General features: G+C 67.8%; 103 protein-coding genes, 3 tRNA genes and 1 riboswitch (1 of these 107 running past the window's edge). Of the genes, 66 read left to right on the top strand and 40 right to left on the bottom strand.

The window, feature by feature from the left end; genetic code table 11:
* Positions 1-90 precede the first annotated feature (90 nt).
* The 4 genes from DA69_RS13325 (at position 91) to DA69_RS13340 (ending at position 4,199) form a co-directional block, all read left to right on the top strand.
* Entirely contained in the window at positions 91-1,536 is a 1,446-nt protein-coding gene (locus DA69_RS13325; protein ID WP_025978029.1) for an AMP nucleosidase, read from the top strand.
* 303 nt (positions 1,537-1,839) lie between these two features.
* The gene (locus DA69_RS13330; RefSeq protein ID WP_025978030.1) at positions 1,840-2,466 is read left to right on the top strand and encodes a hypothetical protein; all 627 of its coding nucleotides are present in this window, start codon (positions 1,840-1,842) and stop codon (positions 2,464-2,466) included.
* 1 nt (position 2,467) lies between these two features.
* Complete coding sequence (locus DA69_RS13335) at positions 2,468-2,797, top strand: winged helix-turn-helix domain-containing protein (RefSeq protein WP_025978031.1); 330 nt, start codon at positions 2,468-2,470, stop codon at positions 2,795-2,797.
* A gap of 43 nt (positions 2,798-2,840) precedes the next feature.
* Positions 2,841-4,199 carry an anthranilate synthase component I family protein gene (locus DA69_RS13340; protein ID WP_235599166.1) on the top strand — a complete coding sequence of 453 codons (1,359 nt, stop codon included), beginning with the start codon at positions 2,841-2,843 and terminating at the stop codon, positions 4,197-4,199.
* Position 4,200: 1 nt separating this feature from the next.
* Here the strand turns inward: DA69_RS13340 and DA69_RS13345 are convergent, their stop codons facing one another.
* Genes DA69_RS13345 through DA69_RS13355 form a run of 3 tightly spaced genes read right to left on the bottom strand, consistent with a single transcriptional unit; the run spans position 4,201 to position 5,709 of the window.
* A complete protein-coding gene (locus DA69_RS13345; RefSeq protein WP_025978033.1) occupies positions 4,201-4,758 on the bottom strand; it encodes a TadE/TadG family type IV pilus assembly protein in 558 nt (185 codons plus the stop codon).
* Complete coding sequence (locus DA69_RS13350) at positions 4,755-5,285, bottom strand: TadE/TadG family type IV pilus assembly protein (RefSeq protein WP_025978034.1); 531 nt, start codon at positions 5,283-5,285, stop codon at positions 4,755-4,757. The genes DA69_RS13345 and DA69_RS13350 overlap by 4 nt, the downstream gene beginning before the upstream one ends.
* Positions 5,286-5,298: 13 nt before the next feature.
* Positions 5,299-5,709, bottom strand: a complete 411-nt coding sequence (locus tag DA69_RS13355) for a pilus assembly protein N-terminal domain-containing protein (protein WP_025978035.1) — start codon at positions 5,707-5,709, stop codon at positions 5,299-5,301.
* Positions 5,710-5,991: 282 nt separating this feature from the next.
* Between DA69_RS13355 and DA69_RS13360 the strand changes: the two genes are divergently transcribed.
* The 9 genes from DA69_RS13360 (at position 5,992) to DA69_RS13400 (ending at position 15,155) form a co-directional block, all read left to right on the top strand.
* Positions 5,992-6,174 carry a Flp family type IVb pilin gene (locus tag DA69_RS13360; RefSeq protein WP_025978036.1) on the top strand — a complete coding sequence of 61 codons (183 nt, stop codon included), beginning with the start codon at positions 5,992-5,994 and terminating at the stop codon, positions 6,172-6,174.
* 121 nt (positions 6,175-6,295) lie between these two features.
* Positions 6,296-6,808 carry an A24 family peptidase gene (locus DA69_RS13365; protein ID WP_025978037.1) on the top strand — a complete coding sequence of 171 codons (513 nt, stop codon included), beginning with the start codon at positions 6,296-6,298 and terminating at the stop codon, positions 6,806-6,808.
* A 118-nt stretch (positions 6,809-6,926) separates the two neighbouring features.
* A complete protein-coding gene (cpaB, locus tag DA69_RS13370) occupies positions 6,927-7,874 on the top strand; it encodes a Flp pilus assembly protein CpaB (RefSeq protein WP_025978038.1) in 948 nt (315 codons plus the stop codon).
* Positions 7,875-7,885: 11 nt separating this feature from the next.
* Positions 7,886-9,439 (top strand): type II and III secretion system protein family protein, encoded by a 1,554-nt coding sequence (locus DA69_RS13375; protein ID WP_235599167.1) that lies wholly within the window; start codon positions 7,886-7,888, stop codon positions 9,437-9,439.
* A gap of 5 nt (positions 9,440-9,444) precedes the next feature.
* Entirely contained in the window at positions 9,445-10,134 is a 690-nt protein-coding gene (locus DA69_RS13380; RefSeq protein WP_025978040.1) for a CpaD family pilus assembly protein, read from the top strand.
* Positions 10,131-11,582 (top strand): AAA family ATPase, encoded by a 1,452-nt coding sequence (locus DA69_RS13385; RefSeq protein WP_025978041.1) that lies wholly within the window; start codon positions 10,131-10,133, stop codon positions 11,580-11,582. The genes DA69_RS13380 and DA69_RS13385 overlap by 4 nt, the downstream gene beginning before the upstream one ends.
* Positions 11,583-13,157, top strand: a complete 1,575-nt coding sequence (locus DA69_RS13390) for a CpaF family protein (RefSeq protein WP_025978042.1) — start codon at positions 11,583-11,585, stop codon at positions 13,155-13,157.
* Between the two features lie 5 nt (positions 13,158-13,162).
* Positions 13,163-14,146, top strand: a complete 984-nt coding sequence (locus tag DA69_RS13395; RefSeq protein ID WP_082891497.1) for a type II secretion system F family protein — start codon at positions 13,163-13,165, stop codon at positions 14,144-14,146.
* Between the two features lie 16 nt (positions 14,147-14,162).
* Complete coding sequence (locus DA69_RS13400) at positions 14,163-15,155, top strand: type II secretion system F family protein (RefSeq protein WP_025978044.1); 993 nt, start codon at positions 14,163-14,165, stop codon at positions 15,153-15,155.
* A gap of 21 nt (positions 15,156-15,176) precedes the next feature.
* Here the strand turns inward: DA69_RS13400 and DA69_RS13405 are convergent, their stop codons facing one another.
* Complete coding sequence (locus DA69_RS13405; protein ID WP_025978045.1) at positions 15,177-15,611, bottom strand: SRPBCC domain-containing protein; 435 nt, start codon at positions 15,609-15,611, stop codon at positions 15,177-15,179.
* 129 nt (positions 15,612-15,740) lie between these two features.
* On the opposite strand from DA69_RS13405, the gene DA69_RS13410 reads away from it, so the two are divergent.
* The 3 genes from DA69_RS13410 (at position 15,741) to uraH (ending at position 16,800) form a co-directional block, all read left to right on the top strand.
* Positions 15,741-16,082: a RidA family protein gene (locus tag DA69_RS13410; RefSeq protein WP_025978046.1), complete on the top strand. Its 342-nt coding sequence runs from the start codon at positions 15,741-15,743 to the stop codon at positions 16,080-16,082.
* Position 16,083: 1 nt separating this feature from the next.
* Positions 16,084-16,299: a hypothetical protein gene (locus DA69_RS13415; RefSeq protein ID WP_025978047.1), complete on the top strand. Its 216-nt coding sequence runs from the start codon at positions 16,084-16,086 to the stop codon at positions 16,297-16,299.
* A 99-nt stretch (positions 16,300-16,398) separates the two neighbouring features.
* A complete protein-coding gene (gene uraH, locus DA69_RS13420) occupies positions 16,399-16,800 on the top strand; it encodes a hydroxyisourate hydrolase (RefSeq protein WP_025978048.1) in 402 nt (133 codons plus the stop codon).
* Between the two features lie 27 nt (positions 16,801-16,827).
* Here the strand turns inward: uraH and dapE are convergent, their stop codons facing one another.
* Entirely contained in the window at positions 16,828-18,015 is a 1,188-nt protein-coding gene (dapE, locus tag DA69_RS13425) for a succinyl-diaminopimelate desuccinylase (protein WP_025978049.1), read from the bottom strand.
* 137 nt (positions 18,016-18,152) lie between these two features.
* Between dapE and DA69_RS13430 the strand changes: the two genes are divergently transcribed.
* On the top strand, positions 18,153-19,421 hold the full coding sequence (locus DA69_RS13430; RefSeq protein ID WP_419177574.1) for an MFS transporter: 1,269 nt from the start codon (positions 18,153-18,155) through the stop codon (positions 19,419-19,421).
* Positions 19,422-19,613: 192 nt separating this feature from the next.
* Here DA69_RS13430 and DA69_RS13435 read toward each other — a convergent pair whose 3' ends face one another.
* A complete protein-coding gene (locus DA69_RS13435) occupies positions 19,614-20,651 on the bottom strand; it encodes a 2'-deoxycytidine 5'-triphosphate deaminase (RefSeq protein WP_025978051.1) in 1,038 nt (345 codons plus the stop codon).
* Between the two features lie 93 nt (positions 20,652-20,744).
* On the opposite strand from DA69_RS13435, the gene apaG reads away from it, so the two are divergent.
* The gene (gene apaG, locus DA69_RS13440; RefSeq protein WP_025978052.1) at positions 20,745-21,152 is read left to right on the top strand and encodes a Co2+/Mg2+ efflux protein ApaG; all 408 of its coding nucleotides are present in this window, start codon (positions 20,745-20,747) and stop codon (positions 21,150-21,152) included.
* 439 nt (positions 21,153-21,591) lie between these two features.
* Here the strand turns inward: apaG and DA69_RS13445 are convergent, their stop codons facing one another.
* Positions 21,592-22,134 carry a GcrA family cell cycle regulator gene (locus tag DA69_RS13445; protein WP_025978053.1) on the bottom strand — a complete coding sequence of 181 codons (543 nt, stop codon included), beginning with the start codon at positions 22,132-22,134 and terminating at the stop codon, positions 21,592-21,594.
* Between the two features lie 235 nt (positions 22,135-22,369).
* On the opposite strand from DA69_RS13445, the gene DA69_RS13450 reads away from it, so the two are divergent.
* The 4 genes from DA69_RS13450 to argF all read left to right on the top strand — a co-directional run bounded on the left by DA69_RS13450 (position 22,370) and on the right by argF (position 26,563).
* On the top strand, positions 22,370-23,209 hold the full coding sequence (locus DA69_RS13450) for an ABC transporter permease (RefSeq protein ID WP_025978054.1): 840 nt from the start codon (positions 22,370-22,372) through the stop codon (positions 23,207-23,209).
* 56 nt (positions 23,210-23,265) lie between these two features.
* The gene (locus DA69_RS13455; protein ID WP_025978055.1) at positions 23,266-24,180 is read left to right on the top strand and encodes a M20/M25/M40 family metallo-hydrolase; all 915 of its coding nucleotides are present in this window, start codon (positions 23,266-23,268) and stop codon (positions 24,178-24,180) included.
* Positions 24,181-24,315: 135 nt separating this feature from the next.
* Positions 24,316-25,491 carry an aspartate aminotransferase family protein gene (locus DA69_RS13460; protein ID WP_025978056.1) on the top strand — a complete coding sequence of 392 codons (1,176 nt, stop codon included), beginning with the start codon at positions 24,316-24,318 and terminating at the stop codon, positions 25,489-25,491.
* A 154-nt stretch (positions 25,492-25,645) separates the two neighbouring features.
* Entirely contained in the window at positions 25,646-26,563 is a 918-nt protein-coding gene (gene argF / locus DA69_RS13465) for an ornithine carbamoyltransferase (RefSeq protein ID WP_025978057.1), read from the top strand.
* A 44-nt stretch (positions 26,564-26,607) separates the two neighbouring features.
* Here argF and DA69_RS13470 read toward each other — a convergent pair whose 3' ends face one another.
* Together DA69_RS13470 and DA69_RS13475 are read right to left on the bottom strand one after the other, a co-directional pair.
* Positions 26,608-27,114, bottom strand: coding sequence for a pyridoxamine 5'-phosphate oxidase family protein (locus DA69_RS13470; protein WP_025978058.1), 507 nt, complete (start codon positions 27,112-27,114; stop codon positions 26,608-26,610).
* 60 nt (positions 27,115-27,174) lie between these two features.
* Positions 27,175-27,393, bottom strand: a complete 219-nt coding sequence (locus DA69_RS13475) for a hypothetical protein (protein WP_025978059.1) — start codon at positions 27,391-27,393, stop codon at positions 27,175-27,177.
* Between the two features lie 244 nt (positions 27,394-27,637).
* Between DA69_RS13475 and DA69_RS13480 the strand changes: the two genes are divergently transcribed.
* From DA69_RS13480 to DA69_RS13490, 3 genes are all read left to right on the top strand, one after another.
* Entirely contained in the window at positions 27,638-30,460 is a 2,823-nt protein-coding gene (locus DA69_RS13480; RefSeq protein WP_235599169.1) for a hypothetical protein, read from the top strand.
* A gap of 120 nt (positions 30,461-30,580) precedes the next feature.
* On the top strand, positions 30,581-31,504 hold the full coding sequence (locus DA69_RS13485) for a sulfite exporter TauE/SafE family protein (protein WP_025978061.1): 924 nt from the start codon (positions 30,581-30,583) through the stop codon (positions 31,502-31,504).
* The gene (locus tag DA69_RS13490; protein ID WP_025978062.1) at positions 31,504-32,319 is read left to right on the top strand and encodes a TIGR02186 family protein; all 816 of its coding nucleotides are present in this window, start codon (positions 31,504-31,506) and stop codon (positions 32,317-32,319) included. The genes DA69_RS13485 and DA69_RS13490 overlap by 1 nt, the downstream gene beginning before the upstream one ends.
* 295 nt (positions 32,320-32,614) lie before the next feature.
* On the opposite strand, the gene DA69_RS13495 is transcribed toward DA69_RS13490, so the two are convergent.
* From DA69_RS13495 to DA69_RS13505, 3 genes are all read right to left on the bottom strand, one after another.
* Positions 32,615-34,807, bottom strand: coding sequence for a 3-hydroxyacyl-CoA dehydrogenase NAD-binding domain-containing protein (locus DA69_RS13495; protein ID WP_025978063.1), 2,193 nt, complete (start codon positions 34,805-34,807; stop codon positions 32,615-32,617).
* A 17-nt stretch (positions 34,808-34,824) separates the two neighbouring features.
* Positions 34,825-36,030 (bottom strand): acetyl-CoA C-acetyltransferase, encoded by a 1,206-nt coding sequence (locus DA69_RS13500; protein WP_025978064.1) that lies wholly within the window; start codon positions 36,028-36,030, stop codon positions 34,825-34,827.
* 240 nt (positions 36,031-36,270) lie between these two features.
* Positions 36,271-37,503: a PQQ-dependent sugar dehydrogenase gene (locus DA69_RS13505; protein ID WP_025978065.1), complete on the bottom strand. Its 1,233-nt coding sequence runs from the start codon at positions 37,501-37,503 to the stop codon at positions 36,271-36,273.
* 194 nt (positions 37,504-37,697) lie between these two features.
* Between DA69_RS13505 and DA69_RS13510 the strand changes: the two genes are divergently transcribed.
* A tRNA-Met gene (locus tag DA69_RS13510) sits at positions 37,698-37,774 on the top strand.
* Between the two features lie 244 nt (positions 37,775-38,018).
* On the opposite strand, the gene DA69_RS13515 is transcribed toward DA69_RS13510, so the two are convergent.
* The 3 genes from DA69_RS13515 to DA69_RS13525 all read right to left on the bottom strand — a co-directional run bounded on the left by DA69_RS13515 (position 38,019) and on the right by DA69_RS13525 (position 39,753).
* Positions 38,019-38,228: a cold-shock protein gene (locus DA69_RS13515; RefSeq protein WP_025978066.1), complete on the bottom strand. Its 210-nt coding sequence runs from the start codon at positions 38,226-38,228 to the stop codon at positions 38,019-38,021.
* Positions 38,229-38,842: 614 nt separating this feature from the next.
* Positions 38,843-39,070 carry a hypothetical protein gene (locus DA69_RS13520; RefSeq protein ID WP_025978067.1) on the bottom strand — a complete coding sequence of 76 codons (228 nt, stop codon included), beginning with the start codon at positions 39,068-39,070 and terminating at the stop codon, positions 38,843-38,845.
* Positions 39,071-39,162: 92 nt separating this feature from the next.
* Positions 39,163-39,753 (bottom strand): manganese efflux pump MntP family protein, encoded by a 591-nt coding sequence (locus DA69_RS13525; RefSeq protein ID WP_082891529.1) that lies wholly within the window; start codon positions 39,751-39,753, stop codon positions 39,163-39,165.
* A gap of 6 nt (positions 39,754-39,759) precedes the next feature.
* Positions 39,760-39,943: riboswitch (yybP-ykoY riboswitch) on the bottom strand.
* 104 nt (positions 39,944-40,047) lie between these two features.
* Between DA69_RS13525 and rlmN the strand changes: the two genes are divergently transcribed.
* The 3 genes from rlmN (at position 40,048) to DA69_RS13540 (ending at position 42,622) form a co-directional block, all read left to right on the top strand.
* The gene (gene rlmN, locus DA69_RS13530; RefSeq protein ID WP_025978069.1) at positions 40,048-41,211 is read left to right on the top strand and encodes a 23S rRNA (adenine(2503)-C(2))-methyltransferase RlmN; all 1,164 of its coding nucleotides are present in this window, start codon (positions 40,048-40,050) and stop codon (positions 41,209-41,211) included.
* Positions 41,212-41,343: 132 nt separating this feature from the next.
* Positions 41,344-41,787 carry a DUF350 domain-containing protein gene (locus DA69_RS13535; RefSeq protein WP_029972642.1) on the top strand — a complete coding sequence of 148 codons (444 nt, stop codon included), beginning with the start codon at positions 41,344-41,346 and terminating at the stop codon, positions 41,785-41,787.
* 10 nt (positions 41,788-41,797) lie between these two features.
* Complete coding sequence (locus DA69_RS13540) at positions 41,798-42,622, top strand: S1 family peptidase (protein WP_025978071.1); 825 nt, start codon at positions 41,798-41,800, stop codon at positions 42,620-42,622.
* 7 nt (positions 42,623-42,629) lie between these two features.
* On the opposite strand, the gene DA69_RS13545 is transcribed toward DA69_RS13540, so the two are convergent.
* Positions 42,630-43,664 (bottom strand): tetratricopeptide repeat protein, encoded by a 1,035-nt coding sequence (locus tag DA69_RS13545; RefSeq protein ID WP_064108296.1) that lies wholly within the window; start codon positions 43,662-43,664, stop codon positions 42,630-42,632.
* A gap of 56 nt (positions 43,665-43,720) precedes the next feature.
* Positions 43,721-46,576, bottom strand: coding sequence for a M16 family metallopeptidase (locus DA69_RS13550; protein WP_025976658.1), 2,856 nt, complete (start codon positions 46,574-46,576; stop codon positions 43,721-43,723).
* 211 nt (positions 46,577-46,787) lie between these two features.
* Between DA69_RS13550 and DA69_RS13555 the strand changes: the two genes are divergently transcribed.
* Together DA69_RS13555 and clpB are read left to right on the top strand one after the other, a co-directional pair.
* The gene (locus DA69_RS13555) at positions 46,788-49,058 is read left to right on the top strand and encodes a TonB-dependent receptor domain-containing protein (protein ID WP_025976657.1); all 2,271 of its coding nucleotides are present in this window, start codon (positions 46,788-46,790) and stop codon (positions 49,056-49,058) included.
* Positions 49,059-49,232: 174 nt separating this feature from the next.
* Positions 49,233-51,821 (top strand): ATP-dependent chaperone ClpB, encoded by a 2,589-nt coding sequence (gene clpB / locus DA69_RS13560; protein ID WP_025976656.1) that lies wholly within the window; start codon positions 49,233-49,235, stop codon positions 51,819-51,821.
* 5 nt (positions 51,822-51,826) lie between these two features.
* Here the strand turns inward: clpB and DA69_RS14615 are convergent, their stop codons facing one another.
* Positions 51,827-52,678, bottom strand: a complete 852-nt coding sequence (locus DA69_RS14615; protein ID WP_145915928.1) for a hypothetical protein — start codon at positions 52,676-52,678, stop codon at positions 51,827-51,829.
* 211 nt (positions 52,679-52,889) lie between these two features.
* Between DA69_RS14615 and DA69_RS13565 the strand changes: the two genes are divergently transcribed.
* Positions 52,890-53,225 (top strand): GIY-YIG nuclease family protein, encoded by a 336-nt coding sequence (locus DA69_RS13565; protein ID WP_025976655.1) that lies wholly within the window; start codon positions 52,890-52,892, stop codon positions 53,223-53,225.
* 3 nt (positions 53,226-53,228) lie between these two features.
* Here the strand turns inward: DA69_RS13565 and DA69_RS13570 are convergent, their stop codons facing one another.
* Both DA69_RS13570 and DA69_RS13575 read right to left on the bottom strand, forming a co-directional pair.
* On the bottom strand, positions 53,229-53,585 hold the full coding sequence (locus DA69_RS13570) for a YciI family protein (protein WP_025976654.1): 357 nt from the start codon (positions 53,583-53,585) through the stop codon (positions 53,229-53,231).
* A 71-nt stretch (positions 53,586-53,656) separates the two neighbouring features.
* Positions 53,657-54,298 carry a TlpA family protein disulfide reductase gene (locus DA69_RS13575; RefSeq protein ID WP_025976653.1) on the bottom strand — a complete coding sequence of 214 codons (642 nt, stop codon included), beginning with the start codon at positions 54,296-54,298 and terminating at the stop codon, positions 53,657-53,659.
* On the opposite strand from DA69_RS13575, the gene argH reads away from it, so the two are divergent.
* From argH to lysA, 3 genes are read left to right on the top strand one after another with little or no spacing between them, the layout of a single operon-like run.
* On the top strand, positions 54,297-55,715 hold the full coding sequence (argH, locus tag DA69_RS13580) for an argininosuccinate lyase (RefSeq protein WP_025976652.1): 1,419 nt from the start codon (positions 54,297-54,299) through the stop codon (positions 55,713-55,715). The genes DA69_RS13575 and argH overlap by 2 nt on opposite strands.
* Complete coding sequence (lptM, locus tag DA69_RS13585; RefSeq protein WP_235599170.1) at positions 55,712-55,963, top strand: LPS translocon maturation chaperone LptM; 252 nt, start codon at positions 55,712-55,714, stop codon at positions 55,961-55,963. The genes argH and lptM overlap by 4 nt, the downstream gene beginning before the upstream one ends.
* Positions 55,964-56,000: 37 nt before the next feature.
* Positions 56,001-57,281: a diaminopimelate decarboxylase gene (gene lysA / locus DA69_RS13590; RefSeq protein ID WP_025976650.1), complete on the top strand. Its 1,281-nt coding sequence runs from the start codon at positions 56,001-56,003 to the stop codon at positions 57,279-57,281.
* On the opposite strand, the gene DA69_RS13595 is transcribed toward lysA, so the two are convergent.
* Positions 57,278-57,817, bottom strand: coding sequence for a phosphoribosyltransferase (locus tag DA69_RS13595; protein WP_025976649.1), 540 nt, complete (start codon positions 57,815-57,817; stop codon positions 57,278-57,280). The genes lysA and DA69_RS13595 overlap by 4 nt on opposite strands.
* Positions 57,810-58,673 (bottom strand): MJ0042-type zinc finger domain-containing protein, encoded by an 864-nt coding sequence (locus DA69_RS13600; RefSeq protein WP_025976648.1) that lies wholly within the window; start codon positions 58,671-58,673, stop codon positions 57,810-57,812. The genes DA69_RS13595 and DA69_RS13600 overlap by 8 nt, the downstream gene beginning before the upstream one ends.
* 69 nt (positions 58,674-58,742) lie before the next feature.
* Here DA69_RS13600 and DA69_RS13605 point away from each other — a divergent pair, with 69 nt between their 5' ends.
* Genes DA69_RS13605 through DA69_RS13625 form a run of 5 tightly spaced genes read left to right on the top strand, consistent with a single transcriptional unit; the run spans position 58,743 to position 62,572 of the window.
* Positions 58,743-59,483 carry a cell division ATP-binding protein FtsE gene (locus DA69_RS13605; RefSeq protein ID WP_025976647.1) on the top strand — a complete coding sequence of 247 codons (741 nt, stop codon included), beginning with the start codon at positions 58,743-58,745 and terminating at the stop codon, positions 59,481-59,483.
* Positions 59,480-60,361, top strand: a complete 882-nt coding sequence (locus tag DA69_RS13610; RefSeq protein WP_025976646.1) for a cell division protein FtsX — start codon at positions 59,480-59,482, stop codon at positions 60,359-60,361. The genes DA69_RS13605 and DA69_RS13610 overlap by 4 nt, the downstream gene beginning before the upstream one ends.
* Positions 60,362-60,371: 10 nt before the next feature.
* On the top strand, positions 60,372-61,019 hold the full coding sequence (locus tag DA69_RS13615; RefSeq protein WP_025976645.1) for a YdcF family protein: 648 nt from the start codon (positions 60,372-60,374) through the stop codon (positions 61,017-61,019).
* The gene (locus DA69_RS13620) at positions 61,016-61,729 is read left to right on the top strand and encodes a lysophospholipid acyltransferase family protein (RefSeq protein WP_025976644.1); all 714 of its coding nucleotides are present in this window, start codon (positions 61,016-61,018) and stop codon (positions 61,727-61,729) included. The genes DA69_RS13615 and DA69_RS13620 overlap by 4 nt, the downstream gene beginning before the upstream one ends.
* Before the next feature lie 51 nt (positions 61,730-61,780).
* Positions 61,781-62,572: a MipA/OmpV family protein gene (locus DA69_RS13625; protein WP_029972385.1), complete on the top strand. Its 792-nt coding sequence runs from the start codon at positions 61,781-61,783 to the stop codon at positions 62,570-62,572.
* 4 nt (positions 62,573-62,576) lie between these two features.
* Here the strand turns inward: DA69_RS13625 and hisC are convergent, their stop codons facing one another.
* From hisC to DA69_RS13645, 4 genes are all read right to left on the bottom strand, one after another.
* Positions 62,577-63,692 carry a histidinol-phosphate transaminase gene (hisC, locus tag DA69_RS13630; RefSeq protein WP_025976642.1) on the bottom strand — a complete coding sequence of 372 codons (1,116 nt, stop codon included), beginning with the start codon at positions 63,690-63,692 and terminating at the stop codon, positions 62,577-62,579.
* A gap of 30 nt (positions 63,693-63,722) precedes the next feature.
* The gene (locus DA69_RS13635) at positions 63,723-64,415 is read right to left on the bottom strand and encodes a hypothetical protein (RefSeq protein WP_025976641.1); all 693 of its coding nucleotides are present in this window, start codon (positions 64,413-64,415) and stop codon (positions 63,723-63,725) included.
* A 13-nt stretch (positions 64,416-64,428) separates the two neighbouring features.
* Positions 64,429-65,487 carry a DUF2125 domain-containing protein gene (locus tag DA69_RS13640; protein WP_025976640.1) on the bottom strand — a complete coding sequence of 353 codons (1,059 nt, stop codon included), beginning with the start codon at positions 65,485-65,487 and terminating at the stop codon, positions 64,429-64,431.
* Positions 65,488-65,562: 75 nt separating this feature from the next.
* Positions 65,563-68,439 (bottom strand): ATP-dependent DNA helicase, encoded by a 2,877-nt coding sequence (locus tag DA69_RS13645; RefSeq protein WP_025976639.1) that lies wholly within the window; start codon positions 68,437-68,439, stop codon positions 65,563-65,565.
* Between the two features lie 58 nt (positions 68,440-68,497).
* Here DA69_RS13645 and DA69_RS13650 point away from each other — a divergent pair, with 58 nt between their 5' ends.
* Complete coding sequence (locus DA69_RS13650) at positions 68,498-71,230, top strand: ligase-associated DNA damage response DEXH box helicase (RefSeq protein ID WP_025976638.1); 2,733 nt, start codon at positions 68,498-68,500, stop codon at positions 71,228-71,230.
* A gap of 166 nt (positions 71,231-71,396) precedes the next feature.
* Positions 71,397-72,128, top strand: coding sequence for a ligase-associated DNA damage response endonuclease PdeM (pdeM, locus tag DA69_RS13655; protein ID WP_025976637.1), 732 nt, complete (start codon positions 71,397-71,399; stop codon positions 72,126-72,128).
* Between the two features lie 31 nt (positions 72,129-72,159).
* Here pdeM and DA69_RS13660 read toward each other — a convergent pair whose 3' ends face one another.
* On the bottom strand, positions 72,160-72,648 hold the full coding sequence (locus DA69_RS13660; RefSeq protein WP_025976636.1) for an Lrp/AsnC family transcriptional regulator: 489 nt from the start codon (positions 72,646-72,648) through the stop codon (positions 72,160-72,162).
* A 148-nt stretch (positions 72,649-72,796) separates the two neighbouring features.
* On the opposite strand from DA69_RS13660, the gene DA69_RS13665 reads away from it, so the two are divergent.
* The 5 genes from DA69_RS13665 to lpdA are packed head-to-tail and all read left to right on the top strand — an operon-like array spanning position 72,797 to position 78,521.
* Entirely contained in the window at positions 72,797-74,026 is a 1,230-nt protein-coding gene (locus DA69_RS13665) for a 3-methyl-2-oxobutanoate dehydrogenase (2-methylpropanoyl-transferring) subunit alpha (protein WP_025976635.1), read from the top strand.
* Positions 74,027-74,062: 36 nt separating this feature from the next.
* A complete protein-coding gene (locus tag DA69_RS13670; protein WP_419177575.1) occupies positions 74,063-75,133 on the top strand; it encodes an alpha-ketoacid dehydrogenase subunit beta in 1,071 nt (356 codons plus the stop codon).
* A 1-nt stretch (position 75,134) separates the two neighbouring features.
* Positions 75,135-76,814, top strand: coding sequence for a 2-oxo acid dehydrogenase subunit E2 (locus DA69_RS13675; protein WP_025976633.1), 1,680 nt, complete (start codon positions 75,135-75,137; stop codon positions 76,812-76,814).
* A gap of 4 nt (positions 76,815-76,818) precedes the next feature.
* Complete coding sequence (locus DA69_RS14620) at positions 76,819-77,127, top strand: hypothetical protein (protein WP_134581765.1); 309 nt, start codon at positions 76,819-76,821, stop codon at positions 77,125-77,127.
* On the top strand, positions 77,124-78,521 hold the full coding sequence (gene lpdA, locus DA69_RS13680) for a dihydrolipoyl dehydrogenase (protein ID WP_025976632.1): 1,398 nt from the start codon (positions 77,124-77,126) through the stop codon (positions 78,519-78,521). The genes DA69_RS14620 and lpdA overlap by 4 nt, the downstream gene beginning before the upstream one ends.
* A gap of 179 nt (positions 78,522-78,700) precedes the next feature.
* On the opposite strand, the gene DA69_RS13685 is transcribed toward lpdA, so the two are convergent.
* Both DA69_RS13685 and DA69_RS13690 read right to left on the bottom strand, forming a co-directional pair.
* Positions 78,701-79,006, bottom strand: coding sequence for a hypothetical protein (locus DA69_RS13685; protein WP_025976631.1), 306 nt, complete (start codon positions 79,004-79,006; stop codon positions 78,701-78,703).
* Positions 79,007-79,074: 68 nt separating this feature from the next.
* Positions 79,075-80,361 (bottom strand): hypothetical protein, encoded by a 1,287-nt coding sequence (locus tag DA69_RS13690; RefSeq protein ID WP_025976630.1) that lies wholly within the window; start codon positions 80,359-80,361, stop codon positions 79,075-79,077.
* 137 nt (positions 80,362-80,498) lie between these two features.
* Here DA69_RS13690 and DA69_RS13695 point away from each other — a divergent pair.
* Positions 80,499-80,575: transfer RNA gene (locus DA69_RS13695), tRNA-Arg, on the top strand.
* Between the two features lie 244 nt (positions 80,576-80,819).
* Here DA69_RS13695 and DA69_RS13700 read toward each other — a convergent pair.
* Positions 80,820-80,896: transfer RNA gene (locus tag DA69_RS13700), tRNA-Arg, on the bottom strand.
* Between the two features lie 193 nt (positions 80,897-81,089).
* Here DA69_RS13700 and DA69_RS13705 point away from each other — a divergent pair.
* On the top strand, positions 81,090-82,811 hold the full coding sequence (locus tag DA69_RS13705; RefSeq protein ID WP_029972381.1) for a gamma-glutamyltransferase family protein: 1,722 nt from the start codon (positions 81,090-81,092) through the stop codon (positions 82,809-82,811).
* A 10-nt stretch (positions 82,812-82,821) separates the two neighbouring features.
* Here the strand turns inward: DA69_RS13705 and DA69_RS13710 are convergent, their stop codons facing one another.
* On the bottom strand, positions 82,822-83,676 hold the full coding sequence (locus DA69_RS13710) for a lipid A-modifier LpxR family protein (protein WP_029972380.1): 855 nt from the start codon (positions 83,674-83,676) through the stop codon (positions 82,822-82,824).
* Positions 83,677-83,847: 171 nt separating this feature from the next.
* Complete coding sequence (locus DA69_RS13715; RefSeq protein ID WP_025976627.1) at positions 83,848-85,731, bottom strand: ribonucleoside-diphosphate reductase subunit alpha; 1,884 nt, start codon at positions 85,729-85,731, stop codon at positions 83,848-83,850.
* Between the two features lie 253 nt (positions 85,732-85,984).
* Here DA69_RS13715 and DA69_RS13720 point away from each other — a divergent pair, with 253 nt between their 5' ends.
* From DA69_RS13720 to DA69_RS13730, 3 genes are all read left to right on the top strand, one after another.
* On the top strand, positions 85,985-86,722 hold the full coding sequence (locus tag DA69_RS13720) for a phosphatase PAP2 family protein (RefSeq protein ID WP_025976626.1): 738 nt from the start codon (positions 85,985-85,987) through the stop codon (positions 86,720-86,722).
* 82 nt (positions 86,723-86,804) lie between these two features.
* Positions 86,805-88,124 (top strand): acetyl-CoA hydrolase/transferase family protein, encoded by a 1,320-nt coding sequence (locus tag DA69_RS13725; RefSeq protein WP_025976625.1) that lies wholly within the window; start codon positions 86,805-86,807, stop codon positions 88,122-88,124.
* Between the two features lie 169 nt (positions 88,125-88,293).
* Positions 88,294-89,337, top strand: a complete 1,044-nt coding sequence (locus DA69_RS13730; protein ID WP_025976624.1) for a ribonucleotide-diphosphate reductase subunit beta — start codon at positions 88,294-88,296, stop codon at positions 89,335-89,337.
* Positions 89,338-89,412: 75 nt separating this feature from the next.
* Here the strand turns inward: DA69_RS13730 and DA69_RS13735 are convergent, their stop codons facing one another.
* From DA69_RS13735 to DA69_RS13745, 3 genes are all read right to left on the bottom strand, one after another.
* Positions 89,413-89,964 (bottom strand): hypothetical protein, encoded by a 552-nt coding sequence (locus tag DA69_RS13735; RefSeq protein ID WP_025976623.1) that lies wholly within the window; start codon positions 89,962-89,964, stop codon positions 89,413-89,415.
* Between the two features lie 96 nt (positions 89,965-90,060).
* Positions 90,061-91,521, bottom strand: coding sequence for a sensor histidine kinase (locus DA69_RS13740; protein ID WP_025976622.1), 1,461 nt, complete (start codon positions 91,519-91,521; stop codon positions 90,061-90,063).
* Complete coding sequence (locus DA69_RS13745) at positions 91,518-92,258, bottom strand: TVP38/TMEM64 family protein (protein ID WP_235599171.1); 741 nt, start codon at positions 92,256-92,258, stop codon at positions 91,518-91,520. The genes DA69_RS13740 and DA69_RS13745 overlap by 4 nt, the downstream gene beginning before the upstream one ends.
* Before the next feature lie 167 nt (positions 92,259-92,425).
* Between DA69_RS13745 and rpmH the strand changes: the two genes are divergently transcribed.
* From rpmH to DA69_RS13775, 6 genes are all read left to right on the top strand, one after another.
* Positions 92,426-92,560: a 50S ribosomal protein L34 gene (gene rpmH / locus DA69_RS13750; protein WP_024354913.1), complete on the top strand. Its 135-nt coding sequence runs from the start codon at positions 92,426-92,428 to the stop codon at positions 92,558-92,560.
* A gap of 34 nt (positions 92,561-92,594) precedes the next feature.
* On the top strand, positions 92,595-93,035 hold the full coding sequence (gene rnpA, locus DA69_RS13755) for a ribonuclease P protein component (protein ID WP_025976620.1): 441 nt from the start codon (positions 92,595-92,597) through the stop codon (positions 93,033-93,035).
* A 5-nt stretch (positions 93,036-93,040) separates the two neighbouring features.
* Positions 93,041-94,843: a membrane protein insertase YidC gene (yidC, locus tag DA69_RS13760; RefSeq protein ID WP_025976619.1), complete on the top strand. Its 1,803-nt coding sequence runs from the start codon at positions 93,041-93,043 to the stop codon at positions 94,841-94,843.
* A gap of 4 nt (positions 94,844-94,847) precedes the next feature.
* The gene (gene yihA / locus DA69_RS13765) at positions 94,848-95,516 is read left to right on the top strand and encodes a ribosome biogenesis GTP-binding protein YihA/YsxC (protein ID WP_025976618.1); all 669 of its coding nucleotides are present in this window, start codon (positions 94,848-94,850) and stop codon (positions 95,514-95,516) included.
* Positions 95,517-95,591: 75 nt separating this feature from the next.
* Entirely contained in the window at positions 95,592-96,101 is a 510-nt protein-coding gene (locus DA69_RS13770) for a DUF3617 domain-containing protein (RefSeq protein ID WP_025976617.1), read from the top strand.
* Positions 96,102-96,185: 84 nt separating this feature from the next.
* Positions 96,186-97,187: an LLM class flavin-dependent oxidoreductase gene (locus tag DA69_RS13775; protein ID WP_025976616.1), complete on the top strand. Its 1,002-nt coding sequence runs from the start codon at positions 96,186-96,188 to the stop codon at positions 97,185-97,187.
* Here DA69_RS13775 and DA69_RS13780 read toward each other — a convergent pair.
* The 5 genes from DA69_RS13780 to DA69_RS13800 all read right to left on the bottom strand — a co-directional run bounded on the left by DA69_RS13780 (position 97,184) and on the right by DA69_RS13800 (position 102,012).
* A complete protein-coding gene (locus tag DA69_RS13780; RefSeq protein WP_025976615.1) occupies positions 97,184-97,924 on the bottom strand; it encodes a class I SAM-dependent methyltransferase in 741 nt (246 codons plus the stop codon). The two genes, DA69_RS13775 and DA69_RS13780, sit on opposite strands and share 4 nt — an antisense overlap.
* A gap of 115 nt (positions 97,925-98,039) precedes the next feature.
* Positions 98,040-98,564, bottom strand: a complete 525-nt coding sequence (locus DA69_RS13785; protein WP_025976614.1) for a hypothetical protein — start codon at positions 98,562-98,564, stop codon at positions 98,040-98,042.
* A 6-nt stretch (positions 98,565-98,570) separates the two neighbouring features.
* On the bottom strand, positions 98,571-99,716 hold the full coding sequence (locus DA69_RS13790) for a polysaccharide biosynthesis/export family protein (protein WP_025976613.1): 1,146 nt from the start codon (positions 99,714-99,716) through the stop codon (positions 98,571-98,573).
* Positions 99,717-99,751: 35 nt separating this feature from the next.
* Positions 99,752-101,017 carry a glycosyltransferase family 4 protein gene (locus DA69_RS13795; RefSeq protein ID WP_025976612.1) on the bottom strand — a complete coding sequence of 422 codons (1,266 nt, stop codon included), beginning with the start codon at positions 101,015-101,017 and terminating at the stop codon, positions 99,752-99,754.
* The gene (locus DA69_RS13800) at positions 101,017-102,012 is read right to left on the bottom strand and encodes a KpsF/GutQ family sugar-phosphate isomerase (RefSeq protein ID WP_025976611.1); all 996 of its coding nucleotides are present in this window, start codon (positions 102,010-102,012) and stop codon (positions 101,017-101,019) included. The genes DA69_RS13795 and DA69_RS13800 overlap by 1 nt, the downstream gene beginning before the upstream one ends.
* 203 nt (positions 102,013-102,215) lie before the next feature.
* On the opposite strand from DA69_RS13800, the gene otsB reads away from it, so the two are divergent.
* From otsB to DA69_RS13835, 8 genes are all read left to right on the top strand, one after another.
* A complete protein-coding gene (gene otsB, locus DA69_RS13805; protein WP_025976610.1) occupies positions 102,216-103,001 on the top strand; it encodes a trehalose-phosphatase in 786 nt (261 codons plus the stop codon).
* Positions 102,991-104,775, top strand: a complete 1,785-nt coding sequence (locus DA69_RS13810) for a glycoside hydrolase family 15 protein (protein WP_025976609.1) — start codon at positions 102,991-102,993, stop codon at positions 104,773-104,775. Before otsB ends, DA69_RS13810 begins: the two co-directional genes overlap by 11 nt.
* Positions 104,772-106,142, top strand: a complete 1,371-nt coding sequence (locus DA69_RS13815) for an alpha,alpha-trehalose-phosphate synthase (UDP-forming) (RefSeq protein ID WP_025976608.1) — start codon at positions 104,772-104,774, stop codon at positions 106,140-106,142. Before DA69_RS13810 ends, DA69_RS13815 begins: the two co-directional genes overlap by 4 nt.
* A 179-nt stretch (positions 106,143-106,321) precedes the next feature.
* Positions 106,322-106,732 carry an adenylyltransferase/cytidyltransferase family protein gene (locus DA69_RS14425; RefSeq protein WP_082891498.1) on the top strand — a complete coding sequence of 137 codons (411 nt, stop codon included), beginning with the start codon at positions 106,322-106,324 and terminating at the stop codon, positions 106,730-106,732.
* Positions 106,733-106,762: 30 nt separating this feature from the next.
* Positions 106,763-108,040 carry a hypothetical protein gene (locus DA69_RS13820; RefSeq protein ID WP_235599172.1) on the top strand — a complete coding sequence of 426 codons (1,278 nt, stop codon included), beginning with the start codon at positions 106,763-106,765 and terminating at the stop codon, positions 108,038-108,040.
* Between the two features lie 297 nt (positions 108,041-108,337).
* A complete protein-coding gene (locus tag DA69_RS13825; RefSeq protein WP_064108297.1) occupies positions 108,338-109,492 on the top strand; it encodes an OmpA family protein in 1,155 nt (384 codons plus the stop codon).
* A gap of 263 nt (positions 109,493-109,755) precedes the next feature.
* A complete protein-coding gene (locus DA69_RS13830) occupies positions 109,756-110,922 on the top strand; it encodes a capsular biosynthesis protein (RefSeq protein ID WP_235599173.1) in 1,167 nt (388 codons plus the stop codon).
* A gap of 171 nt (positions 110,923-111,093) precedes the next feature.
* A protein-coding gene (locus DA69_RS13835) for a TonB-dependent receptor (protein ID WP_025978640.1) crosses the window boundary here: on the top strand, positions 111,094-111,911 show its 5' end (the start). The gene runs 2,473 nt beyond the window's last position; the window shows 818 of its 3,291 coding nt (coding positions 1-818); the start codon lies at positions 111,094-111,096; the stop codon falls past the right edge of the window.

A 111,911-nucleotide genomic window follows, 5' to 3' on the forward strand; every position in this document is an offset into this window, starting at 1 on the left:
AGCAAGCGCGCGCCGGGGCGTTCGGTCAACTGTCATGTCGGCGTGTTTCCCCTGTCTCGCCAAGGTCACGGTTTTCCGCTAGAGGAAGCCATGACAGACAAGATGACCCCCCAGGCGGCGCTGGACCGCCTCGAAACCCTCTACAATCAATCCGTCGCCAATCTGCGTCAGGCCGTGAAGGTCTTTCTGGCGACTGGCGATCGCGCCGAACCCGAGGCCCGCGCGGCGGGCCTGTTCGCCTATCCCCGCCTGACGGTGACCTGGCACGGCGAGCGGCCGCAGAACCTGGAAACCCGCGCCTATGGCCGCCTGTCGTGGCCCGGCGTCTATTCCACCACCATCACCCGGCCCGACCTGTTCCGCGACTATCTGCTGGAGCAGCTGACCCTGCTGGCGACCGAATACGGCGCGACCTTCGCCGTGGAACCGTCGGATCAGGAAATCCCATTCCCCTATGTGCTGGACGGCTCGGACGTGGTGCTGGACCGCACCATGACGGCGGCCATCGCCCGCTGGTTCCCGACGACGGAACTGGCCCACATCGGCGACGAGGTGTCCGACGGCCTGTGGGAGCCGGGCGAAGAGCATCCGCTGGCCCAGTTCGACGCCCTGCGCACCGACTTCTCGCTGGCGCGGCTTCGGCACTATACCGGCACCCCGGTCGAGGACGTGCAGAGCTTCATCCTCTTCACCAACTACAACCGCTACGTCGACGAGTTCGTGCGCTGGGCCACGACCCAGATCGCCGATCCCGACAGCCCTTATGAGGCCCTGTCCTGCGCCGGCGGCGTGGTGGTGACGCGCGCCACCGACGATCCGGAGGCGGCCATCATGGACGCCGCCTGGCGCAAGCATCAGATGCCCGCCTATCACCTGACGCGGCCGGACGGTCAGGGCATCACCCTGGTCAACATCGGCGTCGGCCCGTCCAACGCCAAGACCATCTGCGACCACCTGGCGGTCATGCGGCCCCACGCCTGGATGATGATCGGCCACTGCGGCGGCCTGCGCGGCAGCCAGACCATCGGCGACTATGTCCTGGCCCACGCCTACCTGCGTGATGACCATGTGCTGGACGCTGTCCTGCCCGCCGATATCCCCATCCCCAACATCGCCGAAGTGCAGCGCGCCCTCTATGACGCGACCAAGCTGGTCTCGGGCGCGCCGGGCGAAGAGGTGAAGAAGCGTCTGCGCACCGGCACCGTCGTCACCACCGACGACCGCAACTGGGAGTTGCGCTATTCCAAGTCGGCCCTGCGCTTCAACCAAAGCCGCGCCGTCGCCATCGACATGGAAAGCGCCACCATCGCCGCCCAGGGCTATCGCTTCCGCGTGCCCTACGGGACGCTGCTGTGCGTGTCGGACAAGCCGCTGCACGGCGAGATCAAGCTGCCGGGCCAGGCCAACCGCTTCTACGAGGGCTCGATATCGGAGCACCTGCAGATCGGCATTCAGGCGGTGGAACTGCTGCGGGCGGAGGGCGCGCGCCTTCACTCCCGCAAGCTGCGCGCCTTCGACGAGCCGCCTTTCCGGTAAGGGCGCTATCGCGCGCGACGCGGTCGCGCTGCTTGGGCCCAGGCGCGACGCCTCTCCCTCCCCGTCCCGGGGAGGGTGGTCGCGAAGCGACCGGGTGGGGAGGGCTTGGTGATACGGAGCGCAGGGTCGACGCGGGCGGGTCGGCGCTTGATTTGCCTTGCCGCCCCCACCCGGTTTCGCCTTTCAGGCTCAACCACCCTCCCCGGGACGGGGAGGGAGAGGGGCTGTGTCCGCTTTTAAGAAAGAACTTTACAACATAAAGTCATTGGCTCATCTTCTGCTCAACAGGCAGGGAGAGACGCCATGACCCGCGACCAGGTTCAATCCGTTCACGACGACATCGCCTATATGAAGGCCCTGGCCCAGGAAGGGCGGCAGGCGCCGCTGCTGGGCGGGCGCATACTCGTCACCGCTGGACTGGTGTTCGGCGTGGCGGCGGTCATCCACTACGCCATCAACAGCGGGCTGATAGACATGGCGCCGGTCGCTTATCTGATCCTGTGGGGCTCGGCCATGGTGATCTTCTTCGGCGCCCTGATCGTCGAGATCCGGCGTTGCGAGGGCAGGCCGGGCGCGCAGTCGGCGGGCAACCGCGCCGCCAGCGCCGGCTGGATGGGCGTAGGCCTGGGCGTCTTCGTCATGTCCCTGGCGATGGGGGTGATCGGCTGGAAGACCCAAAGCGACGCGGTCGCTATGATCTTTCCGTCGCTGATCTTCGCCCTTTACGGCTCGGCTTGGGCGGTGTCGGCGACCATGAGCGGGCAGAAGTGGCAGTGGTATCTCGCGATCGGATGCTGGATCGCCACGCCATTGATCGCCTTTCTGATCGGCAGCCCTGCGATGTGGCTGGGTTATGCGGCGGGCCTGTTTCTGTTCGCCCTCGTGCCCGGCCTGATGCTGATGCGCCAGGAACCGACGGAGGTGGTCTGACATGACCGCTTCTGAGCCAACGCCCGATGCGGTCGACGACTTCGACATCGGCCGCATCGATGACGTGATCCACGGCCGGGTGCGCCTGGGGATCATGGCCTATCTGTCGGGCGTGGAGAGCGCCGAGTTCGGGGAGCTGAAGGCCCGCCTGCAGACCACGGACGGCAATCTGTCGGTGCATTTGCGCAAGCTGGAGGAGGCGGGCTTTGTCGCGGTGTCCAAGAGCTTTCAGGGCCGCAAGCCCCTGACGCGCGCCAGCATGACGACGGCGGGCCGCGACGCCTTTCTCGCCTATCTGGACGCGATGTCAGCCCTGGTGGCGGTACGCTGAGGGCGGCTGGCGTCGGGGCGCGAACCGTCTATGGAAGACGGTCATGAGCGAGCGCCTTTCATCACCTGATACTGGCGGCCAAGGGGCGCTATCGGCGCTGGCTGTGGAGCCGTGCGGCTGGGTCGATCCGGTGGCGGTCGCGGCGGGCATCCACCGGCGCGAAGGGGCGCTGGGGCTGATCGCCGGGGCCGATGATCCCACCGCGCATGGCGGGCGGATGTCCTTCGTCGCCTGCGAGCCGGACCTGTGCGTGATCGGGCCGGTCAGGGACGCTGCGCCGTTCCAGGCTCTCAGGAATCCGGCTTTCGCGGGCGGCGGGGTCGTCGGCTTGATGAGTTACGACGCCGGGGCGCGCCCGGCGACGGGCGATCGGGGCGGGGATTGGCCCGATCTGATGCTGGCCCGCTATCCGGCCCTGCTGGCCTTCGATCACCAGACGAAAGAGGTGCGCGCCGTGGGGCGGGGGCGCACCGCGGCGCAGGCGCGCGAACAGGCGCGCCGGGCGGCGGCTTGGCTCACGCTGGCGCAGACGCCGGGAACGCCGTCGGCCCCGGCTTCGGCCTTTGAGGGCGAGGCGGCGCCCGACGTTTATGAGGCCGCCGTCGCGGATGTCGTGGCGCGCATCGCGGCGGGCGAGCTGTTTCAGGCCAACATCGCCCGCGCCTGGTCGGGCAGGCTGGAGCCGGGACGCGACCCGTTCGATGTCTTTGTGCGGCTGTCGGCGGCGCGCGGCGCGGCCTACGGCGCCTTCTGGCGGCTGGGCGATCGGGCGATCGTGTCCAACTCGCCGGAACTCTTCCTGACCTTCGACGAGGCGAGCAGGCGGATCGAGGCCCGGCCGATCAAGGGGACGCGGCCGCGCGGGGCCGATCCGGAGCGTGACGACGCCTTGGCGGCTGAACTGACCGCCAGCGCCAAGGATCGGGCCGAGAATCTGATGATCGTCGATCTGATGCGCAACGACCTGGCGCGGGCGGCGCGGCCGGGCACGGTCCGGGTCGAGGGGCTGTTCGAGCTGGAGCGCCACCCGACGGTGCATCATTTGGTCTCGACCGTCAGCGCCGAGGCCGCCGCAGGGTTCGGTCCGGCCGATGTGCTGGAAGCGGCCTTTCCCCCTGGCTCGATCACCGGGGCCCCCAAGCATCAGGCGATGAAGGTGATCGCGGCGCATGAACCGCCGCGCGGGCCGTGGTGCGGTTCGCTGTTCGGCTGGGGGCTGGCGGGTGAGCTCCGGCTGACGGCGTCGGTGCTGATCCGCACGGCGGCTTTCGTTCAGGGTGAGAAGGGCTGGCGCTGGCGCGCTCAGGCCGGGGCGGGCATTGTCGCCGACAGCGACCCGCGCGCCGAGCGGCTTGAGACCGAGGCCAAGATACTGGCCTTGAAGCAGGCCCTAACGGGGTAGGTCAGCAGTCGGTGCAGACGACGCGATCAACGGTGCGCGGCCGCAGGAAATAACGGCGCGACAGGGCGACCGGCTTGGGCAGGACGGCGGCGAACGGCGACCTGTAGATATACTGGGTCTCGCCCATGATCACCGTCTGCTCCTTCTCGACCACGTCGGGCGGCAAATCGGTGACGGGATCGCCGCGCTGTAGAGGCGACAGCGCCTTGCCGTTGCCGTGGCTCCACTCGATTGTCGCGACGCCCCTGGCGTCGACGGAGATGCTGGTGGTGCGGATGGACAGTTCGGCGGCGGGGAAGGGGCGCATGATCAGGCCGCCGACGGCGTAGATGGCGTCGATCCCGGCCCGATTGATTCTTTCGCTCTGGGCGACCAGGTCCGACACGACCGAGGCGGCGTGACTGGCGCGGCGCTGGGCCATGAAGCCCTGGCTGAACTCGACCAGGCCGAAATAGAGCAGGATCATCACCGGCGCGATCAGGGCGAACTCGATCGCCGTGGCGCCGTCCCGGTCGCCGGGCAGGCGGCGCACGGGCCGCAAACGCAGGCGCCGGTTCATTGATAGGGCTCGTTGCGGAAGGCCAGGGTGGTGGTCAGCATCACCCGCCCGTCCTTGGTGCGCGCCACCGCCTGGGCGATCATCGGCGTGACGATCGGCTGTTCATACCAGACACGCACCAGGACGCGCTGGCCGGGGCCGCCGGGTTCGAATTTCAGGCCGGTGGGGTCGAACTGGTCGCCGCTGGTCGGGTCCGGCGGGGCCTTGCTCGGGTCGGTCAGGGAAAAGTCGTCCAGCACGCGCACGTCGATGAAGGCGCGGCGGCCGCAGTCGCCGGAAAACATGCTCATCTCGGCGCAGAACTTGTCCTTGAACTGCTCGGGCGTCAGTTCCTGCGTCTGGGCCTGCCCGGTGCGCACCTGGCGGGCGGCGTCCGAGGCGGCGGTCTCGACCAGGGCGTCGACCAGCAGCATCAGGCCGATCTCCAATATGCCGAACAGCAAAAGGAAGAAGGGCAGGGCGACCAAGCCGAACTCGATGGCGTTCGAGCCTTCGCGTCGTTTCCGGTCGTGGGGGCGACGCGCCAAGGCCCCGCCTTTCTTAAGAGCCGCGGCCGGCAGGGGCCGGGGCGCAGGTCGCGCCGCAGGTCACTTCGGTCGTCTCGCGTCCGCGCCAGACCCGCACCGTCCCGGCGCTGCTGGGCGCCACCACGATCTGGCGCTGGAACAGGGGGCGGCCCAGACCGTCCACGGCGATGACTTCGGTCACGCCATAGGCCTTGCCGGTGATGAACAGGGTGCGGGCGTCGGTGACTGCGACGTCGGCGATGGCCGGGTTGGCGACGATGACGGACCCGGCGGCGGCGCCCAGTTGGACGCGCGTCGCCTGATGAATCGGCACTTCCAGTTGACGGTTCTGGGCCGTCGTCGCCGTGGCCGCCAGCACGAACGGCAGGCCGACGCACAGCAGGCGGATCAGGTTCGCCCTGTTGGGCCTGGCCGATGCCGTCATGTCGGAACCTCCGAAGTCAAAAGAACGGGCGCGCGCGACGCCGCGCGTGAACTGTCGCGCGCAAAGGTCAAGATTTCCTGAAATTGCTGCGTCCGCCGATCCTGTGATGAGATCATAGTAAACAAGCAAGTAACCATCATATTCGTATTAGACGCCGTCGGCTTTTACTCGCCCTTAATCCGCAACGCGGCATGGTCAGCGGGCAAACGGGGGTCAAGCGGGCAAAACCGGTGACCCTGGATGGTGGAACTGTTGCTCGCTTAGAACAAAGGAAGACAAATCATGCGTAACTTCATCAATCGCTTCGCCAAAGACGAATCCGGCGCCACGGCCATCGAATACGGCCTGATCGCCGCCCTGATCTCGGTGGTCATCATCGGCGCGCTCATGACCATTGGCCCGAAGGTCAAGGGCATGTTCGACAAGGTCGACGCCGAGCTGCCTGCGGCGCCGGCTCCGAAATAGGCTGATAGCCTCGAGTAAGACGGCCGGAGCGAAATCTCCGGCCGTTTTTTTTGGGTGCGGCGACTTGTGTAGAGACCGCCGCCGCAACTGAGTTTTAAAGAATCTCAGCGAGACTTACGGCATGGACCAGCTCTCCTTCATCCTGCTTGCCGTCCTTCCCGTGCTCGCCGTCGTCGCGGCCCTGTATGACCTGACGACGATGAAGATCCCGAACTGGATCTCCATCGCCCTCGTCGTCGGCTATTTTCCGGCGGCACTGGCGCTGGGACTGCCGCTGAGCGTGGTGGGCGTATCGGCCGGAATGGCGTTGGCGGCGCTGTTCATCGGCGCGGGGATGTTCGCCCTGAACTGGATCGGCGGGGGAGACGCCAAACTGCTGGCGGCGGCGACCCTGTGGATGGGGTTGTCGGGCACGCTGTATTTTCTGCTCTTCACCGGGCTAGCCGGCGGAGCTTTCTGCATGCTGCTGCTGACTGCGCGCAGTCGCCTGCCCATCCTGGCCCAGGCGGGACCGGGCTGGATGATGCGGTTGATGCAGCCCAAGGGCGACATTCCCTATGGCGTCGCCATCGCCATCGGGGCCCTGCTCGCGTATCCCGAAAGTCCGCTGATGGCCGCCTTCATCGCGGGCTGATCTGCGTTCGCCAAGGCCTGTCCCGCTTAGGGACGCGTTAACCTCGATCCCTCATCATTGTTAACGGCAGGGGGCGGCCCGCGCGCTATCGCGTCGTCGCGTCTGCCGGAGACCGTCGATGAAGCCCGCCAAGATCGCCGTCATCTGCATCGCCGCCCTGGCCGCTGTCGGCCTGGCGCTGGTGGTGCGCGCTATGGGTTCGTCCGGCGCAGAGCCGGCGACGGCCTCGGCCGCCGTCGAGGCGCGGTCGATGGCCAAGGTTCTGGTCGCCGCGCGCGATCTGGAGCCGGGCCGACGCCTGGCCGACGCGGACCTGAGCTGGAAGGACTGGCCGACCGAGGAGCTGAATCCGCTCTTCATCACCGATGGCTCGACCCCGCCGCCCGCCAAGTCCGAAGGCGCCGCCGCCGAGAACGCCGCCGTCGACGCCAAGGGCGAACCGAGCCGTGAGCAGGCGCGCGCCCAGGCGGTCGAGCGCGCCCTGAAGGCCGCTGCTGAATTGAACGGTCCGGGGGCCAAGTCCGACTATATCGGCGCCGTGGTGCGCGAACCCATTCTGGCGGGCGAGCCGATCGTGGCGCGCAAGATCGTCCGCGCCGGGGACAGCGGCTATATGGCCGCCTATCTGGAGCCGGGCACGCGCGCCATGGCCATCCGCGTCAATGTCGAGACCGCCGCCGGGGGCTTCATCCTGCCTGGCGACCGGGTGGACGTGCTGATGACGCGCGAGATCAAGAACAACGACAGCGGCGCTGGACCGCGCTTCACGACGGCGACGATCATGCGCAACATGAAGGTCCTGGCCATCGACCAGACCACCCGCGCCGCCGAGGACGAAAAGGCGGTCGTCGGCGCCACCGCCACCCTGGCCGTCAGCGAACGCGACGCCGAGCTTCTGGCCCTGGCGCGGTCCGAGGGGGATCTGTCGCTGGTGCTGCGCTCCTATGCCGATACGGCGGGACCGTCCGGCCACGTTCCGGGCGCGGTGCGGCGCGGCGGCGAGCGGACGGGCGCGGTGGTGAAGATCTATCGCGGCGGCGACGCGCAGGAAGTGCCGACGCCATGAGGATTTCGCGCATGAAACCTTTCGCCGTCGCCGCCAGCGTCGCTGTGCTCGCTCTGGGCGGGGCGGGCGCGCCGATGGATCAGGCGGGCGCCCAGACGACGCGCGCCGCCATCACGGCCGGCTCGGCGCCGCAGCTGGTCAACCTGCCGCGCGGGACCTCCTTTGCGGTCGACCTGCCGTCTGATGCGCGCGACGTCATCATCTCCAACCCGCGCGTGGCCGAGGCCATGCTGCATTCGCCGCGCCGCATCACCATGATCGGCCTGGAGGGGGGCGAGACGGACGCCGTGTTCCTGGATGGCTCCGGCCGCACCATTCTGGCGCTGCGCGTGCGGGTGGATGCCGGCGTCAGCGCCCTGCAGGACACGCTGAACCGCATCGCGCCCGGTTCGGATCTGCGGGCCGAAGCGGTCAACGACAGCATCATCCTGACCGGTCTGGCCGCCAGCCCGGCCGACGCCGACCGCGCCGCCCAGGTGGCCCGCGCCTTCGTCAGCGCGCCCGAGAAGGTCATGAACATGATCTCGGTCGCCGGTTCGGACCAGGTGACGCTGAAGGTCCGGGTGGTCGAGGTGCAGCGCAACGTCATCAAGCAGCTGGGCTTCGACACCCAGGCCGTGATCGGCCGTGTCGGCGACACCCAGTGGCTGTTGGGCAACAGTGCCACCTGGGGCGTCAACGGTTCGCTGCTGGGCGGGCTGGCGGGCGGGATCGCGCGCGACACGACCAAGAACTTCCAGATGGAGGGGCCGTGCCTCGGGCCGGGGTGGCCGGAAGGCGCCCTATGCCCGGTCATCGTCGACGGCAGTCCGGGCGATCCTTCGAACTGGGAAACCGCACAGCCGGGCACGGGTCCCGGCTCAGACGGCCTCAACAAAGGCTCGGCGACGCTGAAGGCGTTCGAGCGGGTCGGCCTGGTCCGCACCCTGGCGGAACCCAACCTGACCTCGGTCAACGGCGAGGCCGCCAGCTTCCTGGCGGGCGGCGAGTTTCCTGTGCCCACCGGCCGCGACCGCGACGGGCAGATCACCGTGCAGTACAAACCCTATGGCGTGGCGCTGGGCTTCCGCCCGGTCGTCCTGTCCGAAGGGCGCATCAGCCTGCAGGTCAAGGTCGAGGTGTCGGAGCTGACGCCCAGCGGCGGCCTGACCATCGGCGCCGGCACGCCGTCGTCGATCACCCTGCCGGGCCTGACCGTCCGGCGCAGCGAGAACACCGTCGAACTGCCTTCGGGCGGGTCGATGATGATCGCGGGCCTGTTGCAGGAAAGCACGCGTCAGGCGGTGGATTCCCTGCCGGGCATGACCAACATCCCGGTGCTGGGGCAGTTGTTCCGCTCGCGCGACTATCTGATGGGCGAGACCGAACTGGTGGTCATCGTCGAGCCCTATGTCGTCACGCCGACGGCGCCGGGGCGGATGCAGACGCCGGCCGACGGCCTGCGCATCGCCCATGACGCCCAGACCATCTTCTTCGGCCAACTGAACCAGGTCTACGGCTCGCCCGCGCCGACCGCCCAGGCGGGCGCCGGATGGCGCGGCCCCGTCGGCTATGTGATCGAGTGAACGCCATGACCCGACCCTTTTCGCGGTATCTCGCCCTGATCGCCCTGACGGCGGGCGGATTGGTCCTGACGGCCTGCGTCGGCGGCCCGGCGAGCCTGGGCGGCGAGCCGCCGCTGACGCCCACGTCGCGCTACTCGCTCCAGGTCGAGCCGGGGCTGGAGCGCATCGCCCTGGCGGTGCATGAGACGGGCGTGTCGGCCAATCAGCGCGCGGCCCTGGGCGATCTGGTCAACCGCTTCGCCATGGAGGGGGCGCCGGTCCTGGTCATCGAGGCTCCGTCCGGCGGCGACCCGGTGGCGGCCGAGGCGGCTTGGGGTGTTCGGGCGATCCTGCAACAGGCGGGCGTGCCGGAGAACCGCATCCAGGTCGCGGCCTATGTCGCGCCTGATCCGCGCGCGCCGGTGCTGGTCGGGTTCGAGACCGTCCGGGCGGTGGTGCCTCAGTGCGGGACGCAATGGGGCAATCTGGGCCGCAGCGGCGACAATCAGTCCGCCTCCAACTTCGGCTGCGCCGTCAACGCCAACCTGGCCGCCCAGATCGCCGACCCGCGCGACATCGTGGCGCCGCGCGGCATGACGCCGTCCGAGGCCGGGCGACGCGCGGTCGTGTTCGACGCCTATCGCAAGGGAAGCGCGACCTCGGCGGCGCGCGAACCCCTGCTGTCGCAAATGCGCATCTCACAGGCCATTCAATGAGCAAGCTGGCCGATCCCCATTCGAGCGGGTTCGACGCCCTGGACGGTTTTGATCTGGACGACGAGTTTCTGGATCTTGATGACGGTCGGCCCGGCCCGGCGCTGACGCCCCCTCCCGCCGCCGCGCCGATGTCCGCCCCTGCAGAAGCCGCGTTCGTGGAGGCGGCGCCGCCCGCAGTTGCCACGCCTTCGGCCCTCAGCTTGGTGAGCGGCGCGGTGGAAGTCGCCATTCCGCGCATCGCGGTTCATGTCTTCGCCGAGCGTCAGGACACGGCGTCCGCCGGCGAGCGCGCCGGTCAGGACCGCCGCATGGCCCGCGCCGCCACCCAGATCCGTCTGGGCGGGGTGCAGGCGGCCATCGAGGCCTATCAGCACGAGCCGACGCCGCCCCTGGTGATCGTCGAAAGCCTGAAGGACCCGCAGAGCCTGCTGGCCGAGATCGACCAGCTGGCCCAGGTCTGCGATTCCGGCACCAAGGTCGTCATCATCGGCGCGGCGAACGACATCCTGCTGTATCGCGAACTGATGCGGCGCGGCGTCAGCGAATATCTGGTGGCGCCGATCCAGCCGTTGCAGCTGATCGCGGCGATCGGCGGCCTGTTCGCCGATCCGGCCCAGCCCTTCGTCGGCCGCACCATCGCCTTCGTCGGCGCGCGCGGCGGCGCCGGGGCCTCGGCCGTGGCGCACAACACCGCCTATGCGATGAGCGAGCGGATCGGCGTCAACACCGTCATCGTCGACTATGATCTGCCGTTCGGCACCGCCGGGCTGGACTTCAATCAGGACCCGCTGGGCGGGGTCGCCGACGCCCTGAAACAGCCGGAGCGTCTGGACGCCACCCTGCTGGACCGGATGACGGTGCGCTGCACCGACAAGCTGAGCCTGCTGGCGGCGCCCGCCACACTGGACGCCGACTGGGACTTCAGCCCCGACGTGTTCGAGGAAGTCACCGGCCGGATCCGCGCCACGGCGCCCTTCGTCGTGCTGGACCTGCCGCACCTGTGGTCGGGCTGGATGCGGCGGGCGCTGATTTCAGCGGACGAGGTGGTCGTGGTGGCGACGCCGGACCTGGCCTCGCTGCGCAACGCCAAGAACATGATCGACCTGATCAAACAGGGGCGGCCCAACGATGCGCCGCCGCGTCTGGTGCTGAACCAGGTCGGCCTGCCCGGACGGCCCGAGATCCCGGTCAAGGATTTCGGCGCGGCGCTGGGCGTGCATCCCAGCCTGATCATCCCCTTCGACGCTAAGGTGTTCGGCACGGCGGCCAACAACGGCCAGATGATCATCGACTCGGCGGCCAAGACCAAGCCGGCCGAGGCGTTCGAGACCCTGGCCCAGATCGTGTCTCATCGCGAGCTTCCGGTTGCGGGGGGGCAGACGCGGGCCAAGGCTGCGGCGGGCGGTTCGTCGCTGTTCGCCGGTCTGTTCAGCCGGAAGCGGGCCTAGGTGTTCGGCAAGCGGACAGCTCCGGCGGCGGCTCAGACGGTCACGCGTCCGGCGGCCGCGCCTGACCCTGGCCTTGAGAAGGCTGCGCCCCGCCGTCCGACGTTGGAGCCGGTCGACGCCTTCTCGCCTGAGGAGCTGGACCCGCTGACGCCGACGACGCCCAAGCGTCCTGATCCTTTCGAACACGCGCTGGGACAGTCGGATCAGCCGCGTGCGGCTGCGGGCGGCGCAGGGCCGCGCGCCACCGCCGGTCTGGCTCAGTTGAAGAACGCCCAGGCGGTCGCCGAGATCGTTCGCGAGCAGAGCGACTATTACCACGCGACGAAGACGACCATCTTCAACGCCCTGATGAACACCATCGACCTGGCCCAGCTGGCGCAGCTGGATCAGAAGGCGGCGTCCGAGGAAATCCGCGACATCGTCTCCGAACTGGTGGCGATCAAGAACGTCTCCATGTCGGTGGCCGAGCAGGAGCATCTGGTCCAGGACATCCTGAACGATGTGCTGGGGTATGGCCCGCTGGAGCCGCTGCTGGCGCGCGACGACATCGCCGACATCATGGTCAATGGGGCAGGGCGCGTCTTCATCGAGGTCGGCGGCAAGGTGCAGCTGACCAACGTCCGTTTCCGCGACAACACCCAGCTGATGAACATCTGTCAGCGCATCGTGTCGCAGGTCGGTCGCCGCGTCGACGAGGCCAGCCCCATCTGCGACGCCCGCCTGCCCGACGGCAGCCGCGTCAACGTCATCGCCCCGCCGCTGGCCATCGACGGGCCGACGCTGACGATCCGGAAGTTCAAGAAGGACAAGCTGACGATGCGCAATCTGGTGGAGTTCGCCTCCATCAGTCCCGAGGGCGCGCGCGTCCTGGGCGTCATCGGCGCTTCGCGATGCAATCTGGTGATTTCGGGCGGCACGGGCTCGGGCAAGACCACCCTGCTGAACACCCTGACGGCCTTCATCGACCCGACCGAGCGCGTCATCACCTGCGAGGACGCCGCCGAGCTGCAGCTGCAGCAGCCGCACGTGGTCAGGCTCGAAACCCGCCCGCCGAACCTTGAAGGCCAGGGCCAGATCACCATGCGCGACCTGGTCAAGAACTGCCTGCGGATGCGCCCCGAACGCATCATCGTCGGCGAGGTGCGCGGGCCCGAGGCTTTCGACCTGCTGCAGGCCATGAACACCGGCCACGACGGGTCGATGGGCACGCTGCACGCCAACAGCCCGCGTGAAGCGATCAGCCGTCTGGAATCCATGATCACCATGGGCGGCTACGGCCTGCCGTCCAAGACCATCCGCGAGATGATCGTCGGCTCGATCGACGTCATCGTTCAGGCCGCGCGCCTGCGCGACGGCAGCCGGCGCATCACCCACATCACCGAGGTGGTGGGGCTGGAAGGCGACGTCATCGTCACTCAGGACCTGTTCGTCTACGACATCACCGGCGAGGACGCGCACGGCAAGATCACCGGCCGCCACCGCTCGACCGGCATCGCCCGCCCGCGCTTCTGGGACCGCGCCCGCTACTACGGGCTTGAGCGCGAACTGGCCGAGGCCCTGGACGCGGCGGAGTAGGGCGGATGCTGCTTCCTGTGCTTGCGGCGGTTCTAGCCTTCATCACCATCGGCGGCGTCGGCTGGGTGCTGGTCGGCGGCGACGATTCCTCGGGTCAGGCGGTCAAGCGCGCCAAGGTTCTGGCGACCAGTCGCACCGAGTCGGTGGCGGCGGCCAAGCGGGCGGCTGTAGCCAATACGCCCGAGGCCCGACGCAAGCAGATCATGGTCCAGTTGCGCGAGGTCGATCGCCGCGAGCGCAAGGCGCGCATGACCACCAGCGCCAAGCTGAAGCAGGCGGGGCTTGAACTGTCGCTGCGGACCTTTGTCGTCATTAGCGTAGTGATGGGGCTGGTCGGCGCCCTTCTGGCCTTTGTCCTGGGCGGCAACATCCTGATCGTGCTGGGCGTCGGGATCGCCATGGGGCTGGGCCTGCCGCGCTGGGTCGTGAACATGAAGGCCAAGGCGCGGATGAAGAAGTTCTCCCTGGCCTTTCCCGACGCGGTCGACGTGCTGGTGCGCGGCATCAAGACCGGCCTGCCCGTCCATGACTGTTTCAAGGTCATCGCCCGCGAAAGTCCTGAACCTCTGGCGGGCGAGTTCCGCCTGCTGGTCGAGGGGATGGGCGTGGGGCTGACGCTCGCCGACGCCCTGGACAAGATGTACATGCGGATGCCGACGCCGGAGCTGAAGTTCTTCGCCATCGTCATCGCCATTCAGCAGAAGTCGGGCGGCAACCTGGCGGAAGCCCTGAGCAACCTGACCTCGGTGCTGCGCGCCCGGCGGATGATGGGCGAGAAGATCAAGGCCATGTCGTCCGAAGCCGTGGCCTCGGCGGCCATCATCGGCTCCCTGCCGCCGGCGGTGATGATCATGGTGACCCTGACCAGCCCCAGCTACATGATGCTGCTGTTCACCGACGTGCGCGGCCACGTGATGCTGCTGGGCGCAGTGTTGTGGATGGCCACTGGCGTCTTCGTGATGAAGCGCATGATCAACTTCAAGTTCTGAGGAAGGGGCCAGGACCGTGAACGCCTTCATGCGCTTCATCACCGATCCGCAGAACCTGCTGAGCATCGGCGTGGGCGTGGCCGTTTTCGCCAGCGTCCTGACGCTGCTGTCGTCCTTCGTCGGCGGCGGGCCGCGGCTGGACAAGCGGATGAAGGCGGTGGCCGAACGCCGCGAGGAACTCCGCCGACGTTCGCGTCAGGCCCTGCGCGGCGGCGGGGGCGAGACGGGCGGCGGGCTGCGCCGGACCGACGACAGTTTCCGCAGCCGGGTCGTGGCGCGGCTGAATCTGGTCAAGCTGCTGGAAGACCCCAAGGTCGCCGAAAACATGACCCAGGCCGGCTTTCGCGGGCCAAGGCCGCTGAACACCTTCTACTTCTTCCGCTTCGCCCTGCCGTTCATCCTGATGGCGTTGACGGCCTTCTATCTGTTCGTGGTGATCAAACCGGACCTGCCGGGCTTCACCCTGTTTTCCTTCGTGATTCTGGCGGCGGGCGTCGGCTTCTATGCGCCGAACATCTATCTGAAGAACATGATCGACAAGCGGCGTCAGTCGATCGTCGCGGCCTTCCCGGACTCGCTGGACCTGCTGCTGATCTGCGTCGAATCCGGCATGTCCATCGAGGCGGCGATCCAGAAGGTCAGTCAGGAAGTCGGCGGCCAGTCGATCGAACTGGCCGAGGAGCTGTCCCTGCTGTCGGCCGAGCTGAGCTATCTGCCCGAGCGGCGCCTGGCCTATGAGGGCATGGCCAAGCGGACGCAGCATCCGGGCATCCGCGCGGTGGCGACAGCCATGACCCAGGCCGAGACCTACGGCACGCCTCTGGGCAGCGCCCTGCGGGTGATGGCCAAGGAAAACCGCGACCTGCGCCTGGCCGCCGCCGAGAAGAAGGCGGCGGCGCTTCCGGCCAAGCTGACCGTGCCGATGATCCTGTTCTTCCTGCCGGTGCTGTTCGTCGTCATCCTGGGGCCGGCGATCATCAACATCACCGATACGATCAAGGGCGGCTGACGGCTCTGCCGAGAGGCGACGTCAGCCCTGTTCGGCGATCTGTTTCAGCTTCTCGCTGATGGCCTCATAGGCCGGACGGATGCGGGCGCGATGCTTGTCGTGGAACAGTTCGGCCCGCAGCCCGGTGAAGACCATGCCGTGCGAGACGATGCAGGCGCCGCGATCCAACTCCTCGATTTCATAGTAGCGCAGGGTGCGGAACAGAAAGCCGCGACGCTCGACCCAGACCAGCTGGGCGTTGGGCTCCCACTCGCCCAGATGCGCCTGCACCTGGCGTTCGCCCAGATCCGGCAGACGCTCGGTCAGGCTGATCGGCGCGCCATAGCCAAGGGCGCCCTGAACCTTGACCTCATGCGGATTCCAGCGCTCCCAGCCGCCGAAGTCCGTCAGCACGTCCCAGAGGCGTTCGGCCGTCGCGCGCACGCCGATGCGGTGTTCGATGCGGATCGTTTCCATGCGCTCCCTGTGACATGGGTTTTGCCGTTTAGGAAGACGGCGCGGCCCTGAGCTTCCAGTCGAAGCGGCGTTTGCCCTTGGAGCGCCGTCGCCGTCGCGTTAAGGCCGAAGGCGAAGCAAGGAGCCGTCATGATCACCCGCATCCAGCCCGAACGTCGCATGAGCCAAGCCGTGATCCACGGCGACACCATCTATCTGGCCGGTCAGGTCGGCGAACCGGGGCAGGACGTCGTCGCTCAGACGCGCACCGCTCTGGCGGAGGTCGACGCTCTTCTGGCTGAATGCGGGAGCAACAAGTCGAAGATCCTCTCGGCCCAGGTCTGGCTGGCCGACATCGCCGATTTCGCGGCCATGAACAGCGTGTGGGACGCCTGGGTCGACCCGATCAATCCGCCCGCGCGCGCCACCTGCGAGGCGAAACTGGCCACGCCCGCCTATCGGGTCGAGGTCATCGTCGTGGCGGCGCGCTGACATGGCGCGCGTCATCTCGAATGAGAGCGAGCTGGAGCGGTTCAGAGCGACCCGGGTCACCGCCCTGTACCGTCTCGACCTGATCGAGAAGGGGGCGCAACTGACCTATGAGGACGGCACGCCGGTCGACATGGCGTCCGAGGCGCAGCGACTGAAGGATCAGGTCGCCGACATGGACCGGCGCATCGCCCGGCTGGAGGCGGCGGGCGAAGCCTGATCTTCACAGACTGACGAAATGTGGGGCGCGACCCATCCGTCGCCGTCTTTCGCGCGAATAAGGCCGCGCTACTGCATTTCACTTTCAGGAGATCGTTCGATGAACCTTCGCACCCTCGCCGTGGCGGCCGCCGCCTTGTCCGCCTGCGCCTTCCCCGCCGCCGCCGAGACCATCTCGACCCACGTGCTGGACCTGGCGCGCGGCGTCGGCGGCCGTGACGTCCCGGTTACCCTGCAGATCAAGTCGGCCGACGGCCAGTGGCGCGATCTGGCGACCAGCCGCACCGATGACAACGGCCGCGTCCGCTCGTTCGGCGACGCGATCAAGACCGAGGCGGCGACCTATCGCCTGGTGTTCGACATGTCGCGATATGGCGAGCGGACGACGCCGCCCTTCTTCCCCGAGATCGACGTGGTCTTCCAGGTGGCCGATCCCAGCGTCCACTATCACGTGCCGGTGGTGGTCAGCCCCTACGGCTACAGCACCTATCGCGGCAACTAAGGCCGTGACCGTGTTCGGACGCCTCGGTCAGAGGCGTTCGAACACCGTGCGGATGACCGCCTGATAGGCGTCGGTCAGGGCGCGCAGCTCGGCCTCGGGCACGCGCTCGTCCACCTGATGCATGGTCTGGCCGACCAGGCCCAGCTCCAGCACCGGACACAGGGCGCGGATGAAGCGGGCGTCCGAGGTGCCGCCGGTGGTCGAGGCCTCGGGGCGGCGGCCCAGCGTCGCCTCCACCGCATCCTGCACCGCCGTGACGAAGACGCCCGGCTCGGTCAGGAAGGCCTCGCCCGAGCACATATGCTCCAGTTCGATGCGCAGGCCCGTCTCGGCCTGGACGGCGCCCGCCTCGCGGTTCAGCCAGTCGATCAGGCCGTCGCCGGTGTGGGTCGGGTTGAAGCGGATGTTGAGCCGCGCCCTGGCCTCGGCCGGGATGATGTTGGTCGCCGGATTGCCCACGTCGATGGTGGTGATCTCCAGGTTCGACGGCGGAAACTCAGGATAGCCGTCGTCCAGCACATGGGCGTCGAGGCGGGCCAGCAGCTTGGCGATGACCGGGGCCGGATTGGCGGCGCGGTCGGGATAGGCGACGTGGCCCTGCTTGCCGTGGACGGTGATCCAGGTGTTCAGCGAGCCGCGCCGCCCGACCTTGATCATGTCGCCCAGGTGATGGGCCGAGGAGGGCTCGCCGACCACGCAGGCGTCGATGACCTCGCCCTCGGCGGCCAGGGTCTGGACCACCCGCTTGGTGCCGTGCAGGGCAGGGCCTTCCTCGTCGCCGGTGATCAGGAAGGAGAGGGAGCCGGGCACGTCGCCTTCCGATAGGATCCGCGAGACGGCGGCGACCCAGGCGGCGATGCCGCCCTTCATGTCAACGGCGCCCCGACCATAGAGGACGCCGTCGCGGGTCTCGCCCTCGAAGGGGCCGGCGCTCCAGGCGGCCGGGTCGCCGGTCGGCACCACGTCAGTATGGCCGGCGAAGCAGAGGTTGGGCGACGCCGCGCCGCGCCGGGCGTAGAGGTTCTCGATGCGGGCGTCGTGGCCGACCCCCGTCGTTCCCTCGAACACCATGCGGCGGCAGGCGAAGCCGAGCCCGGTCAGGGTCCGCTCCAGCACGTCCATGGCCCCTTCGTCGGCGGGGGTGACGGAGGGAATGCGGATCAGGTCGCGGGTCAGGTCGACAGGATCGATGACGGAATGTGATGCGGCGCTCATAAGGCAATTGCTTTAGGCATATCCCGCATCCGCGAGAAGGCCCAACGGCCGCGACAGCGCCCCTTGGTTGAAGACGCATCACGACCGTGACGACCGAAAGCATCGACACCGCCCCGACGGTTCCGCCTCAGCCGCCTTTGCCGCCCGGGCCGCCTGTCGCTTCGCCGCCAGACGACGGCCCGTCCAGTCCTTGGGGCATCGGCGATTTCCGCCTGCTGTGGCTGGGGCGGTTGGTGGCCGTGCTGGGCATCCAGATCCAGTCGTCGGCCCTGCTGTGGCAGGTCTATGAAATCGCCCGGCGCGATCATCCGATCGAACAGGCCAGCCTCTATCTGGGGCTGGTGGGCCTGTGTCAGTTCCTGCCGCTGCTGGCCTTCACCCTGCCGGCCGGAGCCATGGCGGATCGGCGCGACCGCAAGCATACCGTCACCCTGTCGATCATCTTCGAGGGGATGTGCGCGGGCGCCTTCCTGATGATGGCGCTGCACGGGTCGCCGCCGCTGTGGGGGCTGCTAGCGGTGGCCGCCGTGTTCGGCGCGGCGCGCGCCTTTTTGGCGCCGGCCAGCCAGGCCTTCCTGCCGATGGTGGTGGGCCGCAAGGCCCTGCCGCCCGCCATCGCCGCCCAGTCCATCGCCTTCCAGACCGGCGCCATCGCCGGGCCAGCGCTGGGCGGGGTCATCGTCGGCCTGAACGTGCCGCTGGCCTACGCCTCGGCGATGGCGCTGTTCCTCGTGGCTGTCGCCTGCTTCCTGCTGATCCGCACCAAGGGCAAGCCTCAGGTCGATCCGTCCAAGCTGGGCCCGGTGCAGCAGGTCCGCGAAGGCCTAGCCTATGTGTGGAAGACCAAGATCGTGCTGGGCGCCATTTCGCTGGATCTGGTCGTCGTCCTGCTGGCCGGGGTGGCGCTGCTGACGCCGATTTTCGCGCGCGACATCCTGCATGTCGGGGCTATCGGCTTCGGCCTGCTACGGGCCTCGTTCGGGGTGGGGGCGCTGATCATGGCCCTCTACCTCAGCCGCTTCCCCATCGTGCGTCACGGCGGGCGGTGGATGTTCGGGGCGGTGGCCGTGTTCGGTCTCTGCACCCTGGTCTTCGGCCTGTCCAAGAGCGTCTGGCTGTCAGGGGCGGTGCTGTTCCTGGGCGGGGCGGCGGACATGATCAGCGTCAACATCCGCCAGACCCTGATCCAGCTGGCCACGCCCGATCACATGCGCGGGCGGGTGTCCTCGGTGTCCATGCTGTTCATCGGCGCCTCGAACGAACTGGGCGAGGCCTATTCCGGCGTGGCGGTGCGCCTGCTCGGCCCGATCGGGGCGGCGGTGGTCGGCGGCTTTGGGGCGCTGGCGGCGACGGGCGTCTGGGCCAAGGTCTTTCCGGATCTGAGGAAGGCGAACCGGCTGACCTGATGCGCTCAAGGTGATCCTTCTCCCCCTGTGGGAGAAGGTGGCGTGCGGAGCATGACGGATGAGGGGTGTCGACGCGGCGGCGGCTGTTCAGTCGATGAAAGAAAAGCGCCGCGATCGGCTGACCGCGGCGCTCACACCCCTCATCCGAGCGCCTTTGGCGCCCACCTTCTCCCCCAAGGGGAGAAGGGTGCATTACCCCCAGGGGCGGAAGTGTTTCGACAGCTTGAGCCCCTGGCTCTGATAGTGGCTGCCGCCCTCGCCGTAGAGGCGCGACGGGCGTTCGGTCAGCGGCTCATAGACCAGTCGAGCGACGATCTGGCCGTGCTCCAGCAGGAAGGGAGTGTCGTGGGTGCGGACCTCCAGCACGCCCTTGGACCCCGCGCCGTGCGCCTCGTCCGTGCCGAAGCCGGGGTCGAAGAAGCCGGCGTAGTGGACGCGGAACTCGCCGACCGAGGGGTCGATCGGCGTCATTTCGGCGGCCTGATCGACGGGGATCTCCACGTCGTCCGACGAGGCCAGGATGTAGAACTCGCCCGGGTCCAGCAGCAGTTCGCCGCGACGCAGGGTCAGCGGCTCCCAGAAGTCGCGCGGATCATGGCCGTCGATGTGGTCCATGTTAATGACGCCCGCGTGGCGGCGGCCGCGATAGCCGACGACGCCGTGCTCGCCCGCACGCAGGTCGACGCCGACGCTGCGGGTCTCCAGCTTGGGCGGCTCGCCCGCCTTGAGGCGCAACTGGTTCAGACGCGTGCCCGGCTTGACCAGGATGGAGAAGGTCTGAGGCGCGATCTCGAGATACAGCGGGCCGTCGTAACCCTCTTCCACGTCGTCGAAGCTGCCGCCCTGATCGGTCAGCAGGCGCACGAAGACGTCGACGCGGCCGGTCGAGCTCTTCGGATTGGCGCGGGCGTTCAGGCCCTTGGGCAGGTGCAGACGCTCCTGCAGGCGGGCGATGTAGACGCAGCCCTTCTCCATCACATAGCCGCTGTCGGGCAGGTCGATGGCGTGCATGGCGACGTCGGCGATGCGTTCCTCGACCTTGCGCTGGCCGGGCAGGAAGGAGGCCCGAACGCGCCAGGCCTGATCCGACAGCCGCAGGTCCAGGCTGGCGGGCTGGACCTGATCGATGTCGAAGGGGGTGTCGGAGGCGATGGCGCCGATCGCGATCAGGGTCTCAATACCCTGGAAGGGAAGGATGCCGGGCTGGTCGGGAATCTGAAAGCTGGTCATGCCGTCCTGTTCTCACACGGATTTTCCCGTCTGTGTAGCTTGTCGGCGACGACAGACGCTTGAACCCCGCGCACGGCGGGCTGCATATAGCGCATGCACTCCGCTCCTGCCTACTCCGCCGAGACCGAAGGCGTCGTCGTTCGCGTCCGCCCCTCCTATCTGGCGGGCCAGTCGGACCCGGCCGAGGGGCGCTGGGTCTGGGCCTATCAGGTCGAGATCGTCAATCTGAGCGGCGGCCCGGTGCAGCTTGTGGCCCGGCGCTGGACCATTACCGATGCGCTCGGACGGGTCGAAGAGGTGCGCGGTCCCGGCGTGGTCGGGGAACAGCCGGTGATCGAGCCGGGGGACAGCTACGCCTATGCTTCGGGTTGTCCGCTGACGACGCCATCCGGCTCGATGGTCGGCGCCTATTTCATGCAGGACGCCGAGGGACGGATGTTCGAAGCCGCCATTCCCGCCTTCAGTCTGGACGTGCCCGATGCGCGAAGGGTGCTGAACTAACGGGGGGGCGGGCGTCGCATCGCTACCGTTCTGCTCTTCCTTCCCACGCGCCGTCATCCTCGGGCTTGACCCGAGGATGACGGTCCGCCTGCGCGACATAGGCAGGGCGGAGCGCGCCCAACGCTCGATCCTCGGGTCAAGCCCGAGGATGACGGGAGAGGGGGAGGGGCTGAGCGAAGCGCGGCAGGGCCAAACAAAAACCCCTCGCCAGAGGCGAGGGGGATGGGACTGCGTCAACCCGGAGAACCGCAGTCCCGCCCCGGAACCCGCAAGAAACCGGCGGGGCGGACGGCGGCCCCACTAGGGGGCGTTCGTGTCGGCCGTGGGGCCGAACGGCGCCGACGCGGCGGCTGCTCAAGTAGCGAACCGCCGCGCGGTGAGCGGTAGCAGGCCTAAAAAGCTCAAGCAGCGAGCGACCGCGTCGCGAGCGATAGCGAACTTAGATGTACCTACGCAGGCTGCGGGCCAGGTCGGAGGAGGCGTCCTTGCTGGCGCTCTTGCGGACCTGGGGCTGGTAGGCGACGCGGGCGTGCTCGACGCAATAGACGCCTTCCGAGGCGCGGCGGCCGCAGAAGCTGAAGTCGCTGGTCGACGGGTCGCCGATCGGCCATTTGCACATATGGGCGCCCAGGGTCAGCACGGTGGCGGTGCCGGGCAGTTCCGGTGCGGGGGCCGGGGCCGGCGACTGCGGAGCAGCGGCGACGATCGGGCGCGGGGCGACGGCCTCAAGGCGGCGCGGAGCCGACGGCGCCTGCACCGGCGCGGCCGGGGCGGCGGCGCGCGGACGGGCGGGGCGGAAGGTGGTGCGCGCGGGCTGCGACGGGGCGGCCCGGCCCGACAGGCCCAGGCGGTGCACCTTGCCGATCACGGCGTTGCGGGTCACGCCGCCGCCCAAGGCCTTGGCGATCTGGCTCGCTGACTGGCCTTCCAGCCACAGCTTCTTGAGCGCGCCGACGCGGTCTTCGGTCCAACCTGGGTTCATGTCGTCCTCCTGCGGAGACGTCAGATTCAATATCTTGTGTCGGAGTCCGAATTTCGGCCCCTCATCACGCCTCTAATCGTAAATCACCTCTTAAAAGACGCAATATGTGGGAATTCACCTGTCCACAGAAACTATATGTAGTATGGTTAATGTCCCGATTTGAATCAGTTTCTTGGCCTTCATCCACAGGGCGGGCGCCTTGCGAAACGGCCTCGCCTGTCGCATCTGAGGCCGCATGACGCACCTGACCGCCGGTTCCGACGCCCCTTCCGCTGCTGCTGGCGGCCTGCCTCAGCCCCGCCGCTACGACGGGATCAACTGGGTGGGCTTGCGCACCCTGTATCTGAAGGAGGTCCGCCGCTTCTGGAAGGTGGGCGCTCAGACCGTAGCGGCGCCGGTGGTGACGACCCTGCTCTACATGATGGTCTTCGTGGTGGCGCTGAAGGGCGCCCGGCCGCCGCTGCACGGCACGCCCTTCGCCGAGTTCGTGGCGCCGGGCCTGATCATGATGGCCATCCTTCAGAACGCCTTCGCCAACGCCTCGTCCAGCCTGATCCAGGCCAAGATCATGGGCACGGCGACCGACTTCCTGACCCCGCCGCTCAGCCCGCTTGAACTGACCATCGGCTTCACCCTGGGCGCGGCGACGCGCGGCGTGGCGGTCGGCCTGGTGACGGCCATCTGCGTCATGCCGTTTGCGAAGCTGGGCCTGGCCAACATCGCCCTGATCGTCTGGTTCGGCCTGATCGCTTCGCTGCTGATGGGCATGATGGGGGTGCTGGCGGGCCTGTGGTCCGAGAAGTTCGACCATCTGTCGGCGGTGCAGAACTTCGTGGTCATGCCGATGACTTTCCTGTCGGGCACCTTCTACCTGATCGACAGCCTGCCCGAGCCCTTCGCCAGCATCAGCAAGTTCAATCCCTTCTTCTACCTGATCGACGGCTTCCGGGCTGGATTCATCGGCCATGCCGAGGGAAGCCTGATGGTTGGCGTGGTCATGAGCGCCGTGCTCACCGTCATCATGGGCGCGGCCTGCTGGCTGGTGTTCCGTTCGGGCTGGCGGCTGAAGAGCTGACGGCTTAATCAGGGCGTCGAGCGCGAGGCGAGGGGCTTCGCGAATGGGGCCTCGCCATGTCGTTTCATCTTCGCCTGAAAGCCGCAGTCAGCGGCGCCGTTCTGGCCGCCGTCTGCCTGACTGCGGCGCCGTCGCTCGCCCAGAACCGCGCCGCCGATCTGCGTGAACAGGTCGGCGCCTACGCCCAGCCGTCCAACGCCGAACGACTGCAGGTGCTGTTGCGCCAGCTTCGGGCCGAGGGTTTCGCGCCCACCGTCGAGACCTTCGACGGCGGCGGCCGTGGCGAGCCGATGCAGGGCTCCAACGTCGTCGTCACCCTGGGCGAGGGCGCGAAGGAAATCCTGCTGACCGCTCACTATGACGCGGTGAAGCTGCGGGACGGGACGATGGCGGATGGTCTGGTCGACAACGCCGGCTCGGTCGTGGCTGTGATCGAGGCGGCCAAGATCCTGCGCGAGGCGCCGCTGTCGCACCGCATCCGCATCATCTTCTTCGACCAGGAAGAGTTGGGCCTGATCGGCGCGCGGAAGTGGATCGAGGCGCACGGTCTGGCCAACGTCGCCGCCGTGGTGAACTCCGACGTCGCCGCCTATGGCGACACGATGATGTACGGCCAGAACAACGGGCCGCAGTCGGCCTTCGTCACCCGCGCGGTGCAGGAGCTGTGCGCCGAACAGACCCTGCAGTGCGTCGGCTTCCCCATCTATCCGCCGTCGGACGACCGGGCCTTCTCGGCGGCGGGCGCGCCCGTGGTCTCGCTGGGTTTCCAGGACGAGATCGGCGCCCACCAGATGTGGCTGGCCTTCAACGGCGGAAAGACGAACGGCCTGGCCGAAGGCTTCGTCCCGCAGGTTTTCCGGCTGATCCACTCCAAGGACGACGCCATCGAGGCGGTCGAGGGCGAGGCGATCGATCTGGCCGGCCGGACCTACGCCGCCCTGATCCGCAAACTGGATGCGCAGCTGCGCTGAATTCGCATCGCGGGCGGTGTTGACTATGCGGAAATAGCGCCCGACAAGTTCCTCGCCCTTTTCCAAAAGCGGTCCCGTCGCTGACGCGCCGGGGCCGTCTCACTTTATGGAGTTTGCCAAGTGTCCGGTCATCTGATGGGTGTCTACAATCGCGCGCCGCTGGAAGTGGAGCGCGGCCAGGGCGTCCGCCTGTGGTCCGCTGACGGGACCGAGTACCTGGACTGCGTTTCGGGCATTTCGACCAATGCGCTGGGTCACGCCAACCCCAAGCTGGTCGCCGCGCTGAAAGCCCAAGCCGACAAGCTGTGGCACGTCTCCAACATCTTCAAGATTCCGGGCCAGGACGCCCTGGCCGACGACCTTTGCGCCAAGTCCTTCGCCGACGTGGTCTTCTTCACCAACTCGGGCACCGAAGCGGTCGAATGCGCGCTGAAGACGGCGCGCAAGTTCCACGTCGCCAACGGCCAGCCTGAGCGGATCGACATCTACGGCTTCGACGGCTCCTTCCACGGCCGCACCTACGGCGCGATCAACGCCGCCGCCAACCCCAGCTACACCGAGGGCTTCGGGCCCAAGATGGAAGGCTTCCATCAGCTGAAGTGGGGCGACCACGACGCCATCAAGGCCGCCATCGCCAACCCGACCACCGCCGCCATCATCGTCGAGCCGGTGCAGGGCGAGGGCGGCTGCCGCGCCATGCCGGAACAGTGCCTGCGCGGCCTGCGCGAACTGTGCGACGCGCATGGCGTCCTGATCATCTTCGACGAGGTCCAGTGCGGCATGGGCCGGACCGGCAAGCTGTGGGCCCACGAATGGGCCGGCATGGCGCCGGACATCATGGCCATCGCCAAGGCCCTGGGCGGCGGCTTCCCCATCGGCGCCTGCCTGGCGACGGCTGAAGCGGCCAAGGGCATGACGGTCGGCGCCCACGGCTCGACCTTCGGCGGCAACCCGCTGGCGATGGCGGTCGGCAAGGCGGCTTTTGACGAGGTGTCGTCGGACGCCATCCTGAACAACGTCAACGAGGTCGCCGGCTATCTGAAGCAGCAACTGCACGGCCTGGCCGAACGCTTCCCCGACGTGATCGTCGAGGTGCGCGGCAAGGGTCTGCTGCTGGGCGTCAAACTGGTCCCGAACAACCGCGAGTTCATGGGCTGGGCGCGTGATGAGGCGAAGCTGCTGGTCGCCGGCGGCGGCGACAATCTGGTGCGCGTCCTGCCGCCGCTGAACATCACCCTCGAAGAAGCCCGCGAGGCGGTCGAGAAGTTCGAGAAGGCCTGCGAGTTCGCCCGCACCAAGGTCGCGGGCTAAACGCTTTTTCCTCTCCTTCATGGGGAGGGCGGCTGATCCGAGAGGCGAGGCCGGGTGGGGACGCTTTATTTTACCTCCAGATTTCCGCAGGGCCGCCCCCACCCGGTCCCTGCGGGACCACCCTCCCCATGAAGGGGAGGGAGAAGGCTTGGTCATGGTTCGTCACTTCCTGGACATCCACCGCCTGGACGCGGCGACCCTGCGCGCCATCCTGGACGACGCCCATGCCCGAAAACGCGCCCGCAAGGGCTGGCCCCAGGGGCGGCCTGACGCCGACGCGCCCGGCAAGGACCGCGTCCTGGCCATGGTCTTCGAGAAGAACTCGACCCGCACCCGCTTCAGCTTCGACGCGGCCATCCGCCAGCTGGGCGGCGCCTCCATCATCGCCACCGCCTCGGACATGCAGCTGGGCCGGGGCGAGCCGGTCGAGGACACCGCCCGCGTCCTGTCGCGCATGGTCGACGCCGTGATGATCCGCGCCAACGACCATGAGGACGTCGAGCGCTTCGCCCGCGTCTCGACGGTGCCGGTGGTCAACGGGCTGACCGACCGCAGCCACCCGTGCCAGATCCTGGCCGACCTGATGACGATCGAAGAGCATCGCGGCTCGATCGAGGGCAAGACGATCGCCTGGATCGGCGACGGCAACAACGTCTGCCACAGCTTCATGCACGCCGCGCCCAAGTTCGGCTTCCACCTGAACGTCGCCTGCCCGGCCGAATACCACCCGGACCTGCGCGATCTGGAAAAGGGCGGCGCTCACGTCACCCTGACCAGCGACCCGCGCGAGGCGGTCAAGGGCGCCGACGTCGTCGTCACCGACACCTGGGTGTCGATGGGCGACCAGGACTATGAGGCCCGGCTGGCGGCCTTCGAGCCCTACAGCGTCGACGCGGCCCTGATGGCCGAAGCGGCCGACGACGCCGTCTTCCTGCACTGCCTGCCCGCGCACCGGGGCGAAGAGGTCACGGACGCCGTCATCGACGGCCCGCAGTCGCTGATCTGGGACGAAGCCGAGAACCGCCTCCATGCGCAGAAGGCGGTCCTGGCCTGGTGTTTCGGGGCTTTTTAGAAAGCCCTGACGGGCTTCGCGCTGCTTGAGGGCGGGCGAGGGCGCTAGCTCAGGTTGACGTCGGCCACATCGCCGGCGTCGGGCGGGGTCTTGGTCAGGTTCGCCTTGGCGATTTCGAAAGCGAACTTCATCAGGCCGCCGTCGCTGACCCAGACGCGGCCGTCGCCGGCGTCGAAGCGCAGAAGCGTCAGCCGCGGATCGTCCTTGCCCTCAGGATACCAGGCCGCCAGCACCGGGTTCCAGTAGCGCTCGATGACCTCCCGGTCGCGCCCATGCACCGAAAGGGCGCCGTGGATGCAGGCCCAGACCTTCTGGTCCTTCGAGCCATAGCTGAACATGGCCGTTTGCCCCGGCGTCGCCGCATCCCGCGCCAGGTCCGTGTCGTCGCGGGTGAAGAACCAGATGGTCCCGGTTTCGGCTTCGCGGAAGGCGGTCATCGGCTGGCTGTGATAGCCGGGCCGGTCCAGCCCCAGCATGCCCGTGTTGCTGGATTTCAAGCTTTTCCAGAAAGCCTCTTCGGCCTGTGCCGGCGTCAGTTCCTTGTCGGTCACGCGGGTCTCCTGTTGTCCATGGGGAGACAGGAAAACAGCCCGCAGGCCAGAGCGTTCCCGCTAGAAAGCTGGCGCCGCCGGCAGGGGGCGTCCGCTCAGCTCCGCCATCAGGTGGATCAGCAGGTAGAAGGCCAAGGCGGCGGCCAGCAACATGATGAACCGCCACGGCATCATGCGCGGGCCGCGCGTGAGGTCTATCGGTCGCGCGCCGCGCCATCCGGCGAAGACGACGACCGCCAAGGAGGCGATCAGCAGGATCAGGGTGAGCGTGGCGTCCATGACCGCGGCAGTTGGGGCGCCCGAGGCTGGGATGCAAGCGCCCCGCCGCCCACGATCGCCAGCTTGGCCGTATTTCTTGATGCGCGGTTAATGTAAACGCGGCATTAACCATGCCGGGCGCATCAGCGCCGTGTCGGCTGCCGTCGGCGTTTCGTGACGAGGCGCCACATCTTGCGGTTAACGACACGTTTACACGCTCTATCTGGAAGGATACCGTTCGCGCCATGGGTCGGGAGGCGAATCAGTGACCGCAGCGGCGCCGTGGAGCGTGAAGGGCATCGATCCCAAGGCGCGCGAGATCGCCAAGGATCTGGCGCGTCGCTCGGGCATGACCCTGGGCGAGTGGCTGAATTCCATGATCATGGATGAGCCGGAGGAGGACGACAGCGTCGCCACCCTGCCGCGCCGGTCGCCCATCCCTGATCCGTATGATCGCCGCAGCCGTTCGCGCCGTCTGGACGACGTCTATGGCGAGGATGCGCACCGGCACGAAGGTCTGGGCAGAATCGGCGCGTCGCTGGAGGTGATCGCCGAGCGCCTGGAGGCGGCTGAGCGCCGTTCGACGCTGGCTATTCAGGGGATTGATCAGGCCGTCGTCGGGCTGGTGCGTCGGATGGAGGCGCAGGACGAGGCTGAGGCGGCCAAGGCGCGCCGCATCGACGACATCGCCGAGGAACTGCGCGAGGGCCACCGTCGCCTGCGCCGCCTGGAGCAGGACGCCGGAGCCGAGGCGCGCGACGGGCTGGACAAGCTGGATGCGGCCCTGACCGCCGTCTCCACCCGTCTTTATGAAATGGACGAGCGCCAGCGGGCGGGCGTCAGCGAACTGCGCGATCGGATCGAAGCGATCGAGAAGGCGGCTGGGCCGGGCGCCGGAACCACTCTGCTGTCGCAAGTGGGCGTGCGTCTGGACGACGCTCAGTCGCAGACCTCAGAAGCGCTCAAGGGATTGGAGCGGTCGTTCGCGGCCCTCGACCTGCGGATGCGCGACGCCGAGCGCCGCATCGAGCCGGACCACGCGCGCGAAGCCTCGCGCTTTGAAAAGCTGGCGGAGGCTCTCACCCGGCAGGTGGAATCCAGCCGCGTCGAGATGATGCGCCGCCTGGACGCGGCCGAAACCGAAGGCCGCGTCGAGCGGATCGAGCGCGCCTTGGCCGCGATCGGCGAGCAGGCCCGCGCCGCCGAGCAGCGCTCGGTCGCCGCGGTCGAGGGCATGGGCCACGAGATCATGCGCATCGCCCGCAACCTGAACGGCCGGGTGGAGAAGGTCGAGGCGGCGGGCGCAGGGGCGTCCGACGCACGCGTGGCCGCGCTGGAACAGAAGCTGGAGCGCGACCTGGCTCGCCACGCCCAGGCGGTGGACCAGCGCCTAACTCAGGCCGACGATCAGCACGCCCTGGCGCTGGAGCGGCTCGGCGGCGAGATCGCCCGGATCTCTGACAGGCTCGGCGAACGCATCGCCCAGTCCGAGCGTCGCTCGGCCCAGGCTCTGGACGACATCGGCCGCCGCCTGGCCGAAAGCACGGACAAGATGCATCAGCGCCATGAGCGCGCCTCGGGCGAGCTGGCCGAGCGGATGCGTCAGAGCGAGGAGCGCACGGCGCGCCTGCTGGCCGAGGCGCGCGACAGCATCGAGCAGCGCGCCGGCCGCACTGAACGTCGCGACGTTCCGCTGGAAAGCTCGGAGCCCGCCCCCTGGACCCCCGCTGAAAGTCCCAGCGGCGATTGGCGCGCGGCGGCTTTCGCCGACCCGGTCGAGCCCTGGTCGCAGGATCCGCTGGCGGGCGCTGTTCAGGCTGAGCCTTTCCCGACGCAGACGGAGCGCCATCCGGACGACGGCGTCTTCGCCGACCCGTTCGAGGCCGATTTCCTGGAGCCGCGGCAGGACGCGACGCCGTTTGGCCGCGCCCCGTCCGAGCTGTCGGCGAACCCCGGCTCGATCCATGCGCCGGACTCTTTCGGCGGCGCCGACATCAGCGACATTCTGGCGGCGTTCGAAGACCCGGCGGCGGATGTCTTCGCCCGTCCCGAGACGGTTGCCGCGACGGCGGCCGACCGCCCGTTGACGCTGGACGACGACGACGACGGCTTTGCGGCGGAACTGGAGTTCGTCGATCCCGCGCCGCGCGCGACGGCCGACGAGGGGCCGACGACGACCCGCGACGTGCTGGACGCGGCGCGCGCCGCGATGGCGCCCGAGGCCGCCGATGACGGCGCCCGCTCCGGCTTCGGCCTCAAGAAACGCGGCGGCAAGTCCAAGCTGCAGGAGCGTCTGGACAGGCAGGCGGGCCGCCAGGGCTCGACCATGCGCAAGGCGATCGGCGCCTCGGCCGTGGCGGCCCTGGTGGTCGGCGGCGGCTACGCCAGCCTGCAGGTGGCCGAAGGCGCGGGCCTGCGCTTCCCGGGCGTAAGCGCGCCCGGCGTTGCGGCGGGTTCGGCGGACGCAGAAGCTGGGCTGGATGCGCCCATCGCCGCCGTGGCGCTGGACGCTGCGCCGACCGACGCCGTGCCGTCGCCCGAGGCGGCGGCGACCGAGGGCGCGTCGCTGTTCGCGCGCGCCAGCCTGATGCTGAACAACGGCGACGAGGCCGGCGTCGAGCCGCTGACCCGCGCGGCCAATTTGGGCCATGCGCCGGCGCAGCTGCGTCTGGCCATGCTCTATCAGGAGGGTCAGGCGGGGCTGGCCGTCGATGACGCCGAGGCGCGCGCCTGGGCCCGTCGCGCGGCCGAGGGCGGCGACGCCAAGGCCATGCATCACTACGCCATGCAGCTGTATGACGGCGTCGGCGGGGCCAAGAGCGGGCCGGACGCGCTGATCTGGCTGAAGAAGGCCGCCGAAGCCGGCCGCGTCGACAGCCAGTACAACGTGGCCAAGATGCTGGAGCAGGGCGATCAGGGCGTGGCCGCCAACCGCACCGAAGCCTTCAAATGGTACATGATCGCTGCCCGACGCGGCGATCAGCAGGCCCTGGCCTCGGTGCAGCGGCTGACGCCCGCCCTGTCGGCCGTCGAACGCCGCAAGGCGCGAGAGGCCGCCGACGCCTTCACCGCGCCGCCGCTGGCGTAGAGGCCGCGCGCAAACAGGCGCTGGCCGGGGGTGGCGGTTCGCCGCAGGGGCCGCTAAGACCGAAGATCTAGTCGCCTTTCCGGCGCCGATTGCCTGTCCTTCCAGCCGAAGGCGCGTGCCGTGGATATTTACCTGCCGATCGCCGAAGTCTCGGTGAACTGGCCGCTCCTGGTCATGCTGGGGGCGCTGGTCGGATTCGTGTCCGGCCTGTTCGGCATTGGCGGCGGCTTCCTGATGGCGCCGGTGCTGGTGTTTCTGGGCATTCCGCCGACGGTGGCGGTGGCCAGCCAGGCCAGCCACGTCGTCGCGTCCTCGACCTCGGGCGTGATCCGTTATTCCGGGATGGGCGCGGTCGACTACCGTATCGGCGGCATCATGGCCGTGGGCGGCGCCTTGGGCGCGCTCGTGGGCGTCGAACTGTTCCGCTACCTGCGGCTGCTCGGTCAGGCCGATCTGGTGGTGTCGCTGTCCTATCTGCTGTTCCTCGGCTCTATCGGCGGCATGATGCTGTACGAGAGCCTGACGCAGATCCTGCACCGCGTCCGGGGCGAGACGCCGCCGCGCAAGGAGCGTCGTCGCCCGATGTGGCTGTACGGCCTGCCGTTCAGGATGCGTTTCCCGCGCTCGGGCCTGTACATCAGCGCCATTCCGCCGTTCGGCCTGGGCGTGTTCGCGGGCGTCCTGTCGGCCATCATGGGGGTGGGGGGCGGCTTCATCCTGGTGCCGGCCATGCTCTATGTGCTGCGCATGAGGGCCAGCGTGGTGGTCGGCACCAGCCTGTTCCAGATCATCATCACCACAGCCATCACCACTGTGCTTCAGGCCGGGCGCAACCAGACGGTGGACATCGTCCTGTCGACCATCCTGCTGCTGGGCGGGGTGGTGGGGGCCCAATACGGCGCCAAGCTGTCGGGCCGGTTCCGCGCCGAAGAGATGCGGGCGGCCCTGGGCCTGATCGTCCTTCTGGTAGGCATCCAGATGGGGCTGGAGTTGTTCGTGCGGCCCAGCGACCTGTTCCTGCTGGCGCCAGGGGTGGCGGACTGATGTTCCAGGTCCTGCCGCCCGAGCCGCCGCCGCAGGCTGCGCCGGAGATCATCATCGAACGCTCGGCCGCCACCACCGAGGAGGTGCGCGTCGCCGCCGCCCTGACCGACGCGCGGGTGGATGTGGACTCAGGCTTCAAGGGCGCGTCGATCGTTCTTTATGGGGCCGTGTTCAACCCCAGCGCCACCCCGGCCGACGTGGTGGTGGTGGTGCGCGGGCCCGACGCCCCGGTCCGCCTGGTCAAGAAGACGCGCAACATGGGGGTCTGGCTGAACAGCCGCCCGGTGCTGTTCGAGGGCGCGCCCGGCTTCTACATGACCGCCTCGACGCGGCCCCTCAGCGACATCGCCGACTTCGGCCAGTTGCGCCGTCTGGGCGTGGGAGTCGACCACCTGCGCATCGACGCGCCGGAAGAGGCCCGCACCGTCACCCGCTACGGCGTGCGCGACGTGGTCATCAGTCGCCTGGGCGAAGACTATCTGGACTGGCGCCGCGCCGTGATCCGGCTGAAGGAGGCGGCGGCCCTCTATGACACCGATCCCAAGGGGGTGCAGTTCGTCGACCGGGGCCTGTTCCGCGCCGAGGTCAAACTGCCCGCCGTGGCGCCGACCGGGAAATACTACGCCGAGGTCTGGCTGTTTCAGGAGGGGGCGGCGGTGTCGGTGTCCAACCTGACCCTGACCGTCGAGAAGGTGGGGCTGGAGCGCGACATCTATGAGTTCGCCCATCGGAGGCCGTGGAGCTACGGCGTGCTGTGCGTGTTGCTGGCGGCGCTGACAGGTTATGCGGCGTCGCGGGTGTTCCGGAGTCGGTAAACTCCTTCCGCTCATCCCGGCGGACGCCGGGATCCAGTGAGAGCCTCGCGCTCCGCCTTTGAAGAAGACCAAGATTTCCACGTCCTACGTATGCAGCCAAAGAACTGGATCCCGGCGTCCGCCGGGATGAGCGGGAAATAGGGCAAGGCGCTCAAGCAGCGAGCGACCGCGTTGCGAGCGATAGCGCCCCTAGAAAGAACGCGCTCAAGCAGCGAGCGATCGCGTCGCGAGCGTAGCGCAAAAAGAAAGGGCGGCCCGCGGAGGCCGCCCTTTCCGTTCAGTCTGTGCCTGAGCCTCAGGCCGCCTCCGTCTGCGGCGCGAAGCGGCCGTAGAAGGTTTCGTCCTTGGCGGCCATGTCGCGCAGAAGCTGCGGGACCTTGAAGCGGTCGCCGTATTTGGCGGTCAGTTCGTCGGCCTTGGCCACGAAGGCCTTCAGGCCGGTCTGGTCCATGAAGGTGATGGGACCGCCGGTCCAGGGCGCGAAGCCCCAGCCCAGGATGGCGCCCAGGTCGCCCTCGCGCGGGTCGTCGATGACGCCCTCTTCCCAGCAACGGGCCACTTCCACCGCCTGGCGATACAGCAGGCGGGTCTTCAGCTCGTCGATGGCGGCCAGCGCCTCAGGGCTTTCGCCGAGTTCGGCGCCCTTGGTGGTCGGGGCCAGGTCGTAGAGGCCCGGCCAGATGACCTTGGGCTTGCTGTCGTAGTCGTAGAAGCCCTTGCCGTTCTTGCGGCCGAAACGGCCCTGCTCGACCATGGTGGCCACGATCTGCTCGCCCTCGTTGGGGACGTACTTGTCGCCCAGGTCCTCTCGGGTCTGCTTGGCGATCTTGTAGGAGAGGTCCAGGGCGACGTCGTCGTGCATCTCCAGCGGGCCGCGCGGCATGCCGGTCATGCGGCCGACATTGTCGATCAGCACGGGCGAATAGCCCTCTTCCAGCATGGCCATGCCTTCCATCAGGAAGGTGGAGAAGCAGCGCGAGGTGTAGAAGCCGCGGCTGTCATTGACGACGATCGGCGTCTTCCTGATCTTCAGGACATAGTCCAGCGCCTTGGCCAGGGCCGCGTCGCCGGTCTTCTCGCCCATGATGATCTCGACCAGCATCATCTTGTCGACGGGCGAGAAGAAGTGGATGCCGATGAAGTCTTCCGGCCGCACGCTGGCCTCGGCCAGGCCGGTGATCGGCAGGGTCGAGGTGTTGGAGCCGAACACGGCGCCTTCGGCCAGTTGGGCCTCGGCGCGCTTGGTGACGTCGGCCTTGATCTCGCGGTTTTCGAACACGGCCTCGATGACCAGGTCCGAACCCCTGATCAGGTCATAGTCCGTCGTCGCCGTGACCAGGGCCAAGGTGGCGTCGAACTTCTCCTGCGTCATCTGACCGCGCGACAGGCGCTTCTTCAGCAGTTCCTCGACGTGCGCCTTGCCCTTGTCGGCGGCCTCCTGCGTCTGGTCGATCAGCACGGTCTCGATGCCGGCCATGACCTGAACATAGGCGATGCCGGCGCCCATCATGCCCGCGCCCAGGACGCTGACTTTCTTGGGGTCGGACTTGGGCACGCCCGCGGGGCGCACGGCGCCCTTGTCCAGTTCCTGCTTGGATAGGAACAGGCTGCGGATCATGGCCTGGGCCTGCGGCGTCATCAGGGTCTTGATGAAGTAGCGCGTCTCGATGCGCAGGCCCGCTTCGATCGGCACCTGCACGCCTTCATAGACGGCCTTCATCATGTTCAGCACGGCCGGGTAGTTGCCGTAGGACTGCTTGCGCAGGATGGCGTTGCCCATGATGAAGACCTGGGCGCCCGCCGGGTGGTAGGGGCCGCCGCCGGGGATCTTGAACTTGGGATCGTCCCACGGCTGGACGGCCTTGCCGCCGTTCTTGATCCAGGCCTTGGCGGCCTCGACCGACTGGCCCTTTTCGACGACCTCATGGACGACGCCGGCGCCCTTGGCGTCGTTCGGACGCCAGGACTTGCCCTCGGCCATCTGCATCAGGGCGTTCTGCACCCCGATCAGGCGCGTCAGGCGCTGGGTGCCGCCGCCGCCGGGGAAGAGGCCTACCTTGATCTCGGGCAGGCCCAGCTGGATCTTCGGGTCGTTCTCAACCACGCGATAGTGGCAGGCCAGGGTGAACTCCAGCCCGCCGCCCAGCGCCAGGCCGTTGATGGCCGCCGCCACCGGCTTGCCCGAGGTCTCCAGCGCGCGGAACGCGCCGTTCAGCGCCCAGCCGGTGTCGAACGCCTTCTGCAGGTCGCCGCCGCCGGCCAGCATGCCCGAGGCCATGTCGCCCAGGTCCGCCCCGGCGCAGAAGCCGGTGGTCTTGCCCGAGGTCAGGACCACGCCCTTGATGGCGTCGTCGGTCTTGATCTTCTCCACCAGAGCCGGGATCTCGGCGATGACGGCGCTGGTCAGGGTGTTCATCGAACGGCCCGGCACGTCGAAGGCGACCGTGGCGATGCCGTCGGCGTCGATGTCGATCTTGAAGTTTTCCATGGTCATAAGCTCCCGGATCAGACGCGTTCGATGACGGTGGCGGTGCCCATGCCGCCGCCGATGCACAGGGTGGCCAGGGCCGTCGACTTGTCCGAGCGTTCCAGCTCGTCCAGCACCGTGCCCAGGATCATGGCGCCGGTGGCGCCCAGCGGGTGGCCCATGGCGATGGCGCCGCCGCAGACGTTGATCTTGTCATGCGGGATGTCGAGCGCCTGCATGTAGCGCAGCACCACGGCCGCGAAGGCCTCGTTCAATTCGTACAGGTCGATGTCGCCCGGCTGCATGCCCAGCTTGCCCAGCAGCTTGCGGGTGACGGGCTCGGGGCCGGTCAGCATGATCGACGGCTCCGAGCCGATGGAGGCGCCGCCCAGGATTTTCGCGCGCGGCTTCAGGCCCAGCGCCTCGCCCATCTCCTTGGTGCCGATCAGCACGCCCGCCGCGCCGTCGACGATGCCGGACGAGTTGCCGGGCGTGTGGACGTGGTTGACGCTGGCGACCTCGGGATAGCGCTGGCCGATCACCGCGTCGAAACCCATGCCGCCCATCATGACGAAGGAGGGATTGAGCCCGCCCAGGGTCTGCATGTCCGTGTTCGGACGGATGGTCTCGTCGCGGTCCAGCTGGGTCAGGCCGAGCTGGTTCTTGACCGCGATCACCGACTTGTCGAAGCGGCGCTCGGCCCAGGACCGGGCGGCGCGCTTGTGGCTTTCGACCGAATAGGCGTCCACGTCGTCGCGGCTGAAGCCGTATTTGGTGGCGATCATGTCGGCCGAGACGCCCTGCGGCACGAAATAGGTCGGGAAGGCCGACGAGGGGTCGGTCGGCCAGGCGCCGCCGTCCGAACCCATCGGCACCCGGCTCATGGCTTCCACGCCGCCGCCGACGGCCATGCCCGCTTCGCCCGACTTCACCTTGGCGGCGGCCACGTTCACGGCCTCCAGGCCCGAGGCGCAGAAGCGGTTGATCTGGAAGCCCGCCGTCTCCTGGTCCCAGCCGGCGGCCAGAACGGCGGTGCGCGCGATGTCGGCGCCCTGTTCGCCCACAGGCGAGACGCAGCCGAGGATCACGTCATCGACCTTGGCGGTGTCCAGGCCGTTGCGGTCGCGCAGCGCCTCCAGCACCTGGCTGGCCAGGCTCAGCGCAGTGATCTCGTGCAGGCTGCCGTCCTTCTTGCCCTTGCCGCGCGGGGTGCGCACGGCGTCGTAGATATAGGCGTCGGCCATGGAGCGTCTCTCTTTGTTGAGTCCCTAGCGCTCGCCGCGCGGCGGCGAGCTGCTTGAGGGACGGGTTAGGCGTCTTGGGGCCTGCGCGACGGACGGAAAAATCCGATCGTCGCGTGTGGCGTGGAAACTCGATCCGTTAGAAAGCCGACGTTTACGTCAACGTCAAGTAACAAGGCGCGTGAGGTCGCCGGATGTGAAAAGGGCGGGCCGTCGTGCGCGGCCCGCCCTGTCTTCTCAGCCTCAGCGGCGCGCCAGCCGCACCAGCTTGCCGTTCTCCTCGTCGGTGACGACCCAGACCGCGCCGTCGGGCCCGACGGCCACGTCGCGGATGCGTTCGCCGAGACCGGTCAGCAGGCGCTCCTCGCCGACCACGCGGCCGTCCTGTAGCACCAGACGGACCAGATGCTTGCCCCCAAGGCCGCCGATCAGGGCGTTGCCCTTCCAGTCAGGGAACATGGCGCCGTCGTAGAAGACCATGCCGCCTGGCGCGATCACCGGGTCCCAGTAGTAGACGGGCTGGACGGTGCCGTCTTTCGTGGTCGTCGCGCCAGGGATGGCGTCGCCGCTATACTCGATGCCGTAGGCCGCGCCGGGCCAGCCGAAATTGGCGCCGGCCTTCTCCAGGTTCAGCTCGTCGCCGCCGCGCGTGCCGTGCTCGATGCTCCAGACCGCGCCGGTCTCCGGCTGGACGGCGATGCCCTGCGGGTTGCGGTGGCCGTAGGACCAGATCTCGGGCAGGGCGTCGTCGCGGCCCACGAAGGGGTTGTCGGACGGGACCGAGCCGTCGGCGTTGATGCGGATGACCTTGCCGTGGTGCGAGGCCAGGCTCTGGGCCGTCGGCCGCATCGGCTTGTCCGAGCGCTCGCCGATGGTGATGTACAGCTTGCCGTCCGGGCCGAAGACCAGGGAGGAGCCGAAGTGTTTGTCCCCGTCATAGGTGTCCTTGACCTGGAAGACGACCTGCACGTTCTCGACGCGGCTTAGGTCGTCTGACAGGCGGCCGCGCGCCACGGCCGTGCCGTTGCCGCCGTTCCGCGGCTGGGCGTAGGACCAGTAGATCATCCGGTCCTGAGCGAAGGTCGGGCTCAGGATGACGTCCAGCAGGCCGCCCTGGCCGCGCGCCGCCACGGCGGGCAGGCCGCTGATCGGGGCGCCGATCTGGCCTTGGGCGCTGACGACGCGCATGCGGCCGGGCCGTTCGGTCACCAGCCACTGGCCGTCCGGCAGCAGGGCCAGACCCCAGGGGTGCTCCAGTCCCTCGGCGACGACCGCGTGCTGCATGGCCGCCGTGGTGCTGACTGACGGGGCGCGGGTCTGGCCTTCGTGCGCGGGCTTCTGATCCGGGTTGTTGGGCGGGCGCGTCTCGACCGGAGCGCCGGTCGCGGCGGACGTCTGCGGCTCATCCTGCCCATTGGCCCCGCAGGCGGCGAGAGCGAGGACAGCGGCGGAAACGGCGAAGAGGGCGGGGCGCATGGCGGCTCCTGAACAGCGTGGCTTTGGATAGCGAAGATGCAGGCTTGCAGCGCATTACGCGAGCCGAAAGACGCCGCGACCGATGGTCCTGCACGAAATCCGCACTGAACCGGCTTGAACCGAACGGAAGGCGGCGATATACGCACCCCTCTCGCGCCCGGGGTCGTTTCGATCCGGCGAGAGGCTCCGTATGGGGTTGGGTAGCTCAGATGGTTAGAGCGGTGGATTCATAACCCACAGGTCGGCGGTTCGATCCCGCCTCCAACCACCACGGATTTTCTTGACATCAAGGACTTAGGCGGGCGCTCCAAGCCAGGGCGCAGGGCCGCCATTGAGCATTCGGGGATCGGCGAGCGACTTTTTCAGAGAGGTCGACCCGGCTCTTGCGGCGGGACGCCGCATCGCTTCGAGGTCCGTCGTGCCTGGTCTGGTCGAGCGCCGCGGTTTGCAGAATTGACAAGGCCCGCCTCCATAGGGGGGCGGGCCTCGATGCGCCGGTGAACCGGTGCGTTCGCTTATGCGGCCTGGAGTTGGCCCGCCGAAGCCTTGCCGGAGCGCTGGTCGTGCTCCAGCTCATACGACAGCGCTTGGCCTTCGTTCAGCCCGGTGAGGCCGGCCCGCTCAACGGCGGAAATGTGAACAAAGACGTCGCCGCCGCCAGCGTCAGGCGCGATGAAACCGAAACCCTTGGTGGGGTTGAACCATTTAACAATACCAGTAGCCATTTCCATGACCTCCGAAAAAGGTTGCCCAGAGGAAAGGTCCTGAGGGCTGTCGGGTCTAAGGAAACGAAAAATCTCGATGCGTCGCAAAGAAATAGGGCGTTACGCAGAGATATCGACATCCGCAGGGTGAACGAGCGCGCCAGCATATGCAAGCATCAGTATTGATTATTTTATCATCCGTTCGAATGTCCTTTTATTTCCATGATTTCGGAAACTTCTTATCTTGAGCCCCTTGCGGTTTCGGTGAGCGTCTCCCACTTGGATAACGAGCTTCGGCTCATTAGGCCCGTCTGAGTCCCAATGCGGCAGACGGGTTTTCTTATGCCCGTCAGCCAGGCCTGGGCGGAAGTTCAGGCGGCGGGCGCTCAGACTCTGTCCACGATCTTGCGATGGAAGCGGCGCGCGATAGTCGCGGCAAGCGCGTGGCGATTGCTCTAGGCTGCGTAAAGCCCGTCGAACGGCGCGGTATCCGCAGAGGCGGGGCCGGCCCCGTCACCCTTCCCTGTGCGCTCTTTTCAGCTTTTCGCGACGTCCGACAGCGGGCTTCTCGCTTCCGGCTATCGGATTGCGGCTGGTCCGACGTGGGCTGCGCGCGGGGCTTCGAGGTTTGCGCCTCAGTCCTGCCGAAGCCGCGATGCGCCGCCCGTGATCTTGCACAGATAGTCGGTCTGGGGGCGGCCCGTCTGCATGCCGCTTGGGGTCAGGATGCCGCCGCGCGCCACGCATTCGGCGTCGAGCTTGGTCATTTCTTCCTGATAGGTCGGCAAGCCTCGGCCGGTGGCGCATCCGGCCAGGGCTAGAGGCGCCGCGAGGACGGCGATGAGCAATAGGGGCGGACGCATGGGGGTCTCCTTGGATGCAGCCTTAGGGCGTCAGGGCCGAGGGTTCCGCAAACGCCTGCGGGGGGCAAGCGCAAAGCCGGTTCGTGACGGATTTAACCAGCCAGAAGGCCGAGATGTTCCAGAAGAATCTTGCTGCCTAGAGCGATCAGGGCCAGGCCCCCGAGCAGTTCGGCGACCCTGCCCAGGCGCGTTCCCGCCGCCTTGCCGATCAACAGGCCGAGGCTCGCCATGACGAAGGTGGTGAAGCCGATGCACAAGGCGATCAGCCAGATATTGGCTTCCAGCAGGGCCAGGCCCACGCCTACGGCGCCCGCGTCGATCGAGGTGCCCACGGCGGTCGCGATCAGGGCCAGCAGGCCGCGCGACGCCGCCTTGCCGACGGGAGCCGTCGCCTCGGCCGCATCCTCGTCGCGCTTCAGCGCCTCCCAGATCATCCGGGCGCCGACCGCGCCCAGCAGGCCGAAGGCGATCCAGTGGTCGACCGCCTCGACGAAGCCTGCGGCCGCCACGCCCAGGGCGAAGCCGACCAGGGGCGTGATCGCCTCGACGACGCCGAACACCAGGCCGGACCGCAGGGCCTGCGGAACGGTGGGGCGATGTTGGGCGCCTCGGCCGATGGCGGCGGCGAAGGCGTCGGCGGACATGCTGAGGGACAGCACCGCAACGGCGAACGGGGACATCATGATCAAGACGGGAACTCGGCCGGGCGTACGACAGCACGCTCCACGCGCGGGCCGGCCCCACGTGTGCAGCATGCTGGTCTCGCTAGGCGGAACAAAATCCGCTGATCGCGCCATGCCCTTAAGGCAAGTATGTTGACGCGATCCCGACTGGGATATGCCGGAAGCTACTCCCCAACGGCCGCCCCTCTAGCGCCTCGTTCGGCGTCTATCAAGCCGGCCATGGCCAAAGGCGACAAGACGCCCCATCTGTGCTAGACGCCGCCGCCTCAACTCTTCGCCGCAGGACTTCCGCCCTTGAGCATCACGCTCGACCTTTCGCGCGCCAGCGCTTCAGCCACGACGCCCGTCAACCTCAGCGGTTTGACGCGCGACGAACTGCGCCAGGCTCTGATCGACGCCGGGATCTGCCCGCCGGAGAAGGCCCGGATGCGCGCTTCGCAAGTGTGGCGCTGGATCCACCACTACGGCGTGACCGACTTCGCCCTGATGAGCGATGTGGCCAAGGACACCCGCGCGGCGCTGGCCGAGGCCTTCACCCTGGCCCGCCCCGAGATCGTCGAGCGCCAGGTGTCCAAGGACGGCACGCGCAAGTGGCTGATCCGCATGGCGCCCGGGATCGAGGTCGAGACCGTCTACATCCCGGACGTGGGCCGGGCTGGCGCCCTGTGCGTCTCGTCCCAGGTCGGCTGCACCCTGAACTGCACCTTCTGCCACACCGGCACGCAGAAGCTGGTCCGCAACCTGACCACGGCCGAGATCGTGGCCCAGGTCCAGGTGGCCCGCGACGACCTGGACGAGTGGCCCTCGCCCAAGGAAGACCGTCGCCTGTCGAACATCGTCTTCATGGGCATGGGCGAGCCGCTCTACAATCTGGACCACGTGGCCAACGCCATCGACATCATCTCGGACAATGAGGGCATCGCCCTGTCGCGGCGGCGGATCACGGTGTCGACCTCGGGCGTCGTGCCGCAGCTGAACGCCCTGGGCGAGCGCACGGCGGCCATGCTGGCCATCAGCCTGCACGCCACCAACGATCCCTTGCGCGACCAGCTGGTGCCGCTGAACAAGAAGTATCCGCTGGATCAGCTGATGGCCGCCATCCGCGCCTATCCCGGCCTGTCCAACGCGCGCCGGGTGACGTTCGAATACGTCATGCTGAAGGGCGTCAACGACAGCCCCGCCGAGGCGCGCGCCCTGATCAAGCTGATCGAGGGCATCCCGTCCAAGGTGAACCTGATCCCGTTCAACCCCTGGCCCGGCACCGACTATCAGTGCTCGGACTGGAAGACGATCGAGACCTTCGCCGCCATCCTGAACAAGGCCGGCTACGCCTCGCCCATCCGCACCCCGCGCGGGCGCGACATCCTGGCCGCCTGCGGCCAGCTGAAGTCAGAGAGCGAGAAGCTGCGGGCCTCGGCGCGTCTGAAGGCGGAGCGCGAAGCGGTCGACGCCGCCTGAGGCCGCTGACCGTCCGGTTGGACGCTTTGTCCGCCGAGTGTGGCGCGGGCGCCCTAGCGGAAGGCTCAAGCTTTCGGGCAAGAATGTTTTGGTTTCGTTCCCCTTCAGATCGGGAGGCTAGGGTTCGTCGTCATGGAGACCTCGTCGTTGCCGGGCGTGCTGTCGACGCCTGAACTCCAGGCTTTTGCGACGGGCTTTCCGATCCTGATGCTGCATCTGGCGGTGACCTTCGGACTCTTGGCCGCAGGGGCTGCGGTCTACGCCCTGCTGACGCCGTGGCGCGAGATCGCCCTGATCCGCCAAGGCAATCCAGCGGCCGCCGTGGCCTTCGCCGGGGTGCTGGTCGGTCTGGCTATTCCGCTGGCTGTGTCCCTGTCGGTGTCGACCTCGATCCGCGACATCGCCATTTGGGGCGTGGCGACGGTGGTGCTGCAACTGCTGGCCTTCCGCGTCGTCGACTTCCTGCTGCACGGCCTGCCGCAACGGATCGAGAAGGGCGAGGTGTCCGCCGCCGTGGTCCTGGCCGGGGCCAAGCTGTCGACCGCCCTGATCCTGGCGGCCGCCCTGACGGGCTGAGGGGACGGCATTGCGCTTTCCCCACCTTCCGGACTGGACCATCTACGCCGCCGTCATCGGGGTGATCCTGATCGCTTCGCTGAGCCGGGGCGAGCGCGCGGACGCCCCTCACGATCAGCATGAGGATGAGGCGTCCGGTCCCTTGCTGGGGCCGATCACTCCCTTCGACCCTTCCGTCACCGTGGATACGTCCGACGAGCATGAGCCTGTGTCGGGCACGGCCTTCTCCATCGCCGGGGACGGTCGCTGGATCACCGCCCGCCATGTGGTCGAGGGCTGCCGCAAGCCCGCTTTGGTGATCGACAAGACCCGGGCTCTGGCGGCTGACGTGCGGCTGGCGGCGCGGGCGGACGTGGCCCTGTTGCTGACCGACGGCGGGCCGCCCGCCCTGCCGATCGCGCCCGAGGCGCCGCTCTACAAGGGCCAGCGCGCCTTCCACCCCGGCTTCCCGCAGGGCCGGCCGGGCGAGGTCGCCTCGCGCCTGATCGGTCGCGAAACGCTCAAAATTCGTGGCCACCGCTCCTATGACGAGCCGGTGCTGGCCTGGGCCGAGGCCGGGCGCACGCGCGGCCTGAAAGGCACGCTGTCGGGCCTGTCGGGCGCGCCGGTGCTGGACCGACGCGGCCGGGTGCTGGGCGTGACCATCGCCGAGTCGCCCCGTCGCGGCCGCATCTACACCACGGCGCCCGACACCTTCGTGCCGGCGGTCGGCGCCCAGCAGCGCGCCGACGAGGCGGCCCTGGGCCAGGCGGTGACGACCCAGAACTACGGCGCCGTCTCCGACCGCCTGCGCCAGGACTTGCGCGTCGCCCAGGTGGTGTGTCTGACGACGTGAATGGAGCCTAGCGCGGCGCGCCGTGATCCTTGACCCATTTCGCCTTGGCGGCGTCGATGTCGGCGCGGGGAAGTTGAGACAGGGGCTTGGCGAACTGCCTCAGAAGGATCGCGGCATTGGCGTCGCCGCCTTCTGCGGCTAGCCCGACATAGGCCGCGCCCTTGACCGGGTCGCTGGCGCCGCCCTCGCCGACCAGTATCATCATGCCCAAAGCACGCAGGGCGTGGGCCGAGCCGTTTTCGGCCGCGCGCGCATACCAGAGGCGGGCCTCGGCGGGGTCGGGCGCCACGCCCTGTCCCACGGCCAGCATGACCGCCAATGAAATCATGCCGCTTTCGAAATTCTGTTCCGCCGCCTGACGAACGTAACGGTAGGCCGTCGCGAGCTCGGAAGGCGCCCCGCCGTCCAGCAGCAGCATACCGAGATTCCATTGGGCGCGCGGATCGCCGCTGTCCGCAGCAAGGCTCAGGTGTGTGGGAGCGGCGGCGACGTCGACCGGCACGCCCCAGCCGTCCTGATAGGCGCGTCCCAGCAGGAACTGCGCGTCGACATTGCCGGGGTCCGCCCTGACGGCCGTCTGTATCAGCCGGGTTCCCTTTTTCAGATCCTGCTGGACTCCCGCGCCGAAGAGATAGGCCCGCCCCAGCGGATAGGCGGCGGCCGGCCGATACTTCGCGTCCAGACCTTCGAGCCAGCCGATGGCTTCCGCATCGTCGGCAGGATCATCGTTCATCAATCGTCGCAGGCCGATGTTCAGGCGGGCGTTCTGCGACCCGTCCCGCAGAGCCTGCGCCCAGAGGCGTTCTGACCGTTCGGGGTCGCCTCCGGTAAATTCCAGCGCGGAAGCCAGTGAAGCCGCCGCCTCAGGATCGCCGGCGGCGACCAGAGGCTCCAGTGCGGCCACGGCTGCAGAGGGATCGGTCCGGAGCAACTCCAGGGCGTCGCTCAGAGGGTCCAGCGCCGACGAGTGCGCCTGTACGGGCGAACAGGTCAGCCAGATCGTGCCGACCGCCAGCAGGGCGACGTATCCGGTCTTCAGCATAATGCGGTTCTCCGATTTCCAGCTAGGCCGGAAATCGGAGCCCGTGGCAAGTCGGCCTACTTCAGCGTGGCGCTGTCCAGGTTCAGTTCGGTCAGCGGGATGACCTCGACATTGGGGTATTTCGCTCGCAGGCCGTCGATGAACTTGGACGCGTCGCCGACGATCACCAGGCTGGCCCGGTCCGTCGGCAGGTGTTCAGCGAAGGCGCTTTCGACCTGTTCGGCGGTGACGGCGCGAACGCGCCCGGCGTAGTCGGCCAGATCGCTCATCGGCAGGTCGTACAGGGCCAGGTTGGCGACCAGGCCCCCCAGGCCGTCCACCGTCTCCAGCGAACGGCCGAAGCCGCCGATCAGGGTGGCGCGGCGGGGGGCCAGTTCGGTCTCGGTCGCCGCCGTGGTCCCCAGTTTGCCGATCTCTTCAAGGATCAGGTCGGCCACCTCGGTCGCCGTCTCGTTCTTGGTCTGGGTCGAGGCCGAGAAGACGCCGGTCTGCTGTTGGGCGCCGACCGACGAGCGGGCGCCGTAGGACAGGCCGCGCTTGATGCGGATTTCCTGGTTCAGACGTGACGAGAAGCCGCCGCCCAGCAGGGTGTTGCCCAGCGTCAGCGGGAAGTAGTCGGCGTCGGTGCGGCTGATCCCGCGGATGGCGGCGACCACGGCGGCCTGGCCGGCGCCAGGCTGGTCGATGACGACAACGCGCGGGGCCGGCGCCTGACCCGCCTTGTCGATGGCGGCCGGGGCCGGGCCGGCGTCACGCCAGTCGCCGAAGGCTTCGGCGGCCAAGGCGCGCGCTTCGGCCGGGGTCACGTCGCCCGAGAAGACGAGGGTCGCCTGCGAGGGCCCGAACCGCTCGGCGTGGAAGGCGGCGACGTCGTCGCGCGTTAGGGCGGGGATGCTGGTCACCGTGCCCGAGCCCGGCGCGCCGTAGGGGGCGGCGCCGTACATCACCCTGCCGACCGACTGGGAGGCGATGGAGCCGGGCTGGCTCAACGCCACGCGCAGCCCGTCCAGGGTCTGGGACTGCTGACGCTCCAGCTCTTCCTGCGCGAAGGCCGGGTTGCGCACCAGATCGGCCATCAGGGTCAGGGTCCGGCCGAACACGTCCTTTGGCGCATTGGCGTAGACATTGGTGAAGTCGGCGCTCGCCCCCGCGCCGATGTTGGCGCCCAGCTGTTCGATGGCGGTGGCGATTTCCGGCGCCGACTTGGTCGTTGTCCCTTGGGTCAGCAGGTTGGCGGTCATGGAGGCGACGCCGGCCTTGTCAGCCGGGTCATGGGCCGAGCCCGCGTTGAAGTTCAGGCGCGCCGAAACCAGCGGCAGGCCTTTGGTCGGGGCGACCAGCACGCGCAGGCCGTTGTCCAGACGGAAGTCGGCGATGGCGGGCGTGGCGGGCGACACCTCAGGCCCCGGCTCGGGCAGGCGGGCGCGCTCGGCTTCGGGCAGCAGGACGGCGACCGGACCGGCCGGGGCCAGGGCGGCGACCGTCACGGGGGCGTCGACGTTCTTCTTCTGCTCGCTGGGCGCGTTGGCGTCGCTGGCGGGCAGGTAGTTGATGGTGATCTGGCGCTGCGGCGTCAGATAGCGGCGGGCCACACGCTGCACGTCGGCGGCGGTGACGGCCTGGATCTCGGCGATCTCGCGGTCGGCGGCCGTCGCGTCGCCGGTCATGATCAGCGCCATGCCCAAGGTGGTGGCGCGGTCGTCGATGCTCTCACGCCCGCGCAGGGCGTTGGCGACCAGCTCGTTCTTGGCCTCGGCCAGTTCGGCGGCGGTGACGGGCTCGTCGCGCAGACGCGCGATTTCGGCTTCGAGCGCCGCCTGGCCGGTCTCGACCGTCTGGCCGTCGGCCATGATGGCGTAGGCGGCCAGATTGCCCGCCTGCTGGGCGAAGTCGGGGTTGGAGCCCGCCTGGGCGGCGATCTGCTTGTCATAGACCAGCGAGCGGTACAGACGGCTGCTATCGCCGGTCGACAGGATGCCGTCCAGCACCGTCAGAGCCGGGCGGTCGGCGTCCTTATAGGCCACGGTGTTCCAGGCCAGGGCCACGGCGGGCAGGGGCACGTTCGGCGCATAGAAGGTGGCGGTGCGCGGGCCGGCGGGCTCGGGCTCCTTCACGTCATTGGCGGGCATGGGCGTCGCCGGACGCTTCAACGGGGCGAAATACTCATCGACCCAGCCGTCCAACTGCGCCTGATCGAAATTGCCCGCCACGATCAGCATGGCGTTGTCCGGCCGGTAGTAGGTGGCGTGGAAGCGCAGCACGTCGTCCAGCGTCGAGGCGTCCAGCTCCTCGATCGAGCCGATGCCCGGACGGCGATACGGGTGGTCCTGATAGATGGTCTCGGGCGCGAACAGGCCGAACAGGCGGCCGTAGGGGCTGGCCAGAATCCGCTGGCGGTATTCTTCCTTCACCACGTCGCGCTCGGATTCAAAGGTCTTCTGATCGACGACCAGAGAGCCCATGCGGTCCGCCTCGGCGAACAGGATGCGCTGCAGGTGGTTGGCCGGGACGACCTCGTAATAGGCGGTCACGTCGTCGGCGGTGAAGGCGTTGTTCATGCCGCCCACGTCCTCGGTCAGACGGTCGAACGTCTCGGAGGGCATGTTCTTCGTCGCCTTGAACAGCAGATGTTCGAACAGGTGGGCGAAGCCCGAGCGGCCCGCCGGATCGTCCTTCGATCCCACGCGATACCAGACCTGGACCGTGACGTTCGAGGTCGAGGCGTCGCGCGCCGTATAGACCTCCATGCCGTTGGCCAGCACCCGCTTGTGGAAGCCCAGCGGCGGCACCTGGACGCCGCCCTGAGCGGTCGTTCCGGCGGCGGGCGGCGCCTTGGCCCAGCCGGGGGCGGCGGCCGGCAGGCCGAGCAGCAGCGCCGAGGCGCAGGCGGTCAGGATCAGACGATTCTTCATGAGGGCGGCTTTCCAAAGCCCGCGCTCGAAGAAACGGGCGCTGAAAACCTAACAGGACGAAGCGCCGCCGCGCACCTTACGGAGCTGTAATGAAATCAGGCTTGGCCACAGACCCGCCTCGGGGATGAAAAAGATGTAACTCGGTTATGCGTCGGGACGCTGATATCGGCGAAACAGGACGTTGAGGGACGTCCGTGCGAGGACGCCCATCATGACAAAATACAAGTTCGCGCCCCTTCTGGGGGTGGTTCTGGCCTTGCCCGCTGCCGGGGTTCTGGCGCAGACGCCGTCGCCTCGAACGCAGCCGTCCCAAAGCCGTCCCGTTCAGACTGCGCCGCAGAAGGCGGACAAGGACGATCAGCCCGCCGCCGTGGGCGACGTCGTCGTCAGCGCCCGCGCCAATGACGTGCGGACTTCGATCGACTCCATCAGCTATAGTCTGGCCGACGATCTTCAGGCGGCGACCGGCACCTTGGCCGAGGCCCTGCGCAATGTGCCCTCGGTCGATGTCGATCCTCAGGGCAACGTCTCCCTGCGCGGCGATAGCAATGTCACCCTGCTGGTGGACGGCCGCCCCTCGGCCATCCTGTCGGGACCGAACCGCGCCGATGCGGTGCTGCAACTGCCGGCCGATCGCTACGCCCGGATCGAGGTGATGACCAATCCGTCCGCCGCCTACAGCCCCGAGGGCTCGGGCGGGGTCATCAATCTGATCACCAAGCCGGTTCCGGCGGCGGTCGCCGCCGCCGCCGCCGCTGGGACGCCGGGCGCCGCTGTCACCACCGGCTCGCTGCGCGCCAATGTGGGCGATCATGGACGCTGGAACGTCGGGGCCAGCGGCTCGCGCCAGCAGGGCAAGCTGACCCTGACTGGCGATCTCAGCTATCGTCACGACGAGCAGAGCCTGTACTTCGACCGCCTGCGCGAACAGCTTAACCCGTCCGGCGCGGTGGTCAGCACGACGACCACCGCCCAAAATATTGAATCGACCCAGGACGGCGTCTTCGGCCGCGTCGCCGCCGAATACCGGCTGACGGAAAAAACCATGCTGACCGGCGAGGCGCGCGCCAATCGCTTCGACATCGACAGCGATGTGCGCGGCCTGTTTGAGACGCGCGACGCCTCGGGCGCCCTGACGCGCGCCTATAGCCGCGACGGCTCGGGCGGCTTCGCCATGAAGGGCTGGGGCGTCACCGGACGGGTTCTGCATCAGTTCGATACGTCCGGGCACGAATGGTCGAACGAGCTGCGCTATGATCGCAACGATCAGGAGAACGACTCCCTGGCCGCCAACGTCTTCCGCCTCCCGATGCAGCCGACGGTGTATGAGGCCCAGCGCGGCCTGAACGCCCAGGAGACGATCGGCTTCACCAGCGCCTACACCCGGCCGATGGGCGAGGGCGCCAAGTTGCGCGCGGGCTATGAGCTGAACCTCACCCGGCCGGATCAGGATAATGAGGTTCGGCGGGGACCCGCCGAGAACGCCCTGGCGCTCGTGCCCTCGCTCAGCAACCGGTTCGAGGCCGAGCAGACGGTCCACGCGCTTTACGCCACCTATGAGCGCCCCTTCGGTCAGAAGCTGTCCGGCCAGTTCGGCTTGCGGCTGGAACAGGCCGACATCGAGGTCGAGGACGTCACCAACGCCGTGCGCGCGTCTCAGGACTATTTCCGCGCCTATCCGACCTTCCACCTGCAGTATCAGCTGACCGAGACCCAGACTCTGCGCGGCAGCTATTCGCGGCGCATCCAGCGGCCCCAGCCGTCGCAGCTGAATCCGTTTGTGGTCTATGGCGACCCGCTGAACCTGCGCTCGGGCAACCCGGACCTGGAGCCGCAGGAGACCGATAGCTTCGAGGCCATGTGGCAGATGCGGCGGGGTCAGAGCTTCTATCAGGCCACCGCCTATTTCCGCGACACGACCAAGGCCTTTACCGAGGTGGCGACCGACGTGGGCGGCGGGCTCCTTCTGACACGGCCCGAGAATCTGGGCGCTCGCCGCGATCTGGGGATAGAGCTGACCGCCAGCGGGCGCCTGCACCCCACCTTGCGCTACAACGCCAGCGTCAACGCCTTCCGTCAGGAGATCGACGCAGCCGGCATCCCCGGCGGCCGCGACCGCGAGGGCGAGATGGTGACCGGCCGCCTCAGCCTGAACTGGCAGGCCACGCCCAAGGATTTCGTCCAACTGATGGGGTTCTGGCAGGGCGATCAGCTGCTGGCGCAAGGCAAGCGCGAGAGCGGCGGCATGCTGAACTTCGGCTACCGCCGCAAGCTGAACGACACCCTGTCGCTGCAGTTCACGGCTCGCGACCTGCTAAACTCCTTCGGCGGCGCCACCACCTATGACACGCCCCAGTTCCGCGAGCGCCTCGACCAGGACCTGAACCTGCGCGCCTTCTACCTGGGCCTGAGCTGGTCCTTCGGCGGGCCGCGCCGCCAGCCCGAGCAGTTCGACTTCTCGACCGGTCCGACCGGCGGCTAAGGCCTGTCGCCGGACTGAGCCTGACGCCCGTCGCCCCTGTGGCGGCGGGCGTTCTCGCTTGGGCCCTTGCGTGTCTGATCGGCCACACCCACCTCCATTGCGACAGCTCAAGGCGTCGCTTCAGATAAGGGCGCATTGAGTTCAAATCCGCCTCCTGAGGGGAAACCGAACGCCATGAATCTCGACCTCTATTCCGACCGCGCCAAACAGGCCGTCCAGTCCGCCCAGTCGCTGGCCCTGGCCCGCCGCCACCAGCAATTCGCGCCCGAGCACCTGCTCAAGGTGCTGCTTGAGGAACGCGACGGTCTGGCTCGCAAGCTGATCGATCAGGCGGGGGGCGATCCCTCCGCCGTCGAGCTCGTCACCGAGGGCCTGCTGAAGAAGCGGCCCCAGGTCGAGGGCGGCTCGGGCCAGCTTTACCTCGACGGCGATCTGGCGCGCGTCTTCAGCGCCGCCGAAGAAGCCGCCAAGAAGGCCGGCGACGCCTTCGTCACTACCGAACGCCTGCTGGCCGCCATCGCCAAGGAAGGCGGGGCCGCCGCCGAGGCGCTGAAATCCGCCGGCGTCACGGCCAAGAAGCTGGACGAGGCCGTGACCGAAATCCGCAAGGGCAAGACCGCCGACAGCGCGGGCGCCGAGGACAGCTTCGACGCCCTGAAACGCTACGCCCGCGACCTGACCGAGGCCGCGCGCGACGGCAAGGTCGACCCGGTCATCGGCCGCGACGAGGAGATTCGCCGCACCATTCAGGTGCTGGCGCGCCGCACCAAGAACAACCCCGTCCTGATCGGCGAACCCGGCGTCGGCAAGACCGCCATCGTCGAGGGACTGGCCCTGCGCATCGTCAACGGCGACGTGCCCGAAAGCCTGAAGGACAAGAAGGTCCTGGCGCTAGACATGGGCGCCCTGATCGCCGGGGCGAAATATCGCGGCGAGTTCGAGGAGCGGCTGAAAGCCGTGCTTAACGAGGTGGCGGCGGCTGAGGGCGGCATCGTCCTGTTCATCGACGAGATGCACACCCTGGTCGGCGCCGGCAAGGGCGACGGGGCCATGGACGCCTCCAACCTCTTGAAGCCCGCCCTGGCGCGCGGCGAACTGCACTGCGTCGGCGCCACCACGCTGGATGAGTACCGCAAGCACGTCGAGAAGGACGCGGCCTTGGCCCGTCGCTTCCAGCCGGTCTTCGTCGCCGAGCCGACCGTCGAGGACACGGTGTCGATCCTGCGCGGCCTGAAGGAGAAGTACGAGGTCCACCACGGGGTGCGCATCTCGGACAGCGCCATCGTCGCCGCCGCCACCTTGTCGAACCGCTACATCACCGACCGCTTCCTGCCGGACAAGGCCATCGACCTGATCGACGAGGCCGCGTCGCGCGTCCGCATGGCCGTGGATTCCAAGCCCGAGGCGCTGGACGAGATCGACCGCCGTCTGGTCCAGCTCAAGATCGAGCGCGAGGCCCTGAAGAAGGAAAGCGACAGCGCCTCCCAACAGCGTCTCGAAAAGCTCGACGACGAGATCGCCGACCTCGAAGGCCAGTCCGACGACATGACCGCCCGCTGGAAGTCTGAGAAGGACAAGGTGGGGCAGGGCGCCCAGCTGCGCGAAACCCTGGACCGCCTGCGCGCCGAACTGGCCGCCGCCCAGCGCGCCGGCGACCTCGGCCGCGCCTCGGAAATCGCCTACGGCCAGATCCCGCAACTGGAACGCCAGCTGGCCGAGGCCGAAGCCGCCGAGAAACCGGCCGAAGGCCCCCTGACCCCGGAAGTCGTCGACGCCGAGCAGATCGCCGCCGTCGTCAGCCGCTGGACCGGCGTCCCCGTCGACAAGATGCTGGAAGGCGAGCGCGAGAAGCTGCTCAAGATGGAGGACCAGTTGGGCCGCCGCGTCGTCGGTCAGGACGAGGCGCTGGAAGCCGTGTCCGACGCCGTGCGCCGCGCCCGCGCCGGTCTGAACGACCCCAACAAGCCGCTGGGCAGCTTCCTCTTCCTTGGGCCCACGGGCGTGGGCAAGACCGAGCTGACCAAGGCCCTGGCCGGCTATCTGTTCGACGACGACAACGCCATCACCCGCATCGACATGTCCGAATACATGGAGAAGCACTCGGTCAGCCGCCTGATCGGCGCCCCTCCCGGATATGTCGGCTATGACGAGGGCGGCGCCCTGACCGAGGCTGTGCGTCGTCGCCCCTATCAGGTCATCCTGTTCGACGAGGTCGAAAAGGCCCACCCCGACGTCTTCAACGTGCTGTTGCAGGTGCTGGACGACGGTCGCCTGACCGACGGCCAGGGCCGCACCATCGACTTCAAGAACACCCTGATCATCATGACCTCCAACCTGGGCAGCCAGTACCTGGCCGACCAGCCCGAGGGCGAGGACGTCGAGGCCGTGCGTCCGCTGGTCATGGAACAGGTCCGCGCCCACTTCCGGCCCGAGTTCCTGAACCGCATCGACGAGATCATCCTGTTCCACCGCCTCGGCCGCGAACAGATGGGCGGCATCGTCCGCATCCAGCTGGCGCGTCTGGAAAAGCTGATGGCCGACCGCCGCCTGACCCTGGCCCTGGACGACAGCGCCCTGACCTGGCTCGCCGACAAGGGCTACGACCCGGTCTACGGCGCCCGCCCGCTGAAGCGCGTCATCCAGAAGGAACTGGTCGACCCGATGGCGAAGAAGCTGCTGGCCGGCGAGATCGAGGACGGCAGCGTGGTGGCCGTGTCAGCGGGTAGCGATGGGCTGGAGATCGGGAAGGCGCGGGTACATTGAGTTCATCAATGTAGGTCTAGCTTCAACGGCCACCCATCCCCGATGGGAGTGAGCGTTTCCCAACTCGAAGTGTGATCAAGGTGCTCCATTTCAGTGCCATTGAAAGCAGCCCAAGCGTCAAACATTTGGCCTATCATGGCACGGTCAATATCTGGTCGCCGGTTTGCTCTCCAAATCCCTAGTTCTGGAAAACCCGTGCGACCGTCTGGTAAACGCACCGTATGGGTCTCGATTGAAACCCATACGAAATCGATCTCATCGAGTCGGGGTTTTGCTGCCCTTAAAGCTTCTCGAACAGCATAGGCAGCCACGCCAGCTTCAATTTTCTGAGGCTTATCGATCATAATGATCGCGAGACCAGCTGCTCCGGGCAGCGCTAGTTTGGTGCGGGTGTCAGTGATCTGAGGATTAGCTTGTTGGAGCAATTTTCTGATGGGCCGACCCCCTATGTTGACCATCATTCTGTTGATTTCGGTCCCATTGCTTCTAGATGATAAAATTTTTTGGATACCGACCTCACCGAAAACGAACATTCGAGGTTCTTTTCGCGTTTCATCGTCGATTAGACGTTCAATGCGTTGCACTGGATAGCCATTGACCGCCTTCATCTCCGCAATGAACTGTCTGTTCCAAAGCAAATAATCGGCAATTTGTCCGGTGCCGTGCAGGGTAGAGAAGGCTTTGTCATCAAGGCTCTCAGTTCCCTCTCCGGTCTTTAAGAAGGCATGCATCCTCTTTTCGAGAGCTGACGCTGGTTGGTTTTTGGAAGGCCTTACGAAGACGAGCAAGCGAATATCATCTTGATGATTCATTTTCAGGATCGGCTTGTTTGATGATTTGCGATTCACACTGTTCAACTTTCGTCATCCTCCGGCAAGCCGCGTCAGCAGCGCAGACCGGGGGACCCAGCGGCGCGCGGGAGCGCGAAAGAGCCACGCTCGGCGGCCGCCCTAAGATCGCCTTCGGCGCCGCTGGGTCCCCCGGTCTCCGCTTCGCTTCGCCGGAGGATGACGGAAGAAGGGGCGGGGCGTGGGTGACGGAAGGAGAGGGGCGGGTTAGCGTGGCCGTATGGCGACCCATCGCACCTTCATCGCGACCTACATTATGGCGAGCGGGCGCAACGGGACGCTCTACGTCGGCTCGACTTCCAATCTGGAAAGCCGCGTGTGGAAGCACAGGACGCGGGCCTTTCCTGGCTTCACCGACGCCTATGACTGCACCCGTCTGGTCTGGTTAGAGCAGCACGCCCTGATGCTTGATGCGATCCGGCGCGAGCGGCGCATCAAGAAATGGCTGCGCGACTGGAAGCTGTCCCTGATCGAGAAGGACAACCCGGACTGGCGCGACCTTGCCGCCGACTGGTTCCCGGATCCGAACTGGACCCCGCCGCCGGGCGTCGACTGAGCCTCACCCCAGCACCGGCATCACCTCGACCCCGTCGCAGACGAAGATGCTCATGTGCGGGTGGTTCTCGAACAGGCGGGCGGCGGCCTCGTGGCTGTCGGCGCGCACGACCATGAAGACGGTCAGCAGGTTGACCATGTCGGTCACGGCGCCGTCGTCGCCGATGCGTTTGGTCGGGCCCAGCGGGCCGCCCTGAAAGACGATGGAGTCGCGGTGCGCCTCTTCCCAAGCGGCGACGGCGGCCACGCCGCGGCGGGCCGTCTCGGCCTGCTCGGCCTCGCTCATGGCGCGCCAGGCCCGCCATTTGGGGCCGGTCTTGTCGCTGGTGAAGACGGCCAGATAGTGGGTCTCGACGCTCATCGCAGCCTCCTGTGCGGCGCGAGCATCAACCCTTCGGGCCGTCTTCGACAAGCGCGGCCGGAGGGTCTGGCTCAGCCCTCGGCCAGCAGGTGGTCGATCAGGGCGCGCGCCTCGGGGCCGGCCCAGTCGGCCTCGCCGGTCAGGACGGCGCGGACGCGGCCCTGGCGGTCCATGACGATGGTCTGGGGCATGGCGCCCTTGCCGGGGAACTCGAACGCCAGCTGGAATTTCGGGTCGATGTAGAAGTCCAGCGGCGCGTTTTCGGCGATGAAGGCCCGCGCCTCGTCGGCCGTTTTGTCCAGGTCCATGCTGACGGCGACCACGGCGAAGTCGTCGCGCGCCTTATAGTGGTCGGCCAGGGCCGCCAGTGTCGGCATCTCGATCTTGCACGGGGCGCACCAGGTGGCCCACAGGTTCACCACCGTCACCTTGCCGGCGAAGTCGGCCAGGCGGACGTCGGCGCCGTCGGCGGTCTTGAACACATAGTCGGGCGCGGTCGGAGAGGCGGGCGCCTGCAGGGCCGCCAGCGATCCCTTGGCGAAGGCCGCCAGTTGCGGCTCGAGCGGCTGGGCTGCGGCCTGTGCTGCGGGCTGGGCCGCGGGCGGCGCGGACTCTTTGCCTCCGCCCTTCTGATTGACGTATAGCAGCGCCGCGCCCACGCCGATCACCGCGAACGTCGCCACGCCCGCCCAAGTCCGTCCAGAGCCGCTCATGTCCGATACGCCTTCCAAACCACAGCCAGATACCCCCGCTCAGGGCCAGTCTCTATGGGGCGGACGCTTCAGCGCCAAGCCTGCGGACATCATGCAGGCCATCAACGTCTCCATCGGCGTCGATAAACGCCTGTGGGCGCAGGACCTGGCCGGTTCGCGGGCCCATTGTCGCATGCTGGAGAAACAGGGGATCATCGCGCCTGCGGACGCCCAGGCCATCCTGGGCGGGCTGGACGTGATCGAAGGCGAGATCCGGGACGGGACCTTCCCCTTCCGCGACGCCTATGAGGACATTCACATGAACGTCGAGGCGCGCCTGTCTGAGCTGATCGGCGAGCCGTCGGGGCGCCTGCACACCGCGCGCAGCCGCAACGACCAGGTGGCGACGGACTTCCGCCTGTGGGTGCGCGACGCCTGCGACCGCACCGTGGCGCAGCTTCAGGACCTGCAACGGACCCTGCTGGACCGGGCGGAGCAGCACGCGGGCGACCTGATGCCGGGCTTCACCCATCTGCAGACGGCCCAGCCGGTGACCTTTGGCCATCACCTGATGGCCTATGTCGAGATGTTCGGCCGCGATGCGGGCCGCTTCGCCGACGCGCGCGCGCGCATGAACGAGAACCCGCTGGGCGCCGCCGCCCTGGCCGGTTCGCCTTTCCCCATCGACCGCCACATGACGGCGCAGGCGCTGGGCTTTGATCGTCCGATGGCCAACTCTCTGGACGCCGTCTCGGATCGCGATTTCGCGCTGGAGAGCCTGGCCGCCGCCTCCATCGCGGCGGGCCACCTGTCGCGTCTGGCCGAAGAGATCGTGGTGTGGATGACGCCGATGTTCGGTTTCGCTGCGCTGCCCGACGACCTGACCACCGGCTCGTCCATCATGCCGCAGAAGCGCAACCCCGACGCGGCCGAGCTGGTGCGGGCCAAGACGGGCCGCATCAACGGCGCCCTGATCGCCCTGACCACGGTGATGAAGGGTCTGCCGCTGGCCTATTCCAAGGACATGCAGGAGGACAAGCCGCCGGTGTTCGAGGCCTTTGACGCGCTGGATCTGGCGCTGACGGCCATGACCGCCATGGTCGCCGTGATCCGCCCCAACACCGAGAAGATGGCCGCGGCCGCCGGCGCGGGCTTCTCGACCGCCACCGACCTGGCCGACTGGCTGGTGCGCGAGCTGAACCTGCCCTTCCGTCAGGCGCACCATGTCACCGGCGCCGCGGTGAAGCGGGCCGAGGCGCTGGGCCTGGGGCTGGGCGAATTGCCGCTGAGCGAATTGCAGGCGCTGGATGGCCGGATCACCGAAGGGGTGTATGAAGTGCTGACGCCCGAAGCCTCCTGCGCCAGCCGCCAGAGCTTCGGCGGCACGGCGCCGGAACAGGTCCGCGCGCGCATCGCCGACTGGAGAAGCCGCCTGTGACGAAGACGTCTGTGAAGAAGACCCTGATCCTCGCGGGCGCCGCCGCCCTTCTGCTGGCCGGCTGCGGGCGAATGGCCGACCTCGAGCCGCCGCAGGGCGCCATGCCGAAGAAGCAGACCGAGCGCGCCATCCGCGACCGCTCGGCCCCGGGCTTGCCGGAAGAGGCGATGCAGAACCTGCCGCCGCGCCAGATGCCCATCGACAACGGCACGAGCAACCCGTTCGGCAAGCCGCCGCCGATGAACTGAGCCTTCGCGCTCCTCTCTCTGACTGGACTCCCCGCCGGTGCACCATTTTGATCTGAAGGACGGCGTCCTGCATGCCGAGGGCGTCTCTCTGGAGGCGCTGGCGGACAGCGTCGGCACGCCGACCTACGTCTATTCCTCAGCCACCCTGCGCCGTCATTACGGCCTCCTGCGCGAGGCGTGCGACGCGCACAGGGGCGCGCTGGGCGACGCCCTGATCGCCTTTGCGGTCAAGGCCAACTCCAACCTGTCGGTGCTGGCGACCTTAGCGAAACTCGGCTGCGGCGCCGACACCGTGTCCGAGGGCGAGATCCGCCGGGCGCTGACAGCTGGCATTCCGGGCGAGCGCATCATCTTCTCGGGCGTGGGCAAGACCGACGCCGAGCTGGCCTTCGCCATCGAGCAGGGCGTGCGTCAGATCAACGTCGAGTCCTCGACCGAGCTGGACCGGCTGATCGCGGTTGCTGCGACCAAGAACGCAGCCCCCGCCATCGCCATCCGCGTCAACCCCAAGATCGGCGCCGGCGGCCACGCCAAGATCACCACCGGCGGCGCGGGCGACAAGTTCGGCGTGCCGGTCGAGGAGGCGATGGCGCTGTACGCCCGCGTATCAAGCTCGCCCCACGTCACGCCCGTGGGTCTGGCCTGCCATATCGGCAGCCAGATCACCGACCTGGCTCCGCTGGAAGCCGCCTTCCGCGTGCTGCGGGACATGACCGACGCCCTGCGAGCCCAGGGGCGCAGCGTCACCCGCCTCGATCTCGGCGGCGGCCTGGGCGTGCCCTATTACGGCGATGCGGCGACGCCGTCCCCGGCCGACTACGTCGCTATGGCCGCGCGCGTGCTGGAGGGGCTGAACGTCGAGGCCGCCTTCGAGCCCGGCCGCCTCATGGCCGCCAATGCGGGCGTGCTGCTGAGCCGCGTCATTCAGGTCAATGAGCGCACGGACGGCCGCCGCTTCCTGGTGCTGGACGCGGCGATGAACGATCTGATGCGTCCGGCCCTCTACGACGCCTTCCACGATCTGAAGCCTGTCCGCCCGGTCGAGGGCGAGCTTCTGCCTCACGATGTGGTCGGGCCGGTGTGCGAGACCGGCGACACCTTCGCGCGCGACCGCGACCTGCCGCCGTTGAAGGCCGGCGATCTGGTCGTCTTCATGAGCGCCGGGGCCTATGGCGCGGTGATGAGCGGCGAATACAATACCCGTCCGCTGGCCGCCGAAGTGCTGGTCGACGGCGAGCGCAGCGCGGTCATCCGCCCGCGCCCGACCTATGAAGCGATGTTCGCTCGCGAACCGATGGCGGACTGGCTCAAGGACTAGTCCAGAGCGCAGATGTCCGGCAGGCCGCGCATCCCGCCGGCGTGGTCCAGGCCATAACCGACCAGGAAGCGGTTCGGCGCCTCCCAGCCGACGAAGTCGGGCTCGGGCGCGCGGGGCTTGGGCCAGGGCTTGCGGGCGAAGACGCAGGTCAGCACCTCGGCGGCGCCCGCCTCCTTGGTGATGCGGACCGCCTCGGCCAGCGACAGGCCGGTGTCGAACACATCATCCAAGATCAGCACCTTCTTGCCGGTCAGCGGGCGCTGATAGGGGGCGCGAACCTCGATCCGGCCCCGGCTGGTCTGCTCGTCGCCGTAGGAGGCCAGCCACAGGGCGTCGAAGCGGACGTTGCGGCCTTCGCGCGACAGGGCGCGGGTCAGGTCGGCGGCGAACCACAGCCCGCCGGTCAGCAGGACGACGGCCACCGTATCATCGTCGACATGGGGGGCGATGCGGCGCGCCAGATCGGCCACGACGGCCTCGATCTCGGCCTGGGACAGGAGGACAGCGGGAGCGAGCGTCGATGGGGTGTCAGCCATGCCTCGCCGATACCCCTTCTGCGACGTCGGTGTCGAGAGGCGAGGGCGCCGGGCCAAGGTCGAGGGCGCCCAGACGACGCAGGCCCCCGTCTTCGCGCGCGGCGGGTTCAGGGCGGGCGGTCTTGTCGGCGGGGCGCGGGGGCGTCTTGCGCACGGGCTCAAGGACGAACTTCGTCGTTATGCCGACGGCCTTGCCTTGAGGATCGCCGATGACCGTGGCGAAGCCCTGCGCCTGGCCGGGCAGGGTAGGGGGCCAGTCCGGGCGCACCACGCGACTGGCGATCTCGACGCCGCGCTCATCCTGCAAGATCACGCGGATGGGGGGCGACGACACCTCGGTGTCGCGGATGTTGCGCACGGCGCCGGAGACGATGATCCGGCCGGGATCATGCGGCGCCACCCGCGCCCGCTGGGCTTCGAACTCCAGCCCGACGATGTTCACTTCAAGCCCCAGCGCGCCATAGGCGCCCGCTGTCGCCGGGAATTTGCGGACGATCTCCTCACGGAACAGGACGCCGCCGGCGAACAGCCCCAGCACCACCGCCGCCGCCGCCGCCCAGGCTGCGCCCGCCGCCGCCGCCTGCCGTGTGCGGCGCTTGCGCTCGGCCCTGGCGCGGAAGGCGCGCGGCAGTTCGGGCGCGGGCGTCTCGGCCAGACTGTCAGGCAGGGTTTCGGGCGAAGCGTCTTCGCCGGCGCTCAGGCCTTTCGTCGCCGGTTCCAGCTCCAGCGGCGCATCTTCCAGGCTGGCGCGCCAGTCGTGGCCGCAGGCCTTGCAGCGGACACGACGGCCGTTGGGGCCGATCGCTTCATCGGCAACAAAATAGCTGGTGGCGCAGGCGGGACAGGTCAGTATCATGTGAGCTGACTGTGAGGCTTATCGCCCCCTCCTGTCGCGGCGCAACGCCCCGGTCCAATACGAAACCCTATGCCCGATCCGATCCGCCGCGCCGCCGACCCTGATTCCGCGCCTGACGCCGTCCGCCTCAGAGGCGTGGGCTTCGGCTATGGGGGGCGACCCGCCGTACTGCGGGACGTTAACCTTAGTCTGCCAAACGGCTCTTTCCACTTCCTTACCGGACCTTCGGGGGCGGGCAAGTCCTCGCTGCTGCGGCTGCTGACTTTGGCGGCGCGGCCCCAGGCGGGACGAATCAGCCTGTTCGGCCAGGACGTGACCCACCTGCCCCGGCGCGAGGTCCCTGCGCTGCGACGCCGCATGGGGGTGATCTTTCAGGATTTCCGCCTGCTGGACCATCTGTCGGCCTTCGACAATGCGGCCCTGCCGCTGCGTTTGGCGGGCGAGCGCCCGGCCGAGTACGCCGCCGACGTGCAGGAGATGCTGCGCTGGGTCGGTCTGGGCGGGCGGCTGGACGCCCTGCCGCCCACCCTGTCCGGCGGCGAGAAGCAGCGGCTTGCCATCGCCCGCGCCGTGGTGGCGCGGCCGCGCCTGATCCTGGCCGACGAACCGACGGGCAGCGTCGACCGGCCTATGGGCGAGAAGCTGATGCGGCTGTTCCAGTCGCTGAACAAACTGGGCGCCACCGTGCTGATCGCCAGCCACGACGAGGCCCTGGCCGAGCGCAGCGGCGCGGCCGTCCTGCGGCTGGAAGGCGGGCGGCTGACGCAGATCGCGCCGGCTTCATCTGTTGGACCGGAGGCGCAGCCATGATCGGCCGCTTGCGCGACTCCCAACCAGAATTGCTGCCGCGCGAGGCGGGGGGCGAACGCTGGCTGGTGGTGGTCATCGCCGTGCTGTGCTTCCTGGCCTCGATCGCCGCTGTCGGGGCGCTGGCCGCCGACCGGGCGGCGCACGGCTGGGCGGGTCACCTGCGCGCCGAGGCGACGGTGCAGGTGCGCCCGCGCGTCGATGAGACCGGCCCCGCCGCCGCCGCCCGCGCCGCCGAGACCCTGGCCGGGGTGAAGGGCGTGGCCGAGGCGCAGGCGATGGACCGCAAGGCGGCCGAGGCTTTGTTGCGGCCCTGGGTGGGGGAGGCGGTGCTGCCCGACCTGCCTCTGCCCTATCTGGTCGTCGTCCGGCTGGACCCGAAGGCGCCCGCCAGCGCGCCCAGCCTGAGCCGCGCCCTGGCCGAGGCCGGGCTGGACGCCAGCGTCGACGATCACAGCCTGTGGCGCGGCGAGGTCGAGCGGTCGGCGGGCGTGATCACGGCCCTGGCGGGGGCGGCCTTCCTGCTGATCGCGGCGGCGACGGCGGCGGCGATCGCCTACGCCACCCGCGCGGGCATGGCGGCCCAGGCGGTGGTGATCGAGACGCTGAGCCTGAACGGCGCGTCGGACGGAGCCATCGCCACACTGTTTCAGCGGCGTTTCGGGATTCTTGCGGCGACGGCGGGGGCGGCGGGGGCCGGCCTGGCGGCGCTCATGCTGGGGGCGCTGCGGTTGATCGGGGGCGAAGGCGGACTGACCCCGGCCTTGCCGCTGGCCTTTAGCGACCTGCTGGCGCTGATCGCCTGCCCCTTGCTGGCGGGGGCCGTCGCGGTGCTGGCTGCGCGCCTGACGGCGCTGGCGAAGCTGGGCGGGCGTCGCTAGTTAGTTAAGCATGAAGTTCCTGACGCTGATCGCCGTGGTGGCGCTGATGTGGCTGACGGGCCTGTTCGTCTTCGCCGAGCGGGTTCGCGGTCTGACGCCTGCGCCGGAGCCGGCGCGGGCGGACGCCATTGTCTCCCTGACCGGCCCCTCGGCCGAGCGCGTCAACGCCGCCATCCGCCTGTTGGAGCAGGGCAAGGGCGACCGGCTGCTGATCTCGGGCGTCAATCGGGAGGTGCGTCGCCAGGAGCTGCGCGCCCTGACGCCGGGGTCCAAGAAGCTGTTCAACTGCTGCGTCGACCTGGGCTTTGAGGCCGAGAACACCGTCGGCAACGCCCAGGAGATCGCCTCTTGGGCGCGGGCCAAGGGTTATGACGACCTGATCGTCGTCACCTCGGACTATCACATGCCGCGCAGCCTGATGGAGATTCGCGGCGCGGCGCCCGGCGTGCGGCTGACCCCCCACGCCATCTCGACGCCGTCGCTGGACACCCCGTCCTGGTGGCGCGCGACCGAGACCGCCCGGCGCATGACGCTGGAATATATGAAATACCTGGCCGTCCTGGGCCGCGAGGGGATGCATCGCCTGACCGGGCGTCACCCGGAACGCCCCGGTCCCGCCGCCCCCGACGCCTCAGACCCCCGCAAGGCCGCCGCATGACGACCGTTCGATCCCTGCTTTTCACCCTGTGGCTGTATCTGTCGATGCCGCTGTTCGCGGTCTTGCTGTCGCCGGCCCTGCTGATGCCGCACGGGGCGGCGATGGGGGTGATCAAGATGTGGGCGCGGTTCGTCCTGTTCGGCCTGCGCTGGATCGCCGGGGTCAAGGTCGAGGTGCGGGGCCTCGAGCATCGTCCCAACGGCCCGGCCCTGATCGCGGCCAAGCACCAGGGGATGCTGGACGTCATCGCCCCCTTCACCTTCCTCGACGACGCTTGTTTCGTCATGAAGAAGGAGCTGATGCCGCTGCCCTTCTTCGGCTGGTTCGCCTGGAAGACGAAGATGATCGCCGTGGACCGCGCCGCCCACGCCAAGGCGCTGAAGGCCATGGTGCGCCAGACCCGCGCTCGCCTGGCCGAGGGCCGTCAGATCCTGATCTTCCCCGAAGGCACGCGCACGACGCCGGGCGAACCGGCCGACTACAAGCCCGGGGTCGCCGCCATCTATCGCGACGTGGACGCGCCCTGCTGGCCCGTCGCCACCAACTCGGGCGTCCATTGGCCGGCGCACGGATTCAAACGCTATCCGGGCACGGTGGTGTTCGAGTTCCTGCCGCCGATCCCGGCGGGTCTTAAGCGGGTCGAGTTCATGAAGCAGCTGGAAAGCCGGATCGAAGACGCCTCGACCGCCTTGTTGCCGCCCAGAACCTAGGCTTTGGAGGGCGGGCCCCTATATCATCAGCTGTTGACCTGGGACCCGCTCATGATTTCACGCTCCGCCTTTCGCCTCGCCCTGCTGACCGCCATCCTGGGGGGCTTGCCGGCTGTCGCCTCTGCGCAGTCACAGCCGTTCCAGCCGCTAGAAGCGCCGCAGACGTGGAAGGTCGACATCGGCGGCGGCTTTGTCCGGGGCTTCAGCGTCTCGGGCGACAAGTCCGAGGATTTCAACTTCACCGCCTGGGGCTCGGCCTCCTATCGCGACATCGTCTACGCCAACGGTCTGGATGGCCTGGGCTGGAACGCCGTCAAGCGCGACGATTTCCATGCGGGCGTTCAGTTGCGTCCGCGCTTTGCGGCGGGCGACATCGAGGGCCTGGACCGGCCCGGCTACGGCGCCGATGCGGCCCTTTACGCCTTCAAACGTTTGCCGGGCAATGTCGTGGTCGGAGGCCGCATACAGCATGACGCCACCGGCGACGACGCCGGTCTTGAGTACTACGGCTCGGTCAGCCACCAGCGCGTGACGCCCGTCGGCCTGTTGCAGACGATGGCCTATATGCGCGGCGGCAGCGACGCGCGCGTCCAGCGCTATTACGGCGTCACCGCTCAGGAAGCCGCCAATACCGACTACGCCGCCTTCACGCCGTCGGGCGGACTGTCGGCCGCAGGCGCCGCAGCCATGCTGGCCGTGCCGATCGGCGACCGTTACGGCGTCGGCGCCTTCGTCAACTACGAACAGCGTCTGGGCGACATCAAGGACAGCCCGTTGATCGAGGACGACTACGTCTGGCGCGCCGGGGTCATCGGCGTGGTGCGCTTCAACAGCGGCGGCTGAGGCTTCAGCCCGCCGCGAACTCGCTGAGGGCGTCCAGGAAGGCGCGGTTCTGATCCTCGGTCCCGATCGTCACTCGCAGGCAATCGGGCAGGCCATAGCTGCCTACGCCGCGCACGATGATCCCCTTGGCCTGCAGATAGTCCTGCGCCGCCGAAGCCGGGCGTTTCGCATCGGGGAAGCGGATCAGGATGAAGTTGCCCGAAGCCGGAAAGACCTCGAAACCGAAGCCCTTGATCGCCTGGGTCAGGCGCGGCCGCCACTCGGCCACCAGATCGCGCGAGGCCCTCTGGTGCGCTTCGTCGCCCTGGGCAGCGATGGCCGCCTCGATGCCTGGCAGGGAGACGTTGAACGGCAGACGGATGCGGTCGATCGCCTGCTCCACCGCCAGCGGCGCATAGCCATAGCCGACCCGCAGACCGCCCAGCCCGTGCAGCTTGGAGAAGGTGCGGGTGACGACGATGTTGGGCGCCGTGCGCGCCAGACCGAAGGCGCTCTCCCAGTCCGGCTCGGTCACGAACTCGGCGTAGGCTTCGTCGATCACCAGGATGACGTGCGGCGGCAGGCCGGCGTGCAGGCGGCGGATTTCCTCGCCCGTGGCGTAGCTGCCGGTCGGATTGGCCGGGTTCGACAGATAGACCAGCTTGGTCCGCTCATCGACCAGAGCCAGCATGGCGTCGACGTCGGCGCGCAGCTCCGGCTCGGCCGCCAGCTTGACCTCGGCCTGACAGGCGCGGGCCGAAATCTGGTAGGCGACGAAGGCGTATTGGCTGGTGACGATGTTGTCCCCGGCCTCCAGATAGGTCTGGTTCAGCAGGGCGAAGACTTCGTCCGACCCATTGCCGAAGATCAGCCGCTCGGGCTCCAGCCCGTGCGCCTCGGCCACCACCGCGCGCAGACGGTCGGCCCGGCCGTCGGGATAGAGGTGGATCGAAGAGGCGGCGGCGGCGAAGGCCTCGCGCGCCTTCTCGCCCGCGCCCAGCGCGTTTTCGTTGGAGGACAGCTTGATCGGCTTGGCGACGCCGGCGATGGCGCTCTTGCCGCCGACGTAGGGGGCGATGTCCAGCAGGCCGCGCTTGGGTTGTGGCGCGCCGTCGGACGGCGCCTGGTTCGCTTCGGTCATGCGCGCGTCATCCCCTGCCGGCAGCCATGTTCAAAAGACGGGAGCGGCGCCGATGACGCCGGTCAGGCCGCCGGGCGCGCCGTCCAGCCTGATGTCTTCGGCCTGCACATAGCCTGTCAGGACGAACAGCTTCAACCCGCCTCCGCCCGATAGAAATTCGGCCGCCAGACCGGCCTGAGACAGGGCCTCGACGATGCGAGCGTCCGGCCATGCGCTGTCGGTGACCCAGAAGGTGCGGTCGTCGCCCGTCGGCCCCGGAGCCTCGGTTCCGACCATCAGGGCGCGCGGAGCTCCAGTCGCGTCATCGGGCAGGGCGGCGATGACCTTCAGCATGGGCAGGGCCAGCAGCCGCCCCCACCACGGCCGCGCCGACAGATCGATCAGGGCGCGCGTCTTGCGCGCCGCCCCGTCGCGCACGGCGAACAGCGCCTGATCCGCCTCGGACATCGGCCGCGCCGCCAGGCCCCAGCGATCGGCCGCCAGCACCTGCGACAGCGCCCCACAGGCGATCAGGGGGCGTCCGTCCGCCGCCTCCAGCCGCCCCAACACCGCGCGCACCGCCGCCTTTTCGGACAAGCTCATCCCCGACAGAATTGCGCGCAGGGCGATGGCGTCGCCGTCAACTGAGCCGCGCGGCCCCGCCGCCAGCCTGGCGCGAGCGGCCTCGGCCACGGCGCGTTCCAGCGACAGGCGTTCCTCGTCGGCGGGCGGCTCGATCAGCATGACAGGGGCAGCCTCAGAACAGCTGCGGCGCAGGCGCCAGGGCGAACGGCCCCAGATAGGTGCGGCCGCCGCGAAACTGGATGGCCAGCTCCACGCCCTGACCGTCGTCGCCGGTTCCGCCCTGCGGCGTGGCGGCGGCGGCCTTTGCGGCGGCGGCGCGATCCAGCGCCCCGCCCTGCTGGGTGCCCGCCAGGCCGACGATGGCCGCCAACGGCTTCTCGGCGCGCACGAAGACCTCGCCTTCCAGCTGGCCCTTGGCGTCCGCCGACAGGGCGTCGCTGGAGACGAAGGCCTTGCTCTCGCCCGCCTGAAGCTGGCCCTTCACGTCGATGAAGCGCCCGCCCGCCGCCGTCCAGGCGCTCAGCAATCCCTTGGCGTCCGCGCCTTTGCGCAGGGCCGAGGCCTTCTCGATCACCGCCTCGATCTGGGCGTTCAGCATTCCCGACTGGGTGAAGCCCTCGACCGGACCGTTGGCGCGGCCCTCGCCGTCGACCAGACGGAACAGCACATCCACGTCGTCGGTCGGCATGTCCGAACCGACCAGATGCGGCCGCATGTAGAACTGCACCAGACGCGCCTGTTTCAGCGGGAAGGGCTCCGCGTCCGGCAGGGCGGTGAAGACCGGCTTCTCCAGCTCCAGCGCCAGATTGGGCCAGCGCTGGGTCAGGCCGTGCACGCTCATGCGAATGCCCTCGGCGCGGATCGCCGTCTTGCCCTTCTGCGCGCGCGTGACCGTCAGGCCGTCCGGCGCCGCCAGCACCCAGCGCGTGGGGTTATAGGCGTTGGCCTGGGCGATCATCTCGGGCGCCGCGATCGCATGACCGGACGGGGCGACGACGTCCAGGTGTTTGATCGTCACCCGCGCGTGCATCGGCCATCCCGTGGTGTAGATCCCGGCGTGTTCGATGGTCCAGCCGCTCTGCTGCAGTCCGGCGATCTTGCCCTCCATCCGCCGCTCGATCTGCTGCGTCAGGAAGAACCACCAGCCGGTCCACAGAACGAGGAGGACGGCGACGATGGCGAAGGGAATGATCAGTCCCTTGCGGCTGTGATGCGGGGCGGCGTCGGTCATGCAATCTCCGGATTCGCGCCCCTATAGCGCATGGACCGGGGGCGCCATAAGGGCGAAGGCGGCGCCGGTTCGCGGCTACGCTTCATCGGACGATGATGAAGATGAAGCGAGGAACGCCTTGGTCAACTCCACCGTCTCGGCCAGCCCCAACCGGAGCACCTCCGTGCCCGGCGGCAGGGCGGCGAACAGGCGGGTCGGGCAGGCGGCGTCCAGCATGACGAAGACGCCCCGGTCGTCCGCCCGGCGGATCAGGCGACCGAACGCCTGAGCGATCCGCCCGCGCGCCAGCGCGTCGTCCCATGAGCGCCCGCCCGAGCCCGTGCCGAACCGTTCGCGCCGCGCCTTGTGCAGCAGGTCCGGGCGCGGCCACGGCACGCGGTCGAAGGCCAGGACGCGCAAGGAGCGCCCCGGCACGTCCACGCCGTCCCTGACCGCATCGGTGCCCAGCAGACAGCTGTCCCGTTCAGCCCTGAAGACATCGACCAAGGCCCCGACCTCCAGCGGATCGACGTGCTGGGCGTAGAGCGGAAGGCCCGCCCGCGCCAGCTCCGGCCCCAGCCGCTCATAGACCGCCTTCAACCGACGGATGGCGGTGAACAGGCCTAAGCCTCCGCCGCCCGCCGCCAGGAACAGTTCGCGCATGGCCGCCGCGATCTGGCGCGGGTCGTCCTTGACCAGATCATTGACGACGATGACCCGGCTGTTGGTCGCATAGTCGAACGGGCTGTCCACCTTCAGCGTTCGCGCCGGTTCGATCAGACGCGCCGCGCCGGTGCGCAGGCGGGCCAGATCGAAGGGATCTTCGGCGGCCGGATCGGACAGGGTGGCGCTGGTCACCAGCACCCCGTGCGAGGGCATGACCACGGCGGCTTCCAGCGGCACGGTCGGGTCGATCCAGTGACGGCGCAGGGCCACGTCGTGGATGCGGCCGAAAGCGGCCTCCGCGCTCAGCCAGTCGACATAGTCGGGATCGGGCCCCATGTCGCCATCTGGGCCGCCCTCCTCCAGCGCCGCCAGCATGGAGCGCCAGCCGGGCAGGGTCATGCGCGCGCGCCGGTCCATGCCGCGCAGCGCCCCCTCGATGCGAGCGCGGGCGGCGCCGTCCAGCTCGGCCGCCTCCTCGTCGAGGATGTCTTCCAGATGGCGCGACAGCGTCAGCAGCGGCGCCTCGAGGTCGGCGATGGCCTTGGCCGCCTCGCGCGCGGCCGCCAGCACCGGCTCGGTGACCGGATGCAGCGGGCACTCCAGGCCGAACTCGGTCCCGCCGCTCTCGGCGGCGCGAGCGCGCAGTTGCTCCAGCGCCGCCACCAGGAAGCGCTCGATCGGGCCGATGGGGTTCACTTCGCCGGACGCCGGCGCGATGCGGCCGGACACGCCTTCGCCGGGCAGTTGCGCCGCCGCGCGCAAGGCGTCGGTCAGGGCCGCGCGGGCGGCCTCATTGTCGGCGCACAGGTCGCCCAGCCGTTGCTCGAGCCCGCGCCCCCGACGGCCGCGCCCCTCCGGCCCGCGGATCCAGCGGCGCAGCTCGGCCGCCTCCTGCCCCGACAGGCAGGCGGAGAAGGCGCTGTCGGCGGCGTCGAACAGGTGGTGGCCCTCGTCGAAGACGATGCGCTTCAGCGCCGCCGTCTCGCCGTCCTGCTTCAGGCCGCGCGCGGTGCGGGCGCCGTCGAAGGCGGCCTGGGTCATCACCAACGCATGATTGGCCACCACCAGATCGGCCCGGCGGCTGGCGCGGATGGTCTTTTCGACAAAGCACAGGCGATAGTGGGGGCAGGCGGCGTGGACGCATTCGCCGCGCCGGTCGACCAGATTGGCCGGTCCCGCCTGATGCATGGGGGCGGTCGCATAGAGGCCCGGCAGCCAGCCGGGATAGTCGCCGCCTGTCATGTCGCCGTCGCGGGTATGGGCGGCCCAGCGCGCTGCCAGGGCCATGCCGATCAGGTCGCCGTTCCCCAGCTGCGCCGCCTGCACCATGTCCTGGAGGTTGAGCAGGCAGAGATAGTTCTCGCGGCCCTTGCGCACGACGGTCTTGCGCCGCCGCTCGGCCTCGTCGGGCCACAGGGCGCGGCTCTCGCGGTCGATCTGGCGTTGCAGGGCGCGGGTGTAGGTCGAGATCCAGGCTGCGCCTGCGTTGCGCTCGGCCCACAGGCTGGCGGGCGCCAGATAGCCCAGGGTCTTGCCCGTGCCGGTCCCCGCCTCGGCCAGAAGGACGCGCGGACGCCCCTCCTCGTTGCGGGGCGAGAAGGCGTAAGCCGCCTCGGCCGCATAGTCGGACTGGGCGGGCCGCGTCTCGTCCAGACCCGAGGCCTGAAGCAGCTTGTCCAGACGGATGCGGGCGCTCTCAGAGTCGACGGGGGCGGACCCGGCCTCGCCGCGCGGCGCCTCGTCCTCCCACTCCTGAAGCCGGGCCCAGACGTCGAGGCCCGAGCCGCGCTGCTGGCGGTCGCGCAATGGTCCGGCGCGCAGGGCTTGAAGCACGCGCGGCGCCCAGCCCCAGCCCGCCCGTTCCAGCGTCAGGGCCAGCGCGTAGGCCTCCTCCCGCCCCGGATAGGCGGGCGCGGCCAGTTCGGCCAGCAGGTCGGCGGCGGCGGCGCGCAGGGCGGCGGCCTGTGCCTCGGCGCCTCGCGGCTCCTCGCGCCCCAGGGCCAGCGCCAGCCCGGTGGCCGACGGGGCGCAAAACCGGGCCGGGCGCACGAAGGCGAACAGCTCCAACGCATCCAGCATCTGCGCCGAGCGCGGGGGCGGCGCCAGACCCAGCCGCCGCGCCGTCAGTCCGGCGTGGGCGACGATGACGTCGCCGCCGGTGAACAGGCCCTCGGCGGCCCCTCGCCCGATCTTCCTCGCGCCCTGATCGTCGCACACGGCCCCGGCCCCCGGCGGGGTGGCCAGCGCGGGGGGCAGGTCGAACGTCAGGGACGGAACGGTCCGGATGTCGGCGGATTCAACAGTCACTCTCGCTCAATAGCGCCAGAGGTGATGAAACGGAACGGGAACATGTTATAGGCCTGTCGTGACGACGCCGCGCACTGCAACGCTTCCGCCTCTGTTCGCCGACTGGTTCGCCGGTCGGGGCTGGTCGCCGCGCCGGCATCAGCTGGAGATGGTCGCCGCCGCGCAGGCCGGTCAGCACGCCCTGCTGGTGGCGCCGACCGGCGGGGGCAAGACGCTGGCGGGCTTTCTGCCCAGCCTGATCGACCTGGCCGAACGGGGGCCTCGACCCGAAACGGGGCCGGGCTCGGGCGTTCACACCCTCTATCTGTCGCCGCTGAAGGCCCTGACGACCGACGTCGAACGCAATCTGATGACGCCCATTCGCGAGATCGGGCTGAACATCCACGTAGAGAGCCGCACCGGCGACACCAAACAGTCGAAGAAGCAGCGCCAGCGCGACTTCCCGCCCGACATCCTTTTGACCACGCCGGAGCAGTTGGCCCTGTTTTGCGCCTGGGAGGGGGCGAGGGACTATTTCGCCGACCTGAAATGCGTGGTGCTGGACGAGGTCCACGCCATCTGGAGCGGCAAGCGCGGCGACCTGCTGGCGCTGGGGCTGGCGCGGTTGCAGGCGTTCGCGCCGCAGATGCGGCGGGTGGCGCTGTCGGCGACGGTGGATGATCCGCAAAAGATCGCCGACTGGCTCTCCCCTTCTCCCCCGCGGTTGCAGACCTTCGCGCCGCAGATGCGGCGGGTGGCGCTGAGCGCGACGGTGGATGATCCGGCAAAGATCGCCGACTGGCTCTCCCCTTCTCCCCTCGTGGGAGAAGGTGGGCGGCGGAGCCGCTCGGATGAGGGTGACGCTGAGAACAGACTCGACGCCGCCAGTCTGGATCAGGCCGCCCCCTCATCCCTCTCGCTGCGCGATCCACCTTCTCCCCTGAGGGGAGAAGGAGTGCGGGTTGTTTTGGGCGATCCCGGGGCGCCGCCGGTGGTCGACGTGCTGGTCAGCGAAGGCCGCGTGCCCTGGGCCGGGCACACCGGCGTTCACGCCATCCCAGAGGTCTACGACGCCATCCGGCGCGCCGAGCTCAGCCTGATCTTCGTCAACACCCGCTGGCAGGCCGAGTTCGTCTTCCAGTCCTTGTGGGCGATCAATGAGGACGACCTGCCCATCGCCCTGCACCACGGCTCGCTGGCGGCAGAACAGAGGCGCAAGGTCGAGGCGGCGATGGCGCGCGGCGACCTGAAGGCCGTGGTCTGCACCTCGACGCTGGACCTGGGCATCGACTGGGGCGACGTCGACCTGGTGATCCAGCTGGCCGCGCCCAAGGGGGCCAGTCGGCTGGTGCAGCGCATCGGCCGCGCCAACCACAGGCTGGACGAGCCCTCGCGCGCCCTGATGGTGCCGGCCAGCCGCTTCGAGATGCTGGAGTGTCAGGCCGCGCGCGAGGCGGTGGCCGAGAACGCCTTCGACTGGGAGCCGGAGCATACCGGCACGCTGGATACGCTGGCCCAGCACGTCATGGGCTGCGCCTGTTCCGAAGCCTTTGATCTGTCAGACCTATACGCCGAAGTGACGACGGCCGGCCCCTATCGCGGCCTGACCTATGAGGCCTTCGAGGAGGTGGTCGATCTGGTCGCCACCGGCGGCTATGCGCTGCGGACCTACGACCGCTTCGCCCGTATCGTGCGCACCCGCGACGGCAAGTGGAAGGTCCGCAACGCCCAGATGGCGCAGCGCCACCGGATGAACGTCGGCGCCATCGTCTCGGCCGCCAATCTCAACGTTCGCGTCGCCGGTCGCAGGGGAGGGGGCAAGCATCTGGTCGCTGGGCGCAAGGTCGGCGAGGCCGAGGAGTGGTATTTCGAGCAGATGACGCCGGGCGACACCTTCGTCTTCGCCGGTCAGGTGTGGGCCTTCCAGGGCATCGCCGGGACCGACGCCCTGGTCGCGCCCGCCGTGGATAAAGACCCGAAGATCCCCTCTTACGGAGGCTCGAAGTTCCCGCTGGGCACGTCCCTGGCCGAGCGGGTGCGGCGCATGGTGCAGGACCGCGATCACTGGCGCGTCCTGCCCTCCGACGTGCAGGAGTGGCTGGAGCTGCAGGAGCTGCGCAGCGCCATCCCTGAAGCCCAGACCCTGCTGGTCGAGACGTTTCCGAGGGGCACGCGGCATTTCCTGGTCGCCCATCCGTTCGAGGGGCGGCTGGCGCACACCACCCTGGCCATGCTGCTGACCCGGCGACTGGACCGGATGGGCGTCGGGCCGCTGGGCTTTGTGGTGACGGACTATTCGCTGGCGATCTGGTCGATCCGGCCGATGGACGACATCGATCTGGACGCCCTGTTCGAGCCGGACATGCTGGGCGACGATCTGGAGGCCTGGCTGGAGGAGAGCTTCATGATGAAGCGGTCCTTCCGCAACTGCGCCCTGATCTCGGGCCTGATCGAACAGCGCCAGCCGGGAGCCGAGAAGACCGGACGGCAAGTGACGTTTTCAACCGACCTGATCTACGACGTGCTTCGGCGGCACCAGCCTGACCACCTGCTGCTGAGAACGGCGCGCGCGGATGCGGCGACAGGGTTGCTGGACGTGGCGCGGCTGGGTCAGTTGCTGAGCCGCATCCATGGCCGCATCGTGCATAAGGCGCTGGACCGGCCCTCGCCCTTCAGCGTGCCGGTGCTGGTGCAGATCGGTCGTGAACGGGTCGGCGGCGACGCGGCCGAGATGATCCTGGATGAAAGCGCCGAGGCCCTTATCGCCGAAGTCATGGAAGACGCGCCCGAAGCGCTGAAGGGGGCGGCGTGAAGCAATCGTGCGTCCTTTTCCCCTCGGGGGAGAAGGTGGCTTGTGCAGCAAGGCGGATGAGGGGGACGCCAGTTGCGTGGTCGTCTTCTAGCGGCTTGCCTGCGGATACAGCCCCCTCATCCGAGCGGCTCCGCCGCCCACCTTCTCCCCCGAGGGGAGAAGGGCGATGAACGACGCCCTGCGCGAAACCCTGTCGCCCTATCGCCATCCCTGCGGCGGGCTGAAGCTGACGGTGAACGGCGAGGCCTGCGTGTTGCGCTGTTCCGGCTCCCTGTGGTTGCCGGGGCGTCAGGCCCTGATCGCCTCGGACCTGCACCTGGAGAAGGGTTCGGCCTTCGCGGCGCGCGGCCAGATGCTGCCGCCCTATGACAGCCCCGCGACCCTGGCCAAGCTCGAGGCCGAGATCGACGCGCTGGACCCGCGCACGGTCGTGCTGCTGGGCGACAGCTTTCATGATTCAAAGGCGGTGTCGCGCATGGAGGGCGCCCAGCTGGCGCGGCTGGAGAGGCTGGCGTCCGGGCGCGACTGGGTCTGGCTGGAAGGGAACCATGATCTGGACGCCCTGGCCGGCGCACTGGACCAGCTGCCGGGCCGCGTGGTCGAGACGATGGCGCTGGGCGGCCTGTATCTGATCCACGAGCCGCAGATCGAGCCGGCGCCCGGAGAGGTCGCGGGCCATCTGCATCCGGCCGCGCGCGTCGCCGCCTATGGCCGGGGGGTGCGACGTCCGTGTTTCGTGACCGATGGGCGACGGCTGATCATGCCCGCCTTCGGCGCCTTCACCGGGGGGCTGGACGTGCGTGATGCGGCGGTGGCGTCCCTGTTCGCGACCGCTCCCTTGGCGGCCCTGCTGGGGCGGGACAAGGTCCACGCCGTCGCCTTCGACCGCCTCAGCTGAGGCGGCGACGGCGCAAGGACGGTGCGGCCGGTCAGCCGACGTGGGGCGTGATGATCCCCAGCGGCAGGGTGGTGACGTTCTTCACCCCGCGCGTGACGATGTGGCTCTCGCAGTTGGAGACGATGCCCAGCGTCAGCAGCTTGTCGCGCAGGAACTGGTCGAAGGCGTGCATGTCGGTGGTGATGATGCGCAGGACATAGTCTTCGCGCCCGGTGATGGTGGCGCACTGCACCACCTCGGGCCAGCCCTCGACGGCTTCCTCGAAGATCTGCAGATTGTCGCGCGTCGGCAGGCTCAGCTTGACGATGGCGTAGACCTCGAAGTCCAGGCCCAGAAGTCCGGCGTCCAGCAGCGTGACACGCTTGCGTATCAGGCCAGAGTCCTCCAGTCTCTTGATCCGGCGCCAGCACGGCGACGCCGACAGGCCGACGCGATCAGCCACCTCCGCGACGGACAGGCCTGCGTCCTGCTGAAGGATGTCAAGGATGCGCGCGTCGATGGGGTCGAGTTCGTCGGCCAAAGGCTTTCTCCGAATTTGCTTTCTGCGAAATAAAATACCTCAAATTGGTATTTGGCAAGAGTGTTTTTGGAAGAGCTAACAGTGAGCCGACATGCTATGCCCTAGTTCATAAGGAAACGCGGCCGGTTCAACCGGACGGGAGGCATTGATGAAGAATACCCCGACGCTGTCGCTGCGCGTCCCGGAGCCTTCGGGCCGGCCGGGCGATACGCCTGATTTCAGCCATTTGAAGCTCGACGAACCCGGCGCGGTCGCCCGCCCCGACGTCAGCACGACGCCCGCCGAAATGCGCGATCACGCCTTCCGCCTGATCCGCGTGCTGGACGATCAGGGCAAGGCCGTCGGGCCGTGGGACCCCAAGCTGGACCCTGAGACCATGCGTCGCGGCCTGAAGGCCATGATCCTGACGCGCGCCTTCGACGACCGGATGCACCGCGCCCACCGCCAGGGCAAGACCAGCTTCTATATGAAGTGCACCGGCGAAGAGGCCATTGCGGTCGCGCAAGGCATGATCCTGAGCCGCGAGGACATGGGCTTCCCGACCTATCGCCAGCAGGGCCTTCTCATCGCGCGCGACTATCCGCTCGCGACGATGATGAACCAGATCTATTCGAACGCCGAAGACCCCATCAAGGGCCGCCAGCTGCCGATCATGTATTCGGCCAAGGACTACGGCTTCTTCACCATCTCTGGCAATCTGGGCACGCAGTATGTTCAGGCCGTGGGCTGGGGCATGGCCTCGGCTATCCGCGGCGACGACAAGATCGCCATCACCTGGATCGGCGACGGCTCGACCGCTGAGAGCGACTTCCACTCGGCCCTGACCTTCGCCGCCGTCTATCGCGCGCCGGTCATCCTGAACATCGTCAACAACCAGTGGGCCATCTCGTCCTTCCAGGGCATCGCCGGCGGACTTGAGACCACCTTCGCCTCCAAGGGCATCGGCTACGGCCTGCCCGCCCTGCGCGTCGACGGCAACGACTTCCTGGCCGTCTGGGCCGCGACCCAGTGGGCCGAGGAGCGCGCCCGAACCAACCAGGGCGCGACGATCATCGAACTGTTCACCTATCGCGGCGCCCCGCACTCGACCTCGGACGATCCCAGCCGCTACCGCCCTGGCGACGAGCACGAGAAGTGGCCGCTGGGCGATCCGATCGCCCGCCTGAAGCAACACCTGATCGGCCTGGGCGAATGGTCGGACGCACAGCAGGAAGAAGCCGAGAAGGAAGCGGTCGAGAAGGTCCGCGCCGCCGCCCGGGAATCCGAGGCCATCGGCACCCTGGGCCAATCGCGCCCCAGCGTGAAGACCATGTTCGAAGAGGTCTATGCGACCGAGGACTGGCGCCTGATCGAACAGCGCCGCGAAGTAGGAGTCTGAGTCATGGCCGAGATCAACGACAAGATTGAAGCCGACATGGTCGACCAGAAGGACGCCCCGGCGTCGGTCGCCCCGGACGGCCCGGCCATTGCGCCGATGAACATGATCCAGGCCCTGAACTCGGCCCTGGACGTCAAGATGGCCGAAGACCCGACCGTCGTCTCCTACGGCGAGGATGCAGGCTATTTCGGCGGCGTCTTCCGCGTCACCGACCACCTGCAGAAGAAGCACGGGCTGAACCGCAGCTTCGACGCCCCGATCTCGGAATCCGGCATCGTCGGAACCGCCATCGGCATGGCCGCCTATGGCCTGCGCCCGGTCGTCGAGATCCAGTTCGCCGACTACATCTATCCGGCCTACGACCAGATCGTCTCCGAAGCGGCCAAGATGCGCTATCGCTCGGGCGGCCAGTTCACCACGCCGATGGTGGTGCGCAGCCCCTATGGCGGCGGCATCTTCGGCGGCCAGACGCACAGCCAGTCGCCGGAAAGCCTGTTCACCCACATCGCCGGCCTGAAGGTGGTGATCCCGTCCAATCCCTATGACGCCAAGGGCCTGTTGCTCGCGGCGATCGAGGACGACGATCCGGTCATCTTCTTCGAGCCCAAGCGCCTCTACAACGGTCCCTTCGACGGCTGGCACGAAAAGCCGGTCAGCCCGTGGAAGGCGCAGGAACTGGCCCAGGTTCCGACCGGCAAATACATTGAGCCGATCGGCAAGGCCCGCGTGATGAAGGAAGGGTCCGACGTCACCATCCTGGCCTACGGCACAATGGTCTGGGTGGCGCTGGCGGGCGCCGAACATGCGGGCGTGGACGCCGAGGTCATCGACCTGCGCACCCTCGTGCCGCTGGACATCGAGGCCATCGAGGCCTCGGTCAAGAAGACCGGCCGCTGCGTCATCGTGCACGAGGCGCCGAAGACCTCGGGCTTCGGCGGCGAACTGAGCGCCCTGGTTCAGGAGCGCTGCTTCTATCACCTGGAGGCGCCGGTGGCGCGCGTGACCGGCTGGGACACGCCCTATCCGCACGCCTTTGAATGGGAATATTTCCCCGGACCGCAGCGGGTCGCGGACGCGCTGAAAGCCGTCATGATGGGAGGTCGCTAAGATGGGTCGTTTTGTTTTCAAGCTTCCTGACGTTGGCGAAGGCACCGCCGAGGCCGAACTGGTCGGCTGGCACGTCAAGGTCGGCGACACCGTCGCCGAGGATCAGATCGTCGCCGACGTCATGACGGACAAGGCCACGGTCGAGCTGACCAGCCCGGTCGCGGGCGTCGTCACCGCCCTGCACGGCGAGCCCGGCCAGATGATGGCCGTGCGCGGCCCGCTGGCCGAGTTCGAGGTCGAGGGCGAAGGCAATGCGGAAGCGGTCGCTGAAAGCCCCTCCACCGCTACGCGGTCCCCCTCCCCACAAGGTGGGGAGGAAAAGCCCTCGCTTTCTCCTCCCCATGCCAATGGGGAGGTGGCGCCGAAGGCGACGGAGGGGCCGACGGCCGCACCCGGAGCCAACCACGTCTTCAAACTGCCCGACGTCGGCGAAGGCACGGCCGAAGCCGAACTGGTCGGCTGGCACGTCAAGGTCGGCGACGCGGTTCAGGAAGACCAGATCCTGGCCGAGGTCATGACCGACAAGGCGACGGTCGAACTGACCAGCCCGGTCTCCGGCGTCGTCGTCGCCCTGCATGGCGAAGCCGGTCAGCAGATCGCCGTCGGCGGCCCGCTGGTCAGCTTCAACGTGGCGGGCAAGGGCAACGTCGCCGAAGCCCCCGCCGCCGCTCCGGCGCCTGCCGCCAAGGCCGAGAAGGCCGCGCCGGCTCCTGTCGCCGCACCGGCCGCCAAGTCTGCTGCTGCGCCCAAGGCCGACGCCAGGCCCGTTCCCGCCGTGACCGGCCGCCAGCCGGGCGAGCGCCCGCTGGCCTCGCCCGCCGTGCGCAACCGCGCGCGGGATCTGGGAATCGACCTGGTCTTCGTGCCGGGCAGCGGCCCCGCGGGCCGCATCGAGCACGCCGATCTGGACGCCTTCGTCGCGCGTGGCGGCACGTTTGCCCCCGCCACAGCCTCGGGCGGTTCGCTCTACGTCAAGGCCGAAGGCACCAACGAGGTCCGCATCATCGGCCTGCGCCGCAAGATCGCGGAGAAGATGGCCGAGAGCGTGCGTCGCATCCCGCACATCACCTATGTCGAGGACATCGACATGACGGCGGTGGAAGAGCTGCGCGCTCACCTGAACGCCCAGAACAAGGGCACGGGGAAGGCCAAGCTCAACGTCCTGCCCTTCATCGCCCGCGCCATCGTCGTGGCCCTGAAGGACCAGCCGAACATCAACGCCACCTATGACGACGAGGCGGGCGTGCTGACCCAGCACAACGCCGTCCATCTGGGCATCGCCGCCCAGACGCCGAACGGCCTGATGGTCCCGGTCGTCCGCCACGCCGAGGCGCGCGACGCCTATGACACCGCCGAAGAGATCGCCCGCGTCTCGGGCGCCGCCAAGGACGGCAGCGCCAAGCGCGAGGAGCTTTCCGGATCGACCATCACCATCACCTCGCTGGGCACGCTCGGCGGCGTGGTGCACACGCCCATCATCAACCACCCCGAAGTCGCCATCGTCGGTCCTAACAAGATCGAGGAGCGCGTCGTGGTGCGGGGCGGCCAGATGGTCGTGCGCAAGATGATGAACCTGTCCTCTAGCTTCGATCACCGCATCGTCGACGGCCATGACGCGGCGGTCTTCGTGCAGAGGATCAAGACCCTGCTGGAGAACCCTGCCACGCTCTGGATGGGATAACCTGATGCGAAGTCAGATTCGCAACATTAGGCAGGTGTATAAGTTTGGCGCCTTCGGAGACCCTAACTCCATGGGCGTTTGGATTTACGGAAAGCGACCGGACGGACGCACTGTAGCCTGCCAATCTCAGCTCAAAGACGGTGTCGGAATTTCCATCTGGTCCTTCACCACTAAGGGCAATGAAATGCTTCAATGCGTCACAGATTTCAGTTGCGATGAATGGGCCGAAATATCTGCCGCTTCAGCAGATGAACAGCCTCAGATCTCCAACAAAATTATTGCTGCTCGCATTGCGAACAGAGAGGCGGAATGACCCAGACCCTCAAGACCAAAGTCCTGATCATCGGCGCCGGGACCGGCGGCTATGTGGCGGGGATTCGTTGCGGCCAGTTGGGGCTGGAGACCGTGCTGGTGGATGCGTCGCCGGGCCTCGGCGGCACCTGCCTGAACGTCGGCTGCATCCCGTCCAAGGCCATCATCCACGCGGCGGGCAAGTTTGAGACGGTGGCCAAGGCCGCCGGCGACGGCACGCTGGGCATCACCGCCTCGACCCCGGCCATCGACCTGTCCAAGACGGTCGAGTGGAAGGACGGGGTGGTCAAGAAGCTGAACGCCGGCGTCGCCGCCCTGCTGAAGAAGGCCAAGGTCAAGGTCATCAAGGGCTGGGCCGAGTTCTCGGACGCCAAGACCTGCACCGTCAAAACCGAAGACGGCGACCTCCGCATCAGCGCCGAGCACGTCATCCTGGCTACGGGGTCGGAGCCGGTCGAACTGCCCTTCCTGCCCTTCGGCGGCGACGTGATTTCGTCCACCGAGGCCCTGAGCCTGCCGGAAGTGCCCAAGAAGCTGGTCGTCGTCGGCGGCGGCTATATCGGCCTGGAGCTGGGCATCGCCTTCCGCAAGCTGGGCGCCGAGGTGGCCATCGTCGAGATGGCTGATCGCATCCTGCCGCTCTACGACAAGGCCCTGACCGACCCGGTCGCCAAGTGGCTGGAGAAGCACGGCGTTCAACTGCTGCTCGGCGCCCGTGCGGGCGGCTTCGGAGACGGCAAGCTGAACGTCACCGACAAGGACGGCAATCCGATGCAGTTGGACGCCGACAAGGTGCTGGTCACCGTCGGACGCCGCGCACGCACCCAAGGCTGGGGCCTCGAAAACATGGGCGTGGCCATGAACGGCCCGTTCGTGAAGATCGACGAGCGCTGCGCCACCAGCATGAAGAACGTCTGGGCCATCGGCGACCTGACCGGCGAGCCCATGCTGGCGCACAAGGGCTCGGCCCAGGGCGAGGTCGTCGCCGAGATTATCGCCGGCCATGACCGCGTGTTCGATCCGACCACCATCGCCGCCGTCTGCTTCACCGAGCCGGAGATCGTCTCGGCGGGCCTTGGCCACGAGGACGTGAAGGGCCGCGACGACGTGATCCAGGCGGTCTTCCCCTTCGCCGCCATCGGCCGCGCCCTGGCCATCGAGGCGGGCGAGGACGGCGGCTTCGTCCGCGTCATCGCCTCCAAGTCGGATCACCGCCTGCTGGGCGTCCAGGCCGTCGGCCAACACGTGTCGGAGCTGTCCAACAGCTTCGCCCAGATGCTGGAAATGGGCGCGGTGCTGGAGGATGTCGCCGGAACCATCCACGTCCACCCAACGCTGGGCGAAGCCTTCCACGAAGCCAGCCTACGGGCGCTCGGGCACGCCATTCACATCTGAGGGCGCTATGCTCGGGTCGCGGACCCTCGCGACTTGAGCGCAGTTGAGCGGGCCGCGATTGTCGGCCCTTCGGGACCTCCCGACCCGACGCGGCCTGAGATTGTCTCGGCCCTTGGGGGCAAGAAAAGGGTCGCGCGGCGAATGCAGCGCGCCCCTTTTTTGCGTCTAGCGCCTGCTAATCAGTTCTTGGCGGGAACGCGCGTGTCCGTGGCCGGATCGACGGCGCCGGGGCGTCCCTCGGCGGCGGCCTCGGCCTGATTGGACTCCAGCTTGTCGGCGACCTTGCCCGCGCCTTCCTCGACCGCCTGAGCGGCCTTCATGGCGCCGGATTCGACCACTTCGCCGGTCTGGGCGGCGACGTCGGCGGCCTTGTCGCCGGCGGCTTCGGCGTTGGCCTCGGCCTGGTTTTGCTCGGCCTGGGTGCAGGCGGCGGCGCCGAGCGCCAGGACGGAGGCGGCGGCGATGGTCAAGGTGCGGATGCGCATGGGTGAACCCCTCTGAGATAGGAACCTTTGCCTTAACGCCGGCGGTCTCGCGCGGGTTGCGATCACCCTCAGTTCAGGTCGACCGGCAGCGTCTGGCTGGCCAGCAACTGCTCCATCGTCTTCCAGTGGTCCGGCCCCTGCCGCTGGACCCAGGCCTGCACCATGTCGCGGCCGAGGCCATAGTTGATGATGTAGGAGCGGTAGGTCTCGATAAAGCTCAGCCGCTGCGCCGCCCGGTCGCGCGCCACGAGGCTGTATTTCTGCAGCTGATCCAGCGCCGTTTCGCGGTCGATGCGCCCCGCCAGATAGGCGTCCGCCACCGTATATTCCGCCCGCGCCAGCTCGCGCGTCAGGGTCAGCAGCTGCGTCTGCGCCTCGGCTGTCGCCGGGTCCAGCCCGGCCAGCGGATACAGCACCTGCGCCTCGAACTCGGTGCGTTCATGGCCAGGGAAGGCCAGGTCGATGCCGTAGTTGGCGCTGCCCTCGGCGATGAAGGACATGGGGCTGAACAGCGGATAGACGCTCATCTCGACCCAGCCCTTGTCCTTGACGAAGGTCTGCTCCAGCAGGGCGTTGTAGACGTGGTGGCCGGGATACCCCTCGTGACAGCCCAGATCGACCGCCCGGTCGATGTAGATCGGCAGGTCGGTGTTCACCTGGATCAGGCTGAAGGCCCCGCCCTTGAACCAGTTGTATCCGGACCACGGCTTGTCATTGACGAACTCCAGGGTGAAGGTCTCGCCGGCGGGCAGGGTCATGCGGCGTTCGGTGCGCGCCTTGCACTCATGGATGGCCGCACGCATCACCGTGTCCAGCCGGTCCTTGGGGATGACGTAGCGGGCGCGGAAGGCGGCGACCCGATCCGCCAGCGGCCCCTCGCCGGGGACCAGGGCGTCGATGCGCGCCAGCACCGGATCATAGGACGACAAGGGCCGCAGTTCCGGCCGCACCCCGAACAGAGCCTCGGCCTCATCGGCGAAGCCCATCGTCTCGCCCTGCAGCATCCGCAGCCGCGCCGAGGCGGCCGCGACATGGGCCTTCAGATAGGCGCGGCGCTGGCGGCTCTGGGCGTCCAACCCAGCCTCCGGCAGGGCGTCCAGGCGCTGGGAGAGGTTGGCCGCGCCCTTGGCCAGCTGGGGCAGGGCGCGCGGCTGCGCCTTGGCCGTCTCGGCCCACTCCGCCGGGCCGTAATAGGCGTCGACATAACCCGGCTCGCGCTCGCCGATCTCCAGCGTCAGGGCGACGTAATCGCGCGCCACGGCGTCCAGACTGTCGGCGTTCGGCTTCGGCGTCGCCGCGCAGGCGGCCAGAACGGCGACGGCGCCCGCCAGGGCGGCGATGGTGGTAGCGCGCATGGACATCTCCCTCTCTCGTCCCTGACGCTAGGCCTTCGCGCGCCGCCCGCCAAGAAGCGGCCTGCGGACGCAGTTCAGGGATTGAGACCGCCCCGCCCATGCTGTAAGCACCGCCGTCCGGCCTCGTCGCCGCAGACGCACCCGTAGCTCAGCTGGATAGAGTGCTGCCCTCCGAAGGCAGAGGTCACAGGTTCGAATCCTGTCGGGTGCGCCACTTTGAACATTTGTGTGTTTTTCGCTGTCCGACAGCTGGGCGATGGCAGGGCCTTGTCAGAAGGCGGCTTTAATCGACCCGGAGCCAGACGCGCTGATGCGACCGTCGGCGCAGGCTGACGGCGCCCGACAGCCGGCGACCGGCAGTCTTGTAATCCGTGATGTAGAAAAAGGCCGACACGTCCGCCAGGATGGCATCGCCTCAGGTCGACGCCAGCTTCACAGCAAGTCTGGAAGAGGAAAGATGGCGCACCCGAAGAGATTCGAACTCCTGACCCCCAGATTCGTAGTCTGGTGCTCTATCCAGCTGAGCTACGGGTGCGCACCGCCTTGCGGGCAGGGCCGGGTATCTAGCGGGTCGCTTCCGGGCTGGCAAGTCGGTTTTCTAAGAAAAACTTGAGAAAATGCAGGGTTGGCCTGAGGGGGCGTGGGGCCTAGGCATAAGGCGCCCTGCAACGTGCTGGAGAAATTGCGTGCGCGCCTTGCCATTTTTCACCTTCCGTCCTGCCCGCAGAATGTCGGCGTTGATCGCCGGGACGGCGGCTGCGGCCCTGTTGCTGGGCGGGTGCGCCACGTCTGCGCTGGACGCTGGCGTCGCGCCGGGAGCGCAGCCTCAGGCAAGCCAGACCATCGCGCGCGGACCGTTCGTGTCGGCGGCCAATCCCCTGGCGGTCGAGGCGGGGATGAAGGTGCTGGCGCGCGGCGGGTCGGCCGTGGATGCGGCCGTGGCCGTGCAGGCGGTGCTGGGTCTGGCCGAGCCGCAGTCGTCCGGCCTGGGCGGCGGCGCCTTCATGATGTTCTATGATGGGCAGAGCGGGGCCGTCACCGTCTATGACGGGCGCGAGACGGCGCCGGCGGCCGCCACGCCTGAACTCTTCTATGAGAACGGCCAGCCGCTGGCCTTTGTCGATGCGGTGTTGAGCGGGCGCTCGACCGGGGCGCCGGGCGTGGTGCCCATGCTGGCCCTGGCGCAGAAGCAGCACGGCGCCCTGGCCTGGTCGGAGCTGTTCGGCGACGCCGAGAAACTGGCGCAGGACGGCTTTGTCGTCAGCGAGCGGCTGGCGGGCATGATCAACAGCGACGCGCCTCAGGCCAAGACCCGCTGGGCGAGCGAGTATTTCACCAAGCCGGACGGGACGCGCTATCAGGCGGGCGAGACGCTGCGGAACCCAGCCTATGCCGAGACGGTGCGCCGGATCGCGCGGGACGGCGCCGCGGCCTTGCAACAGGGGCCGCTGGCCGAGGCTATTGTGGCGGCGGTGCAGGCGGGACCGCGTCCCGGCGCCCTGACCACGGCCGACGTCGCCGGCTATCGCCCGATCGTGCGCGAGGCGGTGTGCGGTCCCTATAAGATCTACACCATCTGCGTGCCGCCGCCGCCGTCCAGCGGGGCCTCCATCCTGGAGTTGCTGGCGATGGCTGAGCGGACGCCGGATATCGACAAGGGCCCTGACAGCCCCGAGGCCTGGGCCGCCTTCGGCCAGCTGCAGCGGCTGATGTACGCGGACCGCGACCGCTATTTCGGCGATCCGGCCTTCGTCAGCGTGCCGGTGGCGGGTCTGCTGGACCCGGCCTATGTGGCGGAGCGGGCGGCGCTAGCGCCGGGCCTTCGCGGCGCGGCGCCCTACGGCGTGCCGGCGGGGGCGCCGAACGTCGGCGCGGACGCCACGCGCGAACCGGCGGGGACGTCGCACCTGGTCGTGGTGGACGCGCAAGGCAACGCCGTTAGCATGACCACCACGGTCGAGAGCCTGTTCGGCTCAGGCCGGATGGCGGGCGGCTTCTTCCTGAACAATCAGCTGACCGATTTCTCGATGGTTCCGACGGCGTCGGACGGCGCGCCTGCGGCTAACGCCGTGGCGGCGAACAAGCGGCCGCGCTCGTCGATGTCGCCGGCCCTGATCCTGGATCGCGAGGGGCGGCTGGTGGGCCTGCTGGGCTCGCCGGGCGGTTCGTCGATCCTGGCCTATAACGCCAAGGCCCTGATCGGCGCCCTGGCCTGGGGCCTGCCGCTGCAGCAGGCGTTCGACCTGCCGAACCTGGTGGCCAAGGGCGACGGCTTCGGCGCCGACACCGAGGGCTTCCCCGAGGCGGTGCGCGAAGGGATGGCGGCGCGCGGCGTGGAGTTGAGGCCTAACACGACCGAGACCTCGGGTCTGCATGGCGGGCTGTGGCGGGACGGCCGCTGGGATGGAGCGGCCGACAGCCGCCGCGAGGGCGTGGCGCGGACGCAGTAGGAGGAGGAGCCTAGCGCGGCGGGCGGATCGTCAGTTGGAAGGCCACCAGGCCTTCCGACACGTCGGTGTTGATGCCCTGATAGCCGCGCAGGCCCTTGGCTTCGATTTCGCGGTAGACCACGCCGAAGGAGCTCTGGATGGCGCCTCGGCGATAGGCCACGCCGATCGAGGCGTCGCCGAGATAGGTGCCGGCGTCCTGGGTCACGCCTGAACCGGCGAATTCGCCGTCGCGCGTGCGGGCGAAGTTGTAGCCGACCGCCCGCTTGGAGCCTGCGGCGTAGAGATACCAGCGCGGGCGGTCGCCGAACGCTTCGTCGCCGTTGGGCGCCAGACGGTCCAGGTTCTCGCCGATGCGCAGGGTGGCGCCAGCCTCGGCCGACGGGCCGTCGCTGCCGACGCCGAAGCCCGCGTGCGGCGTCAGCGACACTTCCAGCCCCGAGGCGGTGCGGCCGCTGGCCGCGGTCCAGCCGCGCGTGTAGGTGACGTCATAGCTCTCGCCCGAGAAGGCGACGGGGTCCAGGGCGCGGGGCGGCGCGGGCGAGCCGTCGGCGTGGCGCAGCTCGCCGGTGGTCGTGATCCGCAGACGGTCGGTGAAGCCGTCGCCCGCGAACCAGGCCTCTTGCCGCAGTTGGCCGGCGTCAGCGCTGAAACGCGAGGCGGTGTTGATCTGGACCGGGGCGCCGAAGGCCGCCTCAGGCTCAGCCGAGAAGGGCAGGCGGCTGTCGGCCAGGGCGGCGGCGTCCTCGAACCGGACCGCCTCGCCGCCGCGCGCGACGATGGGGCCGTCGGCTTCCATCTGCGGCAGGGCGGAAACGGGCATGGAGACGACTGTCGCCGCCCCGATCGTCAGTCCTGCCCATGCCATGCGCCGCATCAACGGTCCCTCCCGACCCGTTAACGGTTCCACTGTGCACGAACGCCGGGGAACCGCAACGGACTCTTTTGCGCCTTAATCCTAGTCAAACGAACGAAGCCGCCCGGAGAGGGTTCCCCCCGGGCGGCTGAAAGGCGATGGCGATGAGGGCTAAGGCTTGCCTTACTGGCAGGCCAGACACTCGTCGTAGTCGATGCGGGTGACGGAGAAGAGGTCCGGCTGGTTCGGATCGATCTCGGCTTCGACCTTGTCCTCGGCGCCGGCGAAGGCGGCGCGCTGCACCGACTTGGAGCGCAGATAATAGAGCGACTTCAGGCCCCGCTCCCACGCCGACCAGTGCAGCATGTGCAGGTCCCACTTGTTGACGTCGCCGGGGATGAACAGGTTCAGCGACTGCGCCTGGCAGATGTCGCCGGTGCGGTCGGCGGCCAGTTCGATGACCCAGCGCTGGTCCAGTTCGAAGGCGGTCTTGAAGACGGCCTTCTCTTCGTCGCTGAGCGCGTCCAGGTGCTGGACCGAACCTTCGTGCTCAAGGATCGACGACCAGACGGCCTCGGTGTCGATGCCCTTCTCGCCCAGCAGCTTCTGCAGATAGGGGTTCTTGACCGCGAAGGAGCCCGACAGGGTCTTGTGGGTGTAGATGTTGGCCGGGATCGGCTCGATGCCCGCCGAGGTCCCGCCGCAGATGATCGAGATCGAGGCGGTCGGGGCGATGGCCAGCTTGTGCGAGAAGCGCTCCATGACGCCGCGCTCGGCGGCGTCGAGGCAGGGGCCCTTCTCCTCGGCCAGGGTGCGGCTGGCCTTGTCGGCCTCGCGGCGCAGGTGCTTGAACAGGCGCATGTTCCAGCTCTTGGCCATGGCCGATTCAAAGGCCACGCCCTGCGCCTGCAGGAAGGAGTGGAAGCCCATCAGGCCCAGGCCCACCGAACGCTCGCGCTGGGCCGAATAGACGGCGGCGGCCATCGACGACGGGGCGCGGGTGATGAAGTCCTCGAGCACATTGTCGAGGAAGCGCATGATGTCCTCGATGAAGCGGGGCTCCTCGCGCCACTCCAGGAAGGTCTCGGCGTTGACCGACGACAGGCAGCACACGGCGGTGCGCTCGACGCCCTTATGGTCCAGGCCCGTGTGCAGCATGATTTCCGAGCACAGGTTGGACTGCTTGACCGACAGGCCCAGATCCTTCTGGTGCTGCGGCATCTGCCGGTTCACCGTGTCCGAGAAGATCAGATAGGGCTCGCCCGTCTGCATCCGGATTTCCAGGATCTTGGTCCACAGGTTGCGGGCGTCGACGGTTTTGCGCACCTCGCCGGTCTTGGGCGAGATCAGGTCGAAGCTCTTGCCGTCCCGCACCGCTTCCATGAAGGCGTCGGTGATGTTGATGCCGTGGTGCAGGTTCAGCGAGCGCCGGTTGAAGTCGCCCGAGGGTTTACGGATCTCGAGGAACTCTTCGATCTCCGGGTGGTGCACGTCCAGATAGACGGCGGCCGAGCCGCGACGCAGGGACCCTTGCGAAATCGCCAGGGTCAGCGAATCCATCACGCGGATGAAGGGGATGATGCCCGAGGTCTGGCCCGCGCCCTTGACCTTCTCGCCGATGGAGCGGACGCCGCCCCAATAGGTGCCGATGCCGCCGCCGTTGGAGGCCAGGGAGACGTTCTCGTTCCAGACGTTCTGGATGCCGTCCAGGCTGTCGTTGACCGCGTTCAGGAAGCAGGAGATCGGCAGGCCGCGATCGGCGCCGCCGTTCGACAGGACGGGCGTGGCCGGCATGAACCACAGCTTGGACATATAGTCATAGACGCGCTGGGCGTGCTCGGCGTCGTCGGCGTAGGCCGTGGCGACGCGGGCGAACATGTCCTGATAGCTTTCGCCCGCCAGCAGGTAGCGGTCTTCCAGCGTCTTTTTGCCGAAATCGGTCAGCAGGGCGTCGCGCGAGCGGTCCAGCTTCAGGCCGCCCACCACCTTCAGGTCCGGCTTCAGCTCGATCGGAGCCGGGGAAACCTGAGAGAATTCCGTTGTCTGCAACGCTTCGCCGCCAGCCATCTCGCTATCCCGCTCTTGCTTGGAAACCACTAGATGTAGTGGGTACCCTGTCCGGAAGTGACTAAATCGGCATTAACGTCCGAGGCCAAGTGATTTTTTTTTGGCGAACCTAGGTGACACGCACAGGCAGGAATTTCGTCCAGTGATTCGTCAGCGCCGCGCGGGCATTTGCTGCCTGCTGGGGGTGTTTATCCAAAGGTTGTGGAAATCTATCAGGCAGGGAACGTCCCTCCAGCTTCGCCGTTAGCGCCCCATGGCTCCGCATCCCACCGCCTTTCTGACCCGCGCCCTGCGTGTCGCGCGCACTGAAATCGCCGCTGTGGCCGCCATGCTGGTCGTCGCCCTTGGGGTGCTGACCTTCATCGAGGTGGCCGACGACATGCGCGAGGCGGACGGCCAGGCCTTCGATCAGGCGGTGCTGGCGGCGGTCCGGCCATTCGCCGACGATCCCGGCCGCCCCTGGGGGCCGTGGTGGCTGCACGAAGCGGCGGCGGACCTGACGTCACTGGGCGGCATATCGGTTCTGACGCTGTTCGCGATCATCGCCATCGGCTTCCTGCTGATCATGAAGAAGCGGCTGTCGGCGCTGATGCTGGTGGTCGGCCTGGCGGGCGGGGTGGCCCTGAGCGAGGGGCTGAAAGCGCTGTTCGAGCGCGAGCGGCCGCCGCAGATCTATCAGGCGGTCGATACGCTCAACGCCAGCTTCCCCTCCGGTCACGCCCTATTGTCGACGGTCTTCTATCTGACGCTGGGCGTCATGCTGACGCGGGCCTTTCCGCGCCGGCGGCTGAAAGCCTATGTGCTGGGCTGTGCGGTGGTGATCGCCCTTCTGATCGGGCTGACGCGCATCTATCTGGGCGCGCACTGGGCCTCGGACGTGTTTGCGGGCTGGAGCGTGGGCGCCGCCTGGTCGATGGCGCTGTGGCTGGTCGCCTATGCCGCCGAACGACGCCAGCGCCTGCACGACGCGCCGCTTCAGGACGCGCCCTGATCGCCCGCCCTTAGACCAAGGTCTAGCGCCGCGACGGCGCGCAGCTGACGGATAAAGACGGACGACGTTTCAGGAGTTTCCCATGACCGATTTCGCCGCCCTCTACGCCGAACGGCTGACGACGCCCGAGGCGGCGGCCGCCCTGATCCCGTCGGGCGCCAAGGTGGCCATGGCCCTGGGCGTCGGCCAGCCGCCCGCCTTGCTGAAGGCGCTGGCCGACCGGGCCGAGGCGCGGCAGGTCGGCGACATCAACCTCTACTACCTGCTGTCCACCGCCATCGCGGGCGAGACGGTGATGCGCTACGAACTGACCGACCGCATCCGCCCGCACAGCCTGTTCCACGGCGCCATCGAACGGAAGCTGGAGGCGCGCGCGATTGAGGAAGGCCGCCGCGCCGTCTGGTTCGTGCCGACCGGCTTTCAGCAGGCGCCTCGGGTACTGACGCAGGAGATCGGCGTCGACACCCTGCTGGCGACCGTCTCGCCGATGGACGCCGAAGGGTATTTCAGTTTCGGGACCAACACCGACTACGCCCTGGCTGTGTCGCAGAGCGCGCAGCGGGTGATCCTGGAGGTCAATCCGCACATGCCGCGCGTGTTCGGCGACTGCCGCGTGCACGTGTCCCAGGTCGCGGCCCTGGTCGAACATGCGGCGCCCCTGCTGGAGGCGGGCAAGGCGCCGCAGCAGCCGCAGGATCGCGCCATCGGCGCCCTGATCGCGGGGCTGGTCGAGGACGGGGCGACTCTGCAGATGGGCATCGGCGCCCTGCCGGACGCCGTGTGCGCGGCCCTGCACGACCATCGCGACCTGGGCGTCCACACCGAGATGCTGACGCCCGGTCTGGTCGAGCTGATGAAGGCGGGCGTCGTCACCAATGCGCGCAAGACCCTGCATCCGGGCAAGACGGTCTTCACCTTCTCCATGGGCGACCGTTCGACCTATGAGTTCCTGCACGAGAACTCGGCTGTCGAAGCCTATCCGGTCGACTATGTGAACGACCCGGCCGTCATCGCCCGCAACGATCGGATGGTGTCGGTCAACGCCACCCTTCAGATCGACCTGTTCGGCGCCTGCTGCTCGGAATATCTGAACGGGCGGCAGTATACGGCGGCGGGCGGCCAACTCGATTTCGTGCGCGGCGCGACGGCGTCAAAGGGGGGCAAGTCGATCATCGCCTGCCATTCGACGGCGGCGAAGGGGACCGCCTCGCGCATCGTGGCGCGGCTGGACGGTCCGGCGACGACGCCCCGCAACGACATCCACTACGTCGTCACCGAGCATGGGGCCGTCAATCTGAAGGGGCTGACCGACGACGCCCGCGCCCGCGCCCTGATCGGCCTGGCCGCGCCGGAGTTCCGCGAAGGGCTGGAGCGCGAGGCCAGGGCGATGGGCCTGCTCTAGGTTTAACAAACCGTCCCCATCTTCCTCCCCAGTTTCCTATCATTCAAACACCACATCTAGCGGTCGTGCGAAAATTGATCGCTAGATGTGCGCATCTTCCCTTGTTCGGACGCGCCGGGGGACGCATGGTGCGGGCGCCCTCTCCTGGATTCGCGACAGGTCTTTTTCGATGAACGCCCCCGCTATCATTCGTCCCGACATGCCCGGCCTGCTGACCCCTTCGGCTGCCTATAAGCCCTTCCGCTATCCGTGGGCCTTCGACATGTGGAAGAAGCAGCAGCAGGTCCACTGGATGCCCGAGGAAGTCCCGATGGGCGAGGACGTCAAGGACTGGGCCGCCAATCTGAACGACGGCGAGCGCAACCTGCTGACCCAGATCTTCCGCTTCTTCACCCAAGCGGACATCGAGGTGCAGGACAACTACATGGAGCGCTACGGTCGGGTGTTCAAACCGACCGAAGTGAAGATGATGCTGGCCGCCTTCGCCAATATGGAGACCATCCATATCGCGGCCTACGCCCTTCTGCTCGAGACCATCGGCATGCCGGACAGCGAGTTCGGCGCCTTCATGGAATACGAGGCCATGAAGGACAAGCACGACTACATGGGCCAGTTCGGGGTCGATTCCGACGCCGACATCTGCCGCACCCTGGCCATGTTCGGGGGCTTCTCGGAAGGGCTGCAGCTGTTCGCCAGCTTCGCCATGCTGATGAACTTCCCGCGCCAGTCCAAGATGAAGGGCATGGGTCAGATCGTGTCCTGGTCGGTGCGCGACGAGAGCCTGCACTGCGAAGGCATCATCAAGCTGTACCACGCCTTCAACAAGGAGACGGGCGCCGTCACCAAGGCCGTGGCCGACGACATCGTCGACTGCTGCAAGACGGTGATCCAGATGGAGGACAAGTTCATCGACCTGGCCTTCGAAATGGGCCCGGTGAACGGCATGACGCCCGACGACATCAAGGCCTACATCCGCTTCATCGCCGACTGGCGCCTGCGCCAGCTGAACCTGCCCGAGGTTTACGGCGTGACCGAGAACCCGCTGCCGTGGCTGCAGTCGCTGCTCAGCGGCGTGGAGCACGCCAACTTCTTCGAGGCGCGCGCCACCGAATACTCCAAGGCGGCGACGCAAGGGTCGTGGCACGGCGCCGACGGCGTCTGGGACAGCTTCGACAATATGATGAAGCGCCGCACGCACAGCGCTGAGGCCTGATCCAGCCCGCGTTGGCTAAGTAAAAAGGGCGCCGCTGACGCAAGGTCGGCGGCGCCTTTTTTTGTTGCGGAGGGCCTAGTTCGGCCCCTGACGCCCGGCGTTGCAGCGGGCGCGGTCGCCGCGTTCGCAGGCGGCGACGGTGGCGCGCCAGTCGGCCATCTCTCGGTCATAGCGGGCCTGGGCTTCCCCGGCGGCGCGCAGATCGGCCTCGTGGCGTTCACGGGCGGCGCGGGCGTCGGCCTCCGTCTGATTAAGCTCGGCCTGCCAGCGCCGCTGGGCCTCGGCCTGTGCGGCCTGATTGGCGCGGTCCTCATTCTCGGCCAGGTCGTTCTGGGCGACGATTTCGGCGTTCAGGGCCTGGGTCTGACGCAGTTCATCGGGGTCCTGCTTGGAATCCGGCGCGCGGCGGTAGCGCTCGCCCTTGGTCAGCATTTCGGCGACGGGGTCGCGCGACTGGGCTTGAGCCGAGCTCTGGGCTTGAGCTGAGCTTTGGGCTTGAGGCGGGTCGGCGCGGGGCGTCGTCGTCTGGGCGCCGGCAGGCGCGGCCAGGGCCGCCAGCCCCAGGGTCAAGGCCAAGGTCTGGGACAGACCCGGGGCGGCGCTTCGCGGGGCGGAAAAGCGAATCATCGAAAATCTCCTTCGGACGCGGCGACGGAACGCGGCAAGCTTGGCGTTTCCGCGGCTTCACGGGAACAACGCTTTACGGGCCGGTTTGGCTGCCGGTCACACCGGCAGGCGCAGTTCGAACCGCGCGCCCCACGGCCCGGTGTCGACCAGCGTCAGCGAGCCGCCGTGGTTCGCCGCCAGTTCGCGCGAAATGGTCAGGCCCAGCCCCGTGCCGTCCGCCTTGCTGCCGCTGACGAAGGGCTCGAACAGGCGCTCGGCCAGGCGCGGCGGGATGCCGGGTCCGTCATCGGCGATGAGGATGGCGGCCTCAGCCCCTTCGGTCGCGGCGCTCACAGTGATGGCGCCCTTGCCCCCGCTCTCTGGATTCGCCTCGATGGCCTGACGGGCATTGCGCATCAGATTGACCAGGATGCGGTGAAGTTGGTCCGGGTCGGCGTTGACGGTGAAGCGGGCGGGCAGGTCGCGCACCAGTTTCACTCCGTCCGGCTCCAGCCCGGCATCCTCGGCGGCGGCGGCCACGGCGCGGGCCAGCAACATCTTCTGACGCTGGGGCGCGGGCTCTTCGGTCTTGCCATAGGCCAGAACGTTGCGCGCCAGGGTCGAAGCGCGCCCCAGCGCCCGCTCCAGCCGGGGCAGGGCGATCGCCACCAGCGGGTCGGACGAGGTGGACAGCCGCTCAGACGCCATCTGGGCCGAGGTCAGCATGTTGCGCAGGTCGTGATTGATCTTGGCCACCGCCTCGCCCAGCGCCGCCAGGCGGGCGCGCGAGCGCAGCGACTGGCGCACCTCCTCCTGCATCCGGGCCAGTTCGCGCTCGACCCGGCCGATCTCGTCGCGACGGCTGGACGGCGGTTCGGCCGGGCTTTCGGGATCGGCGGCGAAGCGTTCGATCGAGCGCGTGACGCGGCCCAGCGGCTGCAGCACCAGATAGGACAGGGCGGCGTACAGCAGACCGCCCGCCACCGCCGCGATCAGCAGGGCCACGGCTAGGTTGTTGCGCAGGAAGGTCGCCAGCTCCTTCTTCAGCGGCTGGGCCGGGGCCAGGATCTCGATCAGGTCGCCCGAGCGATAGCGCGGCGCCGCCTGCACCCGCAGCGAGCGGTCCGGGTGGCCGAACAGGGTCTTCCACGGGTCCAGCAGCCGCGCCCCGATATTGCGCTGGCGCAGGTCGATCAGTTCGGGCGCGCGCGGCAGGTTGGGGGCCTGCAGCAGCAGGCGGCGCACGCCCTGCTCGCCGACCACGACCGACTGCACTCCGCCGATGCTGAGCAACTGCTCCGCCGTCGTGTCCTCGACAGCCGAATAGGGCAGGGCCTCGACCCCGACCGACGCCAGTTCCGCCGCCTGCAGCCGGTCCATCAGCCACCGCTCCTGGAAGGAGGCGGCGCTGGGCACGATGATCAGGCCGACGACCGACAGGGTGAAGACGACCGTCAGCACCAGCAGCCGCACCGACAGGCCGTCCGGCGACGGCAGGGCGAACCGGCGGCGCGGCTCGGGCCGTTCCGTCACCGGCGTGAACTCGGGCGCATGGGACTGCATCTCGCCCACCGTCATGACGCCTCCGTGCGGCGGCGGCTGCGCAGCGTCTGACCCAGCCTGAGCAGCAGGGGCAGCAGCATCGACAGGAAGGCCACGCCCATCAGGGGCCAGAAGAACTCGGCGAACAGGCTGCGGATGTCGGGGTTAGGATTGGTGATCAGCACTTCATGCAGGCTGTCGCCGATCCAGCAATAGATGATGTGGGCGGGCAGCAGGCCGACGAAGGTGGCGATGACGTAGGGGCGCAAGGGGGCCGCCATCACGCCCGCCGCCACATTGATCATGTGAAACGGCACGGTGACGACCAGACGGGCGATCAGCACATACCAGAAGGTGTCCTTGTCGACCCCCGCGCAGACTTTGTTGAGCAGGCCCGTATCGGCGGCGGCGCGGCGGCGCAGGGAATCGCCCAGAGCCGTGCGCCCGACATAATAGACGGCCAGGGCGCCGACGGTGGCGGCGAAGGCGGTGGCCACGCCCCCGACCCATGGCCCGAACAGATAGCCCGCCGTCACAGTGATGAAGACCACGCCCGGCACCACGCTGGCCGTCAGCAGGGCGAAGATCAGCATCAGGACGCCCAGGGCCAGCAGATAATGTCCGGCGACCAGGGCCTCCAGCGTTGCGCCGTGCTCGCGCAGCGTGTCCAGCGACAGATAGCGATTCCAGCCCATGCCGAAGATCAGGGCGGCGGCGGCCAGCAGCACGGCCAGGGGCAGAAATCTTTTGACCCGGTCCAAACCGCGCTCCATCCTCTTTCTTCTGCATCCCTAGCGGATTTCCAGCCGTCGTGCGCGTCTGTCGAACGCACGGAAAAGCGGCTGTGGCGTTGACTCCCGTCCTGTCGCCGCTTATACGCCCGCCTCTCTCGCGGCTGACGCTTGTGTCTGTCGCCAACCCCAGTAACCCGGAGCCGACCGTGAAGCGGACCTATCAGCCGTCGCGACTCGTGCGCAAGCGCCGTCACGGCTTCCGTTCGCGGATGGCCACCGCGAACGGCCAAAAGATTGTCGCGCGTCGCCGCGCCAAGGGCCGCAAGCGCCTGACGGCCTGACGTCACGCGCCCATTTCCCTTCAGGGCGGGGCGCATGACCGATCTGATGAAAATCGATCGCCTGTTGAGGCGGCCCCAGTTTCTGGCGGCCGCCAAAGGCGTTTCCCAGGCCCGCGGCGCCGTGGTGGTCCAGCAGCTGGACCGCGCCGACGGGGACCCTTCGGTGCGCCTTGGATTCACCGCTACCCGCAAGATCGGCGGCGCCGTCGTGCGCAACCGCGCCAAGCGCCGTCTGCGCGAGGCCGCGCGCCTGCTGACGCCGCTGCACGGGCGAGCGGGATGCGACTATGTGTTCATCGCCCGCATGGGGACGGCGGACCGCGACTGGGACCGCTTGCTTGACGATGTGAAATCGGCCCTTACAAGGCTCGCAACCCCGCGCGCGGCTTCCGATATGGGAGACCGGGCCGTTTCGACCGCCTCGACACCGACCCGCGCCGCCACCAGCCCGCGCCCCGCCGACCAGGACCGCTGATTTCGATGCAGACCCAGAATTCGCGCAACACCATCATCTTCTTCGTGTGCGCGGCCCTGATCATGGGCGTCTACTACTTCATGGTGATGCGCCCGCAGGCCGAGAGCCGCCGTCAGGCGCAGATCGTCGCCGCCGAGCAGCAGAAGGCGCGCGAGGCTTCGGCCGACGCCGGCCTGACGCCGACGGGCCCCGCGCCGGGCGTCTTCATCAAGGACCGTGGCCAGGCCCTGGGCGCCGTCGCCCGGGTGCCGATCCAGACGCCGACGCTGAAGGGCTCGCTGTCGCTGCAGGGCGCGCGCATCGACGACCTGTACCTGACCAATTACAAGGAAACGCTCGACAAGAGCTCGCCGCCGGTCGAGCTGTTCCGCCCGCAGGGCATGGAGCACGCCTATTTCGCCCAGTTCGGCTGGAGCGGCCCCAACGTCGCCGGCGGCGTCCCGGGCCCCAACACCGTCTGGCGCCTGACCAAGGGCGAGACCCTGACGCCGACCACCCCGGTCGAACTGACCTGGGACAATGGTTCGGGCCTGCGCTTCACCCGCCTCGTCTCGATCGACGAGCAGTATATGTTCACGGTCAAGGACACGGTGGCCAACCTGGGAACCCAGGCCATCGCCATCGCCCCCTACGGCCGCGTCGAGCGCCAGGGCGTCCCGGTCGACCTGGGCAAGCAGATGATCCTGCACGAAGGGGCCATCGGCGCCTTCGGTTCGGACGGCAAATTCACCACCGAACAGGTCAAGTACAAGGACTGGGCCAAGAAGCCGCGCATCCAGAAGGATTCGGTCGGCGGCTGGATGGGCATCACCGACAAATACTGGCTGGCGGCCCTGATCCCGACCCAGGACGAAGCCATCGAGGGCCGCTTCTCGGTGCGCGACGCCGACGGCATGAACGTCCACGAAGCCGCCATGTTGGGCGCCACCCGCACGATCCAGCCGGGCCGCCAGATCGAAGAGACCCAGCGCCTGTTCGCCGGCGCCAAGCGCGCCGAAGTGCTGAAGGGCTACGAGGAATCGCTGGGCCTGCCGCGTTTCGTCTACGCTATCGATTGGGGCATGTTCTGGTTCCTGACGCGCCCGATCTTCACCGTGGTGGAGTTCTTCTACGGCGTGTTGGGCAACTTCGGCCTGGCCATCCTGGCCCTGACGGTCGTGGTCAAGCTGGTCCTCTTCCCGCTGGCCAACAAGTCCTACGAGAGCCTGTCCAAGATGCGGACCCTCCAGCCCAAGATGGAGGAGATCAAGAAGAAGCACGGCTCTGACCCGCAGAAGCAGCAGCAGGAGATGATGGCCCTTTATCAGCGGGAGAAGATCAATCCGCTGGCGGGCTGTCTGCCGATGGTGGTGCAGATCCCGGTCTTCTACGCCCTATACAAGGTGCTGTTCGTGACCATCGAAATGCGTCACGCTCCCTTCTTCGGCTGGATCCGCGACCTGTCCGCGCGCGACCCCTCGACCGTGTGGAACCTCTTCGGCGCCGTGCCGTGGGACCCGGCCACCCTGCCGGTTTTGGGCGGCATCCTGAACGGCCCGCTGCACCTGGGCGTCCTGCCGCTGGTCTATGGCTTCACCATGTGGCTGCAGATGGCGATGAACCCGCCGGCGCAGGACCCGATGCAGCGCCAGATCTTCGCCCTGATGCCGATCGTCTTCACCTTCATCATGGCCCCGTTCGCGGCCGGCCTGCTGATCTACTGGGCCTGGAACAACGTCCTGTCGATCATCCAGCAATATGTGATCATGCATCGCTTCGGGGCCGAGAACCCGATCGACAGCTTCATCGCCCGTTTCAAGAAGGCCTGATCGTTTGGACGCTTCTGACGAGCCCAAGGTCGGCGAATACGCCGACGCCGAGATCGAGGCGGCGCGCATCCTGTTCGCGCGCCCCGCGACCTTCATCATGGGCTGCGCCAAGATCGAGCAGTTGCCGACGCCGGACCTGCCCGAGATCGCCTTCGCCGGCCGCTCGAACGTCGGCAAGTCCAGCCTGATCAACGGCCTGGTCGGCATGCACAAGCTGGCGCGCGCCTCGAACGAGCCGGGCCGCACGCGCGAGGTCAACTTCTTCGATCTGGACGGTCGGATGCGTCTGGTCGACCTGCCCGGCTACGGCTGGGCCAAGGCGTCGAAAACGACGGTTAAGAAGTTCCAGGACCTGGGCCGCGACTACCTGCGCGGCCGGGTGACGCTGAAACGCGTCTATCTGCTGATCGACAGCCGTCACGGCCTGAAGAAGGTCGATGACGAGGCGTTGGACGCCCTGGACCTGTCGGCCGTCTCCTATCAGATCGTCCTGACCAAGGCCGACAAGCTGAAGGCGGGCGAAGCCGCGAAGGTCCAGGCCGCGACGCTCAAGGCCATCGCCAAACGCCCCGCCGCCTATCCGCACGTGGCTGTCACGTCGTCGGAAAAGGGCTTCGGTCTGCCCGAACTGCGCGCCGAGATCATGCGCACCACGGGCGTCACCCTGGACTGAACCGCTCGCGGCGGTATGAACCGTTAAGCTAGACCCGCGTTATCCGCTCGGTTCTTAACGAGAGGGGAGCGCGCCATGCGTTCAGCGATCATGGGCGGCGTCGCCGTCGCCTGCCTGCTGGGTCTGTCGGCCTGCGGAAACAACACCAAGACTGAAGCTCCAGCTGCTGACGGGGCTGAGACCGCCTCGACCGCCGCCGCGCCTGCGATGCTCGATGCGCCCAAGCCCGGCCTGTGGCGCGTGTCCACGGCGATGGAAGGCATGCCCGGCGGCGCGGCCATGGCGCCGCAGGATGTCTGCATCAAGGAAGCCAAGTTGGAGGCTCCCGCCAATGCCCAGCAGCCGGGCGCCGACTGCACGACCCAGCCCTTCGCGCGCCAGGGCGACGCTATGGTCGCCACGTCGACCTGCGCCCTGCCGGGCAATATGAAGGCTGACTCCACCATCCGCGTCACCGGCGACTTCAACAGCCGCTACGTGACCGAAGTGACGACCAGGATGGACCCGGCGCCGACGCCCCAGATGGCCCAGACCAAGGTCACCATGACGGCCGAGCGCATCGGCGACTGCCCCGCCAGTCAGTAATCGCTCGCGGGCCGGCGCCTGGCAAAAGAGCCCGATTGTCCGGGCGGACATGGCGCCGCTGCGAAGCGGCCCCATATCGGTCGGATGATCCCTCTGTCCATTCTCGACCTCGCCCCCGTCCCCGAAGGCTCCGACGTGGGCCAGGCGCTCGCCAACACCATCGATCTGGCCCGCCACGCCGAACGGCTGGGCTACAATCGCTACTGGCTGGCCGAGCATCACAACATGCCGGGCATCGCCAGCGCGGCGACCTCGGTGGTGATCGGCGCAGTGGCGGCGGCGACCAAGACCATCCGCGTCGGGGCCGGGGGCGTCATGCTGCCCAACCACGCCCCTCTGGTCATCGCCGAGCAGTTCGGCACCTTGAACGCGCTATATCCCGGCCGCATCGACCTGGGACTGGGGCGCGCGCCGGGCTCGGATCAGGCGACGGCGCGGGCCCTGCGCCGGACGCTTCAGGGCGACCACGACGCCTTCCCGCAGGATGTGATGGAGCTGATGCAGTGGTTCGCGCCCGCCACGGCCGATCAGCGCATCATCGCCAATCCGGGCGAGGGGCAGGACGTGCCGATCTGGATTCTGGGCTCCTCGACCTATGGCGCCCAACTGGCGGCGCATCTGGGCCTGCCCTACGCCTTCGCCAGTCATTTCGCGCCCGGCGAGATGATGCGGGCCATCGACATCTATCGGCAAACCTTCCGTCCATCGCCGCATCTGGACAAGCCCTACGTCATGCTGGGCTATAACGCCTTCGTGGCCGAGACGGACGAGGCGGCGCGCCTGTTGTTCACCTCGGTCCAGCAGGCTTTCGTCAACCTGAGAACCGGCCGCCCCGGCAAGCTGCCGCCGCCGGTCGAAGGCTATTACGAGCGTCTGGACGGCGCCGCGCGGGGCATGATCGACGCGGCCCTGGCCTGTTCGGCCGTCGGCGCTCCGGCGACGGCCCGGGCCGCCCTTGACGTCTTCATCGCCCAAACCGGGGCCGACGAACTGATGCTCACCAGCCAGATTTGGGACCCGGCCGCGCGGATACGATCGCTGGAGCTTCTGGCCGAGGCGGCAGGGCGAACCGGGCGATTGCCCTAGATAGCGGAGTAGGGCGCCTGGAAATGCGCGATGAGCCTGGCTTCATCTGCGAAATAAGGGTTCGACAGGTGCACGGGCGCTGGAACTTCCGCCTGGCCTGCCGGCCTGCGGAACATGGTCAGACAATCCAGAAGCGCCGCGTCGATCCAGGTGACCACTTCCTGCACCACCATTTGACCGCCATGGACGGAAACGAGGTCCGCGACCGCTGAGGCGGAGACGGAATGCGCCCGACTATGGTCGTTCTGGCCCTCGACGAGTTGAGACTGGGCATAGTTGGAATGATGAATGAAGGCCGTGCCGCCGGGCTTCAGTTTACGGAGGATCTCGGCGACATAGGCTTGCAGGACGTCTATTTCTGCGTGGACCAGCGAGTCGAACGAGAAGACGACATCGAACGATGCGTCTGGGGCGGCGGCGAGCGACAGGCCGTCGTTGCTCTCAAAGCGGGCGTGTGAGGCATTGGAAAATCTGTTGCGACAGGCTTCGACGCAGGACGCGTTCAGATCGATGCCGAGGTAGCGTTCGCAGTTGGGGAGCAGGAAACGCGTCCAGCGACCGTAACCCGGCGCGATCTCTAGGATGCTGGAAGCAGGAAGCAGCCGGTGGAGCCTGGGGAATAGCGAGCCATACCATTGGGCTTCGCTGCCTCCCCAAGGAACGCTCCATTCTTCACCTGCCTCCTCCCAGCCGTAGTTGTCGCCCCAAAGCGAAGTATTCCAGCTGAGATCAGGCATCTTAGGCTCGCTTCCTAGTGTTGAAAAAGAGGTCGTCCAGTCGCGGTTATCCTTAGTCAGAGTGCAAGTAACGCGAGCCTCGCCAAGGCTGTCAATGTCCGTCTGTACGCGCGCTCTAGATGTCCGACGGAGGCAGGAAGCATAGGGGCGTGGGGCCCTTGATCGAGGCGTCGCCGGAGGCTGTCGTGCGGCCGCAGGCGGCGCCGAGGCGCATGGCGTCGGCCAGGTCCTGGGCCGATATCGGCGCGCGCTCGTTCAGGCGCGCGCGCAGGCCCTGGCATGCCGCGAGGATAGCGGCGGCGCGGCGCACCTCGGCGTTGTCGGACCGTGCGCCAAGCCCTGCCAGGGTGGCGAAGCGCCATTCGCCTTCGTCGGAGGGACCGCTGATCATGTCCCATTTTTCCGTCGGCGTCAGATGTTCGCCGATCAGCGCCCAGTCGTCCTCGCCTCGGCGTCGCCGATAGTGGCCCAATCGATCCGGCAGGCCGTGGCGCGCATAGATGGCGACGGCGATCGCTTCTACTTCGGCGATCTGCTCAAGGATGGCGCGCAGACCGTCGTCGGCTTCGTCTTCACCCGCACCGGTTGGATGCGGGACCGCGGGGGCCGCCTCCTGACGACGCCGAGGACGGCCGAACATCGCGCCTTAGTCGAGGTTCAGCGTGCTGGTCACGGAGACGTCGTAGACGACGCGTGTGATGCTCTGCACGAACTCGAAGAATTTGCGCATTTCTGCGGCTCCGGCGCGCGGGGCGTAGATGACGTCGTCGGGCTGCATCTGGAAGTTGCTGGCGATGAAGAAGCCCTCGCCCTCGTTCAGATTCAGACGATAGACGACCGGCACCCCGCGCGAGGTGGGGGCCTGCTGAATGCCCAGGGCCTGGGCGACCTCCGGCCTCTCGAAGCGGAAGACCAGCACCGACCGGGCGTTGGCCAGGTTGGAGTCCAGCCCGCCGACGCCGCTGAGCGCTTCAGCCAGGGTCAGGGGCCCGGACGGCAGCTCGCTGCGCGCCACGGCGTTGAAGGCGCCGAAGGAGCTGAAGCGGCGGGGCTTGTAGACCAGATTAACTTGATCGCCGCGCTGGAGGCGCACGTTTTCATTGAACTCGGTCGTCACGACGGACATCGGCGCAGCGTAGGTCTTGCCGTCGCGCTGAATCCGAACGTCGATGTCATACAGCGACCGCGACGGGCCGCCCGCAGCGGCGATCACGTCCAGAATGCGGTTGTGGTTGCTCGTCAGCGGTTGGCGGCCCGGATTGCGGACCTCGCCCAACACGGTGACGGCGTTGGACGTATTGCCGGCGACGGTGACGATCACCTGCGGATTGGCCACCTTGCCGATGAGGGCGCGGCGCACGGCGGCCGAGGCCTGCGTCGGCGTCAGCCCCTGAACATTCACCTCGCCCGCGAAGGGGATCGGCACGGCGCCGTTGCGGTTGACGACCAGCGGCGGCAGGGTCTGGTTGCCGCTGGATCCCGCATTGTTGGAGCCGCCCCCGAACAGGGCGCCGCCGGGCTCGAAGATGCTCACGGCCAGGGTGTCGCCGACGCCGATCACGTCGGTCGGGGCGTCGGACGACGCCAGGGCCAGGGTCGAGAAGGACGGCGGCGGCGCGGCCTTGAGACGTTCGCTCAGGGCGAAATCCAGATCGATCAGGGCGTAGTCGCCGGCGCGTTCGGGCGATGAGGCGCCCTGAACGACATTGCGCCCGGACGGCCCGTCGCGCGGCAGGGTGGAGCACCCGGCCAGAAGGGCGACGATGAGCAGGCTGGCGGCGGTTCTGGTCATGGGGCCTCTGTTCAATTTCATCAGATGCTTACCCTTCAGGCGGTCGCGCCGCCAGAGGAAGACAGCACCCGTTCCTGAACGACATTGAAATGGCGCGCCCAGTCCGGGGCGCAATAGGGCGGGGCGACGGGCGGGTTGCGGGTCCAGTCCTCCAGCGCGCTCAGCCAGCCCAGCCCGTCCAGCGGGTCGATCAGGCGGGCGTGGGGCACCAGTTCGCGGTGGGCGGCGATGTCGGAGGCGATCAGGGGCACGCCCATGGCGCTGGCCTCGACGGCGGGCAGGTCGAACCCTTCGACAGACGACGGCGCCACCATGGCCCGGGCGCCGCGCATCAGCGCAGACAGGGCGCAATCGGGCAGGTTTTCGGCCTGATGCACCAGGCCCCGCAGATTGGGCGAGCGCTGCAGATGGTCCAGCACCGCCTCATTCTCCCAGCCGTAACGCCCCACCAGGACCAGACGCGGCGTCTCGTCGCCCATCGTCTCCTGAAGGCGCCGCCAGACCGTCAGCAGGAAGGCCAGGTTCTTGCGGGCCTCGATCGTGCCGACGTGCAGGAAATAGGGGCGGGCGGCCGTGATGGCGGTGCGGCTGTCGAAGGTGCGCTCCAGCCCCAGGTGGGCGACCTCGATCGGCGGGGCGGCCAGGTTGGACCGGGCGGCGAACCGTTTCAGCTCGTCCGCCGTGTAGTGGGAGTTGACGAGGATGCGCGAGGCGTGGCGCAGGACATTCTGCATGCGCCGCTCATGCTTGGCCCCATCGCCGGGGCGGCAGAACTCGGGGTGTGTCACCGGGATCAGGTCGTGGACCATGATGATCCGTTCGATGCCGCCGTCCGCCAGCGACGTCAGGATGTCCGGCGTGTTCAGACTGGTGTGGCCGACGTTGATATAGGCGCGGGCCGAGGGCGGGGCGGCGATGCGGCGCGACCGGAAATACTGTTTCCACACCCGCTTCGGCTTCTTGCGAAGCTGCGGGTTTTCCTCAGGAACGTGGCCGATCACCGAGGCGCCGTTGTCGGGCGAGTTCAGGGCGTCGAACAGCCTGCGGGCCTCGCCGTTCAGTTCGGACACCGCGCCGGGGCCGGTCCAGCGCGTCCGCAGCTCGGTCAGGCGCTGACGGAACCAGTCGTTGTCGACGCGCGCCAGCTGGTCCTTGCGCGCCCGCACCGGCGTCATCCGATAGACGGGATGCTCGATCAGCCATTCGGCATAGGCCAGACAGACCCGGTCCACGCCGGTCGGCGCGCTGCGTTCGGTCCGGCTGAGCAATCGACTGGCGTCGAAGAGCACGTCCTGCACCATCAGGAGACGTATCCCGCCTGCATCAGCTCGGCGATGTGGATGATGGCGACGGGGCGCCGCTCATCGATGACGAACAGATTGCTGATCTTGTTGGCGCTCAACAGATCGACCACGTCGCTCATCCGGGCCTGGGGATCGACCGTGATCGGGCTGCGGCTCATGATGTCTTCAGCGTGCAGGGCCGTGATGTCGTTGGTGAAGGCGCGGCGCACGTCGCCGTCGGTGATCATCCCGGCCAAAGAGCCGTCCGGCGCCAGCACGGCGACGGCGCCCTTGCGCCCCTCGGTGATGGCCGAGACGACGGTTCTGAAATCGGCGTCCAGCGGCACGCTGGCGGGGGCGGCGGCGTTGTCGCCCATCCATTCGCGCACGGTCTGCAGGCTCATGCCCAGCGAGCCGCCCGGATGGTGCAGGCCGAAATCCTCCCGCGTGAAGCCGCGCCGGTCCATCAGCACCATGGCCAGGGCGTCGCCCATGGCCAGGGACATCAGGGTCGAGGTCGTCGGCGCCAGGCCGTTGGGGCAGGCCTCGGCCACCTTGGGCATGGTCAGGCAGACGTCGGAGTGGCGACCCAGGAAGCTCTGCGGCCTCTGGGTGAGGCCGATCACCGGAATGTCGTTGCGGGCGCAGAAGATGAGCGGATCGCGCAGTTCGCGGCTCTCGCCCGAGTTGGACAGGGCCAGAAGCGTGGTGTCCGGGCGCAGCATGCCCAGGTCGCCGTGGCTCATCTCGGCCGGATGGACGAAGAAGGAGTTGGTGCCGGTCGAGGCCAGGGTGGCGGCGATCTTGCCGCCGATGTGTCCCGACTTGCCCATGCCGGTGACCACGACATAGCCCGGCCGCGACAGGATGACGTCGGCCGCCCGCGCGATCGAGGAATCCAGCGACCGCTCCAGCGCCTCCAGCGCCTCTATGTTCAGGCGCACGACCTCGCGGGCGCGGTCTGACATGGCGGCGAGCTGTTCGGGAGTAGAAGGAGCGGAGAGGGCGGTCATCACGGTTCCAGGCGCCGGGGCCGCTTCTGCGGCTCTTCGTACAGCAGCCGGAATTGCCCCAATAAGCGGCTCTACACAATGGCGTGGTCGGAAAAGCGCCGGACAAAACGTTTCGATCCGGCCCGTTGAGAATCTTTTACAACCTTTGCGGTGCTCGCGCGTTGTGACGATCTCACTAATGGGAAAGTCGAAACCTCAGCCTGATGTCCGATGCTCAGGGGGCCGCTCCCCCGCGCCTGCCTCACCCGCCCGTCTGCTTGCCCAGCGCAGCCCTGTTTCTCGACCTCGACGGGGTCCTCGCTCCCCTTGCGCCGACGCCTGACGCCGTCGGGCCGGACGCGCGCCGCACGGCGGTGTTGACCCGTCTGACGCAGGCCCTGCAGGGGCGCGCCGCCGTCGTCAGCGGCCGCACGCTTGCGGAGATCGACCGGATCAGCGACGGCGCCGCGCGCGCGGCCTCCGGCGTGCATGGCCTGGAACGCCGGCGCGACGACGGCGCCCTGTTACGCGCGGATCCATCGCCGGCGATCAAGCAGGCGCTGCAGGCCTTCCACGCCTTCGCCGCCGCCCGTCCCGGCGTCCTGGTCGAGGACAAGAGCCTGTCGGCGGGTTTGCACTTCCGCCAGGCTCCGGAGGAGGGCGACGCGGCGACGCGGCTGGCGACCGATCTGGCGGCGTCGACGGGCCTGACCCTGCAGCCGGGCTCTATGGTGCTGGAGCTGAAGACCCCCGGGGCGGACAAGGGCACGGCGGTTCGCGCCTTCATGCAGGAACCGCCCTTCCTCGGCGCGACGCCCGTCATGGTCGGCGACGATCTGACCGACGAGGCCGGGTTCGAGGCGGCGCAGGACCTGGGCGGGTTCGGCGTGCTGGTCGGGCCGTCGCGGCCAACCGCCGCCCGCTATCAACTGGCCGATGTCGCCGACGTTCTCGACTGGCTGGAAGCCGTCGCCGCAGACGCTCACAAGGAGCCTCGCCATGAAGCCTGACCTCGACCTCGCCCCTATCGGCAACTGCTCCGTCAGCGCCCTGGTCGACCGGCGCGGCCGCTTTGTCTGGGCCTGCGCCCCGCGGATCGACGACGACCCGGTCTTTTCCGCCCTGATGGACGGCGAGGCGCCAGAGCACGGCTTCTGGGCCATCGAGCTGGAGGGCCTGGCCTCGGTCGAACAGGCCTATGTTCGCAACACAGCCGTTCTGCGCACGGTCATGACGGGCGCGGACGGCGCCGCCGTCGAGATCATCGACTTCTGCCCCCGCCATCTGAAGCACTCGCGCATCTATCGGCCGACCGCCTTTGCGCGGGTGGTGCGGCCCCTGTCGGGCTCGCCGCGCATCACCGTGCGGCTGCGCCCCTCGGCGGACTGGGGCGCGCGCGCGGCTGAGCGGACTTCCGGCTCCAATCACATCCGCTATCTGTGCAGCGACGTGACCCTGCGCCTGACCACCAACTGTCCCGTCAGCCATGTTCTGAACGAGCGCACCTTCCGTCTGGAAGAAGAGATGGCCTTTTTCCTCGGCCCGGACGAAGGCTACGATCAGGCGGTGCTGGCGGGCGTCAATGCGGCGCTGGACCTGACCATCGCCCACTGGAAGCACTGGACCCGCACCCTCTATCTGCCGCTGGACTGGCAGGAGGCGGTGATCCGCGCCGCCATCACCCTGAAGCTATGCGTCTATGAAGAGACCGGCGCCATCGTCGCCGCCATGACCACCTCGGTGCCCGAGTTCCCCGAGAGCGGGCGCAACTGGGACTATCGCTACTGCTGGATCCGCGACGCCTATTACACGGTGCGGGCGCTGAACCGCCTGGGCGCGGTGGATATCCTGGAGAACTACCTCGGCTATCTGCGCAATCTGGTCGACGCCTCGGCGGGTGGTCATGTGCAGCCGGTCTATGGCGTGGGGCTGGAGCCCGCCATCGTCGAGCGCATCGTCGACAGCGTGGAAGGCTATCGCGGCATGAAGCCGGTGCGCGTCGGCAATCAGGCGCATGAGCATCTTCAGCACGACGTCTATGGCCAGATCGTCCTGCCGCTGGTTCAGGCCTTCTTCGATCAGCGCCTGCTGCGTCCCGGCACGGTCGAGGATTTCCGCGCTTTGGAAAAGGTCGGCGACCGCGCCTTCGCCATGCACGATCAGGTCGACGCCGGCCTGTGGGAGTTCCGCACCATCGCCCGCGTGCACACCTATTCCTCGGTCATGTGCTGGGCGGCCTGCGACCGCCTGGCCCGCGCGGCGCATCACCTGGGCCTCAACGACCGCTGGGAAGTGTGGCGCGAGCGGGCGCGCGTCATCCGCGAGCGCATCGAGGCCGAGGCCTATCTGCCCGACGAGGGTCGCTTCGCCGCCAGCTTCGGCGGGACGGAACTGGACGCCGCGCTGCTGCAGATGACCGACCTGGGCTTCCTCGACGCCCGCGATCCGCGCCAGGTGAAGACCTTCGAGGCGATCGAGCGCGACCTGAAGCGCGGCCCCTATCTGTTCCGCTACATCCACCCGGACGACTTCGGCGAGCCGGAGACCGCCTTCAACTTCTGCACCTTCTGGTACATCGAGGCGCTGGCGCTGAACGGCCGGGTCGAGGAGGCGCGCGTCATCTTCGAGGAGATGCTCAGCCGCCGCACCCATGCGGGCCTGCTCAGCGAGGACATTTCGATCCAGGACGGCGAGCTGTGGGGCAACTACCCTCAGACCTATTCTCTGGTCGGGATCATCAACTGCGCGGTCCTGCTCAGTCGTTCGTGGCAGGACGCCCGATGAGCCGCCTGATCGTCGTCTCCAATCGCGTCTCCGCGCCGAAAGACCCGGCGGCGGGCTCTGCGGGCGGGCTGGCCATGGCCCTGTCGGCGGCGCTGCGGAAATATGAGGGGCTGTGGTTCGGCTGGTCGGGCGAGACCGTGGAGCGGTTCACCGGCGAGCTCAACATCGAGGATCGCGCCGGCGTCACGGTGGCCACCGTCGATCTGGAGCCGCAGGATGTCGATGAATATTACAACGGCTACGCCAACAAGACCCTGTGGCCGCTGTTCCATCACCGCGTCGACCTGACCGCCTATGAGCGGTCCTATGGCGAGGGTTATGAGCGCACCAACCGCCGTTTCGCCGAGGTGCTGCAGCCCCTGCTCCAGCCGGACGACGTGATCTGGATTCACGACTACCACATGATCCCGATGGCGCGGGACCTGCGCCGGCTGGGCGTGAAGAACCGCATCGGCTTCTTCCTGCATACGCCCTGGCCTGCGCGGCAACTGCTCGTCACCCTGCCGCATCACCGGCGGCTGGTGAAATCCATGTTCCATTTCGACCTGCTGGGCTTCCAGACCCGCGAGTGGATGGAGCTGTTCCAGCGCTACGTCGAGGTCGAGGCCAAGGGCGTGGTCGGACCCGGCGGCCGGGTCGAAGCCTTCGACCGCAGCGTCCAACTCGGCGTCTTTCCGATCGGCATCGACGTGGACGGTTTCTTGGCGGCGCGCGATTCGCTGCTGGGCCAGAAGACCTATGACCGGATCGCGGCCAGCGCCGCCTTCCGCTCCATGATCGTGGGGGTGGACCGGCTTGACTATTCAAAGGGGCTGGAACAGCGCCTGCTCGGCTATGAGCAGTTCCTGGAAGACAATCCGTCGATGCGCGGCGATGTCTTCCTGCTGCAGGTGACGCCGATCTCGCGCGACGACGTGGATACCTATCAGGACATCCGGGCGCGGCTGGACGCCCTGGCCGGACGCATCAACGGCGCCTACGCCGACATGGACTGGCAGCCGATCCGCTATCTGAATCGCACCTTCCGACGCGACCAGCTGGCGGGCATCTATCGCGCCGCCCGGGTCGGGCTGGTGACTCCGCTACGCGACGGCATGAACCTGGTGGCCAAGGAATACGTCGCGGCCCAAAACCCCGACGATCCCGGGGTGCTGATCCTGTCCCGCTTCGCCGGCGCCGCTGAACAGATGGGCGAGGCCCTGCTGGTCAACCCCTTCAGCCGTGAAGAACTGTCCGACGCCATCCACAAGGCCCTGACCATGCCCCGGGAAGAGCGCATTCGAAAGTGGAAGGCGCTGATGCAGGTTGTCCGCGACACCGACGTCGCCCACTGGCGCGATCAGTTCGTGCGCGCGCTGATCAACTGAAAGCGCTGTCGGCTTTGAGGCGCTGCAGCGATCGAGCGCGACCTTTTGACGCACATAAATTTTTCTCAGACCGCGGACCATTCGTCTTATTTGAATGACAGTAACGCGTAGATCGGCACTCCCTCGGTATTAATAACGACGATCTTGCGGTTTAGTTTTAGATTGCATTGGTCGCTTAGATGAAGACAGTCATTACATACGGCACTTTTGACCTGTTTCATGTCGGGCACCTGAGAATTCTCACTCGTGCTAAGGCGTTAGGTAACCGACTGATTGTTGCGGTCTCCACGGACGAGTTTAATTTCGTCAAAGGTAAGTCTTCCGTGATTCCCTATGCTTCTCGAGCTGAAATCGTCGCAGGACTGAGTTGTGTTGATCAAGTCATACCGGAAGAGAATTGGGATCAGAAGATTTCTGATATCAAGAATTGGTCAGTTGATGTTTTTGTCATGGGGCATGACTGGGACGGCAAGTTTGATTATCTGTCGGATTATTGTGAAGTGACCTATCTTGATAGGACCAGTGGCGTGTCTTCTACAATGATTAAGCGCACTGTCGGCGCGTCTAGTTCTTCCGCGATTGGTTTCTAGGGTTGTATAGTTTTGGCTAAATCTACCAGTGTGTATCTTTTCTCGTCGCAGGAGAAAGATAAGTATTGTTTAGACCCTTTGGTGTCTAATCTGAAGCCGTATTTCAAGGACGTATTTTCTTTGTCATTCGATAAAATCTGCTCTGATATGGCCAGATTTTCTGTCGATGAATGTCCGGTCGCTATATTTTCTTCTTTGTCCGCTTATGACTTTGCTAAATTTGTCAGGGGCGGTCGTCCGTTCGTGGCGGTAGGCCTGGAGCACGGCGTGGCTCCATTTAAAGCTTATACCTACAATCCAAGATTTCTTGAGTACGACTGCTATGTTTCGCCTACCCGTCTATGGGCGAGAAGGTTGTCGTCTCTTCATCCGCGCTACGCGAACAAGTTTACTGAAGTCGCCTATCCGCGGATGGATGATCTGGTTTCGCGTTGCGACAGGCGCCGAGGCGAGAGCCATTCCGCCTGGTCAGGTGCGCAGCAGAGCGAAAGAGATCTGGTCATCCTGTCGTGGGGCGTGGATTTTTCGACCGTGCGGCGCATGCCGGACCGGGCGGGGGTCGTCTATCTGGTGCATCCTTCGATCGCCAAGGCGGCGCGTCGAACCAAGTTGAAGCACGCCAAGATCGTGGTTTCGACGCCCGACGACGCGGCCGCCCTGATTGTCGGAGCCAATCGGATTTTCGGTGATTTTTCGTCGATGACGCTGGAAGCCGCCGTCTTGAACCCTTCAGTCTATATGTTCGTAGACCGACGGTTCTATGGATCGGACTGTGATCTGAACCCGAGCTTCTTTGATCGTTCGGATGCAGCCTTCGGCCGCGTGGAGCATGCCGATTGCTCCTTGCCTATTCAGCGCGTGCTCGACCTTGAGGGATTGAAGCGCGCCTTGGCTGGCGAGACGGTCGCTCCTGAAGCCGCGGTCGTGTCGTGGGCCGTCGAGGGAATGTTGCCCAAGGCCACGGGAGATCAAGGCGCGCAGGCGGCTGCTTTGATCGGCCGCGTCGCGGCGGCCCTCTTGCCCGAGAAACGAAAGCTGGCGACGATGTCGCCCAACCTGCTGGCCCTGAAGGCGGTTGAATCCGCCTACTATGACGTCCTGGGCCGCCAGCCTGATTATCCGGCGGCGCTGTCGCATGCGCGGAACTGGTTGAACAACCCAGCGCCGCGCCCTGCCAAGACCATCAGTCTGTACAATACGTTTGCGCAAAGCGCCGAGGGGCAGAAACGCTGGGTCGCAGGCAATTTCCAGCTGCCCGAAGTGCGAGTGGAGGCTATGGCTGGCGATGTGTCGGAAATCGTCAGCTAGTCCGTGACGGCGCGGGCGGGGGGGCCGGGGCGCCGGTCGCCCCGGCCCCGTCTGGCCGCTGCCAAAAATGGCGCGTTCCGCGTGGCCTAGCGGTTCATCGCTTGTTCAGGTTCACTAGAACACCAAGGCAAACTTGTCAGGCACGCGGCGGGATCGGCTTTTTGTGTTGAAACGGCGCCACAGTCGCCATAATCAGCGCTAGAGCTGGGAACCGCTGCACTGCAACGTCGTTCGGGTTTGGAGCGCCGGTGCAGGACATGTGTCGGGGATCGGATCAACTACGAGTGTGAGGACACCATGAAGCTGAAACTTCTGGCCAGTGTCGCTGCGGCCGGGCTGTTCGCAGCCGGCGCTGCATCGGCTGAGCCCGATGGCTGGTACGGCGCGATCGACGCCGGCTACCACATCATCGACGACATCAATACGGAAGCCTCGGCGACCGGCCACAACTGGAACTGGGAAGTCAACGACGGCTGGGCGGCTTTTGCTCGCCTGGGCTACCGTTTCAACCCGAACTGGCGCGCTGAACTCGAAGGCGGCTACCGCTCGGGCGACATCGGCACCGTGCGCGCCGTCTCGGGTCCGCAGGGCCTGTGCAACCTGACGCCGGCCACCGGTCCGTGCCACTCGCCGGAAGGCGACATCACGTCGACCACCCTGATGGCCAACGTCATCTATGACTTCGGCACGCCGGACTGGACCCTGCGTCCGTTCGTCGGCCTGGGCGTGGGCGTCAACCGCGTCAACACCGACACCGTCGGCCGCCTGCGTCAGACGCCGGGCGTGACCTTCGGCGCTGACGACAGCTCGACCAAGTTCGCCGCCCAGGCGATCGCCGGTCTGGCCTGGGCCGTCTCGGACCGCGCCAACGTCGACCTGACGTACCGTTACCTGACGGGCGACATGGAGTTCGACACCCGCACCTCGGGCACGGGCGCCATTCCGTTCGGCACCCTGGCGGGCGACTATGACCAGTCGCACACCGTGACGCTGGGCCTGCGCTATGCGTTCGGCGCCGAGCCGGTCGCCCCGCCGCCGCCGCCCCCGCCGCCGCCGCCCCCGCCGCCTCCCCCGCCGCCGCCCCCGCCGCCGCCTCCGCCGCCTCCGGCCAAGCCGGCTGCCCGTCAGTTCGTGGTCTACTTCGACTTCGACCGTTCGGACCTGACGGCGGAAGCCCGCTCGGTGGTGACGCAAGCCGCCAACTACGCCAAGTCGGGCGCTCCGACGCGCGTGCTGGTGGTCGGCCACACCGACACCTCGGGCAACGCGGCCTACAACATGGGCCTGTCCAACCGCCGTGCGCGCACCGTGGCTGACGCCCTGGTCGCTCAAGGCGTCAACGGCGGCGTGATCTCGCTGGACGGCAAGGGCGAAACCGCCCCGGCCAAGGCCACCGGCGACGGCGTGCGCGAGCCGCTGAACCGCCGCGCCACCGTCGACATCAACTTCTAAGGCTCAAGGGGGCCGGTTCATCCCGGCCCCCGCGACCATAGAAGCGTCGATAAGAACCTTCCGCCGAGCTCAGGTTGCTGAGTTCGGCGGTTGTGTTTGAGCTTCAGGCGGCGCACAGGCCTTATCGGCTTGTCCATCGGGGTCTGAAGTTTAATAAGGCTCTGTCGCTAGAGAGATATCAGCGTTTGCTCGCGCCCTTCGATCCAGACCAGCCGGTCGCCGGCCTAAAGGCTCCTGTCGACCTGACCGGAAGGCGGTTCCTCATGGTGTCCGCGCCCTTCGGGCGGTTCGGGCGCAGGCTGGCGCGCGCCATCGAGAGCCGGGGCGGTGAAGTGCGCCGCATGTTGTTCAACGCCGGCGACCTTTCGAACTGGGCGCGGAGCGGCGGGCTCGCCTATCGCCGTCCCGCCAGCGAGTGGCCGCAGGACGTCGCGCGTCTGGCTAAAGAGTTCACCGACATCATCCTTTTCGGAGAGGGCGGCCCCTATAATCAGGGCGTGCTGACCCAGGCCAAACAGCTTCCCGCCCGTGTCTGGGTTCTGGAAAACGGTTACTTCCGCCCCGATTGGATCACTCTGGAGCGCAACGGCGTCAATGCGTCGAGCGGACTGCCGCGCTCGGGCGCCGGCTATCCGCCGCCGCCGCCGGAACTGCCGATTTCAAGACCTGTCGGCAAGATCCTGCCGCATCACGTGCTCAACATCAGCTTCTATCATGCGGTCCAGCCCTTCGGCCGTTTGATGTTCCCGCACTATCGCCACTACTACAGCGCTTCGCCTTGGCGACAGTGCGTGGGCCACGTGCGGCGATATCTGGCCCTGGCGGTCTCGGGCGCGAAGAGCCGGGATGTCGAGCGTCTTCAGGCTAAGGGCGACTTCTTCATCGCCTGCCTGCAGCGGGACGGCGACGCCCAACTGCTGCGCTACTCCGAGATTCACGACAATCTGTCCTTCCTGGATCGGGTGATGGCCAGCTTCGCCCGCTCGGCGCCGGCGTCGACGCGGCTGCTTGTCAAAAATCATCCGCTGGATCCCGGCGTGATCAACCTGGGCCGCGAGACGCGGCGCCTGGCGGCCAAGCATGGCCTGACCGGCCGGGTCGACTTCCTCGACGGCGGCAATCTGGCCCAATTGTGCCGTGCGTCACAGGGTATGGTCGTCAATAACTCCAGCGCGGCCTTGTCGGCGCTTGGTTTCGGCACGCCGGTCAAGGTTCTCGGCCAGGCCTTCTTTGATTTCGAGGGGCTGACCGACCAGAAGCCTCTGGACGCCTTCTGGCGCGCGCCCGCTCCCGCGGACCGCAGCCTGTTTACGGCCTTCCGCGCCTATGTGATCAACAGGACCCAGATCAACGGGAACTATCACGAGCCGCGCGCTCTGGATGCGACCGCCGAGCGCGTGGCCGACGCCCTGGCGACACGCCTGACCTAGGGTCGCCGAACGGCTCTCGGTATGGTGTGGCTCTCAGGACACCCTTGGGCGCTGTCATCGTTCTGTCATCCAGTTGTCGTCCGAGCGTCTGATGGGGGGCCTAAAGCCGCCCCATCAATGACCGCGCTGATTGCCGTTCTGGCAACTGCGTCGAAAAGGATCACAGCACCCATGTTGAACCGCAACCTCGCCTATGGGGTTTCCGCCGCAGCCATCCTGTTGGCGACCTCCAGCGCCGCCTTCGCCCAGGAAACCACGGGCGGCATCCGGGGCGTGATCACGGACGCGGCGGGCGCGCCGGTGGCCAACACGGCTGTCGTCGTCACCCACATTCCGTCGGGCACCAGCACCACGACGGTCACCAATGAAGAAGGCCTGTACACCGCGCGCAACCTGCGCGTCGGCGGCCCGTACTCGGTGACGGTGATGGTCGACGGCCAGACCGAGACGGCTCAACTGGGCAGCGTCGGCATCGGCGCTCCGACCGTGTTCGACGTGACCGTTTCGGCCATGGCCGCCGACGCCGGCGCGACCGAAGTGGCCGAAGTAGTCGTGCGCGGCGTGCGTGCTGTGCGCACTTCGCCGACCGCTCGCCTGAACCTGGAAGACATCGAGACGCTGCCGTCGATCAGCCGCGACATCAAGGACATCGTGCGCACGACCCCGTTCGCCACGGTGGACCCGACGAACAACGACGCCCTGTCGATCGGCGGCCAGAACACCCGCTACAACGCCATGCTGATCGACGGGATTAAGCAGGGCGACGACTTCGGCCTGAACGGCAACGGCTATCCGACCCTGCGTTCGCCGATCTCGCGTTCGGTGCTGCAAGCGGTCAGCGTCGACGTCGCCCCCTACGGCGTCCAGTACGGCAGCTTCACCGGCGGCGTGATCAACTCGGTCACCAAGTCGGGCGGCAACGAGTTCCACGGCGAAGCCTTCTGGGAAGTCACCAACGACAGCCTGCGCGGCGACAGCTTCAGCTATAA

Source organism: Brevundimonas naejangsanensis (assembly GCF_000635915.2).
GTDB classification, from domain to species: Bacteria; Pseudomonadota; Alphaproteobacteria; order Caulobacterales; family Caulobacteraceae; genus Brevundimonas; species Brevundimonas sanguinis.

What these genes read in the sequence shown, in the direction of transcription:
- DA69_RS13335 (WP_025978031.1), top strand. Translation starts at nt 2,468, where the DNA reads ATGACCGCTTCTGAGCCAACGCCCGATGCGGTCGACGACTTCGACATC.
- DA69_RS13355 (WP_025978035.1), bottom strand. Translation starts at nt 5,709, where the DNA reads ATGACGGCATCGGCCAGGCCCAACAGGGCGAACCTGATCCGCCTGCTG.
- DA69_RS13500 (WP_025978064.1), bottom strand. Translation starts at nt 36,030, where the DNA reads ATGGCCGACGCCTATATCTACGACGCCGTGCGCACCCCGCGCGGCAAG.
- DA69_RS13770 (WP_025976617.1), top strand. Translation starts at nt 95,592, where the DNA reads ATGCGTTCAGCGATCATGGGCGGCGTCGCCGTCGCCTGCCTGCTGGGT.
- DA69_RS13605 (WP_025976647.1), top strand. Translation starts at nt 58,743, where the DNA reads ATGCCCGATCCGATCCGCCGCGCCGCCGACCCTGATTCCGCGCCTGAC.
- DA69_RS13705 (WP_029972381.1), top strand. Translation starts at nt 81,090, where the DNA reads ATGTCGGCGTTGATCGCCGGGACGGCGGCTGCGGCCCTGTTGCTGGGC.
- cpaB (WP_025978038.1), top strand. Translation starts at nt 6,927, where the DNA reads ATGAAGCCCGCCAAGATCGCCGTCATCTGCATCGCCGCCCTGGCCGCT.
- DA69_RS13395 (WP_082891497.1), top strand. Translation starts at nt 13,163, where the DNA reads ATGCTGCTTCCTGTGCTTGCGGCGGTTCTAGCCTTCATCACCATCGGC.
- DA69_RS13665 (WP_025976635.1), top strand. Translation starts at nt 72,797, where the DNA reads ATGAAGAATACCCCGACGCTGTCGCTGCGCGTCCCGGAGCCTTCGGGC.
- DA69_RS13640 (WP_025976640.1), bottom strand. Translation starts at nt 65,487, where the DNA reads ATGACCGACGCCGCCCCGCATCACAGCCGCAAGGGACTGATCATTCCC.
- DA69_RS13600 (WP_025976648.1), bottom strand. Translation starts at nt 58,673, where the DNA reads ATGATACTGACCTGTCCCGCCTGCGCCACCAGCTATTTTGTTGCCGAT.
- DA69_RS13495 (WP_025978063.1), bottom strand. Translation starts at nt 34,807, where the DNA reads ATGGAAAACTTCAAGATCGACATCGACGCCGACGGCATCGCCACGGTC.
- DA69_RS13325 (WP_025978029.1), top strand. Translation starts at nt 91, where the DNA reads ATGACAGACAAGATGACCCCCCAGGCGGCGCTGGACCGCCTCGAAACC.
- DA69_RS13435 (WP_025978051.1), bottom strand. Translation starts at nt 20,651, where the DNA reads ATGACCAGCTTTCAGATTCCCGACCAGCCCGGCATCCTTCCCTTCCAG.
- uraH (WP_025978048.1), top strand. Translation starts at nt 16,399, where the DNA reads ATGAACCTTCGCACCCTCGCCGTGGCGGCCGCCGCCTTGTCCGCCTGC.
- DA69_RS13380 (WP_025978040.1), top strand. Translation starts at nt 9,445, where the DNA reads ATGACCCGACCCTTTTCGCGGTATCTCGCCCTGATCGCCCTGACGGCG.
- clpB (WP_025976656.1), top strand. Translation starts at nt 49,233, where the DNA reads ATGAATCTCGACCTCTATTCCGACCGCGCCAAACAGGCCGTCCAGTCC.
- DA69_RS14620 (WP_134581765.1), top strand. Translation starts at nt 76,819, where the DNA reads ATGCGAAGTCAGATTCGCAACATTAGGCAGGTGTATAAGTTTGGCGCC.
- DA69_RS13725 (WP_025976625.1), top strand. Translation starts at nt 86,805, where the DNA reads ATGACCGATTTCGCCGCCCTCTACGCCGAACGGCTGACGACGCCCGAG.
- DA69_RS13610 (WP_025976646.1), top strand. Translation starts at nt 59,480, where the DNA reads ATGATCGGCCGCTTGCGCGACTCCCAACCAGAATTGCTGCCGCGCGAG.
- DA69_RS13410 (WP_025978046.1), top strand. Translation starts at nt 15,741, where the DNA reads ATGATCACCCGCATCCAGCCCGAACGTCGCATGAGCCAAGCCGTGATC.
- rnpA (WP_025976620.1), top strand. Translation starts at nt 92,595, where the DNA reads ATGACCGATCTGATGAAAATCGATCGCCTGTTGAGGCGGCCCCAGTTT.
- DA69_RS13445 (WP_025978053.1), bottom strand. Translation starts at nt 22,134, where the DNA reads ATGAACCCAGGTTGGACCGAAGACCGCGTCGGCGCGCTCAAGAAGCTG.
- DA69_RS13525 (WP_082891529.1), bottom strand. Translation starts at nt 39,753, where the DNA reads ATGATGTCCCCGTTCGCCGTTGCGGTGCTGTCCCTCAGCATGTCCGCC.
- DA69_RS13625 (WP_029972385.1), top strand. Translation starts at nt 61,781, where the DNA reads ATGATTTCACGCTCCGCCTTTCGCCTCGCCCTGCTGACCGCCATCCTG.
- DA69_RS13740 (WP_025976622.1), bottom strand. Translation starts at nt 91,521, where the DNA reads ATGACGGTGGGCGAGATGCAGTCCCATGCGCCCGAGTTCACGCCGGTG.
- dapE (WP_025978049.1), bottom strand. Translation starts at nt 18,015, where the DNA reads ATGAGCGCCGCATCACATTCCGTCATCGATCCTGTCGACCTGACCCGC.
- apaG (WP_025978052.1), top strand. Translation starts at nt 20,745, where the DNA reads ATGCACTCCGCTCCTGCCTACTCCGCCGAGACCGAAGGCGTCGTCGTT.
- DA69_RS13460 (WP_025978056.1), top strand. Translation starts at nt 24,316, where the DNA reads ATGGGTGTCTACAATCGCGCGCCGCTGGAAGTGGAGCGCGGCCAGGGC.
- lpdA (WP_025976632.1), top strand. Translation starts at nt 77,124, where the DNA reads ATGACCCAGACCCTCAAGACCAAAGTCCTGATCATCGGCGCCGGGACC.
- DA69_RS13555 (WP_025976657.1), top strand. Translation starts at nt 46,788, where the DNA reads ATGACAAAATACAAGTTCGCGCCCCTTCTGGGGGTGGTTCTGGCCTTG.
- DA69_RS13730 (WP_025976624.1), top strand. Translation starts at nt 88,294, where the DNA reads ATGAACGCCCCCGCTATCATTCGTCCCGACATGCCCGGCCTGCTGACC.
- DA69_RS13455 (WP_025978055.1), top strand. Translation starts at nt 23,266, where the DNA reads ATGTCGTTTCATCTTCGCCTGAAAGCCGCAGTCAGCGGCGCCGTTCTG.
- DA69_RS13670 (WP_419177575.1), top strand. Translation starts at nt 74,063, where the DNA reads ATGGTCGACCAGAAGGACGCCCCGGCGTCGGTCGCCCCGGACGGCCCG.
- DA69_RS13710 (WP_029972380.1), bottom strand. Translation starts at nt 83,676, where the DNA reads ATGGCATGGGCAGGACTGACGATCGGGGCGGCGACAGTCGTCTCCATG.
- DA69_RS13535 (WP_029972642.1), top strand. Translation starts at nt 41,344, where the DNA reads ATGGAGACCTCGTCGTTGCCGGGCGTGCTGTCGACGCCTGAACTCCAG.
- DA69_RS13515 (WP_025978066.1), bottom strand. Translation starts at nt 38,228, where the DNA reads ATGGCTACTGGTATTGTTAAATGGTTCAACCCCACCAAGGGTTTCGGT.
- DA69_RS13450 (WP_025978054.1), top strand. Translation starts at nt 22,370, where the DNA reads ATGACGCACCTGACCGCCGGTTCCGACGCCCCTTCCGCTGCTGCTGGC.
- DA69_RS13790 (WP_025976613.1), bottom strand. Translation starts at nt 99,716, where the DNA reads ATGACCAGAACCGCCGCCAGCCTGCTCATCGTCGCCCTTCTGGCCGGG.
- DA69_RS13620 (WP_025976644.1), top strand. Translation starts at nt 61,016, where the DNA reads ATGACGACCGTTCGATCCCTGCTTTTCACCCTGTGGCTGTATCTGTCG.
- DA69_RS13545 (WP_064108296.1), bottom strand. Translation starts at nt 43,664, where the DNA reads ATGCTGAAGACCGGATACGTCGCCCTGCTGGCGGTCGGCACGATCTGG.
- DA69_RS13825 (WP_064108297.1), top strand. Translation starts at nt 108,338, where the DNA reads ATGAAGCTGAAACTTCTGGCCAGTGTCGCTGCGGCCGGGCTGTTCGCA.
- DA69_RS13775 (WP_025976616.1), top strand. Translation starts at nt 96,186, where the DNA reads ATGATCCCTCTGTCCATTCTCGACCTCGCCCCCGTCCCCGAAGGCTCC.
- DA69_RS13810 (WP_025976609.1), top strand. Translation starts at nt 102,991, where the DNA reads ATGAAGCCTGACCTCGACCTCGCCCCTATCGGCAACTGCTCCGTCAGC.
- DA69_RS13330 (WP_025978030.1), top strand. Translation starts at nt 1,840, where the DNA reads ATGACCCGCGACCAGGTTCAATCCGTTCACGACGACATCGCCTATATG.
- DA69_RS13345 (WP_025978033.1), bottom strand. Translation starts at nt 4,758, where the DNA reads ATGAACCGGCGCCTGCGTTTGCGGCCCGTGCGCCGCCTGCCCGGCGAC.
- DA69_RS13415 (WP_025978047.1), top strand. Translation starts at nt 16,084, where the DNA reads ATGGCGCGCGTCATCTCGAATGAGAGCGAGCTGGAGCGGTTCAGAGCG.
- DA69_RS13565 (WP_025976655.1), top strand. Translation starts at nt 52,890, where the DNA reads ATGGCGACCCATCGCACCTTCATCGCGACCTACATTATGGCGAGCGGG.
- DA69_RS13720 (WP_025976626.1), top strand. Translation starts at nt 85,985, where the DNA reads ATGGCTCCGCATCCCACCGCCTTTCTGACCCGCGCCCTGCGTGTCGCG.
- argF (WP_025978057.1), top strand. Translation starts at nt 25,646, where the DNA reads ATGGTTCGTCACTTCCTGGACATCCACCGCCTGGACGCGGCGACCCTG.
- DA69_RS13360 (WP_025978036.1), top strand. Translation starts at nt 5,992, where the DNA reads ATGCGTAACTTCATCAATCGCTTCGCCAAAGACGAATCCGGCGCCACG.
- DA69_RS13340 (WP_235599166.1), top strand. Translation starts at nt 2,841, where the DNA reads ATGAGCGAGCGCCTTTCATCACCTGATACTGGCGGCCAAGGGGCGCTA.
- DA69_RS13490 (WP_025978062.1), top strand. Translation starts at nt 31,504, where the DNA reads ATGTTCCAGGTCCTGCCGCCCGAGCCGCCGCCGCAGGCTGCGCCGGAG.
- yidC (WP_025976619.1), top strand. Translation starts at nt 93,041, where the DNA reads ATGCAGACCCAGAATTCGCGCAACACCATCATCTTCTTCGTGTGCGCG.
- DA69_RS13715 (WP_025976627.1), bottom strand. Translation starts at nt 85,731, where the DNA reads ATGGCTGGCGGCGAAGCGTTGCAGACAACGGAATTCTCTCAGGTTTCC.
- DA69_RS13475 (WP_025978059.1), bottom strand. Translation starts at nt 27,393, where the DNA reads ATGGACGCCACGCTCACCCTGATCCTGCTGATCGCCTCCTTGGCGGTC.
- DA69_RS13375 (WP_235599167.1), top strand. Translation starts at nt 7,886, where the DNA reads ATGAAACCTTTCGCCGTCGCCGCCAGCGTCGCTGTGCTCGCTCTGGGC.
- otsB (WP_025976610.1), top strand. Translation starts at nt 102,216, where the DNA reads ATGTCCGATGCTCAGGGGGCCGCTCCCCCGCGCCTGCCTCACCCGCCC.
- DA69_RS14425 (WP_082891498.1), top strand. Translation starts at nt 106,322, where the DNA reads ATGAAGACAGTCATTACATACGGCACTTTTGACCTGTTTCATGTCGGG.
- DA69_RS13735 (WP_025976623.1), bottom strand. Translation starts at nt 89,964, where the DNA reads ATGATTCGCTTTTCCGCCCCGCGAAGCGCCGCCCCGGGTCTGTCCCAG.
- DA69_RS13550 (WP_025976658.1), bottom strand. Translation starts at nt 46,576, where the DNA reads ATGAAGAATCGTCTGATCCTGACCGCCTGCGCCTCGGCGCTGCTGCTC.
- DA69_RS13685 (WP_025976631.1), bottom strand. Translation starts at nt 79,006, where the DNA reads ATGCGCATCCGCACCTTGACCATCGCCGCCGCCTCCGTCCTGGCGCTC.
- DA69_RS13385 (WP_025978041.1), top strand. Translation starts at nt 10,131, where the DNA reads ATGAGCAAGCTGGCCGATCCCCATTCGAGCGGGTTCGACGCCCTGGAC.
- DA69_RS13830 (WP_235599173.1), top strand. Translation starts at nt 109,756, where the DNA reads ATGGTGTCCGCGCCCTTCGGGCGGTTCGGGCGCAGGCTGGCGCGCGCC.
- DA69_RS13800 (WP_025976611.1), bottom strand. Translation starts at nt 102,012, where the DNA reads ATGACCGCCCTCTCCGCTCCTTCTACTCCCGAACAGCTCGCCGCCATG.
- DA69_RS13780 (WP_025976615.1), bottom strand. Translation starts at nt 97,924, where the DNA reads ATGCCTGATCTCAGCTGGAATACTTCGCTTTGGGGCGACAACTACGGC.
- DA69_RS13815 (WP_025976608.1), top strand. Translation starts at nt 104,772, where the DNA reads ATGAGCCGCCTGATCGTCGTCTCCAATCGCGTCTCCGCGCCGAAAGAC.
- DA69_RS13675 (WP_025976633.1), top strand. Translation starts at nt 75,135, where the DNA reads ATGGGTCGTTTTGTTTTCAAGCTTCCTGACGTTGGCGAAGGCACCGCC.
- DA69_RS13785 (WP_025976614.1), bottom strand. Translation starts at nt 98,564, where the DNA reads ATGTTCGGCCGTCCTCGGCGTCGTCAGGAGGCGGCCCCCGCGGTCCCG.
- DA69_RS13505 (WP_025978065.1), bottom strand. Translation starts at nt 37,503, where the DNA reads ATGCGCCCCGCCCTCTTCGCCGTTTCCGCCGCTGTCCTCGCTCTCGCC.
- DA69_RS13405 (WP_025978045.1), bottom strand. Translation starts at nt 15,611, where the DNA reads ATGGAAACGATCCGCATCGAACACCGCATCGGCGTGCGCGCGACGGCC.
- hisC (WP_025976642.1), bottom strand. Translation starts at nt 63,692, where the DNA reads ATGACCGAAGCGAACCAGGCGCCGTCCGACGGCGCGCCACAACCCAAG.
- DA69_RS13690 (WP_025976630.1), bottom strand. Translation starts at nt 80,361, where the DNA reads ATGCGCGCTACCACCATCGCCGCCCTGGCGGGCGCCGTCGCCGTTCTG.
- DA69_RS13745 (WP_235599171.1), bottom strand. Translation starts at nt 92,258, where the DNA reads ATGGAGCGCGGTTTGGACCGGGTCAAAAGATTTCTGCCCCTGGCCGTG.
- DA69_RS13570 (WP_025976654.1), bottom strand. Translation starts at nt 53,585, where the DNA reads ATGAGCGTCGAGACCCACTATCTGGCCGTCTTCACCAGCGACAAGACC.
- DA69_RS13365 (WP_025978037.1), top strand. Translation starts at nt 6,296, where the DNA reads ATGGACCAGCTCTCCTTCATCCTGCTTGCCGTCCTTCCCGTGCTCGCC.
- DA69_RS13520 (WP_025978067.1), bottom strand. Translation starts at nt 39,070, where the DNA reads ATGCGTCCGCCCCTATTGCTCATCGCCGTCCTCGCGGCGCCTCTAGCC.
- pdeM (WP_025976637.1), top strand. Translation starts at nt 71,397, where the DNA reads ATGAACGACGCCCTGCGCGAAACCCTGTCGCCCTATCGCCATCCCTGC.
- DA69_RS13615 (WP_025976645.1), top strand. Translation starts at nt 60,372, where the DNA reads ATGAAGTTCCTGACGCTGATCGCCGTGGTGGCGCTGATGTGGCTGACG.
- DA69_RS13635 (WP_025976641.1), bottom strand. Translation starts at nt 64,415, where the DNA reads ATGCTGATCGAGCCGCCCGCCGACGAGGAACGCCTGTCGCTGGAACGC.
- DA69_RS13795 (WP_025976612.1), bottom strand. Translation starts at nt 101,017, where the DNA reads ATGGTGCAGGACGTGCTCTTCGACGCCAGTCGATTGCTCAGCCGGACC.
- DA69_RS13575 (WP_025976653.1), bottom strand. Translation starts at nt 54,298, where the DNA reads ATGAGCGGCTCTGGACGGACTTGGGCGGGCGTGGCGACGTTCGCGGTG.
- DA69_RS13595 (WP_025976649.1), bottom strand. Translation starts at nt 57,817, where the DNA reads ATGGCTGACACCCCATCGACGCTCGCTCCCGCTGTCCTCCTGTCCCAG.
- argH (WP_025976652.1), top strand. Translation starts at nt 54,297, where the DNA reads ATGTCCGATACGCCTTCCAAACCACAGCCAGATACCCCCGCTCAGGGC.